100 protein-coding genes, 6 tRNA genes and 3 pseudogenes (2 of these 109 running past the window's edge) are annotated in these 113,695 nt (G+C 61.4%); 45 read left to right on the top strand and 64 right to left on the bottom strand.

All coding sequences use genetic code 11. The features are described 5' to 3' along the window. Positions 1–453, bottom strand: the 5' portion of a protein-coding gene (locus IRZ77_RS08605) for a LysE family translocator (RefSeq protein WP_046616788.1). 162 nt of this gene lie to the left of the window's left edge; the window shows 453 of its 615 coding nt (coding positions 1–453); it begins with the start codon at positions 451–453; its stop codon lies beyond the left edge, outside the window. 246 nt (positions 454–699) lie between these two features. Here IRZ77_RS08605 and IRZ77_RS08610 point away from each other — a divergent pair, with 246 nt between their 5' ends. After that, positions 700–1,617, top strand: a complete 918-nt coding sequence (locus IRZ77_RS08610; RefSeq protein ID WP_196173269.1) for a LysR substrate-binding domain-containing protein — start codon at positions 700–702, stop codon at positions 1,615–1,617. On the opposite strand, the gene IRZ77_RS08615 is transcribed toward IRZ77_RS08610, so the two are convergent. Continuing rightward, positions 1,557–2,138 (bottom strand): D-Ala-D-Ala carboxypeptidase family metallohydrolase, encoded by a 582-nt coding sequence (locus IRZ77_RS08615; protein ID WP_196173271.1) that lies wholly within the window; start codon positions 2,136–2,138, stop codon positions 1,557–1,559. The two genes, IRZ77_RS08610 and IRZ77_RS08615, sit on opposite strands and share 61 nt — an antisense overlap. A gap of 67 nt (positions 2,139–2,205) precedes the next feature. Here IRZ77_RS08615 and IRZ77_RS08620 point away from each other — a divergent pair, with 67 nt between their 5' ends. Next, positions 2,206–3,363 (top strand): hypothetical protein, encoded by a 1,158-nt coding sequence (locus tag IRZ77_RS08620; RefSeq protein ID WP_046616793.1) that lies wholly within the window; start codon positions 2,206–2,208, stop codon positions 3,361–3,363. A gap of 16 nt (positions 3,364–3,379) precedes the next feature. Here IRZ77_RS08620 and rimI read toward each other — a convergent pair whose 3' ends face one another. Both rimI and IRZ77_RS08630 read right to left on the bottom strand, forming a co-directional pair. Beyond that, a complete protein-coding gene (rimI, locus tag IRZ77_RS08625; protein ID WP_046616794.1) occupies positions 3,380–3,835 on the bottom strand; it encodes a ribosomal protein S18-alanine N-acetyltransferase in 456 nt (151 codons plus the stop codon). Next, a complete protein-coding gene (locus IRZ77_RS08630) occupies positions 3,832–4,617 on the bottom strand; it encodes an energy transducer TonB (RefSeq protein WP_196173274.1) in 786 nt (261 codons plus the stop codon). Before IRZ77_RS08630 ends, rimI begins: the two co-directional genes overlap by 4 nt. A gap of 237 nt (positions 4,618–4,854) precedes the next feature. On the opposite strand from IRZ77_RS08630, the gene mksB reads away from it, so the two are divergent. From mksB to mksF, 3 genes are read left to right on the top strand one after another with little or no spacing between them, the layout of a single operon-like run. Next, positions 4,855–6,144: an Mks condensin complex protein MksB gene (gene mksB, locus IRZ77_RS08635; protein WP_024086237.1), complete on the top strand. Its 1,290-nt coding sequence runs from the start codon at positions 4,855–4,857 to the stop codon at positions 6,142–6,144. After that, positions 6,134–6,841 carry an Mks condensin complex protein MksE gene (mksE, locus tag IRZ77_RS08640; RefSeq protein ID WP_013970824.1) on the top strand — a complete coding sequence of 236 codons (708 nt, stop codon included), beginning with the start codon at positions 6,134–6,136 and terminating at the stop codon, positions 6,839–6,841. The genes mksB and mksE overlap by 11 nt, the downstream gene beginning before the upstream one ends. Beyond that, entirely contained in the window at positions 6,838–9,672 is a 2,835-nt protein-coding gene (mksF, locus tag IRZ77_RS08645; protein WP_196173276.1) for an Mks condensin complex protein MksF, read from the top strand. The genes mksE and mksF overlap by 4 nt, the downstream gene beginning before the upstream one ends. 143 nt (positions 9,673–9,815) lie before the next feature. Here the strand turns inward: mksF and IRZ77_RS08650 are convergent, their stop codons facing one another. The 5 genes from IRZ77_RS08650 to rplU all read right to left on the bottom strand — a co-directional run bounded on the left by IRZ77_RS08650 (position 9,816) and on the right by rplU (position 13,512). Beyond that, entirely contained in the window at positions 9,816–10,259 is a 444-nt protein-coding gene (locus IRZ77_RS08650) for a CreA family protein (RefSeq protein ID WP_196173341.1), read from the bottom strand. Positions 10,260–10,281: 22 nt separating this feature from the next. Then, entirely contained in the window at positions 10,282–11,400 is a 1,119-nt protein-coding gene (proB, locus tag IRZ77_RS08655; RefSeq protein ID WP_196173278.1) for a glutamate 5-kinase, read from the bottom strand. Between the two features lie 85 nt (positions 11,401–11,485). Further along, positions 11,486–12,712 (bottom strand): Obg family GTPase CgtA, encoded by a 1,227-nt coding sequence (gene cgtA / locus IRZ77_RS08660; protein WP_046616802.1) that lies wholly within the window; start codon positions 12,710–12,712, stop codon positions 11,486–11,488. A gap of 189 nt (positions 12,713–12,901) precedes the next feature. Next, entirely contained in the window at positions 12,902–13,159 is a 258-nt protein-coding gene (rpmA, locus tag IRZ77_RS08665; protein WP_046616804.1) for a 50S ribosomal protein L27, read from the bottom strand. Positions 13,160–13,197: 38 nt separating this feature from the next. Continuing rightward, complete coding sequence (gene rplU / locus IRZ77_RS08670; RefSeq protein WP_003247466.1) at positions 13,198–13,512, bottom strand: 50S ribosomal protein L21; 315 nt, start codon at positions 13,510–13,512, stop codon at positions 13,198–13,200. A 244-nt stretch (positions 13,513–13,756) separates the two neighbouring features. Between rplU and IRZ77_RS08675 the strand changes: the two genes are divergently transcribed. The 3 genes from IRZ77_RS08675 to IRZ77_RS08685 all read left to right on the top strand — a co-directional run bounded on the left by IRZ77_RS08675 (position 13,757) and on the right by IRZ77_RS08685 (position 15,584). Further along, on the top strand, positions 13,757–14,725 hold the full coding sequence (locus IRZ77_RS08675) for a polyprenyl synthetase family protein (protein ID WP_196173280.1): 969 nt from the start codon (positions 13,757–13,759) through the stop codon (positions 14,723–14,725). A gap of 187 nt (positions 14,726–14,912) precedes the next feature. Next, positions 14,913–15,254, top strand: coding sequence for a zinc ribbon domain-containing protein YjdM (locus tag IRZ77_RS08680; RefSeq protein WP_009686103.1), 342 nt, complete (start codon positions 14,913–14,915; stop codon positions 15,252–15,254). Between the two features lie 84 nt (positions 15,255–15,338). Next, positions 15,339–15,584 (top strand): PA4570 family protein, encoded by a 246-nt coding sequence (locus tag IRZ77_RS08685; RefSeq protein WP_003256316.1) that lies wholly within the window; start codon positions 15,339–15,341, stop codon positions 15,582–15,584. 118 nt (positions 15,585–15,702) lie between these two features. Here the strand turns inward: IRZ77_RS08685 and IRZ77_RS08690 are convergent, their stop codons facing one another. The 5 genes from IRZ77_RS08690 to IRZ77_RS08710 all read right to left on the bottom strand — a co-directional run bounded on the left by IRZ77_RS08690 (position 15,703) and on the right by IRZ77_RS08710 (position 20,497). Continuing rightward, positions 15,703–16,320, bottom strand: coding sequence for an FKBP-type peptidyl-prolyl cis-trans isomerase (locus IRZ77_RS08690; RefSeq protein WP_025337633.1), 618 nt, complete (start codon positions 16,318–16,320; stop codon positions 15,703–15,705). An 85-nt stretch (positions 16,321–16,405) separates the two neighbouring features. Continuing rightward, positions 16,406–16,711, bottom strand: a complete 306-nt coding sequence (locus IRZ77_RS08695; protein ID WP_015268897.1) for a DUF6482 family protein — start codon at positions 16,709–16,711, stop codon at positions 16,406–16,408. A gap of 158 nt (positions 16,712–16,869) precedes the next feature. Next, the gene (locus IRZ77_RS08700; protein ID WP_003247486.1) at positions 16,870–17,358 is read right to left on the bottom strand and encodes a TIGR00645 family protein; all 489 of its coding nucleotides are present in this window, start codon (positions 17,356–17,358) and stop codon (positions 16,870–16,872) included. A gap of 200 nt (positions 17,359–17,558) precedes the next feature. Beyond that, the gene (locus IRZ77_RS08705; RefSeq protein WP_003247487.1) at positions 17,559–17,897 is read right to left on the bottom strand and encodes a PA4575 family protein; all 339 of its coding nucleotides are present in this window, start codon (positions 17,895–17,897) and stop codon (positions 17,559–17,561) included. Positions 17,898–18,058: 161 nt separating this feature from the next. Next, positions 18,059–20,497, bottom strand: a complete 2,439-nt coding sequence (locus IRZ77_RS08710) for a Lon protease family protein (protein WP_046616150.1) — start codon at positions 20,495–20,497, stop codon at positions 18,059–18,061. A gap of 253 nt (positions 20,498–20,750) precedes the next feature. Between IRZ77_RS08710 and IRZ77_RS08715 the strand changes: the two genes are divergently transcribed. From IRZ77_RS08715 to IRZ77_RS08730, 4 genes are all read left to right on the top strand, one after another. Then, positions 20,751–21,239: a DUF3015 domain-containing protein gene (locus IRZ77_RS08715; RefSeq protein WP_003256313.1), complete on the top strand. Its 489-nt coding sequence runs from the start codon at positions 20,751–20,753 to the stop codon at positions 21,237–21,239. A gap of 74 nt (positions 21,240–21,313) precedes the next feature. Further along, the gene (locus tag IRZ77_RS08720; RefSeq protein WP_196173282.1) at positions 21,314–23,167 is read left to right on the top strand and encodes an Lnb N-terminal periplasmic domain-containing protein; all 1,854 of its coding nucleotides are present in this window, start codon (positions 21,314–21,316) and stop codon (positions 23,165–23,167) included. 215 nt (positions 23,168–23,382) lie between these two features. After that, positions 23,383–23,739, top strand: a complete 357-nt coding sequence (locus IRZ77_RS08725; RefSeq protein WP_046616152.1) for a hypothetical protein — start codon at positions 23,383–23,385, stop codon at positions 23,737–23,739. 67 nt (positions 23,740–23,806) lie between these two features. Beyond that, positions 23,807–24,304: a GreA/GreB family elongation factor gene (locus tag IRZ77_RS08730; protein WP_046616154.1), complete on the top strand. Its 498-nt coding sequence runs from the start codon at positions 23,807–23,809 to the stop codon at positions 24,302–24,304. Positions 24,305–24,443: 139 nt separating this feature from the next. Here IRZ77_RS08730 and gdhA read toward each other — a convergent pair whose 3' ends face one another. The 11 genes and pseudogenes from gdhA to IRZ77_RS08785 form a co-directional block, all read right to left on the bottom strand. Beyond that, positions 24,444–25,784, bottom strand: coding sequence for an NADP-specific glutamate dehydrogenase (gene gdhA, locus IRZ77_RS08735; RefSeq protein WP_015268894.1), 1,341 nt, complete (start codon positions 25,782–25,784; stop codon positions 24,444–24,446). Positions 25,785–26,097: 313 nt separating this feature from the next. After that, entirely contained in the window at positions 26,098–27,765 is a 1,668-nt protein-coding gene (gene ettA, locus IRZ77_RS08740; protein WP_015268893.1) for an energy-dependent translational throttle protein EttA, read from the bottom strand. Between the two features lie 832 nt (positions 27,766–28,597). Then, on the bottom strand, positions 28,598–28,852 hold the full coding sequence (locus IRZ77_RS08745; protein WP_046616156.1) for a MafI family immunity protein: 255 nt from the start codon (positions 28,850–28,852) through the stop codon (positions 28,598–28,600). A gap of 57 nt (positions 28,853–28,909) precedes the next feature. After that, positions 28,910–29,461, bottom strand: a complete 552-nt coding sequence (locus IRZ77_RS08750) for a DUF6990 domain-containing protein (RefSeq protein WP_046616157.1) — start codon at positions 29,459–29,461, stop codon at positions 28,910–28,912. Next, positions 29,461–29,688 (bottom strand): hypothetical protein, encoded by a 228-nt coding sequence (locus tag IRZ77_RS08755; protein WP_152666453.1) that lies wholly within the window; start codon positions 29,686–29,688, stop codon positions 29,461–29,463. The genes IRZ77_RS08750 and IRZ77_RS08755 overlap by 1 nt, the downstream gene beginning before the upstream one ends. Before the next feature lie 84 nt (positions 29,689–29,772). Next, the gene (locus IRZ77_RS08760) at positions 29,773–29,985 is read right to left on the bottom strand and encodes a hypothetical protein (protein ID WP_143493505.1); all 213 of its coding nucleotides are present in this window, start codon (positions 29,983–29,985) and stop codon (positions 29,773–29,775) included. 275 nt (positions 29,986–30,260) lie between these two features. Further along, the gene (locus IRZ77_RS08765; protein ID WP_080958504.1) at positions 30,261–30,590 is read right to left on the bottom strand and encodes a hypothetical protein; all 330 of its coding nucleotides are present in this window, start codon (positions 30,588–30,590) and stop codon (positions 30,261–30,263) included. Continuing rightward, positions 30,590–30,904 (bottom strand): DNA/RNA non-specific endonuclease, encoded by a 315-nt coding sequence (locus IRZ77_RS27080; RefSeq protein WP_080958505.1) that lies wholly within the window; start codon positions 30,902–30,904, stop codon positions 30,590–30,592. Before IRZ77_RS27080 ends, IRZ77_RS08765 begins: the two co-directional genes overlap by 1 nt. Beyond that, a pseudogene (locus IRZ77_RS08775) lies at positions 30,837–31,453 on the bottom strand (IS5 family transposase); the annotation flags it as partial. The pseudogene IRZ77_RS08775 and the gene IRZ77_RS27080, both read right to left, overlap by 68 nt. Further along, positions 31,431–31,736: a site-specific integrase gene (locus tag IRZ77_RS08780; protein WP_046616158.1), complete on the bottom strand. Its 306-nt coding sequence runs from the start codon at positions 31,734–31,736 to the stop codon at positions 31,431–31,433. The pseudogene IRZ77_RS08775 and the gene IRZ77_RS08780, both read right to left, overlap by 23 nt. Positions 31,737–31,836: 100 nt before the next feature. Next, positions 31,837–32,667: a hypothetical protein gene (locus IRZ77_RS08785; RefSeq protein ID WP_196173284.1), complete on the bottom strand. Its 831-nt coding sequence runs from the start codon at positions 32,665–32,667 to the stop codon at positions 31,837–31,839. Between IRZ77_RS08785 and IRZ77_RS08790 the strand changes: the two genes are divergently transcribed. Then, positions 32,651–32,938: a helix-turn-helix domain-containing protein gene (locus IRZ77_RS08790; RefSeq protein WP_200900017.1), complete on the top strand. Its 288-nt coding sequence runs from the start codon at positions 32,651–32,653 to the stop codon at positions 32,936–32,938. The genes IRZ77_RS08785 and IRZ77_RS08790 overlap by 17 nt on opposite strands. 49 nt (positions 32,939–32,987) lie before the next feature. Here IRZ77_RS08790 and IRZ77_RS08795 read toward each other — a convergent pair whose 3' ends face one another. The 6 genes from IRZ77_RS08795 to IRZ77_RS08820 form a co-directional block, all read right to left on the bottom strand. Next, the gene (locus IRZ77_RS08795; protein WP_046616161.1) at positions 32,988–33,449 is read right to left on the bottom strand and encodes an SMI1/KNR4 family protein; all 462 of its coding nucleotides are present in this window, start codon (positions 33,447–33,449) and stop codon (positions 32,988–32,990) included. A 2-nt stretch (positions 33,450–33,451) separates the two neighbouring features. Beyond that, complete coding sequence (locus IRZ77_RS08800) at positions 33,452–33,682, bottom strand: HNH/ENDO VII family nuclease (protein WP_230384921.1); 231 nt, start codon at positions 33,680–33,682, stop codon at positions 33,452–33,454. A gap of 196 nt (positions 33,683–33,878) precedes the next feature. Then, positions 33,879–34,253: a barstar family protein gene (locus IRZ77_RS08805; protein ID WP_025337627.1), complete on the bottom strand. Its 375-nt coding sequence runs from the start codon at positions 34,251–34,253 to the stop codon at positions 33,879–33,881. A gap of 14 nt (positions 34,254–34,267) precedes the next feature. Then, on the bottom strand, positions 34,268–47,338 hold the full coding sequence (locus tag IRZ77_RS08810) for a hemagglutinin repeat-containing protein (protein ID WP_196173286.1): 13,071 nt from the start codon (positions 47,336–47,338) through the stop codon (positions 34,268–34,270). A 23-nt stretch (positions 47,339–47,361) separates the two neighbouring features. After that, positions 47,362–49,092, bottom strand: a complete 1,731-nt coding sequence (locus tag IRZ77_RS08815) for a ShlB/FhaC/HecB family hemolysin secretion/activation protein (protein WP_196173288.1) — start codon at positions 49,090–49,092, stop codon at positions 47,362–47,364. A 211-nt stretch (positions 49,093–49,303) separates the two neighbouring features. Continuing rightward, positions 49,304–49,708, bottom strand: coding sequence for a hypothetical protein (locus tag IRZ77_RS08820; RefSeq protein ID WP_108480492.1), 405 nt, complete (start codon positions 49,706–49,708; stop codon positions 49,304–49,306). Positions 49,709–49,956: 248 nt separating this feature from the next. Between IRZ77_RS08820 and IRZ77_RS08825 the strand changes: the two genes are divergently transcribed. The 4 genes from IRZ77_RS08825 to IRZ77_RS08840 all read left to right on the top strand — a co-directional run bounded on the left by IRZ77_RS08825 (position 49,957) and on the right by IRZ77_RS08840 (position 57,114). Next, entirely contained in the window at positions 49,957–53,796 is a 3,840-nt protein-coding gene (locus IRZ77_RS08825) for a sensor domain-containing protein (protein ID WP_196173290.1), read from the top strand. Between the two features lie 285 nt (positions 53,797–54,081). Further along, the gene (glyA, locus tag IRZ77_RS08830) at positions 54,082–55,335 is read left to right on the top strand and encodes a serine hydroxymethyltransferase (protein WP_003256308.1); all 1,254 of its coding nucleotides are present in this window, start codon (positions 54,082–54,084) and stop codon (positions 55,333–55,335) included. Between the two features lie 142 nt (positions 55,336–55,477). Next, positions 55,478–56,071, top strand: coding sequence for a hypothetical protein (locus tag IRZ77_RS08835; protein ID WP_153670662.1), 594 nt, complete (start codon positions 55,478–55,480; stop codon positions 56,069–56,071). 89 nt (positions 56,072–56,160) lie between these two features. After that, positions 56,161–57,114, top strand: a complete 954-nt coding sequence (locus tag IRZ77_RS08840; protein ID WP_153670661.1) for an arsenic resistance protein — start codon at positions 56,161–56,163, stop codon at positions 57,112–57,114. Positions 57,115–57,137: 23 nt separating this feature from the next. On the opposite strand, the gene IRZ77_RS08845 is transcribed toward IRZ77_RS08840, so the two are convergent. The 9 genes from IRZ77_RS08845 to IRZ77_RS08885 all read right to left on the bottom strand — a co-directional run bounded on the left by IRZ77_RS08845 (position 57,138) and on the right by IRZ77_RS08885 (position 66,875). Further along, positions 57,138–57,461, bottom strand: coding sequence for a RidA family protein (locus IRZ77_RS08845; RefSeq protein WP_052970534.1), 324 nt, complete (start codon positions 57,459–57,461; stop codon positions 57,138–57,140). Positions 57,462–57,505: 44 nt separating this feature from the next. Beyond that, a complete protein-coding gene (locus tag IRZ77_RS08850; protein ID WP_196173292.1) occupies positions 57,506–58,924 on the bottom strand; it encodes an aldehyde dehydrogenase family protein in 1,419 nt (472 codons plus the stop codon). Between the two features lie 12 nt (positions 58,925–58,936). After that, positions 58,937–59,980, bottom strand: coding sequence for a homoserine dehydrogenase (locus IRZ77_RS08855; RefSeq protein ID WP_046616170.1), 1,044 nt, complete (start codon positions 59,978–59,980; stop codon positions 58,937–58,939). A 208-nt stretch (positions 59,981–60,188) separates the two neighbouring features. Continuing rightward, a complete protein-coding gene (locus tag IRZ77_RS08860) occupies positions 60,189–60,626 on the bottom strand; it encodes an Lrp/AsnC family transcriptional regulator (protein WP_153670659.1) in 438 nt (145 codons plus the stop codon). After that, positions 60,623–62,011: a threonine synthase gene (locus IRZ77_RS08865; protein WP_085601707.1), complete on the bottom strand. Its 1,389-nt coding sequence runs from the start codon at positions 62,009–62,011 to the stop codon at positions 60,623–60,625. Before IRZ77_RS08865 ends, IRZ77_RS08860 begins: the two co-directional genes overlap by 4 nt. A gap of 23 nt (positions 62,012–62,034) precedes the next feature. Then, a complete protein-coding gene (locus IRZ77_RS08870) occupies positions 62,035–62,919 on the bottom strand; it encodes a LysR substrate-binding domain-containing protein (RefSeq protein WP_046616173.1) in 885 nt (294 codons plus the stop codon). A 37-nt stretch (positions 62,920–62,956) separates the two neighbouring features. After that, on the bottom strand, positions 62,957–64,405 hold the full coding sequence (locus tag IRZ77_RS08875) for an amino acid permease (RefSeq protein WP_196173294.1): 1,449 nt from the start codon (positions 64,403–64,405) through the stop codon (positions 62,957–62,959). 143 nt (positions 64,406–64,548) lie between these two features. Further along, positions 64,549–65,820 carry a cystathionine gamma-synthase family protein gene (locus IRZ77_RS08880; RefSeq protein WP_196173296.1) on the bottom strand — a complete coding sequence of 424 codons (1,272 nt, stop codon included), beginning with the start codon at positions 65,818–65,820 and terminating at the stop codon, positions 64,549–64,551. Between the two features lie 170 nt (positions 65,821–65,990). Further along, positions 65,991–66,875 (bottom strand): homocysteine S-methyltransferase family protein, encoded by an 885-nt coding sequence (locus tag IRZ77_RS08885; protein ID WP_196173344.1) that lies wholly within the window; start codon positions 66,873–66,875, stop codon positions 65,991–65,993. 118 nt (positions 66,876–66,993) lie between these two features. Between IRZ77_RS08885 and IRZ77_RS08890 the strand changes: the two genes are divergently transcribed. After that, positions 66,994–67,815, top strand: coding sequence for an ABC transporter substrate-binding protein (locus IRZ77_RS08890; protein ID WP_046616177.1), 822 nt, complete (start codon positions 66,994–66,996; stop codon positions 67,813–67,815). Beyond that, the gene (locus IRZ77_RS08895; protein WP_046616178.1) at positions 67,812–68,633 is read left to right on the top strand and encodes an amino acid ABC transporter permease; all 822 of its coding nucleotides are present in this window, start codon (positions 67,812–67,814) and stop codon (positions 68,631–68,633) included. Before IRZ77_RS08890 ends, IRZ77_RS08895 begins: the two co-directional genes overlap by 4 nt. Positions 68,634–68,747: 114 nt before the next feature. On the opposite strand, the gene IRZ77_RS08900 is transcribed toward IRZ77_RS08895, so the two are convergent. Further along, on the bottom strand, positions 68,748–69,677 hold the full coding sequence (locus tag IRZ77_RS08900) for a malate dehydrogenase (protein ID WP_046616179.1): 930 nt from the start codon (positions 69,675–69,677) through the stop codon (positions 68,748–68,750). A 446-nt stretch (positions 69,678–70,123) separates the two neighbouring features. Here IRZ77_RS08900 and IRZ77_RS08905 point away from each other — a divergent pair, with 446 nt between their 5' ends. The 5 genes from IRZ77_RS08905 to IRZ77_RS08925 all read left to right on the top strand — a co-directional run bounded on the left by IRZ77_RS08905 (position 70,124) and on the right by IRZ77_RS08925 (position 76,405). After that, on the top strand, positions 70,124–71,605 hold the full coding sequence (locus tag IRZ77_RS08905) for a sensor histidine kinase (RefSeq protein ID WP_328314851.1): 1,482 nt from the start codon (positions 70,124–70,126) through the stop codon (positions 71,603–71,605). Next, entirely contained in the window at positions 71,590–72,939 is a 1,350-nt protein-coding gene (locus IRZ77_RS08910) for a sigma-54-dependent transcriptional regulator (protein WP_046616180.1), read from the top strand. Before IRZ77_RS08905 ends, IRZ77_RS08910 begins: the two co-directional genes overlap by 16 nt. Positions 72,940–73,277: 338 nt before the next feature. Next, positions 73,278–73,793, top strand: a complete 516-nt coding sequence (locus IRZ77_RS08915; protein WP_230386367.1) for a hypothetical protein — start codon at positions 73,278–73,280, stop codon at positions 73,791–73,793. 12 nt (positions 73,794–73,805) lie between these two features. Beyond that, on the top strand, positions 73,806–75,080 hold the full coding sequence (locus IRZ77_RS08920; RefSeq protein ID WP_196173298.1) for an MFS transporter: 1,275 nt from the start codon (positions 73,806–73,808) through the stop codon (positions 75,078–75,080). Positions 75,081–75,151: 71 nt separating this feature from the next. Continuing rightward, complete coding sequence (locus IRZ77_RS08925; protein ID WP_196173300.1) at positions 75,152–76,405, top strand: arsenic transporter; 1,254 nt, start codon at positions 75,152–75,154, stop codon at positions 76,403–76,405. A gap of 248 nt (positions 76,406–76,653) precedes the next feature. Here the strand turns inward: IRZ77_RS08925 and IRZ77_RS08930 are convergent, their stop codons facing one another. Beyond that, on the bottom strand, positions 76,654–76,881 hold the full coding sequence (locus IRZ77_RS08930) for a hypothetical protein (protein WP_015268870.1): 228 nt from the start codon (positions 76,879–76,881) through the stop codon (positions 76,654–76,656). A 630-nt stretch (positions 76,882–77,511) separates the two neighbouring features. Between IRZ77_RS08930 and IRZ77_RS08935 the strand changes: the two genes are divergently transcribed. The 4 genes from IRZ77_RS08935 (at position 77,512) to IRZ77_RS08950 (ending at position 81,198) form a co-directional block, all read left to right on the top strand. Next, complete coding sequence (locus tag IRZ77_RS08935) at positions 77,512–78,285, top strand: NYN domain-containing protein (protein ID WP_196173302.1); 774 nt, start codon at positions 77,512–77,514, stop codon at positions 78,283–78,285. Positions 78,286–78,446: 161 nt separating this feature from the next. Further along, positions 78,447–78,764 carry a hypothetical protein gene (locus IRZ77_RS08940; RefSeq protein ID WP_196173304.1) on the top strand — a complete coding sequence of 106 codons (318 nt, stop codon included), beginning with the start codon at positions 78,447–78,449 and terminating at the stop codon, positions 78,762–78,764. 257 nt (positions 78,765–79,021) lie between these two features. Continuing rightward, positions 79,022–80,458: an AAA family ATPase gene (locus IRZ77_RS08945; RefSeq protein WP_196173306.1), complete on the top strand. Its 1,437-nt coding sequence runs from the start codon at positions 79,022–79,024 to the stop codon at positions 80,456–80,458. 2 nt (positions 80,459–80,460) lie between these two features. Then, positions 80,461–81,198, top strand: coding sequence for an HNH endonuclease (locus tag IRZ77_RS08950; protein WP_196173308.1), 738 nt, complete (start codon positions 80,461–80,463; stop codon positions 81,196–81,198). 44 nt (positions 81,199–81,242) lie between these two features. Here IRZ77_RS08950 and IRZ77_RS26910 read toward each other — a convergent pair. The 9 genes and pseudogenes from IRZ77_RS26910 to IRZ77_RS08985 form a co-directional block, all read right to left on the bottom strand. After that, positions 81,243–81,484 (bottom strand): annotated as a pseudogene (locus IRZ77_RS26910) (hypothetical protein); the annotation flags it as partial. 171 nt (positions 81,485–81,655) lie between these two features. Then, positions 81,656–81,795, bottom strand: a pseudogene (locus IRZ77_RS27280) (transposase); the annotation flags it as partial. A 71-nt stretch (positions 81,796–81,866) separates the two neighbouring features. Further along, positions 81,867–82,886: a protein NO VEIN domain-containing protein gene (locus IRZ77_RS08955; RefSeq protein WP_196173310.1), complete on the bottom strand. Its 1,020-nt coding sequence runs from the start codon at positions 82,884–82,886 to the stop codon at positions 81,867–81,869. A 133-nt stretch (positions 82,887–83,019) separates the two neighbouring features. Beyond that, positions 83,020–83,604, bottom strand: coding sequence for a hypothetical protein (locus IRZ77_RS08960; RefSeq protein ID WP_196173312.1), 585 nt, complete (start codon positions 83,602–83,604; stop codon positions 83,020–83,022). A gap of 545 nt (positions 83,605–84,149) precedes the next feature. Next, entirely contained in the window at positions 84,150–84,983 is an 834-nt protein-coding gene (locus IRZ77_RS08965) for a TIR domain-containing protein (protein WP_196173314.1), read from the bottom strand. A 131-nt stretch (positions 84,984–85,114) separates the two neighbouring features. After that, positions 85,115–85,726, bottom strand: a complete 612-nt coding sequence (locus IRZ77_RS08970; protein ID WP_230386369.1) for a hypothetical protein — start codon at positions 85,724–85,726, stop codon at positions 85,115–85,117. Between the two features lie 1,251 nt (positions 85,727–86,977). Further along, positions 86,978–88,300: a tyrosine-type recombinase/integrase gene (locus IRZ77_RS08975; RefSeq protein WP_196173316.1), complete on the bottom strand. Its 1,323-nt coding sequence runs from the start codon at positions 88,298–88,300 to the stop codon at positions 86,978–86,980. Positions 88,301–88,461: 161 nt separating this feature from the next. Further along, positions 88,462–88,537 (bottom strand) — tRNA-Thr (locus IRZ77_RS08980). Between the two features lie 71 nt (positions 88,538–88,608). Continuing rightward, complete coding sequence (locus IRZ77_RS08985) at positions 88,609–89,019, bottom strand: pilin (RefSeq protein WP_023660630.1); 411 nt, start codon at positions 89,017–89,019, stop codon at positions 88,609–88,611. Positions 89,020–89,234: 215 nt separating this feature from the next. Here IRZ77_RS08985 and IRZ77_RS08990 point away from each other — a divergent pair, with 215 nt between their 5' ends. The 4 genes from IRZ77_RS08990 to yacG are packed head-to-tail and all read left to right on the top strand — an operon-like array spanning position 89,235 to position 92,132. After that, on the top strand, positions 89,235–90,443 hold the full coding sequence (locus tag IRZ77_RS08990) for a type II secretion system F family protein (RefSeq protein WP_196173318.1): 1,209 nt from the start codon (positions 89,235–89,237) through the stop codon (positions 90,441–90,443). A 2-nt stretch (positions 90,444–90,445) separates the two neighbouring features. After that, entirely contained in the window at positions 90,446–91,312 is an 867-nt protein-coding gene (locus IRZ77_RS08995; protein WP_085601750.1) for a prepilin peptidase, read from the top strand. Then, complete coding sequence (coaE, locus tag IRZ77_RS09000) at positions 91,312–91,935, top strand: dephospho-CoA kinase (protein WP_112251900.1); 624 nt, start codon at positions 91,312–91,314, stop codon at positions 91,933–91,935. The genes IRZ77_RS08995 and coaE overlap by 1 nt, the downstream gene beginning before the upstream one ends. Next, positions 91,932–92,132, top strand: a complete 201-nt coding sequence (gene yacG / locus IRZ77_RS09005; protein ID WP_046616199.1) for a DNA gyrase inhibitor YacG — start codon at positions 91,932–91,934, stop codon at positions 92,130–92,132. Before coaE ends, yacG begins: the two co-directional genes overlap by 4 nt. Positions 92,133–92,267: 135 nt before the next feature. On the opposite strand, the gene IRZ77_RS09010 is transcribed toward yacG, so the two are convergent. After that, a complete protein-coding gene (locus IRZ77_RS09010) occupies positions 92,268–92,975 on the bottom strand; it encodes an energy-coupling factor ABC transporter permease (protein WP_108480475.1) in 708 nt (235 codons plus the stop codon). A 133-nt stretch (positions 92,976–93,108) separates the two neighbouring features. Between IRZ77_RS09010 and IRZ77_RS09015 the strand changes: the two genes are divergently transcribed. The 3 genes from IRZ77_RS09015 to IRZ77_RS09025 all read left to right on the top strand — a co-directional run bounded on the left by IRZ77_RS09015 (position 93,109) and on the right by IRZ77_RS09025 (position 95,425). Then, a complete protein-coding gene (locus IRZ77_RS09015; protein WP_013970766.1) occupies positions 93,109–93,738 on the top strand; it encodes a DUF1780 domain-containing protein in 630 nt (209 codons plus the stop codon). A gap of 133 nt (positions 93,739–93,871) precedes the next feature. Then, a complete protein-coding gene (locus IRZ77_RS09020) occupies positions 93,872–94,045 on the top strand; it encodes a DUF3094 family protein (protein ID WP_013970765.1) in 174 nt (57 codons plus the stop codon). Between the two features lie 84 nt (positions 94,046–94,129). Beyond that, entirely contained in the window at positions 94,130–95,425 is a 1,296-nt protein-coding gene (locus tag IRZ77_RS09025; protein WP_196173320.1) for an NAD(P)/FAD-dependent oxidoreductase, read from the top strand. A 177-nt stretch (positions 95,426–95,602) separates the two neighbouring features. Here IRZ77_RS09025 and IRZ77_RS09030 read toward each other — a convergent pair. The 8 genes from IRZ77_RS09030 to rluD all read right to left on the bottom strand — a co-directional run bounded on the left by IRZ77_RS09030 (position 95,603) and on the right by rluD (position 100,958). Next, positions 95,603–95,678, bottom strand: a tRNA-Lys gene (locus IRZ77_RS09030). Between the two features lie 5 nt (positions 95,679–95,683). Beyond that, positions 95,684–95,760: transfer RNA gene (locus IRZ77_RS09035), tRNA-Pro, on the bottom strand. A 47-nt stretch (positions 95,761–95,807) separates the two neighbouring features. Continuing rightward, positions 95,808–95,883: transfer RNA gene (locus tag IRZ77_RS09040), tRNA-Lys, on the bottom strand. A 6-nt stretch (positions 95,884–95,889) separates the two neighbouring features. Further along, positions 95,890–95,966 (bottom strand) — tRNA-Pro (locus IRZ77_RS09045). A 4-nt stretch (positions 95,967–95,970) separates the two neighbouring features. Beyond that, a tRNA-Asn gene (locus IRZ77_RS09050) sits at positions 95,971–96,046 on the bottom strand. Positions 96,047–96,443: 397 nt separating this feature from the next. Beyond that, on the bottom strand, positions 96,444–99,008 hold the full coding sequence (gene clpB, locus IRZ77_RS09055; RefSeq protein ID WP_196173322.1) for an ATP-dependent chaperone ClpB: 2,565 nt from the start codon (positions 99,006–99,008) through the stop codon (positions 96,444–96,446). A gap of 250 nt (positions 99,009–99,258) precedes the next feature. Continuing rightward, complete coding sequence (gene pgeF, locus IRZ77_RS09060; protein ID WP_108480472.1) at positions 99,259–99,999, bottom strand: peptidoglycan editing factor PgeF; 741 nt, start codon at positions 99,997–99,999, stop codon at positions 99,259–99,261. Further along, complete coding sequence (gene rluD / locus IRZ77_RS09065) at positions 99,996–100,958, bottom strand: 23S rRNA pseudouridine(1911/1915/1917) synthase RluD (RefSeq protein ID WP_046617027.1); 963 nt, start codon at positions 100,956–100,958, stop codon at positions 99,996–99,998. The genes pgeF and rluD overlap by 4 nt, the downstream gene beginning before the upstream one ends. Positions 100,959–101,105: 147 nt before the next feature. Between rluD and IRZ77_RS09070 the strand changes: the two genes are divergently transcribed. The 10 genes from IRZ77_RS09070 to IRZ77_RS09115 all read left to right on the top strand — a co-directional run bounded on the left by IRZ77_RS09070 (position 101,106) and on the right by IRZ77_RS09115 (position 110,973). Then, on the top strand, positions 101,106–102,125 hold the full coding sequence (locus IRZ77_RS09070; RefSeq protein ID WP_108480471.1) for an outer membrane protein assembly factor BamD: 1,020 nt from the start codon (positions 101,106–101,108) through the stop codon (positions 102,123–102,125). A gap of 94 nt (positions 102,126–102,219) precedes the next feature. Beyond that, positions 102,220–102,450 (top strand): PP0621 family protein, encoded by a 231-nt coding sequence (locus tag IRZ77_RS09075; protein WP_046617024.1) that lies wholly within the window; start codon positions 102,220–102,222, stop codon positions 102,448–102,450. 242 nt (positions 102,451–102,692) lie between these two features. Next, the gene (locus IRZ77_RS09080) at positions 102,693–103,457 is read left to right on the top strand and encodes a FadR/GntR family transcriptional regulator (RefSeq protein WP_108480469.1); all 765 of its coding nucleotides are present in this window, start codon (positions 102,693–102,695) and stop codon (positions 103,455–103,457) included. Between the two features lie 90 nt (positions 103,458–103,547). After that, on the top strand, positions 103,548–104,750 hold the full coding sequence (locus IRZ77_RS09085) for an ABC transporter substrate-binding protein (protein ID WP_046617022.1): 1,203 nt from the start codon (positions 103,548–103,550) through the stop codon (positions 104,748–104,750). A gap of 65 nt (positions 104,751–104,815) precedes the next feature. Then, complete coding sequence (locus IRZ77_RS09090) at positions 104,816–105,676, top strand: branched-chain amino acid ABC transporter permease (RefSeq protein ID WP_196173324.1); 861 nt, start codon at positions 104,816–104,818, stop codon at positions 105,674–105,676. A 1-nt stretch (position 105,677) separates the two neighbouring features. After that, the gene (locus tag IRZ77_RS09095) at positions 105,678–106,697 is read left to right on the top strand and encodes a branched-chain amino acid ABC transporter permease (RefSeq protein WP_085601755.1); all 1,020 of its coding nucleotides are present in this window, start codon (positions 105,678–105,680) and stop codon (positions 106,695–106,697) included. Then, the gene (locus tag IRZ77_RS09100; RefSeq protein WP_153670643.1) at positions 106,697–107,449 is read left to right on the top strand and encodes an ABC transporter ATP-binding protein; all 753 of its coding nucleotides are present in this window, start codon (positions 106,697–106,699) and stop codon (positions 107,447–107,449) included. The genes IRZ77_RS09095 and IRZ77_RS09100 overlap by 1 nt, the downstream gene beginning before the upstream one ends. Further along, a complete protein-coding gene (locus tag IRZ77_RS09105) occupies positions 107,449–108,144 on the top strand; it encodes an ABC transporter ATP-binding protein (protein WP_153670642.1) in 696 nt (231 codons plus the stop codon). The genes IRZ77_RS09100 and IRZ77_RS09105 overlap by 1 nt, the downstream gene beginning before the upstream one ends. 140 nt (positions 108,145–108,284) lie before the next feature. Beyond that, on the top strand, positions 108,285–109,562 hold the full coding sequence (locus IRZ77_RS09110; protein ID WP_230386371.1) for a Zn-dependent hydrolase: 1,278 nt from the start codon (positions 108,285–108,287) through the stop codon (positions 109,560–109,562). Between the two features lies 1 nt (position 109,563). Further along, positions 109,564–110,973 (top strand): amidase, encoded by a 1,410-nt coding sequence (locus IRZ77_RS09115; protein ID WP_196173326.1) that lies wholly within the window; start codon positions 109,564–109,566, stop codon positions 110,971–110,973. 114 nt (positions 110,974–111,087) lie between these two features. Here the strand turns inward: IRZ77_RS09115 and thiO are convergent, their stop codons facing one another. The 4 genes in view from thiO to IRZ77_RS09135 are tightly spaced (at most 54 nt apart) and all read right to left on the bottom strand, a layout consistent with a single transcriptional unit that may run on beyond the window. Beyond that, entirely contained in the window at positions 111,088–112,185 is a 1,098-nt protein-coding gene (thiO, locus tag IRZ77_RS09120; protein WP_196173328.1) for a glycine oxidase ThiO, read from the bottom strand. Between the two features lie 54 nt (positions 112,186–112,239). Then, complete coding sequence (locus IRZ77_RS09125; protein ID WP_196173330.1) at positions 112,240–112,629, bottom strand: type IV pilin protein; 390 nt, start codon at positions 112,627–112,629, stop codon at positions 112,240–112,242. A gap of 1 nt (position 112,630) precedes the next feature. Continuing rightward, the gene (locus tag IRZ77_RS09130) at positions 112,631–113,095 is read right to left on the bottom strand and encodes a hypothetical protein (protein WP_046617014.1); all 465 of its coding nucleotides are present in this window, start codon (positions 113,093–113,095) and stop codon (positions 112,631–112,633) included. Further along, positions 113,092–113,695: the 3' portion of a PilW family protein gene (locus IRZ77_RS09135; protein WP_196173332.1), read on the bottom strand. The gene runs 41 nt beyond the window's last position; the window shows 604 of its 645 coding nt (coding positions 42–645); its start codon lies off the right edge, out of view; its stop codon occupies positions 113,092–113,094. Before IRZ77_RS09135 ends, IRZ77_RS09130 begins: the two co-directional genes overlap by 4 nt.

The raw sequence follows: 113,695 nt of genomic DNA on the forward strand, positions 1-113,695 counted from the left end.
GAAAGCGCCGTAGGCAAAATCCAGCGCCAGCGAGCTGCCAGGCTGTACCACCTGAGTGAAGGCACTGATGACGAACAGCATGGTCTTGGGGTTGAGAGCGTTGGTCAGAAAGCCCGTGCGCAGGGCCTGCATTACGCTGGCGGCGGATGCGGCAGCCCCGTCGAGGGTTAGGCGCCGGGTGTTGGTCAGCGACTGGTAGCCCAGGTAGACCAGGTAACCCGCGCCCAGCACTTTCATGCCCATAAACAGGGTCGGGCTCTGGCTGATGATCACCGCAATGCCCAGCACCGTGTACAGGACATGCACCTGCACTCCCAGGGCAATGCCCACGGCAGCCGCCAGCCCGGCCTTGCGGCCCTGTGCATAACTGCTTCGGGTGACCATGGCGAAGTCGGCACCGGGGCTGATGACGGCAAGCAGGGTGAACAGTGCGACGGCGATGAGTTCGGTCATGCTGGTGGCTCTCGATAGGCGATGGAAATGCACAGACCAGGTAATTATCGAGAGCTTATAGACCAGGAAAAATCGATTTATAGTGAAGCAAATCTGATAGTTTTCTTCACAGATATATAGAACCTGTGTCGGCCTCTTCGCGGGTAAACCCGCTCCCACAAGTGATACGCCGCCCTCAGGCTTTGTGAAGTTCCTCTGGGAGCGGGTTTACCCGCGAAGAGGTCGGCACAGGCAAACAGGGATGCCATGAAACTGCCGCCACTCAACGCCTTCCGCTACTTCGACATCGCCGCCGAAACCGAGAGCTTCGTGCGCGCCGCCGAGCACCTGCACGTCACCCATGGCGCAGTCAGCCGCCAGGTGCGCCTGCTTGAAGAAAGCCTTGGTGTGGAGTTGTTCGAGCGCCGCAACCGGGCCATTTTCCTCACCCCTGCCGGCCGTGCCTTGCAAGGCACTACCCAGGCGATCTTCGAGCAGCTCGAAGGCGCCGTGCAGCGCTTGCAGCAACAGGCCCGCGACAACGTGCTGGTGTTGTCGTGCGAGCCGACCATCGCCATGCGCTGGCTGATCCCGCGCCTGCCCCGCTTCCATGCCGCCAATCCCGACCTGCAGTTGCACCTGGTGGCCGCAGGCGGGCCACTGGACTTCGCCCGCACTGGTGTCGACCTGGCAATTCGCCGCGATGACTTTCACTGGGACAAGCAGCTGTACAACCAGAAGATCTGCGACGAATGGATCGGCCCGGTCTGCCATCCCGCCGCCCCCACCCAACTTGAAGGCCAACGCCTGCTGCACAGCGCCACCCGCCCCGGCGCCTGGCCCAACTGGCTGCGCCTGAGCGGCCAGCAGGCCCGACATACCGAGCGCGGCGACTACGAACACTTCTACCTGTCGATTCAGGCCGCCAGCGCCGGCCTGGGCCTGGCCATGGCCTCAGCCCTCATGGTGCGCGACGAACTAGACAGCGGCCAATTACAGGCGCCGTTCGGCTTTGTGCGTGATGGCTCGGCATACCAACTGCTCAGCCCCAAGCCGCTGGAAGACGACGGCAAGCGCCAGCGCTTCGCCACGTGGGTGACGGGCGAATGCAGGAGCTGCCTGGCTCATCTGGGCTTGATACAGAACGACGAACCTGCACGGCCGTCGCCACCCCAGGTGCGATAACCCGCGGTATCCAGATGAATACGCCCGGACGGATAGCGCCCCAGGCCCATGTTCCAGGCCTGGCCATACTGCTGCCAGAAACGGCACAGGGGGTTGGGGTCCGCCCAGTCGGGTAGCAGGATATCGACGGCGAACGCCCGGGTATGGGCGCTGTTGGCCGCCCCGCCGGCGCAGACGTTCAGGCGTGGGTCTCGATAGGCCGAAACCACCTCGAACTGGCGCAGGATGCCCTGGTCATGGAGCGTCTTGATCAGCGAGAGCGTCGAGCGCACCGCGGGCCAGTTGCTGGTGGGCGGCACGGCGAAGGGGGACGCGTGGCACAGCTTCCAGTCCGAAGCCGAACGCAGCAGTTGATGGATAGGCACCATGCCGTAAAGGCGGGCATCCACAAGCATCTCGCGAAATGGCCGTGTCTGATGGTCGCCGGCCCATTGAGCGAACAACCAGACATCACGCTCATCAGCCTTCGCCACCGCACACAACATGGCCAGCACCAGCGGCAGCCATCCAGCTCTTTTCATCCCTGCACCCCTTGCCACAGTATGTGCCACGCTGCCGAATACGGCTGCGCCCAACAAGGAGTTAAGCATGCACAAGATGGCAATACCGAGCCTTGCCGCCCTGGCCTTCAGCGGCCTTGCAGCCGCCGATGCGCGAATCGACCTGGGCGACGCCCAGCGCGTCACCCGCCTTTTCGCCTTCCCCAACAACTGCCACGTGATCTGTTATCGCGACTGGACCCTGGAGCAAACCGTAGAACACTATCTGACCCAAAGCGTTCGCCGCGACGGCCATGCCGCTGCCCAGGTACATGTAAGCCGCGACAACGATCGCCTGCACGCAACCATCAGTGGCGTACCCGCCAACTATGCAAAACCCCTGCGCAAGCTGCTCGACAGCGGTGATCTTGCCTATCAGGCAGCCACTCGGCTGAACGAGGAAGGCAAATGGTCCTATGACTGGTATCTGTTCCTGCCACTGGGCATGGCCCTGCAGAATCGCCGCAGCATCGAACTGCTGCACTTCCCGCCGGACTACTCGCTGACCCAGGCCCAGGACTACCTGCGCTCCAATACCACCGACCGCTGGGCCGAGCTGTTGACATTCAACGGCGTCGACGCCAGCCAGACCCCGGCCTACCAGACCATCATCGATATCGCTCCCATCGCCGCCCCCGCCAGCGCGGGTGAAACGCTGAAGGAAACCTACAGCTACTTCAAGGACTACCAGGTGCGCATGGTCAGCGAGATGACTCTGCAAAACCCCGCCAGGCCCCTGCCGATGGTGGCCTTCGGCGCGCCGGTACGCAGCTGGATCCAGCAGCAGTACGGGCCACAGGTAGATGTGCTGGGCCTGGTCAGCATCAGCCCGCAGCCAGGTGCCAAGGTGCCGGTGCTGGGTGCCAACCACCCTAGTGCCATCTGGTATGCCTCTAACAAGGACAGCCATGGTGGCGACCAGGATGCAGCCGATGCTGCTGGTTTGAAGATGATGGGGCAGGACCTGACGGCCGCCTGCTGGCAGGCGGGGATGGGGCGCAATCAGCGGGCCGACGCCAAGCTGACGCTGGATGCCTGCTCGAACAAGTGGCAGGTGACGCAGAAGAAACAGACCTGCGAACTGTTCTTCCGCACCGTGCGCAAGTACACGCCAGAGCAGGCCGCAGCCAAATGCAATACCGGCAGCGTGACCAGAAGCCTGCGCGACCTGGCCAAGCCGATGGAGGCCCAGCCACAGGACCTGTGAATGAAGCCCGCCCTGCTCAATCTTCGAGCAGGGTGCAGGCCATCACCAGCGCGTCTTCACGGCCGCCGGCAACCGGGTAATAGTCGCGGCGGCGGCCGATTTCGTTGAACCCGTAGCGCTCGTACAAACGATAGGCCGACTGGTTGCTGGCGCGCACTTCCAGGAAGCACTCGCGGCCATTGAGCTGGTAGGCCCGGGCCATCAGGTGCTCGAGCAGGCGCAGGCCCAGGCCGCGGCCCTGATTTTCCGGCTTGACGGTGATGTTGAGCAGGTGCGCCTCGTCGATGATCACGTTGATCACGCCGTGGCCCACCTGCTGCTGGCCGTCGAACATCAGCCAGACTTCGTACGACTTGAGCGCATCCTGAAAAATCCCGCGCGTCCAGGGATGACTGAACGCGGCATATTCGATCTTAAGTACGGCATCCAGATCCGCCTCGGTCATAGGGCGGAAACTGATCGAGTCACTCATTCAACGCTCTTCCAGCGCGCCATCAGCTGGCGCATGGCTTTCCAGACGTCCGCCTTGCGCTGCGGCTCGTCCATCAACAGTTCAAGGCCCGGCAAGGCCCAGGCTTCGCCCAGGCCCTCGAGCTTCAGGGGTTGGTAATAGGCTTCGCCGTCGACATTGGCGGCAAAGCGCAGCGCCGGCAGGCCGACCAGCCACAGGCAAGTGCACGGGGCGTCCTCCAGGCGCGCCTGGACAAAGCCCTGGACGAAATCGCGCGCCGCCTCCGGGCCCTGGTCCATGTTGCCGCGCACCAGCAGCGGCCAGCGCACCGGCTCGCCGATGATCTGCGGAGCGTCGGGCAGGTCGGCGGCGCGCAGCATGTCCTTGAGCAGCAGGTACGACGGGTCGCGGCTCTGGAACGGCTGGCCGGTGGCCAACTCCACCAGCAGCAGGCAGCTGCCGGCACGCAGCAACTGCAACGAGAAGCGCGGGGGTGGCACCGGGGCCGGGCGCGGTGGCGCGGCCTGCTCCTCGGCCTCGGCAGGCTTGGCGGCCGGCTTGGGCGCACTGCCCGGGCGCGGAATCTCGATTTTGGGCCGCTCGCCAGAGCGGGCCTGGGGAGTGGCCGGCGCCTCGTTGGCAGCCGGTGCCGGCCTTACGTCGAAATCGAGGTCCTCGACCGGCGCCACCGGCAGCAGCAGCTCGGGCCGCGACGGTGCGGCGAACGGCAGTTCGGCGCGCGGCAGCCAGTGCACCACTTGCATGGCGGAAAGGTAGGCGCGGCGACGGGGTTCGGTGAGCAAGGGGCGGGTTTCCGAGGGGTGAAGGCAATAGGGGATTCTAACGTGTACACCGTGTTTTTTGCAGCGCCTATCAGACCGAGCGCCGCGCGGGCGGCGCTCGGTCTGAATGCCACTACAAAAATCAAACCAAACCCACTTACGCCATAAGGTTATCCCCCATTACAGACCAAGGGGTGAAAACCTCCCCCTCGGATGCAGTACAATCGCCCCCTTTTTCTTGGCAACGAGTCGAAGCCAATGATCGAACCCAAGCGCGTCCTGCGCGCCCTAGCCGAACACTGGGCCCTGATCGAGCCGCTGTGCGAGCGTTTCGACCAGGGCACCCTGAGCCTGGTCGAATTGCGTCAGCACGTGGCACGCCAGCAGGTCGAGAGCACCCCGCAGGACATCACCCAGCTGCTCGACGTGTGGATCCGCCTGGATATCCTGGTCCCGGTGGCCAAGAGCCCGAACCGTTTCGAGCTCAACGCGCAGATCCACGATTTCCTCGCCTACCTGCGCCGCGAACACCGGCTGGGCCTGTGCCTGGAGATCGAAGCCTACCTGCGCCATCTGGAGCGCCTGGCCGGGCATATCCAGGACGCCTTCGACAACCGCGACAGCGACGACCTGGCGCGCCAGCTGCGCCTGCTCGACATGCGCGTGCGCGATGTACTGAAGAAGCTCGACAACGACGAGCAGGCACTGGTAGCCGTGGCCGAGCGGGCCAAGACCAGCAACCGCCAGATCCCGCTGCGCCAGCGCTATGCCGAAGTACTGGCGACCTGGGACGAGTACGTCGAGCCGATGATCCAGCTGGTCAACGCCGATGGTGCCTTCGAACAGGGCGTGCGCAAGGTCGAGACCGTGCTGCTGAAGCTGCTGGGCGAACAGGCGCGCCTGGGCCACCTGGTCGACGACGACATGCTGTTGCGCACCCACGCGCGCATCCTGGAAATGCAGACCAGCGCCCAGCTGACCCTGCGCCACGCCCGCGAACTGCTGCTGCCTCTGCGTGAGGAAGCCCGCCGGCACAACGCCGTGACCCGTGGCGCCGCACTGGCCCTGTCGGTGATCCGGCGCAAGGGCATCGACGCCGTACCGCAAGCGGCCATGCCGATGTTCACCCGCCCGCAAAGCACTTTCCTCGGCAGCGCCAGCCAGGTCGAGGCCTATGTCTACGCCCTGGCCCGCTTCGAGCCCAAGCCGGCGCGCTTCCCCAAGGCCCACAAGACCCAGTCCGGCGCCCTGCCCCGTGCACCGCGCACGGTCAAGGAAATGGCCGAACGCTGCGAACAGGCCCTGCCGCTGCCCGACCTGATGGTCTGGCTGCTGGAGCAGGAGCCCGAAGGCGCCACCGACGAGCTGCTGTACTGGTTCTCGCGCCTGTCGCGGGAAAAGCGCTTCAAGCGCGAACGCCTCGACCGCCGCGAGTACATCACCCAGGAACACTTGGTCAGCCTGCGCTCGTTCGCCCTGACTTCCAGCCGCGAAGACGCCGCCAGCGCGCCTACCGAATCCAACGCGAGCCCAGCCCATGCATCTTGATCTTTCCGAACTGTCCCAGCTCGCGCCGATCTTCCGCGAGCTGTTCAAAGGCTTCCACGTCAGCCGCCGCGACCCCGAGCTGTACGCCCAGCTGTCGAACTTCCAGGACCAGTACCGCACCCTGTTCAAGGCCCTGGGCTTCGAACTGGTGTGCGACACCCGTGGCTTCTACTACTTCGTGCCGGACATGACCGCCGCGCAGGTCAACAAGACCGCGCAGCGCCTGTCGCTGTTCACCTTCATCCTGGTCGAACACCTGGCCGACCAGGGCCGCGACCCGATGGCCGTGCTCGATGGCGGCAGCATCGGCCGTGACGAACTGCCATCGCTGCTGGACAAGTACCGCGACCTGTTCCTGCAGGCCGAAGTGCAGACCGTGGACGAGCTGGAAGAAAAAATCCTGCGCCGCATGACACAGCTCGGCTTCGCCTTCGAGGAAGGCGGCATCTACCGCTTCCTGCCGCCTATGCATCGCTTCCTCGACGTGTGCCTGGCCGTGCAGCAGGACCGCGACCTGGCAGCCACCCTGCACAGCGACCTGCCGCTGCCGACCCCGGTACTGGTCGAGGAAGAAAGCCCCGAAGAACTCAACCGCACCGACGACCCGCTCGACCTCAGCCCGTTCGAGGGCGAGGAAAGCGAAGAGGAAGCCCTGGCCCGGGCCATCCGCGAAGAGCAACAGGAGATTGACGCATGAGCCAGGAACGCTACGGCATCCGCCGCTTCGCACTGCTCAACACCGCCGGCTACAGCCTTGGCCTTTTCCCACTGGAACAGCCGCTGTCGGTCTACGGTGCCAACAACCTGGGTAAATCGGCGTCGATCAACGCCCTGCAGTTCCCGATCCTGGCGCGCATGTCGGACATGAGCTTCGGCAAGTACAGCCTCGAGCAGTCGCGCCGCTTCTACTTCGCCAGCGACACCTCGTACATTCTCTGCGAACTGAGCCTGCCCCACGGCCCGCACGTCATCGGCGTTGTCGGCCGCGGCCCGGGCGGCGGCTTCGGCCACCAGTTCTTTGCCTACAAGGGCGAACTGGACCTGACCCACTATCAGAAGAACGACACCTGCCTGCGCCAGAAAGAGCTGTTCACCAACCTCGAGCGCCTGGGTATCAAGGCCTACGAGCTGAAGCCGGACGAACTGCGTCGTCTGCTGGTTGGTGGCCACACCTCGGTGCCGCTGGACCTGACCATGATCCCGCTGCGCTCGACCAGCGAACAAAGCCTGAAAACCTTCCGCGCGTTGTTCATCAACCTGCTGCACATGCGCGAAATCACCGCCGCCAAGCTCAAGCAGCTGTTCCTCGACGCCTTCGAGCACAGCCTGCGCTCCGGCAGCGTCGACTACATCGCCGCCTGTGAGGAAGCCTTCCGCGACGTGCGCCGCATGGAACAGGACTACAACGCCCTGGTCGCCGCCGGCCCGCTGGTCGAGGCCCTGGCCGGTGGTGTGGCCCAGCGCGACATCCTGCGCGGCAAGCTGCACCGCATTTCGCCAGTGCTCGACACCCTGCTGGGCACTTGGCAGGAATACGCCATGGCTCGCAAGGAAGAGCTGGTGATCCAGGCCGAACACTACCGTGGCGAACAGGACCGCCTGCAGAACGACCAGCGTGGCGGCACCCAGGAGCTGATGCGCCTGGAGCGTGAAATCACCGGTATCCAGCGCTGGCTGGGCGAGCTGTCGGTGCTCAAGCACCGCTTCGCCCTGGTCGATGACGTCAAGGTGCTGGAGCAGCAACTGCTGGCAGCCAAGGACGCCCACGACGAACTGGCTGGCGCCCTCGCCCAGTCGCGGCAGTTCAGCGCCGAAGACCTGGACGAACGCGTCCGCGACCTGGAAAAGCGCCTGAAGCAGGTCAAGCAACAGCTCGACCACGCCGACAACAACAGCTATGCCCGCCTGCGCGAAGAGTTCTCGCAGCAGGACGTCGACCGCCTGATGCGCCTGTTCAACGGCGCACTGTTCAGCCTGCCGCTGGGTGACCGCGGTATCGAACTGGACGACAGCGACCTGTGGGTAAAATCGCTGGAAGCGGTGCTCGATGGCTTCAAGGGCGAACGCTTCGAAGCCCCGGGCCTGTCCATCGACCTTTCGCACATCGACCCACCGGCACTGCAGGCCCTGGCCGACCGCGCCGCCCTGCGTGACCAGAAAGAGCGCCTGGAAAAAGAGCTGAAGCAGCTCAAGACCCAGCAAGCCGTAGCCGCCGACCGCTCCGCCTCCAAGGCGCAGACCGAAGCCCTGTACCAGGAAGTACTGGACGCGCAGAAGGCGCTGGAAGACTTCCGCCGCAGCGAAACCCTGGCCGCCGAAGAACCCGAGAAACTGGAACAGCTGTCGCAGCTCGAAGCCGCCCAGGATGAACTCAAGCGCTCCAGCGACGCCTTCACCGAACGAGTCCAGCAACTGTCGGCCAAGCTGCAACTGGTCGGCCGACAGATCGGCGACCTCGAGGCCAAGCAGCGCACCTTGGAAGACGCCCTGCGCCGTCGCCAGCTGCTGCCGGCCGACCTGCCCTATGGCACGCCGTACATGGAAGCCATCGACGACTCGATGGACAACCTGCTGCCGCTGCTCAACGACTACCAGGACAGCTGGCAGAGCCTTCAGCGGGTGGACAACCAGATCGAGGCGCTGTACGCCCAGGTGCGCCTGAAAGGCGTGGCCAAGTTCGACAGCGAAGACGACATGGAACGCCGCCTGCAGCTGCTGGTGAACGCCTATGCGCACCGCACCGACGAAGCCCTGACCTTGGCCAAGGCCCGCCGCGCCGCGGTCACCGACATCGCCCGGACCTTGCGCAACATCCGCAGCGACTACGACAGCCTCGAGCACCAGCTGGCCCTGTTCAACCGCGAGATCAACAGGCGCCAGGTATCCAACCTGGAGAGCTTCCGCGTGGTGCTGGCGCCGAACAAGGAAGCGCTCAAGCACATCGACCAGATCATCCACAGCGCCGGTCAATACGAAGAAGGCGAAACCCTGTCGGTATTCGACCTGACCCAGAGCGCCGAGCAGGACAACAAGAACGAAGAGGCCAAGGAATACCTGGCACGGCTGGTGGCGGCCAACCACAACCAGCTGGGCCTGAAGGACCTGTTCGAGCTGGCGTTCGAGATCACCAAGGTCAACGGCCAGCCGGTGATCCACGCCGACATTGACGGCGCGGCATCCAACGGCACCACCATGACCATCAAGGCGCTGACCAACATGTACCTGTTGCTGCACCTGATGGACCGCGACCTGGCCGGGCGCATCCGCCTGCCGTACTACCTGGACGAAGCGGCGGACATCGACGAACGCAACCAGGCTGCGCTGCTGGAAACCAGCCTGCAGCTGGGCTTCGTCCCGATCCTGGCGAGCGTGAAGCCGCAGGTGTCTGCGCGCGTGGCGATCGACCTGGAAGGTGGCAGCGGGCCGAATGGCATCTACATCGACGAGGCGGACTGGAAGTTCATCAGCCGTCGGGATGAGGTGAAGGCGGTTGTGCGTGAGGATCATCAGGCCGAGGAATTGGCCTGAGGTAATTGGGGCCGCTTTGCGGCCCTTTCGCCGGCAAGCCAGCTCCCACAGGTATTGCACAAGCCCCGAGGCCTACACTGTACCTGTGGGAGCTGGCTTGCCGGCGATGGAGGCCAAAGGCCTCCCGGCGATCTGTCAGGCTATCAATGCCCCCAAGGCAGAATCGGAATCGCTGTCACCGCATTCTGCGGGCTGCCTTCGATCATGCGGTCGCTGTACACCAGGTACACCAGCGTATTGCGCTTCTTGTCCAAAAAGCGCACTACCTGCATGGTCTTGAACACCAGCGAGGTGCGCTCCTTGAAAACTTCCTCGCCATCCTTCAGCTCACCCTTGAAGCTGATCGGCCCGACCTGACGACAGGCAATCGATGCCTCCGCCCGATCTTCCGCCAGGCCCAACCCACCCTTCACGCCACCAGTCTTGGCCCGTGACAGGTAGCAGGTCACGCCCTCGACCTTGGGGTCATCGAACGCCTCGACCACAATACGATCATTCGGCCCGAGGAACTTGAACACGGTGGACACTTGGCCGATTTCCTCGGCCCCGGCCAGCATCGGCAACGCCAGTGCCGCCACGGCAATCATCCTTTTCAGCACGTGCCCGCCCTCAGACCAGAACCAGGTTGTCGCGGTGCACCAGTTCAGGCTCCGCGATATAGCCCAGGATGCTTTCGATGGTATCCGACGGCTGGCCAATGATCTTCTGCGCTTCCAGGGCGCTGTAGTTGGCCAGGCCGCGCGCCACTTCAAGGCCGTCCGGGCCGACGCACACCACCATCTCGCCACGACGGAAGCTGCCCTGCACGGTTTTCACGCCAACCGGCAGCAGGCTCTTGTTGGCCTGGCGCAGCGCCTGCACGGCACCGGCATCCAGCACCAGGGTGCCACGGGTCTGCAGGTGACCGGCGAGCCACTGCTTGCGTGCCGCAAGCATGCCGCGCTCGGGCGACAGCAAGGTACCCAGGCGTTCGCCAGCCTTGAGGCGATCCAGCACGCGCTCGATGCGGCCACCGATGATGATGGTATGGGCACCGGAACGGGCTGCCAGGCGCGCGGCGCGCAGCTTGGTCTGCATGCCGCCACGGCCCAGAGCGCCACCGGTACCGCCGGCCACCGCGTCCAGTGCCGGGTCGTCGGCGCGGGCCTCGTAGATCAGCTGGGCTTCGGGGTTGTTGCGTGGGTCGGCGTCGAACATGCCATCGCGGTCGGTGAGGATCACCAACAGGTCGGCCTCGACCAGGTTGGCCACCAGCGCCGCCAGGGTGTCGTTGTCGCCGAAGCGGATCTCGTCGGTAACCACGGTATCGTTTTCGTTGATCACCGGCACCACGCCCAGGTCGACCAGCGTGCGCAGGGTGCTGCGGGCGTTCAGGTAGCGCTTGCGGTCGGACAGGTCGTCATGGGTCAGCAGGATCTGCGCGGTGTGCTTGCCGTGCTCGCCGAAGCTCGACTCCCAGGCCTGCACCAGGCGCATCTGGCCGATCGAGGCAGCCGCCTGCAGCTCGTTCATCGCACTCGGTCGCGACGTCCAGCCCAGCTGGCTCATGCCGGCAGCCACGGCCCCGGAGGAGACCAGTACCAACTCCACGCCTGCCTCACGCAGCGCGACCATCTGCTCGACCCAAACGGCCATGGCACCGCGGTCGAGGCCTTTGCCATCGGCGGTCAGCAGAGCACTGCCAATCTTCACGACCCAGCGCTTGGCGCCCGTCACCTTGCTTCGCATCTTCTTCCAACCTATGTCGAATCTGTAGATACCGTGGATACAAAAACGCCGCTCCAAAGAGCGGCGTTTAGTGTACTGCAACCGGTCAGTCGCGCACGTAAATGATTTCCGGGCCGTCTTCGTCGTCCTCGAAATCATCGTCCCAACCGTCATCGTCGCCGATGTCGTGCACGCTCTTGACGCCGGTACGGCGCAGGGTACGGGCATCGTCCAGGGCCTGCAGCTGGGCACGGGCTTCGTCTTCGATGCGCTGGTCGAGGTCGGCCAACTCTTCGGCGTAGGCCGGGTCGTTGGCCAGGCGGTCGGCGCGGTCTTCGAGGTAGCGCATCAGGTCGTGGCTGAGCTTTTCGGTGCCCTGCTTGGAGATGGCCGAGATCACGTAGACCGGGCCTTCCCACTGCAGGCGCTCGACCACTTCCTTGACCCGCTCGTCGCGCTCGTCGTCCATGACCATGTCGGCCTTGTTAAGCACCAGCCAGCGTTCACGCTCGGCCAGCGACGGGCTGAAGCGGGTCAGCTCGTTGACGATGACCTCGGCGGCATCGGCCGGGCTGCTTTCATCCAGCGGCGCCATGTCCACCAGATGCAGCAGCACGCGGGTACGCGCCAGGTGCTTGAGGAAGCGGATACCCAGGCCGGCGCCTTCGGAAGCACCTTCGATCAGGCCGGGAATGTCGGCGATGACGAAGCTCTTCCAGCGGTCGACGCTGACCACGCCCAGGTTGGGCACCAGGGTGGTGAACGGGTAGTCGGCCACTTTCGGCTTGGCGGCCGAAACCGAACGAATGAAGGTGCTCTTGCCAGCATTCGGCAGGCCCAGCAGGCCGACGTCGGCCAGCACTTTCATTTCCATCTTCAGGTCGCGCTGCTCACCCGGCTTGCCCGGGGTGGTCTGGCGCGGCGCACGGTTGGTGCTGGACTTGAAACGGGTGTTGCCCAGGCCGTGCCAGCCACCTTGGGCGACCATCAGCTTCTGGCCCGGGGTGACCAGGTCACCGATCACTTCCTGTGTGGAGGCGTCGATCACTGTGGTACCGACCGGCACACGCAGGAACAGGTCGTCGCCTTTCTTGCCGGTGCAGTCGGTGCTGCCGCCGTTGGCGCCACGCTGGGCCTCGTGATGACGGGTGTAGCGATAGTCGACCAGGGTGTTGAGGTTTTCGTCGGCGATCATGTACACCGAACCACCGTCGCCACCGTCACCACCGTTGGGGCCACCGTTTTCGATGAACTTCTCGCGACGGAAGCTCATGCAACCGTTGCCACCGTCACCGGCCTTGACCCGAATGGATACTTCGTCAACAAACTTCATTCAAAACCGCCTCTCGCCTGTTGGCGAGTTGAATACCTGAAAAACCTGAGGCTCTTGCAAAAATGAGCGCGGCGGCCCCGTACGACCGTAGAAACCCACGCCGGCAGCCCATACAAACAGCTTTGCAAGAGGCTCACCACAAACGAAAAAGCCCCGTCGCATGACGGGGCTTCTGGAGCGACGTCGCGATTAAGCGGCGACGATGCTCACGTAACGGCGCATGAACTCGCCTTTCTTCTCGAACTTGATCACGCCTTCGATCTTGGCGAACAAGGTGTGATCCTTGCCCATGCCAACGCCGTAGCCAGCGTGGAATTCGGTGCCGCGCTGACGGACGATGATGTTGCCTGGCTTGATAGCCTGGCCGCCATACATCTTCACGCCAAGGCGTTTCGATTCTGAGTCGCGACCGTTACGAGTACTACCACCAGCCTTCTTGTGAGCCATGGTTCAATTCTCCAAATAAATTCAGGGGATCTAGGGGATTAAGCCTGGATACCGGTGATTTTGATCTCGGTGAACCACTGGCGGTGGCCCATACGCTTCATGTGGTGCTTACGACGACGGAACTTGATGATGCGAACCTTGTCGTGGCGGCCTTGCGAAACGACTTCGGCCACTACTTTAGCGCCAGCAACAACTGGAGCACCGATGGTGACTTCTTCACCGTTGGCGACCAGCAGGACGCGATCGAAGGTCACGGATTCGCCAGTGGCGACTTCCAGTTTTTCGATCTTGAGGAATTCACCTTCAGCGACTTTGTACTGCTTGCCGCCGGTAACGATTACTGCGTAAGACATGGTATTTCTCCGATAATCCTGCTCACCCAGCGCTTTATATGATGAGTATTGGCTGGCATGGCTGCACAGGGCTGGAACGGCCCGGCGCAATTGCGTAAGGCAGGTGCTGCCCAGGAAGTTAGGGTGCGCGATTGTACGCAACCGCGGTTTTGCTTGCAAGTACCGCCCCCGGGGCGCTGGCACCGCGCCTTGACACACCGGGACCCGCGACCTAGCATGCCGCGCAACCTCACTGGAGCAGCCGATGCAACCCCAATCCTTCTACCGCGCGGTGGCTGATGATTTCAGCGCCGTCGACGAGATCATCAAGAAGCAGCTGACCTCGCGCGTGCCGCTGGTATCGAAGATCGGCGACTATATCACGTCCGCCGGTGGCAAGCGCCTGCGCCCCCTGCTGGTGCTGCTGTGTGGCAAGGCCCTGGGCCGCGAAGGCGACGACCTGCGCCTGCTGGCTGCCACCATCGAATTCCTGCACACCGCTACCCTGCTGCACGACGACGTGGTCGACATGTCTGGCATGCGCCGTGGCCGCTCCACCGCCAATGCCCTGTGGGGCAACGCACCAAGCGTGCTGGTGGGCGACTTCCTCTATTCGCGTTCGTTCGAGATGATGGTCGAACTGGGCTCGATGCCGGTCATGCAGATTCTGTCCAAGGCCACCCGGGTGATTGCCGAAGGTGAAGTGCTGCAACTGTCGCGGGTACGCGACGCCAGCACCACCGAGGAAGTCTATATGGAGGTCATCCGCGGCAAGACCGCAATGCTGTTCGAAGCTTCGACCCACAGCGCCGCCGCGCTGGCCGAAGCCACCGACGAACAGCGCGAGGCCCTGCGTACCTTTGGTGACCACCTGGGCGTGGCGTTCCAGCTGGTCGACGACCTGCTGGACTACAAGGGCGATTCGCAGACCCTGGGCAAGAACGTCGGCGACGACTTGGCCGAAGGCAAGCCTACCCTGCCGCTGATCTACACCATGCGCGAAGGCACCGCCGAACAGGCTGCGCTGGTGCGCCAGGCGATCCAGAAGGGCGGCCTGGAAGACCTGGAGCAGATTCGCGTGGCGGTAGAAGAGTCGGGTGCACTGAAGTACACGGCGGAGCTGGCGCGTGACTATGTGAAGCGTGCGACCCAGTGCCTGGAAGTGCTGCCGGCCAGCGAATATCGTGATGCGCTGGTCGAGCTGAGCGAGTTTGCGGTCGCGCGTACTCACTGATAGACCGAGTCGTATTCTTCGCGGGCTTGCCCGCTCCCACAGGGACCGCGCAAGCCTCAAAGGTAGCGCAGACCCTGTGGGAGCGGGCAAGCCCGCGAATGCTTTTGTCCGGACATAATCACTTCTGAAAAAATACCTTATACAATTCGGGTTTTTAACCGCCCGTCTGTTTGTTTGAGGAACCGAAGTGAGCACTCTGCCACCCTGCCCGAAATGCAACTCCGAATACACCTATGAGGATGGCACTCAGCTGATCTGCCCTGAATGTGCCCACGAGTGGTCGGCCAGCGGCGACGCCGAAGCGGCCAGCGACGAGGTGGTGAAGAAGGACTCGGTCGGCAACATCCTGCAGGACGGCGACACCGTCACCGTGATCAAGGACCTCAAGGTCAAGGGCTCGTCCCTGGTGGTCAAGGTCGGCACCAAGGTCAAGAACATCCGCCTGTGCGACGGCGATCACGACATCGACTGCAAGATCGACGGCATCGGTGCCATGAAGCTGAAGTCCGAGTTCGTGCGCAAGGTCTGATTTTCCATAAAACCGCCAATTGGCGCTTGCTATTAAGATAATAAGAATTATTCTCATTGGAACTGCTTTCCAAGGAGAATAGCCATGACTTATCTGATCGACGCCTGGCTGGACCGCCCTCACCCTTACCTGCGCATCCTTCATCGGGAAACCGGCGAAGTGTGCGCGGTGCTTGAAGAAGAAGCGCTCGACGAGCTGCGTGACCAGGGAGACCTGGACATGAGCGGGCTGAATTCGAGTGAACCTGGGGTGCTCAAGGAGCTGGTGCGGAATCTGTTTCTATTTTGCTATGCGCGGGCGTTGCGCCCCGGGGGAACAGACTGGAACTGACGGAACTGGCGAGGGCTTCGCCCTCGGTCGCGACACAAGGCCGCTCCTGCAGGTGCATGCGTTCCCCTGTAGGAGCGGCCTTGTGTCGCGAATGGGCCGCAAAGCGGCCCCAGCGGCATTACAGAACGTCGAGCAGCTCGACGTCGAACACCAGCACGCTGTGCGGCGGGATGCTGCCAACGCCTTGGGCGCCGTAGGCCAGCTCGCTCGGCACGTAAAGGCGCCATTTGCTGCCAGCGTTCATCAACTGCAGGGCTTCGGTCCAGCCAGCGATCACACCACCTACCGGGAATTCAGCCGGCTGACCACGGTCGTAGGAGCTGTCGAACACAGTGCCGTCGATCAGGGTGCCGTGGTAGTGGGTGCGCACGTTGTCTTCGCGGGTCGGCTTGGCGCCTTCACCTGCGGTCAGTACTTCGAACTGCAGGCCCGAAGCCAGGGTGGTGATGCCGTCACGCTTGGCGTTCTCGACCAGGAATGCCTTGCCAGCGGCAGCAGCGGCTTCAGCCTTGGCAGCTGCTTCGGCTTGCATCACGTCGCGGATGACCTTGAAGCTGGCCGACAGGTCGGCTTCGCTGACGCGGCTGTCGGCGCCATTGAAGGCGTCGGTCAGGCCGGCCAGGATGGCTTCCAGGCTGACGCCTGGTGGCGGGTTGTCGCGCAGTTGGCCGCCCAGCTGACGGCCGATGCCGTAGCTGACGCGAGTTTCGTCGGTGGACAGGTTGAGTTCGGACATTGTCGTGCTCCACTGCAGGGCGCAGTGAAGCCGCGCCCTTGATGAAAAGGGCGAGCAGCCTAGCACACTGGGGCGCTGCGAGCAGCTACCAGGCCGAGCGCTGGGAAATCGGCACCTTCAAGTCTTCTTCCGGGTGCGTGCCCATGCCGCACATTTCGTCCTGTACCGACCAGTGCACCAGGTTCATCGAGACCATGGGGATGGTTTGCAGCAACTTGCGCGCATCCTCCACCGAATGCACGCGCAAGCGTTCACCACGGGCATCGGACAGGGGGTGGGGGTGGCCTTTGATCCGGGCCTCTAGCAGGTAGTCCCCGCCTTCGATGGCGATCAGGTTCAGTTCGTCGACATGGCCAGCCCTGGCCTCGGTGTTGAGCTGATGCAGGTTCATGAGAGCACCTCGCGATGGGAACCACGCATGAGAGCTCATTTTTTGTACAGAAAGGGCGAATGCACAAGGCATGACCGACGCCGCTCGTCAGGTGGACCGTGCCGGCCTCTTCGCGGGCTTGCCCGCTTCCACAGGGATTGCGAAGAGGCCTGAAAGGCTCAGTGCTTGGTCAGCTTGTCCAGGTAGCCCATGCAGAATGCCGAGACCACGAAGGTCATGTGGATGATCACGTACCACATCAGGTAATCGGTGGAGATGTTCTGTGCGTCCATGAACACCCGCAGCAGGTGGATGGACGAAATGGCCACGATCGACGCGGCAACCTTCATCTTCAGCGACGAAGAGTCCATCTTGCCCAGCCAGTTGAGCTTTTCCTTGCTCTCGTCGATGTCCAGTTGCGAAACGAAGTTCTCGTAGCCGGAGATCATCACCATCACCAGCAGGCCACCCACCAGCGACATGTCGATCAGCGACAGGATCACCAGGATCAGGTCGGCTTCGCTGAGGGCGAAGACGTTGGGCAGGACGTGGACCACTTCCTGGAAGAATTTCAGCGCCAGGGCCAGCAGGCCGAGGGACAGGCCGAAGTAGATGGGGGCGAGCAGCCAGCGCGAGGCATACATCGCGTTTTCGAGGATACGTTCCATGGAGTGTCGGGACTCATCAGGTGACTAAAAAAGCGACGGCGAGTATAGCCAGCCACCTGTTACAGCAAAAGCCCGGTGAATCGGGGCTGCTTTGCAGCCCAATCGCCGGCAAGCCAGCTCCCACAGGTTGATCACCGACCTGTGGCCATTGCTTTACCTGTGGGAGCTGGCTTGCCGGCGATGAGGCCAGTAAAAGTTACTCAGGTCTCAGGATGAAACTGGTAATCCCCCAGGTTCCGACACCGCTCACCATTGATCCGCCGCAACTGCGCCTGCAAATGCAAACACCAGATCTGCGGATCCTCGGCCACCTGGTACCCATGCAAGGTCAGGCTGTCGACAATGGCATTGAGCACCGATTCGGCCACCAGCGGCCCATGGAACGGCCCTTGTGCCTTGATCGCGGACGGTTGTTCGCCGGCCATGCCGGCGGCAAACAGCAGCGTCCACATGCCGTTGTCCCCGGCCAGCGGACGGATGCTGCATTCGATGCGGGTCACCAGGCCCAGGCACTGGCGAGTGAGGCTGAGATTGCGCATGGCCGCGCCCCCTCCAATAAGCCTTGTTCAGCCTGAAATTCAGGCTGTCTCCATCCTGAACGCTGATACCGTCCTTAAGTTCCAGCATAGAAGAACGGTAAAGAAAGATGGAAAACCGGCGCTGAACGGTAGCACATCGCCGCCAGCGCCGGTTTATTGACTCAGGCAGGCTTGGCCTGGGCAATCACCTCTTCCAGGCGTTCTTTCTCCGCCTTCTCGATTTCTTCCTCGCCAATCATCTCGGCGATCTCGCGCAGGCGCTCCACCACCCGGGCGTTGACGCTGCCTTCGGTGAACTGACCCTTGTCATCCAGCACACCGGCCTCCTCGCCCACCAGCAGGCTCAACGCCTCGTCGGCCTGGCTGACCGCGTACACGTGGAACATGCCATTCTCCACCGCCTGAAGCACGCGCTCGTCGAGCATCAGCGTGGCAACGTTGGCACGCGGGATGATCACCCCCTGCTCACCGGTCAGGCCACGCGCCTCGCACAGGCGGAAGAAGCCCTCGATCTTCTCGTTGACCCCACCCACTGCCTGCACTTCACCAAACTGGTTGATCGAGCCAGTGATGGCGAAGCACTGCTTGAGCGGCGTGCGCGACAATGCCGAAATCAGCGTGCAGGCTTCACCCAGCGAGGCGCTGTCACCGTCCACATAGCCGTAGGACTGTTCCAGGGCGATGCTCGCCGAGATCGCCAGCGGGAACTCCTGGGCATAGCGGCTGCCCAGGTAGCCGGTGAGGATCATCACCCCCTTGGAGTGGATCGGCTGGCCTAGGTTGACCTCACGCTCGATGTCGACGATACCGCTGCCACCCGGGTACACGGTGGCGGAGATACGCGCCGGCATGCCGAACGCCGAATCGCCCACTTCGAGCACGGTCAGGCCGTTGCACTTGCCGATGGCCGCGCCTTCGGTGTCGATCAGGATGATGCCGGCGAGCATGTCGTCCAGCACCCGCTGCGAAACACGCCCGGTGCGGGTGGCCTTGGCCTTGAGCGCACGCTCGATGTGCCCGGCGTCGGTCATTTCGTCACTGGCCAGCTGGCGGATGAAATCGGCTTCGCTGACCAACTGGAACAGGTCGCCGATACGCGCCGACAGGCGCGACTGGTTTTCCGCCAGGCGGGCGCTGTAGGTAGCCAGACGCGCCACCGCGTCACTGGTCAGTGGCGCCATGCCTTCTTCATTGGTGCGGGTACGCAACAACTGGGCAAACTGCTCCAGGTTCTCGTCGACCATGGGCATGTCTTCGTCGAAGTCCACCAGCACCCGGAACATCTCCTGGAAGTCCGGGTCGTGGTCCTGCAGCGCGTAATACAGCTGACGCGAGCCGATGATGACCAGCTTGATGTTCAGCGGGATCATCTGCGGCGTCAGGCTGACGGTAGCCACCCGGCCCAGCTCGCCCAGTGGCGACTCCATCTTCAACTTGCGCGACTGCAGCGCACGCTTGAGCGCGTCCCAGACGAACGGCTCGCCCAGCATCTTCTCGGCTTCCAGAATCAGGAAGCCGCCGTTGGCGCGGTGCAGCGCCCCCGGGCGCAGCTGGCGGTACGAGGTGTACAGCGCACCCTGGTCGGTGCTGTATTCGATACGGCCAAACAGGTTGTCGTAAGTCGGGTGCGGCTCGAACACCACCGGCGCACCGCCGTCGGCGTGGTGGCCGACCACCAGGCTTGGGGCGTACTGCTCTTCCAGCAGCTTGCGCGCGGCCGCGTCGGTCTTGCTGTCATCGACCAGTTGCTCGACCACGGTACGCAGCAGGTTCAACTGCACCGACTGCAGGTAGGCGCAAACCGCGGCGTTCTCGGCGTACTTCTCCGACAGCGGCGCCAGCAACGGTTGCAGGGCCAGGGTGATGGTTTCTTCGTTGAGCTGGCGCAGTTGGTTGTTCGACTCGCGTTTCCATTGCGGCAGGCTGGCCAGCTCTTCGTTCAGGCGCTCCTCGAGCAGGGCGATATCCTCGTGGAACTGCTCGCGCACCTCCTCTGGCAACTGGGCGAATTCGGCTTCGTCCAACGCCTTGCCGTCGGCCATCGGCGTGAAGGCGACGTTGCTGGCGTCACGGTACAAGGCCACGTCCTTTTCCAGCGAGGCGCGCTCGATCACATCTAGGGCGCGGTCGTAACGCTGGTTGAAGGCGCGGTCGATGGCGCCCTTCTTCTGCTGGTACGACGGGTGCTCGAACACCGCCGGGAAGGTCGACAACAGGTTGTCGATCAGCCCGTTCATGTCCGCGATGAACGCCCCGGCGCTGCCGGACGGCAATTCCAGCGCGCGGGGCTCACGGGTGTCATCGAAGTGGTTGACGTAAACCCAGTCGGCCGGGGTCTGCTGGCGCTTGCCCTCGGCCTTGAGGTAGCGCTTGACGAACGAGAAGCGGCCGGTACCAGGCTCGCCCATCACGTACACATTGTAACCAGGGCGCGGCATGGCCACGCCGAACTGCAGGGCCTCGACAGCACGCTCCTGGCCCAGGACTCCGCGAAACGGCTCCAGATCGTCGGTATTGGTAAAGGCAAACTGCTCGGGGGAGAAACGCCGGGTCAGGGCTTCAGGCGCGAGACGCAGGCGCGCAGCGACAGGATCGGGCATTGGGTTTCCTTACTTCGGCGGGGCAGATACGCAGCATTCTGGCGCTGCCCGCGCGCGCCTTGCAAGGCTCCACGGGACTTTATGTCGCAGCCGATGCGGGTCATGTAACAGCAAATTTTTCGCAATCAACAACGCAACTCTTAGATCGTGCCTAAACTCCAAGCTGCGCGGGTGGGTGAAAAGCTTTCCCGACCTGGCAACCGAGTTGCCAGAAACCCTGACCCTTGGTTAAGTCAAATAGAGAACAAATGCTATGAAACGGATTCTTCTGGGTACTCTGTTCACCGTGGTCTCGATCAATGCCATGGCCGAAGCGCCAGGCGGCCCGAACTGCGGCTGGGGCAACATGCTGTTCGAAGGCCAGCGCGGCACTCCGGCACACTTCCTGGCTTCTACCACCAACGGCACCTCCGGTAACGCCACCTTCGGCATGACCTCCGGCACCAACGGCTGCTCGACCAAAGCGTCGCTGACCTACGGCGGCAAGTCCTGGTTCGCCATGAACGGCATGATGAACGAACTGTCCGAAGACATGGCCATGGGCCAGGGCGAAGCGCTGACCACCTATGCCGTGGTTCTGGGCGTGGCTCCGGAAGACCGTGGCTACTTCGCATCGGTCACCCACCAGCACTTCAACCAGATCTTCAGCAGCGCCGACGTCACTGCCGAAACCGTCCACAGCAACACCCTGGCTGTTCTGAAGAACGACCCACGCCTGGCCAAATACGCAACCGAGGCCTGAGTGCAGCTGCTCCCGCCCCGACCCCGGGGCGGGTTTCGCCTTTTTTCGGCATCGTTAAGAAGTAGTTGCCCGACATGCTCAAACGCTTCGTATCCCTGGCGCTGTGTGCCTGCGCCCCTGTTCATGCCGCGCCCGTGCTGGACCAAGGCCGTGTCCAGCAACTGGCCAACACCCCTTACTGGATTGCCCTGGGCCATTACGAAACCGCCAAGCTGGGTGGCTGGCGCAGCTATGTGGACGATGATGCGTTCTTCCTTGCCGAGGATGGCGCGCACCACCCCGACCAGGAGCTGCAAGCCACGGTCGAAGCGCTGTACGCCCCGGCCAGCCTCGGCGACAAGCATGCCCAGTGCGTGTTCCCGGCACGCACCCGCTGGCTGCGCGAACAGCTCGACCTTCAGAACCTGCCGCAACCGGACTGTCAGGAATTCACCACCTGGTACCAATCGATCGACCCGCACAGTGCGGCGCTGATCTTCCCGGCGGCCTACCTGAACAGCCCGTCATCGATGTTCGGCCACACCTTGCTGCGCATCGACCAGTCCAACACCCGCAGCGACGACACCACGCTGCTGAGCTACGCGATCAACTTCGGCGCCTATATCGAAGGCAGCGACAACAGCATCCTGTACGCCTGGAAGGGCCTGATGGGCGGCTACCCTGGCCTGTTCGCGCTGATGCCCTACCAGGAAAAACTGTCCGAATACCGCAGCCTGGAAAACCGCGACCTCTGGGAGTACCAGTTGGACCTGACCCCGGAAGAAACCGGGCGCATGGTCGAGCATGTGTGGGAGTTGAAGCAGATCCAGTTCGACTATTTCTTCTTCGACGAAAACTGCTCGTACCGCCTGCTGGAACTGCTGCAGGTGGCCCGACCAAGCCTGGACCTGACCTCGCAGTTCCCGCTGACCGCCATCCCGACCGACACGGTGAAGGCCGTGAAGCAGTCCGGCCTGGTCGCCAGCGAGACGTACCGCCCCTCTCGCGAACGCGAACTGCTGGCCCGGGCCGAGCCGCTCGATCACGACGAAAAGCGCCAGGTGCTGGCTGCAAGCGCCGATACCTCGCACCTGCAGAGCCTCGAGTTCAAGGCCCTGCCCCGCCAGCGCCAGGCGCTGGTGCAGGATGCCGCGTACCGCCTGGAGCGTTACCGCGCCAATGGCCAGGAGCGCGACCCTGGGCAGGCCAAGCGCAGTTTCGAACTGCTGCGGGCGATCAACAGCAACCCGCCACCGCCCCTGCAGATCGAGCGCCCGGGCCTGCCCGAGGACGGCCACGACTCGCGCACCTGGCAGTTGGGCGTGGGCACCCGCGAAGACCGCGCCTACGCCGAATACGGCCTGCGCATGGCCTACCACGACCTGAATGACAACGCCTATGGCTTCCCGCTGGGGGCGCAGATCGAGATCCTGCAGCTGAAGCTGCGCCAGTACGAAGGCAATGACTGGCAGGTGCAGCGCCTGGACCTGGCCACCATCCGCTCGCTGACGCCGCGCAACGAGCTGCTCAAGCCTTGGTCGTGGCAGGTGGCCGGCGGGCTGGAGCGGGTGCCGGGCAAGCATGATGACGAAGTGCTGGTGAGCCATGTGAATGGCGGGGCCGGCGGCACCTGGCAACTGGCCGACGGGTTGCTGGGCTTTGCCCTGGGCACGGTGCGGGTCGAGCACCACAATGATTTTGCCCAGTTCATCGCCCCGGCGGCGGGCTTCAATGGCGGGCTGCTGTGGCGCAACGGGCTGGGCAACATGACGCTGGAGGCCAAGGGCGACTACTTCACCAATGGCGAGGTGCGGCGCAGTGTGAGCCTGAACCAGCAGTGGGAGATCAGCCAGAACCTGGGCCTGCGGTTGAGTGCTTCGCGAGAGTTCAGCCACCTGGCCACGGCGCAGAACGAGGTGATGCTGGAGTTGAAGTGGTATCACTACTGAGGCCGCCTTGCGGCCTTTCGCGGGCATGCCCGCTCCCACAGGTACTGCACTGGCCTCGAATTCTGGGGTGATCCTGTGGGAGCGGGCGTGCCCGCGAATGGGCCAGTGAGGTCAGCAGAGCAGTGTGAACCAACCGAGTCTTTGACACTGTTTTGACGGCCCCCCGACAAACCGCCACCTAGACTTTCCAGTATCAACCGGAGGGTTTTGTGGTTATGTCGCGGTACTGGTTTGGCGTGTGCATGGCGTTGATGCTGTCTGGTTGCGAAACCACCCACGAGCAGATGGTCAACCAGGGCTATCCCCCCGCCTATGCCGATGGCTTCCAGGACGGCTGCAGCAGCGGCCGCCAGGCGGCAGGGCTGATGGTCGGCGGCTTTCGCAAGGACGTGCCGCGCTACCTGCACGAGCGCCAGTACGAAAGCGGCTGGGACGACGGCTTTCGCCAGTGCCACGCCATGCAGGACAGCGAAGAACAGCGCCAGTACCACGAGCGCTTCTGGGACCAGCGCGAGCGCGACTGGGAGCAGGAAAAGGACCGCGACGCCGCACGCGCCTATCGCCACAACTGAGTCGCAAACGGACATCCCTTGAAACCGGCGGCCTGCGATGATGGTCTCCTGCACAAGGAGGCCACGCATGAGCCGAGCATTCGTCAACGAAGACCAGGCCGCCGCCCAGGCTGATCAGCCAGTCGAGCGACGGGTCAGCGAACAACCCAACTACGTGACCGCCAGCGGCCTGCGCCAGCTGCAGGAGCGCGTGGCCGAACTGAACGCCCTGCGCAGCGAACTGCAGGCACAGGGCGAACGTGGCGACAAGCAGCGCCTGGCGGATACCGAACGGGACCTGCGCTACTTCAGCGCGCGGGCGCAGAGTGCCCAGGTGGTGCCGACGGCGACGTCGCGGAGCAAGGTGCAGATTGGTAGCCGGGTGCGGTTTGTCGATGCGCAGGACCAGGAGCAAGTGGTAAGGCTGGTGGGCGAGGACGAGGCGGATGCCGGGCGGGGGTTGATCAACTGGGGTTCGCCGCTGGGGCGGGCTTTGCTCGGGGCGGGGCCTGGGGATGAGGTGGTCTGGCGGCGGCCGGTGGGGGAGCAGGTGATCGAAGTGGTTGAGGTTTTTGGTGAAGGTTGAGGGACCTGGGGCTGCTTTGCAGCCCATCGCGACACAAGGCCGCTCCTACAAGGGCCGCGCCATTTCTGAACATGCGCGATAGCTGTAGGAGCGGCCTTGTGTCGCGAAAGGGCCGCAAAGCGGCCCCAACAGCCTCAGATCAAACGACGCCCTGCGCCAGCATCGCATCAGCCACTTTCACGAAGCCTGCGATGTTCGCACCTTTGACGTAGTTGATGCTGCCATCCGCCTCTTCACCGTAATGCACGCAAGCATGGTGAATCGACTGCATGATGTTGTGCAGCTTGCTGTCCACCTCACCGGCAGTCCACAGCAGGCGCATGGCGTTCTGCGACATCTCCAGGCCCGACACGGCCACGCCGCCGGCGTTGGAGGCCTTGCCCGGGGCGTACAGAATGCCCGCTTCCAGGAAGATATCCACAGCCTCCAGAGTGGTCGGCATGTTGGCGCCTTCGGCCACGCAGATGCAGCCATTGCGCAGCAAGGTGCGGGCGTCTTCGGCGTCCAGTTCGTTCTGCGTGGCACACGGCAGGGCAATGTCGCACGGCAGGCTCCACGGGGTCTGGCCCTTGCGGAACTCCAGGCCGAACTGCGCAGCCAGTTCGCTGATGCGGCCACGCTTGACGTTCTTCAGCTCCATCACCGCATCCCATTGGGCATCGGTCAGGCCAGCTTCGGCGTACAGGGTGCCTTCGGAGTCGGACAGCGAAATTACCTTGCCGCCCAGGTCCATGACCTTGCGCGCAGCATACTGGGCCACGTTACCCGACCCGGAAATCGCCACGCGGCAGCCATCGATACGCTTGTCCTGGCGCTTGAGCATTTCTTCAGCAAAGTACACGCAGCCGTAGCCGGTGGCTTCCGGGCGGATCAGGCTGCCGCCGTAGGTCATGCCCTTGCCGGTCAGCACCGAAGTGAACTGGTTGGCCAGGCGCTTGTACTGGCCGAACATGAAGCCGATTTCGCGGGCACCCACGCCGATGTCGCCGGCAGGGACGTCCAGGTCAGCACCAATGTGGCGGTACAGCTCGCTCATGAACGCCTGGCAGAAGCGCATGACTTCGGCGTCGCTCTTGCCTTTGGGGTCGAAGTCCGAACCGCCTTTGCCGCCGCCCATGGGCAGCGAGGTGAGGGAGTTCTTGAACACCTGCTCGAAGGCCAGGAATTTCAGCACGCCCAGGTTGACCGACGGGTGGAAGCGCAGGCCGCCCTTGTACGGGCCGATGGCGCTGCTCATCTGGATGCGGTAGCCGCGGTTGACCTGCACCTTACCCTGGTCATCGACCCAGGACACGCGGAACAGCACGGCGCGCTCTGGCTCGACCATGCGCTCCAGAATGCCGGCCTGCAGGTAATGCGGGTTGGCCTCGAGGAACGGCCACAGGCTGCGCAGCACTTCTTCCACCGCCTGGTGGAATTCAGGTTGGGCCGGGTCGCGTTGCTTCAGGCGCGCGAGGAAATTGTCGACAGATTCGATCATGGTAGACATCTCACCAAGAGGATTGGACTTATTGGTTTTTTCACGAATGTACCAAGAAGCAATCGCACCGGAATAGGGCGAAATGTCGTTTTTTTGAATTTATTTGGTGCGTTTTCTATAAGTGTATACAAAACCCAGGACAGCGGCGGCTTCATTCGCGGGCTCGCCCGCTCCCACAGGTTCATCACAGGCCTTGGTTTCCAGGGGCTCCTGTGGGGGCGGGCATGCCCGCGAATGAAGCCAGCACCACTTTCCAGCCAGGCACAAAAATGGGGCCTCAAAGGGCCCCATTCCTGTGCATCAAAACACTGGCTTACTGGGCCAGCTTCTTGTGCCGTACACGGTGCGGCTGGGCAGCAGCATCGCCCAGGCGCTTCTTGCGGTCGGCTTCGTACTCGGTGTAGTTACCCTCGAAGAACACCACGTTCGAGTCGTCTTCGTACGCCAGGATGTGGGTAGCCACACGGTCCAGGAACCAACGGTCGTGGGAAATCACGATCGCCGCGCCCGGGAAGTCCAGCAGGGCTTCTTCCAGCGAGCGCAGGGTTTCGACGTCGAGGTCGTTGGACGGTTCGTCGAGCAGCAGGACGTTACCGCCCTCCTTCAGGGTCAGGGCCAGGTGCAGGCGGCCACGCTCACCACCGGACAGGTCTTTGACGAACTTCTGCTGGTCACCACCCTTGAAGTTGAAGCGGCCTACATAAGTACGCGACGGGATCTCGTAGTTGCCGATGCGGATCATGTCGGAGCCGTCGGAAACCTGCTGGAACACGGTCTTGCCGCCGTCCAGGTCCTCGCGGCTCTGGTCGACGCAGGCCAGCTGCACGGTTTCACCGATCTCGATGCTGCCCGAGTCCGGCTGTTCCTTGCCCATCAGCATGCGGAACAGGGTCGACTTACCGGCACCGTTACCACCGATCACACCGACGATGGCGCCTTTAGGCATGGAGAACGACAGGTTGTCGATCAGCACGCGGTCGCCGTAGCCCTTGGTGACATTCTTGAACTCGATGACCTTGTCGCCCAGGCGCGGGCCGGCCGGGATGTAGATCTCGTTGGTTTCGCTGCGCTTCTGGAACTCCTGCGACTGCATTTCTTCAAAGCGCTGCAGACGGGCCTTGGACTTGGACTGGCGGGCCTTGGCGCCTTTGCGCACCCATTCCAGTTCCTCTTTCATGGCCTTCTCGTGGGCGCTCTGCTGCTTGGATTCCTGCGCCAGGCGCTCGGACTTGGCTTCCAGCCAGCCCGAGTAGTTGCCTTCGTACGGGATGCCGGCGCCGCGGTCCAGTTCCAGGATCCAGCCAGCGACGTTGTCGAGGAAGTAACGGTCGTGGGTAATGGCTACCACGGTGCCCGGGAAGTCGTGCAGGAAGCGCTCCAGCCAGGCCACCGAGTCGGCGTCCAGGTGGTTGGTCGGTTCGTCCAGCAGCAGCATGTCGGGGGCCGACAGCAGCAGGCGGCACAGGGCCACGCGGCGCTTCTCACCACCGGACAGGTGCTCGATGCGTGCGTCCCAGGCCGGCAGGCGCAGGGCGTCGGCGGCAACGTCCAGCTGGCGCTCAAGGTTGTGGCCGTCAGCGGCCTGCAGGATGGCTTCCAGCTTGGCCTGCTCGGCGGCCAGCTTGTCGAAGTCGGCATCCGGTTCGGCGTAGGCAGCATAGACCTCGTCCAGGCGCGCCTGGGCGTCCTTGATCACGCTGACCGCTTCCTCGACCACTTCGCGCACCGACTTGTTCGGGTCCAGTTGCGGTTCCTGCGGCAGGTAGCCAACGTTGATGTCGGGCATCGGACGGGCTTCGCCGTCGAATTCCTTGTCGACGCCGGCCATGATCCGCAGCAAGGTCGATTTACCAGCGCCGTTCAGGCCGAGCACGCCGATCTTGGCGCCCGGGAAGAACGACAGGGAAATGTTCTTGAGAATTTCCCGCTTCGGCGGCACGACCTTGCTCAGCCGATGCATGGTGTAGACGTATTGAGCCATTCTGGATACCCCAGTCTAAAGGTTAAGAAATACCGGGCAGCCCACGTGAATTTGACCGGGCTGCCATTGCCAAAAAATTCGTTGTCTGGCGTCGCGCTGTTAATTTGGGCTGCAAAAACGCGTAAACAGCCTTCTCGCCATGAAAATGATCCGTTGCGCAGCTGGCGAGGATTGGCCGGGGGTCTGGATGCCGTCGCTGGGTGGTGCAACGCAGTGAAGCAGCCTTTTTCCGCCCTACCTCATGTTCTCGCTACAAAAATCGACCTCGCCATGACGCTCAGAGCCGGCACGCTGCTCGCTCCTGTAGCGCCTGCGGCAGTCGTCGCCGCTGCCAAGCTGGCTATCATCTCAACTACGTGCGACACGCTCAACTGTTCGCCTGCTGGGTGGCAGAAAGGTAGTCATGTTCATCATTGGATAAAGGGAGGCTGAGCAAAGCGGAGTACGACCCTCTGGTATAGACCAAGACGGGGCTTGGCCTGTGGACTGAGCATAACCAGCGAAAAACGTGAATTTTTCATTGCCGTGGGCGAGCGAATTGCCCGCCTGCGCAAAGAACACGGCATCACCCACACTCTGTTGCGCAGATGCTCGATGCCCTGATCGCTCAAGCCAGGCCTCCCTTCCTTCGCTGCTGGCTTTGGTCGAGGCCGGTGCCTGGATGAATATGAACTTAATCTAATTACTATATACAAATTCAATGCCAAACTTCATTTCATGACCAATTAAATTAATCTCGTCACGCCATCAACAACGCAGTTATAAACACAGGTCTTTCCGCCAATAGAGGCAACCTCACCTGCGTCTTTTGCACCAACCGACCCCTAGGTTTTTATTTCTTCAATCCCACCAAGTGCTTAAACGGTCCCTCATCTAAATCAAACCCTAGATCTGTGATAAGTCTAACTGCCTCCTGGTACTCGTCGTCCGCAATAGAAATATCAAATTCACAAATGTGATCGCATAGTATCTCAAAGGCTAGGCCTTCCTCATTGTACGCGACATAGTCCAAAGCCCCTTGGAGCAGGCCAGCTTCCAATCGGCCGTCGAATTTCTTCCCGAATTCAATAATACGATCTGCAAACATAAAATTTACCTCATTGATTAGCCGCGACGCTTCAGCGTGTAGCGCTCAAGAAAAAATCTATTTTGCAAGTTTGGCTTTCAAGACTGCCCGATCAATCATGCCATCAGTAATGCAGGGTACAAAACCAAGCCTGTCTCCCATCTCAAAGCTCTTCTTGTAACCGTTCAATCGTTCAACGTCACCAGCTATTGCCAATGCAGCCAAGTGCCGAAGGGGCATCGCGCCTTTACTGTCAGTCGGCAGACTTCTATAAACCATCAGGCCGGACTCAATATTTTGAGAGCGTGCCCAAGACATGGCTTTCTCAGACATCCTGAGAACATCATCACTAGAAAATTCAGGCAACTTCTCCGGAGGCTCATTACTAACTATTACCGGCGAATATCCGCTCCCCTCCCCCCACACAAACGCAACAGTTTCCGAGAATTCTTTGGTCGAAACCGATGGCATAAGTGACACCCGAAAATGATTCGAGCGCTTCTTCACAGACGGGATTACTTGAACTTTAACCCCATCAACATCTGTCACGCAAAAATAATCCCCGACTTCATCCTTGCTACAAACCCAGCCCTGCTCCGTCAAAATTGAAGCCACATCTTTTTCCTTCATCACTTAGCACCAGGAAAATTCATTATCTCAATAGGGATACCGTTAGGATAACCTTGATCCTTTAGTGGTACGCCTGGCGTGAGGCCAAAACTTTCGGAAACTTTCCCTCTTGGAATTGAAGCCCCATCTTTTATTTGAGGGAAAAATTCTAACTGACGAATACTCAAGTCCGCGCCACCTGTCTTAACCTCAATAATTCTCAAGGTCCCATCAGGTGCTTCGGCCACGATATCTGGCCTACAACGACCAGTTCCGCAGGAGCTACCGAATGACATTTCCTTTTCGCTGACTCTGAACCCTTGAGACGAAAGTTAATCCTTTATGTCATCCACCATATTCAAGTGATTATCATAGTGATCTTTGATGGTGACCTTCGGATCTGTTGCAGTACCTTTTGCACCGCTGGTAGCTTTGCCTAGTATCACCACCGCCGCTAACTTGACTACATCATCCCGCGTAGCACCTTTATCGACAAGATTAATGATTCCTGGCACATCCACCGGCGCCAAGGTCGAGCCGAGCAAGCCGTCCTGACGTGCCCGTTCATTGATTGCCTCTGCTGATCTGGCTGGGCCTGCGAAACATGACGGCGAACTGGGGCTCAGCGGCGCAGGATTGGAAAAGTGCGATGAATCAAATTCGCGATTTGTACGGAGATCGGTTCATCAGGCCGACCCAGTGAAAATCAGGGCCTGCCAGACGGCAGGCCGTTACCGGCTCGCACACAAAAAGGCTGACACTTCCCAAAAGCACACCACATTCAGCCTAAGCCTCTACATCTAAACTTGCCATTTAATTCTCAAGGATAAATAAAGTCGATGCAAATTTTAAATTTAATCAAGTCCAAGGCCACCTCACAGCCACTCCACGCTGGCAGTCCTCCTGTCAGTTTATTCTCAACATACCAACGACGCAACTCTATTAAAAGATCTAAAATATCTGTATTGACTCGCCCGCCTGCCGTAAACCAGGCAACGTTACCTTGTACATCAATGTAGTCATACTCATACTCACAGCTATCTAGCTCCTGGGATAGTTGTGCACGCATAATAAGTTTACAGGCTCCATCGGGAGCAATCTCAAACAGAATACCCCCAATGTCATTGTAGATATCATCATCACTACGCATCAATTTCCACCCGGTGAATTTTTAAATACAATTTCTTTTGGACGAGCAATACCTATTGAATACTGCACATTAAAGCTTTCTGGCCGAACACTATTGCCAGAATAAATAGTCTCAATCTTTACGTTAACTTGCTTTCCCTCCTTGAGTGCGGACGCCCATGTATCCCCCATAGATTTCCAAGTACCTTTATTCAAGCTCCCATTCATGGGAAGGAGGTTCAACCTCTCCCCAGGTCCGTTGAATATACTAGGCTCCGTACGAAAAGAGATGTCGCAAACACCGCATGGAACAAGCCAGTGAGACCATGGCGGCATAGCTTTTCGCGAGCTTGTCGAAGCGTGTGACGATGCGGCGATTCTCTTTCAGCCAGCCAAAAATGCGTTCAATGATGTTGCGCTGTCAGTATTTGGGCCCATCAAACAGTCTGGGTAAGCCAGGCTTGGGTTTGCGCTTCATAGAGCGCATCGGGATGACGGGTTGCATACGGTACTGGTCGCAGTATCGGCGCAGCGTTTCGGCGTCGTAGCCCTTGTCGGCGAGCAACCATTTGCAGCGCTTGCGCGGGCGGCCAGGTTGGTTTGATGGAATGCTGACTTCGTCCAGCAGTGGTTGTGCGTAGCTGATGTCACTGGCTTGACCGCCAGAGAGGAGGAAGCGCAACGGTGTCCCGTTGGCGTCGCAGAGCATGTGAATCTTAGTTGTCAGGCCACCGCGACTGCGGCCTAGAGCGTGATCGGCAGGTTCGTCAGGCCCCCTTTTTTCCGAGCGCCAGATGAGGCTCGGGTTGCACGTACTGCGGTTGAGTCGATCATCCAGGTTTGCAGATCAATCAAGCCTTGCTCATTCAATCTCAGGTGAAGCCGGGTTGTACAAGATGCGATTGGTCTTGGTCAGCCACTTGAACCAGACCCGAATCGGCGTGATGCGCACCGTTTGGCTGCGGGTCGACAGCGGTTCGCCATCGGCTTTTCGATACAAAAAAAGATGACGCTGATAGCGCTCTAAAATGGGTCGGGTGATTTCCTGGGGCCGGGTCAAACCGCGTTCGTCACACCAATGGATAAACGCAATCAACAGGCTTTCGCGGTTGCCCACGGTGCGCTCGGAATAACCACGCTCACGCTGGTATTGCAGAAACTGTTTCATCTGAAAATACAGGCTGCCGGGATCGCCTAGTGGGCCAATGATTTGTTCCGAAACACGCTGTTTTTTGCTCTCGTCTTTTTTTCGGCATAACCACCTCGACTTAGACGGCGCTGGACAACGCGGAGTGGTTGTTTTGTGGATGCTGGATCAGTGGTCTTTCGTTCAGACCGACCGCTTCGGCCTCAACGCCAGAAATGGCGTGGCTTTGCGCATGGTTGAGGGTGTCCGACTGAGTACCGACCATGGCCCGACCTGAGTCCGATCGTTTTTCTGAATCCCCCGACCGAGCGGATGTGTTGTCGAGTTGGTCGGCATCGATCAGGCCCATCAAATGCGGTTGATGACCGCTTTTGCCGTCATACGTGAGGGTGTATTCATGCGCTAACCCCTTGCGGTGCGGCAGCAGGTATTCCAGTTCGGTCAGTCGGCCCAAATGGATTTTTAACTGGGTATTCCCCCAACCGGTGGCCTCGCGCACGTCCTTGCGACCAAACCGAAACTCATTCTTTTTAAGCCCCTGCGCCTGGCTTCGGGCTTCGACCCAGCCCTGCAATAACTCCAGCAAACGCCGCGTTTGCGGCGGCAGTTCGTCCAGGGTGCGCCCAAGAATGTCGTGGGCCAGCCGATTGGCCAACACGATGTCGCCCTTCGTGACCTCGATGTAAGCCAACGACTTGCCTCGGTGCTCAATGTGTTTGACCGGGCGTTGATGCTGATGCAGCAAGGCAATGCAGCGAATCAGCGTCAGGTATTTCATGTGGTCGCGCCGGGTACGGGTTTTGTCCGAAAGAAAGGTCAATTGATCGGCGAACGCCACGGTTTTGATCAGCCGCTGGGCATTCTGATGCAGGCGCGTAATCGCCTGTTTTACGGCGTCGGCCAGCAGCCAAACCCAACTGGCTGAACGGCTGGGCGTGTCCCAGCAGACCATCCAAGCCTATGAGTCCGGCAAGCGGCGTATCCAGGTAGCGGCGTTGCCGGAGCTGGCCAGGCTGCTTTCGACCACATTCGAAGAGCTGTTTGGTCAGCAGAAGGAAACCACTGTGCGTAAACGTGGGCCTGCTCCAAAATGGCAACAGCAACTGGAAGCCATCGAGCAGCTATCTAAAAGCCAACAGAAATTCGTTGCGCAGATGCTCGATGCCCTGATCGCTCAGGCCACGACCAAAGCAAGCAGCGAAGGAAAGGAGATTTTGCAGTAAGCAGATAAAACAACACCGGCGCATGGCCGGTACAGAATGAGGACACCTATCAAATATGAGCAGAAATTCGTTTATATAAAAACTCATAAAAATCTGAAGCGTAATTAACATCTTCACCAGACGGAAGTCGAAGATTCACGGGACACTCACCATCTTTAAATTTTGAATAGTCAAAGAAAAAGACTTCCCCCATATCAGTTTCGCTAATCACAAGCTTTTTGCCATCTACCAGATTATTTTTTATGCCCACAATATGCTGATAGACAATATCCCCTCCATTGATACCCTCAAAGTCCACGCCATAGATACTGTAAATTTCTTCAGTACCAATCTCGCCACCCGCATACGTCTTTAAAAACCACTTGTACGACCCTGGCAGTTCAAGCCCTAGCTGCTGCTCGGCCTTCTCAATCCAGTCATCACCCACGCAATCGGCCTGGCTACCAAAGCACACGATATCAGGATGCAGTGATACTAAATCCTCAATTTGATGCGTCGTAACTTGGCTCATTCTCAATTCCTAAAGTCTGCAGATCGTTGCCTCCAGCATTGCACCTCCCACTTATCAAAAGCTGCCCTATCAATACCAGAAGGAATTGTATTAGGGTTAATGTGAATAGTTGCGCTATTGGCTTGGTGAAAACTTTGCGTCTTTTCTGCAATAGGCCCTGACTGTGTTTGCGTCATATGGTGCAGGTTCACCGACTTGCCATCTACACCTATGGGCGCTCGACCAGAGGCCATACCCTCAACATTACTACCTGTTATGACTTTGCCACCTTCACGCCAACCAGTTTGCAAACTAGGATCAAATAAATCATTCCGCTGATAGAACTTATTCCCACTAAACTGAATAGGATCTTTTGACCAAAAATTACGTTACTGAGTAAAAACAGAGCCCGCCTCTGTAGCGTTCCCTATTCCTTTTGCACCACTTGAATTAGCTCATTAAAAGTGCCTCCACGGCACTTCGGTCAGTCGACCGGAAGAAAACCTCCAATTGATGCGCCTCATCTCGCCCCCAGTCAAGAGCCGCGTCGCGCAACACCTCCAGATAAACCTTCAGGTCATCTACTGGCACGTTTGGAGTAACTTCATGCACAAGAACCACCTTGCGGCATGGAATCCATTCAAGATCTCTCAAACAGTCGTAGAGTGCATCCCAATTGAATCCAAAATACCCTGGAAGCCATAGCTGGTAATATAGCGCGCTCAGCAGCTCTTCCGAGAGAGAAATTTTCGGATCAATACGGACATAAAAGACTTCCGCAGCGTCGAATGAAGGCGTGAGATCGGAGTACTTGAATGGCAGCATTTCCACTCCTTGTTTTATTTATTGACTGGGATAAATGTTTTGTAATGATCTGCAGTGTAGTACATCTCACCACCCTTCCCAACAACTATCCGCTGAGGCCCTGGCCCTGAAACACCTGGGGTAGGATGTACGTACTCTGTATAGTAGCCAGCAGGTTTTTGCGGCAAATCCCCGCCACGATTCTGAAATATAGACCCATCGTTTCGATGAGGGAACGAACCACCTGATTTTATCCGCTCTATGGTCGGGCCGAGATCAACAGTGCCTTGTAAAACATTTCCGGTCTTTTGATCAACGACCTTCACTCCATCAATAAAGCGGGTGGGGTCTTTTGCACCGCTGGTAGCTTTGCCTAGTATCACTACCGCCGCTAATTTTACTACATCATCCCGCGTAGCACCTTTATCGACAAGGCTAATAATCCCTGGCACATCCACCGGCGCCAAGGTCGAGCCGAGCAAGCCGTCCTGACGTGCCCGTTCATTGATTGCCTCTTCAGTTAACCCTTGCCGTCTCCATTCCGCAATCAGCTCACTCGCTCTGATCGCGTTCACATACGGATTCGCAACAACGCCCATTGGCGACCAATCGCTGCCCGACAGCGCGTAGACATCAAGGAAGCTCGCGTCCGCGTCGCTCTTCTGCGCGTCCACTACCCCCCTCATCATCGCAAGGGCGTAATCCGTTACCAGAAGGTCATATTCCGCTTTGCTCAGCCTGCCGCTCTGGTACAGCTCAACCAGCTTTTCCCCAGCCTGCTTCTCCTGCTGCCGGTACTCATCACGAATACCAACCTCGCAGCCGCCATTTCCACCACAGGCTTTATACCGCTCGTGCAACTCATCAATACTGCCAATACCGGCGGCCTTGAGCTTCTCATACAACGCACGGCTGGCGGCATCCAGCCGTTCAACGCCGTATTTGTTCGCCAGCAGGTTGTTTTCAACCGCGTTACGGCCCGCACCGGCACCCGCGACAGCCCCAGCGCTATTACCTTCCACCAGACCGCCCGAAAGCCCGGCCGCTAGCGTCGACAGCGCCGAAACGGTCTGTTTCTGCTCTTCACTGAGCGAGTTGCTGTCGCTGGTGCCATACAACTGCTGAGTGATCAGGCGGGCAACCAGTTCGCCGCCGGCCGCACCCGCTGCCCCGGCTGCCGCCGAGTTGCCCTGCGCTTGGGCGACAACGGCACCCAACACTGCGTGGGCCATGACGTTGAGTGCAGCATTGTCGCCAGTGGATTTCTTGATTACCTGCGCGAGGTATGGTGCCGATGCGCCTGCCAACGCAGAACCGATATCACCACCCGCCAACCCTTGCAGTGCCGCTGTCACGGCCTGGGTCACGCGCTGGTAATCACCACTGGTGCCGTACTTACCCATGATTCGCTGGTAAGCCTCGGTGGCGACCAGTTGTTCCTGGTAAGCCTTCACCGCCTCCTTGCTTGCCCCTTCACCCGGCGCCACGATGCCGTGTGCTTCAAGTTCCGCACGCGCCTCCTGGTCAGCCTTCAGCTGCCCTTGGGTGCGGACGATGTCCGATACCTGTGTGCCGATTTCGCCAATAAGCTGAACCTGCTGCAGGCGCCGCTGTTCCTTCTCCTTGTCGAAGATCGGGCTGATGCTGTCGTTGGCATGCTCGACGTCGTGACTGAGGCTGGTCACATCCTGCTGCTGCCGGCCCGGGTCTCGGATTTCCAGCGTGCCTTCGGAAATGGCCGAAGATGTGGTGCCGCTGGCGCTGCCGCTGTGGTTGTAGGCGATCAACGTGCCGCTTGGCATGTTGCTGGTGAAGGTGTCAGCACCACCGTTGCCACCGCTGATGCTGGCGCTGGCCAACTGGCTCTTGAACTCGGCCTTGTTGGCGATATCGCTCCAGCCCAGGGTGCCGGTGCTCAGGCGGTTCTTGTCGGCGTCGGCAGAACTGGCAATGACGCTGCCGTCAAGCTGGGTGTGCTTGCCCACATCGACCTGATAACCGCCCTTGCCGGCGAACAGACCGGTCTGCTCCTGCACGCTCTGGTAGTTGGAGTCGAGCTTGGTCTTGCTGACGCTGAGACTGCCGCTTGCCCCGCCCGCGCCGATGATGGTGACGCTCAACCCACCGCTGACATTTGCCTGTTTGGACTTGTAGTTGTCGGTGTCCTGCAGGCTTTGCAGCGTCAGGTCGCGCCCTACGTCGGCGGTGATTTTCGCGGCGTTGACCTGGGCCCCTTTGAGCGCCGTGTCCCGCCCGCTGAGCAGGGTCGCCTCATTGCCGGCGTCCAGTGTGGTTTCGGTCCAGGTCGTGCCGTTGCCTTTCTCGTTGCCGGCACCCTTGTTGGCATTGGCGAAGATGCTGAGACCGGCACCTTCGGAACCTACACCAATGCTGGCGCCGATGGCGCCGCCACTGCTGCTGTTCTTGCCATCGAGCTTTTGCGTATTGGCAGCAGCCTCAAGCTGGATGTCGCGTTCGGCGGACAACAGCAGGTCATTGCCGGCCTTGAGTTGACTGCCTTGTACCCGGATATCCCCGCCGCTGCCGGCCCCGTTGCCGGTGGCCACAATGCTCAGGTCGTTGCCACTGGTCAGGCTGCTGCCCTGGCTGACGGTTTGTTCCTGGGTCTGCCGCGAGCTCGACTTCTGCCCGCCCAGCGATAAGGCGATACCTACAAACTGGCCAGCATTATCCGCCGTCATGCCACCGCTCTGCTGGGCAGCCTGCCAGGCCTGAACACCGGTCAGCCCGGCCTTGATACCTTGGAGTGCAGAAAGCCGGCTGTCCTCTTCCCGGGTCGCTTGCTTGGTAGTCTGGTAAGCGGTGTCGATGGCACTGCCAACCGTACCGGACAGCGCCAGGGTCAAGCCGCTGCTCTTGCTCTTGGACGTCTGCTCGCTGGTGTTGTGGTTTTCAGCAGCAACGATCTCGACGTTCTGCCCGACCAGGGTGATGTCCTTGCCGGCGACAACCTCCGACCCCTTGATACCCAGGTCCTTGCCCGCCTCGATGGTGACATTGCCCAGCACGCTGCCAATGGTGCTGGCCCTGGCGTTCTCACTGGTGCTGGTCGAGGTTTTTTCCAGGCTGGTCGAGCCCAACGTGAAGCCGATGCCTCCACTGCTGAGCAGGCCCGATTTCTTCTTCGAGCTCGAGTGGCTTTGCTCGAACGTTTCGGTCGCGCTATCGATCTGCACGTTACGGCCCGCCAGCAGGCTGGTGTCGTTGGTCGACACGATGCTGCTGCCCGACACGCCGATATCCTGCCCGGCGCGAACGACCACCGTGTCACCACTGACCGACGAGCCCTGCTGAGTGATGGCCTTCGAACTGTCGATCCGGGTCTTCTGGCTGCTGGATAGCCCGGAGTGGCTGGTCTTGGTCTTGCGGTAGTAGCTGTAGTCGCTGTTCTCCTCAGCGACCAGCTGTACATCGCCACCGGCGTAAAGGTAGGCCTCATCGCCCGCCGTCACGCGGCTGGCGCTCAGGGCTAGGTCGTCGCCAGCCTTCAATGCCACATTGCCGCCAGCCACCACGGTGCTGCCCACCTGCTGGACATGGTCCTCCTGGCTGGTGACTTTCCGGGTCTTGCTCGCCGAGTGCTGCTCGTTGGCGGCCGCTGCCAGCTGCAGATCGCCCGTCGCCGCCATGGCCACATCCCGCTTGGCCTCGATCGCACTGGCCACCGCGCTGATATCGCGCCCGGCGCTGACGCTCAGGTCACGCCCGGCCTGCACGCTCGAGCCGTTCTGGGTCACGCTGCTGTCGGTGTGGCGCACGCCGCGGTCGTTTACCACCACTTGCTCGACCGAGGTCAGCTTCACATCGCGGCCGGCCTTCAGGCTGGTGTCGGCAGCGCTGCTGAGCACGCCGCCGTTGTTGCTCAGGTCGCGCCCGGCGTTGATCGCCAGGTTGTTCGCGGCTTCCACCCGGGCGGCGTTATCGACAAAGTCGCGCTGCTGGGCGTAGCTGCCGTTGCTGCTCTGGTGCGAAGTCAAAGTGCGTTCGTTGATCACGTCACGCACGGCGGCGAGGCTGACGTCGCGCCCGGCGATGATGCCGCCGGCCTTGTTCACCAGATCGTTGCCAGCCAGCAGGTCGAGGCGGTTGCCAGCCTCGACCAGGCCGCTGTTCACCATGTTGTTGCCGGCCTTGGCCGACAGGTTGTTGCTGGCGCGCAGGGTGCCGACGTTGTCAAGGTTCTGGCCGGCGATCAGGTTGACGTCGTTGCCGGCGATCAGAGCGCCGTTGGGGGCCAGACGGTTGTTGCCGTGCGCCAGATAAAGCACTGGCACCAGCACCTGCTCGCCATTCACCTCGGCGGTTTCCAGCCAGACGATGTCATGGGTCAGCGCCGCCACCTGTTCGGAGGTGAGGCTCACGCCCACTGCCAGGTTGAGCTGTTGCTTGCTCTGGATGGCATTGTCCATCAGGTACTTGAACAGCTGTTCGTCACTGTTCTGGCCATCGATAAAGCGTTGCCCGGTGCGGGCGACCACGGCCTGCTGGATCAGCTTCTGCTCGTAGAAGCCATCGCCCAGGCGCTTGGCACTTTCATCCGGGTCGTAGCCAAGGTTCGCCAGCAGGTAGTCGGAGCTCATGAACTGCTTGAGGTCGGTGAGCACCGGGTTGGTTTCGATCAGATACTTGTGCGGGTTACTGCGCACGCTGCTGTCGGGCAGGCCTTGCACGCGCTCGATGGTGAGCGGGCCTTGGCCGTTGAGCGTGGAGGCCTGGCTGATGCGGTCGTCCACCGCCGAGCGGCCGGGCAGCGCGGGGCTACCGGCGTTCCCGGGCAGGCTGGTGTCGACGGCGCTGGCACTACCGGCGACGTTCGCCTGGGTGCGGTCGGCCGTATTCAGCGTGGTGCTGCTGCCTGCCGCTTGGTCGGCACCGCGGATGCTGACCGTGCGCCCCTGGGCCAGCGGCAAGGGTTGCTGGCGCTGCGCGACGCTCAGGCTGGCGCCGCCCATGCTCCAGCTTTGCGGGCCGCTGGCGGTCGTGCTGCCGGCCTCGCTGCTCAGGCGGAACAAGCCGTTCTGCCCAGTGGGCAGGCTGAAGCCGGGCAGCGCCAGCGGGTTGACCTGTTGTTGGGCGAGGTCCGGCGGCAGCTGCTGGTTGAGTGTGATGCGGGTGGAGAACGCCGTACCGGGTGCGGTGGTATCGGTACGCGCGCCGCTACCGATGTAGGCGTAACCCGGGCGCACGACGCTGTTGTCGATGCCGTTGCCGGCGGTGATGTTCACCGCGCCATTGGCCTGCATGATGGCGGCATAGCTTTGGTCGCCTGCCGCCAGTTTGCGGGTGCTGCCAAGGCTCACCAGCTCCGCTTCGGTCATGCCGATGAACCTGGCCAGGTCAGCTTGCAAGCCACCCAGGTTGGCAGGGTCGTAACCAGCGCTCTCGTACCAGTACTTGCTGGTGATCGAGCTGGCCAGCTGGTACCAGGCCCCGGCGTTGCGGGTACGTTCGGAACGGAAGATGCGGGTGGTTTCGGTCTCGCCGGTTTCCACACCGCTGTTGGTCAGGTTGTCAACGCTGGCCACCAGGTTACCGGCAGCGGCGATGGTGCTGCTGCTGTTGAGCAGGTCGCCGCCCCGGATGGTCAGGTTGCCGCCGGTGGTGATGCTGGAGGCGGCACTGGCGTCGGTCACCTCGAACTTGTCACGCTGGACGATCTCCCAGACGTGGTTGCGCTTGCCGCCGCAGTCGCCGGCGTTGTAGCCCTCGATGCAGGCCACCTCGCCAACGCGGGCGGTGTAGAGGCCCTTGTTGTCGGTCTGCAGCACCGCCCGCACGTTCTGAATGGTGCTCGCTGCCAGGCTCATCGACAGGTCGCTCTGCAGCGAGCCGGAACGGTTCACGATGCTGTTGGCCAAGCCGCCCTGGCCATCCCGGTCGATGGTCAGGGCGCCCAGGCTGTAGACGTCGGCATAGCTGTTGGTCAGGCTGGCGACCCGCAGGCCCATATCCCTGCCGCTGAAAATCAGGCCCTGGTCGCTGTTGACCAGGGCGCTGGTGGTCACGCTCAGCGCTTCGCCGGCACCCAGCGTGCCTTGGTTGTTGACGCCGCCTGCCACGAGGGAAAGGCCGGTAGCAGACGTCAGGCGGCCGGCATTGTTCAACTGCCCGACTACCGAGAGGCTGGTGGTGCCACCGCTGGCGATGCTGCCGGTGTTGCTCAGGTTGACCTGTGCGGCGCTCAGGCCAAGGTCGCCACGGCTGCTGAGGCGGCCGTTGCCGGCGTAGGTGCCAGCCAGATCGAGGCTGAGGCTGCCGTCACTGGCGATCAGGCCGTCGTTGCTCCAGTCGCTGCCGCTGCCGACCAGCGCTTCGCTGGCCAGCAACTGGCCGTTGGCGGTCTGGCTGAAGTTGCCGACATTGAGCGTCAGGCGCCCGGCCTGGATAACGTTGCTGTTGCTCCAGCTGCCAGCGTTGAGGGTGAGGCCGCCCCGGGTGACGATACTACCGCCGGCGCCCGTGACATTGGCTGTGCTGATGTCGAAATTGCCGCTGCCCACGTGCAGCAGGCTGCCGCCAGCGTTGAGGAAACTGCCGACGCCGAGGCTGAGGTCGCTGTTGGCGGTTTCCAGAATGCCGTTGCGGTTGTCGAACGGGCCGCCGATCTGCAGGCGGGTAGCGCCGCTTGTGCCCAAGGCACGCAACTGGCCGGTCTGGTTGTCGAGGCTGGCCGCCTTGATGGCCAGGGTACTGTCGCTTTCAATGATGCCCAGGCGGTTGTTCAGCGCACCGCTGAGGCCTAGGTCGATGCGTTGGCCGGCGATTTGGCCATCGTTGTCGCCGCTGTTGTCGAAGTTGCCACCTGTGACCTTGACCAGCCCTTGGGCATAAAGGCCGCCGTTGCGGTTATCGAAATCGGCGGTGCTGACCAAGGCATCGCCAGCTTGTGCAGCAATTCGCCCGCCATAGTTGTCGATGCCACCCAGTACCTTGAGGTCGAGGGCCTGGGCCTGCGTGACGCCACCCTGGCGGTTGTTGTTCAGGTCATAACCGTTGTTCAGCACACCGCGCAGGTCGGCGACCAACTTGCCTTGCAGGCTGGAAAGCACGCCGCCACGGTTGTCCAGGTTGCCGGCCGTGACGTCGAGGTTGCCAGCGTCGGCCAGAATACGGCCACTCTGGTTGTCGACATCACCGGTCACCAGTTGCAAGGCACCCTGGCTCTGCAAAGTGCCCTTGGTGTTGCCAAAGCTGGCGGCACGCACATCGGCGCCGCCGTTCTGGCTGTAGATCAGGCCGTCGGCGCTGTTGAGCAGCTGGCCGTCAACGGCCAGGGTCAGTTGCTGGCTAGCCGCCACGGTACCGCGATTGCGGTTGTCCAGGCTGCTGGCGAACAGGCTCAGCAGGCCCTGACTGGCGATCTGGCCACCCTGGTTGTCGATTTGCGTGGCATTGTCGATGCGCAGGGGGCCGGCGCTTGCAAGCTTGCCGTTGTTGTTGGCAAGGGTGCCGAGCAGCTTGAGGGTGACGACCGCATTGCCAATCAGGCTGCCGGCGCTGTTGTCCAGGCTACCGGCATTCACATCGAGTGCCTGACGGGCGCTGATGCTGCCGGCGCCGTTGCCCAGCGCCATGGCGTTGAGGGCCAGCGCCGCGCCGCTGTCGATCAGGCCACCCTGGCCGTTGTTCAGCAGCCCGCTGATGGTCAGGCGCTGCGCGCCGCCACTGGACAGGATGCCGGCACCACTGTTGTCGAGGTTCGCCGCTGCCACGTTCAGGGTTTGCTGGCTGACCAGCGCACCACCAGCGCTGTTCTGCAGGTCGCCGCTGACTGCGGCGTCCAACGCGCCATCGCGGCTGGACAGGGTGCCCTGGTTGCGGTTGTCGAGGCTGCCCAGATTTACGCCCAGGCCCCGCCAGCCCGAGACCAGTCCACCCTGGTTCAGCAGGCGCTGGGCGGTGACATTCAGCTGGCCGCTGCTGATCAGCTTGCCAGCGCTGTTGTCCAGGGCACGGCCGGCCAGGGCAAGGTCCTGCCGCGAGGAAATTTCACCGCCGCGGTTGCTCAGGTCGCGCAGGCGGTCGAGGGCCAGCGGGCCATCGGTGGTGATCAGGCCACCATCGTTGTTCAGGTCGCCAGTGGCACTGCCGAAATCGATGCGAATGGCGTTGCCCAACAGCGAGCCTGCCTGGTTGTCGACAGCGCGGGCTGCAATGTCCAGCAGGCCAGCGGCGTTGATCAGGCCTTGCTGGCTGTTGTTCAGGCTGTCGGCCAACTGCAGGTCGAGGCCACCACGGCTGGTCAGCGTGCCACCGGTATTGTCCAGGCTTGCAGCACGGGCATGCAGGGTTTCGGCAGCGACCAGGCCTTTGATGTTGTGCAAGGCCTGGGCGATGCGCAGGTTCAGCGCCTGATTGCTCAGCACCTTGCCGCTGCTGTTGTCCAGGCTGCGAGCAGCCAGGGTGAAGGCCTGGGCCGAGGAGATCTCGCCGCCCTGGTTGTTCACCCCATCGAGGTTCTTCAGTACCAGCATCGGGGCGTTGATCAGCCCGTGGCGGTTATCCAGCTGGCCATGGTTGAGGTCCAGGGTCAATGCGCTGTTGCTGAACAGCTGTCCACCTTGCTGGTCAAGGCCGCTGGCGTTGACCAACAGGGCGTCGTCGCTGGCAATTCGGCCGCCATCGCGGTTGCTCAGCTGGCCGGTGATCAGGCCCAGGCTGGCGCCGCTTTCGATCCGGCCTTTGCGGCTGTTGTCGAGACTGCCGGCGTCGATGCTGGCCGGTCCCTTGGCGCTGATGGTTCCCTGGTCGGTGTTGGTGACCTGGCCCGCGCTCAGTTGCAGCGCTGCATCGGTGACCAATTCCCCGCCCTGGTTGAGGACGTTGCCGGTGTGCTTGAGGGTCATCGCCCCCGCGCTGGAAACACTGCCGCCGCGGTTGTCGAGTGCGTTGCTCGCCAGGCCCAAGCTACCTTCGGCACTGATCAGGCCCTGACGGTTGTCGAGTGTGCCTTGTAGCGTGGCATCGATGGCGTGCTGGCTGAGCAGCAGGCCGCCGACGTTGTCCAGGCTGTTACCGGTCAAGCCCAGGCCGGCCTTGCCCGAGAGCATGCCTTTGCTACGGTTGATCACCTCGGCGACGGCGACTTGCAGCTTGCCGTCGGCCAGCACCTTGCCGCCGTCACTGTTGTCCAGGCGGGTACCGCCGAGGATGACGTCCGCCTTGCTCGACAGCTCCCCGGCGCGGTTGTCTACCGCCGCCACCTGCAAGTCCAGGCCCTGGCTCGAACCGATCAGGCCACCCTGGCGGTTGTCGAGCTGGTCACCGGACAGTTTCAGGTACCCAGAGGCAACCAGCACACCGGCCTGGTTATCGAGGGTGCCAATTCGCGCTTGCAACTCGCCCGCAGCGGAAACCTGCCCCTGCTGGTTCAGCAGGCTGCCGGCCTGCATGTGCAGGCGATCATCTGCGATCAGCGTACCACCCTGATTGCGCAGTTCGCCGTCGACGGCCAGGTCCAGGCCGTCGCGGCTGCTGATCAGGCCCAGGTTGTTGTCCAGGCTGGCGCTGCGCAGGTCCAGGCCATTGGCCGCTACCAGGCCCTTGAGGTTGTTAAGTGCCTGGTCGATGCGCAGGGTCAGGCCTTGCTGGCCGATCAGCCGGCCGTTGCTGTTGTCCAGGCTGCGTGCTGCCAGGGTGAATGCTTGGGCACTGGAGATTTCGCCTTGCTGGTTATCCACCTTGGCAAGGTTGTTAAGCACCAGCAGCGGCGCGTTGATCAGCCCCTGTCGGTTGCGCAGCTGGCCGTGGTTCAGGTCGAGGGTCAGCGCAGTTTTGCTGAACAGTTGGCCACCGTCCTGAGCGAGGCCGGTGACGCTGGCGACCAGCGCCTTTTCACTGGCGATGCGGCTGCCCTGGCCGTTATTGAGCTGGCCGGCCTCAAGGTCGAGGCGGTCGCCACTGACCAGTTGCGCGCCCTCGCCGTTGTCGAAGGTGCCGGTAGCGACCTTGGCCGCGCCTTTGCTGCTGAGCAAGCCGGCCTGGCCGTTGTCGAGGCTTTGGCTGGTCAGCGCCAGACCGGCGTCGGTAGTGATCGAGCCGTTGCGGTTGAGCAGCGTGCCGGCGCTGGTCAGCGAAAGGCCGGCAGCGCTGGAGAGCTTGCCGCTGCTGTTGTCCAGCTTGCCGACGGTAACGCCCAGGCGCCCTTCGGCACTGATCAGTCCCTGCTGGTTGGTTAACCCGCCAACCAGGCCAACGTCAAGGTCGCCACCACTGACCAGACGCCCTTGGCCGTTGTCCAGCTGCTGGCCGCTTAGGGTCAGCGGCCCGGTGGCCGACAGCAGGCCCAGGTTGCGGTTGAGCACCTCGGTCATCTGCAGTTGCAGGGCGCTGCCGGCCAGGACCTTGCCGCTGTCGCTGTTGTCCAGGCGGGTGCCTTGCATGGCTAACGCCTTGGTGGTGGAGATTTCCCCGCCCCGGTTGTCGATTTCGGCAACATTCAGCCGTAACGCGCTGGTGCCACCGATCAAGCCTTTGGCGCGGTTGTCCAGGTAGCTGCCGGCCAGCAACAGGTCGCCCTGGGCAACCAGCTCGCCACCTTGGTTGATCATTTGCCCGAACTGGGCCAGCAGTGTGCGCTGGCTGGAAATACGACCGCCGCTATTGTCCAGGCTGCCGGCTTGCAGGCGCACCGGCCCGGCGGCGCTTAGCAGGCCACCACGGTTGTCCAGTTGCAAACCCTTGTAGCTGAGTGCGGCCAGGCTGTTCAGCAGCCCTTGCTGGCGGTTGTCCAGTTGCTCGACATTCAGGCTCGCCTGCTGGCCGGCGCGCAGTTTGCCGCCACGGTTGTCGAGTTTGGCCGCGCGCAGGTCGATGTTGCCTTTGGCGCTGATCTCGCCTTGCTGGTTGTCCAGCAAGCGGGTGACCTCGGCGCTCAGGCCCGCGTCGCTGACCAGGTTGCCGGCCTCGCGGTTGTCCAGGCTGGCGGCATGCAGGTGGACGCCCCCGGCCGATCCGAGCAGGCCTCGGCGATTGTCCAGGGCGTCGCCCAGCGCTACCTGCAAGGCCGCATCGCCGGTGACCTGGCCACCGCGGTTGTCGAGGCTGCCACCTTTGAGGGTGGTGGTACCGACGCTGGAAATCTCGCCTGACTGGTTGTTGCTGTTACCGGTCACTTGCAGCGCCAGGTCGGCACGGCTGGTCAGGGTGCCCGCATGGTTATCCAGGCTGGCGGCACGCACATTGATGCCGTTAGCGGAAACCAGCCCGCCGTCGTTGTTCAGTGCCTGGTCCAGATGCAGGCTCAGGTTCTGGTTGCCGAGCAGCTTGCCAAGGCTGTTGTCGAGACTGCGCGCCACCAGCGCAAACGCTTGGGCGCTGGAGATTTCGCCCTTGTGGTTATCCACCGTGTAGAGGTTGTTCAGGGTCAGGCGTGGCGCATTGATCAGGCCACCCTGATTGTTCAGGTGGCCTTTGTTCAGGTTCAGGCTCAGCTCGCTGACGCTGGTCAGGCTGCCGCCGTTGTGCTGGTCGAGGCCCGTGACACTGGCGCTTAGTGCCTGGTTGCTGGCAATGCGCCCGCTGTCGCTATTGTTTACCTGGCCAGCGTTGAGGTTCAGGGTCTGCAGACTGGTCAGCTGGCCACCACGGTTATCCACCGCGCCGCTGGCTGTCAGAGCCAGGTGCTGGCCCGCGCGCACGCTACCGGCGGCGTTGTCCAGCTGGCCAACCTTGGCGTTCACGCTGGCGCCGTCGATCAGCCCGCCTTGGGCATTGTTCAGGCGTGAGGCTGTGAGGTCCGCCTGGCCGCTGCTGAGCAGCCTGCCGGCGTTGCGATTGTCGAGGGTATCGGCGCTTGCGCTGAGGCGAGACCGGGCGCCGAGCGTACCGCCCTGGTTGTTCAGGCTTTGCTGCGCCGTGACGCTCAGATCGCGGCTGGCCACCACGGTGTTGCCATGGTTATCGATGTGCCTGGCGTTCAGGCGTGCGTCGCCGGTGGTGTTGCGGCTGTTGTCGGCGTTGACGCCCGCTTCGATGATGCCTTGGTTGCTCAGCCGCCCAGCGCTGTCCAGACTGATGCGTTGCCCGGCAGCGAGCGACTGGCGATTGTTCAGGTCGCCCTGGGTGCGCACTTTCAGTTCGTTGCCGGCATATACCCCGCCCTGGGCATCGAGCTGGCTGGCCGTGATCGCCACCGAGCCCTTGGCTGCGGTGGCCTCGGCCATGCGCAGCTGGCCGTTGGCGTCGAGTTGGATATCGCCGCCGCTGGCAATCAGCTTGCCGTCGAGCTTCACCCCCACGCCGGCTTCGGTACCTACCAGCTTGATGGTGTTGGCGTACATGCCGCCCAGTGCCGAGGAATCGATGGCCAACTGCGGCGCCTGGGCCGAGTCGGCGGCACGTGCGGTGGCGGCCAGGCTCTGCGCATCGACGTCGTTGCTGCCGGCGACCACCGCCAACTGGCGGGCCTGGATCTGGGCGTTGATTTTGGCGCTGCGGGTGATGATCTCGAACTGGTCGATGTTGCTGGCATTGAGCCCGGCGCCTTCGATGGCGACAGTGCCTTGCTCCACCTGATAGCGCTGCAGTTGCCCATTTTCGACTACTGGCTTGCCGGTCGTCAGCGTGGCCCTGGGCGTATTGATGAAACCGCAACCGTTGCAGGTTACGCCATAGGGGTTGGCGACGATGACATGCGCCGACTGCCCGGCCACCTCGGTGTAACCCTTGAGCTGGCTCGGATTACCACCATTGACCTCGTTGAGGATGGTGCTGGCCGCACGGCCGCCCAGGTTGCTGTTGCCGAGAACGATGCCGCCCAGCTGGGTGGCCTGGGTGCGGCCAGTGGCGTTGTTGAGGATTACGCCTTGCTGGCCGACGTTGTAGTCACTGAACTTGTTGTGCGACAGCCCGGCGCCGCTGGGTGCAGCGATATTGACGATGGGCACGCCGTTGCCTGCCTGGCCGAGGCTGGTGCCACTGCCGTTGACCACGATGCCGTCGGCCATGGCCACCAGCGGCTGCCAGAACATCATGTTGGCCAGCATGAAAGCCAGCCCACGCTTGGACAGGCCCCAGAAGGTGCGGCGTGTTTGCAGGGCAGCCGAAGGCTGACGGGCCAGGAAGGCGAATTGACGAACGTCCATGTCGGTACTCGGGAAAAGCGCTGTTAAAGGAAGATGTCCAGGCGGAAATAAACCGGTGCCTCGCGTGCTTCGATTGCGGCGGGCCGCTCGAGGGAGTGGGCAAAGGTCACGCTGGCGGACAGGTGCTTGCCGCGAGCGAACAGCTCGACCGCATCGCTGGACAGCCGGCCACTTTGCCCGCTGTTGTAGCGATCATGGCGAATCGCGCCGACGTCGTAGGCCAGCCCCAGGCCGTATTCGGCCAGCACGGGTTGCAGCCAGTCCCAGGCCACCGGCCGGCTCCAGCGCACATCGTTGCGCCAGTAATAGCCACTGTCTCCGTTCAGGCTCTGGTCCTTGTAGCCACGGATCGAGGACTGGCTGCCCAGGCTCATGCGTTGCGAGCTGAACAGCAGGTCTTCACTGCGCTGGCCAGTGACCAGGCTGCTGAACACCAGCGACTCACCCCACAGCTTGAACGGCTGGAGGTAGCTGACCGTAGCGGTGTACTTGCGGTACCGAGCGTTGGGCAGGCGCTTGCCGGTGCTGCTGCGCTGGTCTTCGCCCTGGGCATCGAAGGCACCGATGCCGTTCTGCATGCCCAGGTCGATGTTGACGAACGCATTGCCGACCCGCCGCCCGTGGTTGATGCCGAACTGCGCTTCACTCAAGCGGTTGCTGCTGGTGTCCAGCTTGCTGTCTTCGATGAAGTTGTTGGTGCGCAAGTAGCTCAGGCCGGTGTTGAGCGAAGTCTTGCTCATTGCATCGCGGTGTATCACCCGTTCCAGCCGCAGCTGGTGGTTCTGGCTGTCACCGTCCTGCTTGAAATTGAAGCCTGAAGCCTCGCCCAGCGAACGGTACTCGCTCTGGCTGTAGCTGTAGCTGAGGTTCCACCAGCCGAATGGCAGGTTGTAGTAGAGCATGGCGCTGCGCGAGGTCTTCTGGTGGTCGCTGATGGCATCGTGGCTGCCACGCAAAACCAGTTGGTCGGCCAGGCCAAACGGGCTGTCCCATTCCAGGCTGCTGCCCCATTGCTGCTCGCCGGTGCTGCGCTGGCCATCGTTGCTTCGCGACAGGCCCACGCGCCATGGCTTTTGTGGGGCGTTGCGCACCACCACTTCGCTGCCGCCCACCGCCTTGCCCGGGGTCAGTTCCATTTGTGCCTGGTTCGATGGCAGGCGGTTGAGCTGATCGACCATCTGTTCGATCTGGCGCAGGTTCAGCAGCTCGCCGGTGCCGCCCGGAAAGCTCATGGCCAGCTCACGAGGGGAAAGCTTGCTGCCTTCTGCCGGCTTCAGGCCTTCGAGACGGCCCTCCACCACGATGACCTTCAGGCGGCCGTTGGACAGGTCCTGCTGGGGCAGGTAGGCACGGCTGGTGACCAGGCCTTTCTGAATATAAAGATCGGTAACGCTCTTGAGCAGCGCGTTCAGCTGCGTGACGCCCAGGCACTGGCCAAGATAGGGTTTGAGCAGGCGCTCGCGTTCCGACGTGGAGAGCGCATCAGCACCCTCCAGCACGATATCGCTGATCGGAAAACAGCGGCTGTCATCGGGTTCGACCGGCGCGACCGGCTCGGCGCCCCGGCCAGGTAGCTCCTGCAACTGTTCCAGACGCCGCTGCTGCTCTTCAAGCAGGCGGTTCTGACGGTCACGAATCAGCTCCTGGTCGCCGGGCGTACCCATCGGCGCAGCGGAGGCAACATTTGCCAAAGTGGCAAGAAACGCGCATGCAAGCCAGCCCATGCCGCGCTGAACCAGGGAGGGGAAAAACATGTTCGATCCTTCGAAATAGAGCGGTAGAGCGAAAAGCCGACGAGTTTATTCGGGCATTCCCATGGCATCAATAAGCCATCGACGCACGGTAGGGTAAGCAAGGGTTGAAGGTGGAGGCAGGATCGATTGAATGATTGGAAAACTCATGACCTGTGCCGGCCTCTTTCGCGGCTGAAGCCCCACACAGGGACCGCACAGGTCTTGAGATGGCTCAGACGTGACGCTGCCTGGCCTTGCCGCGCGGCAACCGGCAGCGCTCGCCCTGCTCGGCCAGGCGCGCGGCCCAGGCGGACTTCACGCTGAAGCCACCGCTACGAGCCGGCTGCTGCTCGGCAGCTTTGGCCGGTTTGGCTGCCGCAGGCACACTGCTGACGACCTTGGCCGCCGGCTTGACCTCGGCCACGGTAACTGCCGGCTCAGCTGCCGCTTTGGCGGTCTTGCGCAGTTCAGCCAGCGATGGGCTCTTGCTCTTGGCGACAGCTGCCGCCTCGGGTTTGCTCAGCGAACGCTGGCAGGACTTGCAGGATACGTCCTCGGTCACGGCAGTGCTGACAAGGGTCTGACTGCTGCGCCCGCAGGCGGAATCGAGGCCATTGGAGGAAAAGTGAGTAACCAAAACCGAACATCTCCGATGCGTTGTCATTTGAAGCGGGCGCTATTCTCGCACAGGTTGCAGGGGCTTGCCGAACCACCGGGCAGGCACCACCGGTCATATTGGCTGGCACTTTGCCATAATCCTAGGCATGCTAGCTCGTTTGGGGTGTCCGGCCTTATAGTGCGCCACCGCGGTCTGGCAACCAGACACCGGCACACACCGTGCATGATCCATACCTGCCATCGCCAGCTCAATCGCAGGATCAACGCTTGACCAATCTTACTCATCCGTCGTCATTGCGTTCCGCGCCACAGGCGCCCGTCGCGTCGCTGCGCGGGTCGATAAAGGGTGCGCTGGCGCTGCTGGCCCTGATACTGCTGGGCCTGCTGCTGTGGCAGCTGTTCGCCCAGTTCAACCATACCCAGGCCGACCTGCGCAAACAGAGCCTGGATGCCACCGCCGAACTGGCAGACCACCTGAGCCTGAACATGGCCTTCAAGGCCCAGCAGGCCATGAATGTGGTGCAGCCCTACGTCAAGGCGCCGACGCCCTCGGCCCTGCCCAGCCTGCTGGGTACCCTGCGCGAGCGCCTGCCGGCCCTGCAAAGCATGGCCTGGCTGGACGCTACCGGGCAGGTGCAGGCCGACAGCCTGGCCGGCAGCCCCGACCGCCATTTGCTTGACGAGCTGCTCAGGCTAACCCAGGGCAGCCCGTACTTCTTCACCAATTCGGCAGACAACAGCACCCTCTACCTGCTGCTACGCCAGGCCACCGAGCAAGGCCGCGGCTACTGGCTGCTGCGCCTGTCGCCAGACTACTACCGCACCCTCACCTTCCACCTGGATGGTGCCGGCCACCCGCTTTGGTTGCTGGAAAACAGCCGCAACGGCGAGGTACTGCAAAGCCATGCCCCAGCCGATACCAGCAACGAGCCGCTGCAAAGCGTGATGCTGGCCTTCCTCGACAACAGTACCTGGCAGTTGCGCGGCCTGTTCGACGCCAAGCTGGCCCAGCAGAAGCTGCTGCCGGCGCTGCTCGGCAAATGCCTGCTGGTGCTGTTCTGCGCCCTGCTGCCAGTGCTGGCCCTGATCAACATGCGTCGCCGCCAACGGGCGCTGCAGGAAGACCGCCGGCGCTACCAGGAAATCTTCGAAGGCACCGGTGTGGCCTTGTGCGTGCTCGACCTGTCCAGCCTGCCCGGCCAACTCGACCGGTACCACCTGCGCAACCGTGCCGCGCTCAAGCACAGCCTGGCCCTGGACCCCAACCTGCGCCGCTCGCTGCTGCTGGAGCTGAAGATCACCGAGATCAACCAGGTGGCCCGCCAGTTGTTGAACATCGACTGCCACGAAGGTGCCTGGCAGCGCCTGATCGACGGCACTGGCGATGGCCGCGACAGCATCGGCATGCAACTGATCGACGCGCTGATCGAGCAGCGCCCGCTGCTGGAGCTGGAAGCGCGCCTGCCGGCGCCGCTGGGTGGTGAGCTGCACCTGTGGCTGATGGCCCGCCTGCCGCAGCAGCGCCGTGACTACCAGGCGGTAATCCTCAGCATCAGCGACATCACCAGCCGCAAGCAGGTGGAGCTGTCGCTGCTGGAGCGCGAAAGCTTCTGGTCGGACGTGGTGCGCACCGTGCCCGACCAGCTGTACGTGCAGGACGTGCTCAGCCAGCGCATGATCTTCAGCAACCGCCACCTCGGCCAGACGCTGGGCTACGACCGTACCGAGCTGGCGCAGATGGGCGACCGCTTCTGGGAGCTGCTGCTGCACCCCGAGGACGCCGCGCACTACCAGGCACTGCGCCAGCAACAGCGCGACAGCGGCCATGACCAGCCCCTGCACTGCCAGCTGCGCTTCCGCCACCGAGATGGCGGCTGGCGCTGCTATGACATCCGCGAACAAGTGTTGACCCGTGACGCCGATGGCCTGGTGACGCGCATCATCGGCGTGGGCAAGGACGTGACGGTGCAGATCGAGGCCAGCCAGTCGCTGCGCGACAGCGAACAGCGCTACCGCATGCTCGCCGAAAGCATCAGCGACGTGATCTTCTCCACCGACAGGCTGCTCCAGCTCAACTACGTCAGCCCCTCGGTGAAGGGCGTGCTGGGCTACCAGGCCGACTGGATCTTTGCCAATGGCTGGCAGTCGATCGTCGCCAACCCGTCGCAGCTCACCGGTATCTACAGCCTGATGGAGCGCGTCAGCAAGGCCATGGGCGACCCGGCCCAGCTGGCCCAGCTGGCCCAGCTGCGCAGCCAGCTGCCCACCCAGCTGTTCCTGTTCGACTGCCTGCGCGCCGATGGCCGCAAGATCCCCATCGAACTGCGCCTGGTGCTGGTATGGGACGATGAAGAGCGCTTCGAAGGCGTGCTCGGGGTAGGCCGCGACATCAGCCAGCAACGCCGCGCCGAAAAAGACCTGCGCATGGCCGCGACGGTATTCGAGCACTCCACCTCGGCCATCCTCATCACCGACCCGGCCGGCTATATCGTCCAGGCCAACGAAGCGTTCAGCCGCGTCAGTGGCTACGCCGTCAGCGAGGTGCTCGACCAGTTGCCGGGCATGCTTACCGTCGACGAACAGCAGGAGGGCCACCTGCGCTACGTGGTCAAGCAGCTTTACCAGCGCGGCAGCTGGGAGGGCGAGGTGTGGCTCAAGCGCCGCGACGGCGATCACTACCCGGCCTGGGTCGGCATTACCGCGGTGCTGGACGATGAAGGCGACCTGGCCAGCTACGTGTGCTTCTTCACCGACATCAGCGAACGCAAGGCCAGCGAACAGCGCATCCATCGCCTGGCCTACTACGACGCCCTCACCCACCTGCCCAACCGCACGTTGTTCCAGGACCGCCTGTACAACGCCCTGCAGCAGGCCGAGCGGCAAAAGGCCTGGGTGGTGCTGATGTTCCTGGACCTGGACCGTTTCAAGCCGATCAACGATTCCCTCGGCCATGCTGCCGGCGACCGCATGCTAAAGGACATGGCCCAGCGCCTGCTGGCCTGCGTGGACAACGACGACACCGTGGCGCGCATGGGCGGCGACGAGTTCACCCTGCTGCTGCAACCGCGCGCTACCCGTGAGATGGCACTCAACCGCGCCATCCACGTGGCCGAGAACATCCTCGGCAGCCTGGTGCGGCCGTTCGTACTGGAAAACCGGGAGTTCTTCGTTACCGCCAGTATCGGCATCGCCCTCAGCCCGCAGGATGGCAGCGAGCTGAGCCAGCTGATGAAGAACGCCGACACCGCCATGTACCACGCCAAGGAGCGTGGCAAGAACAACTTCCAGTTCTACCAGGCGGAGATGAACGCCAGTGCCCTGGAGCGCCTGGAGCTGGAGAGCGACCTGCGCCATGCCATGGAGCAGAACGAGTTCATCCTCTACTACCAGCCGCAGTTCAGCGGCGACGGCAAGCGCCTGACCGGTGCCGAAGCCCTGCTGCGCTGGCGGCACCCGACCCGCGGCCTGGTGCCGCCGGGCGATTTCATCCCGGTGATCGAAGAGCTGGGCCTGGTGGTGGACGTGGGCGACTGGGTGCTGCGCGAGGCCAGCCGCCAGCTCAAGGCCTGGCACAAGGCCAAGGTGCGCGTACCCAAGGTGTCGGTGAACATCTCGGCGCGGCAGTTCTCCGACGGCCAGCTGGGTACGCGCATCGCAACCATACTGGAAGAGACCGGCCTGCCACCCGCGTGCCTGGAGCTGGAGCTGACCGAAAGCATCCTGATGCGCGAAGTGAACGAAGCCATGCAGATTCTCGCCAGCCTGAAAAACCTCGGCCTGAGCATCGCGGTGGACGACTTCGGCACCGGCTACTCGTCGCTGAACTACCTCAAGCAGTTCCCGATCGACGTGTTGAAGATCGACCGCACCTTCGTCGACGGCCTGCCTGAAGGCGAGCAGGATGCGCAGATTGCCCGGGCGATCATCGCCATGGCCCACAGTCTCAACCTGGCGGTAATTGCCGAAGGGGTGGAAACCCACGAACAGCTGGAGTTCCTGCGCGAGCATGGTTGCGACGAGGTGCAGGGCTACCTGTTCGGGCGGCCGATGCCGGCGAACCAGTTCGAGGCGCAGTTCGCCAACGAGAAGCTCTTCATGTTCCATTGAGCAGTTGCCTGCACTGGCCCTATCGCCGGCAAGCCAGCTCCCACTTCGACCGCATGGACCCTCAAGCCCTGTGCAGTATCTGTGGGAGCTGGCTTGCCGGCGATGGGGCGCAAAGCGCCCTCAAAAACGGACCTGCGAGTCAACTCCAACCCCCGCCCAGCCCAGACACGGCGCGGGATGCAACATGAAGCCCATTGGTCCGCGACTTGATGCCACTTCATATGCCAGCCGCGAATCAATCGGTTAGAATGCCCCCCCAATTCACCCCGATCCTTGAGGACCGCCATGTTCAGCCGTGATTTGACCATTGCCAAGTACGACGCCGAGCTCTTCGAAGCCATGCAGCAAGAAGCTCTGCGCCAGGAAGAGCATATCGAGCTGATCGCTTCGGAAAACTACACCAGCCCGGCAGTCATGGAGGCCCAGGGCTCGGTCCTGACCAACAAGTACGCCGAAGGCTACCCGGGCAAGCGCTACTACGGTGGTTGCGAGTACGTCGACGTCGTCGAACAGCTGGCCATCGACCGTGCCAAGGAACTGTTCGGCGCCGACTACGCCAACGTTCAGCCGCACGCCGGCTCCCAGGCCAACGCCGCCGTCTACCTGGCCCTGCTGTCGGCCGGTGACACCATCCTGGGCATGAGCCTGGCCCACGGCGGCCACCTGACCCACGGTGCTTCGGTAAGCTCCTCGGGCAAGCTGTACAACGCCATCCAGTACGGCATCGACAGCAACGGCCTGATCGACTACGACGAAGTCGAGCGCCTGGCTGTAGAGCACAAGCCGAAGATGATCGTTGCCGGCTTCTCGGCCTACTCGCAGGTGCTGGACTTCGCCCGCTTCCGCGCCATCGCCGACAAGGTCGGTGCCTACCTGTTCGTCGACATGGCCCACGTTGCCGGCCTGGTTGCCGCTGGCGTGTACCCGAACCCTGTTCCGTTCGCCGACGTGGTCACCACCACCACTCACAAGACCCTGCGCGGCCCGCGCGGCGGCCTGATCCTCGCTCGCAAGAACGAAGAGATCGAGAAGAAGCTGAACTCCGCCGTCTTCCCTGGCGCCCAGGGTGGCCCGCTGGAGCACGTCATCGCTGCCAAGGCCATCTGCTTCAAGGAAGCCCTGCAGCCTGAGTTCAAGGCTTACCAGCAGCAGGTAGTGAAGAACGCCCAGGCCATGGCCAGCGTGTTCATCGAGCGTGGTTTCGACGTGGTTTCCGGTGGCACCCAGAACCACCTGTTCCTGCTGTCGCTGATCAAGCAGGAAATCTCCGGTAAAGACGCTGACGCCGCCCTGGGCAAAGCCTTCATCACCGTCAACAAGAACTCGGTACCGAACGACCCACGCTCCCCGTTCGTCACCTCGGGCCTGCGTTTCGGCACCCCGGCCGTTACCACCCGTGGTTTCAAGGAAGCCGAGTGCCGCGAGCTGGCTGGCTGGATCTGCGACATCCTGGCTGACCTGAACAACGAAGCGGTGATCGATGCCGTGCGTGAGAAGGTCAAGGCCATCTGCAAGAAGCTGCCGGTTTACGGCAACTGATTGGCAATTGCCTGACAGGAAAAAGCCCGGCCTAGTGCCGGGCTTTTTTGTTTACCGCCGCTGCGCGGAACCGGTTCCGAATGGGTGCATTACCACGACAGGGATAACTTGCCGCTTCTTGTCCCCCCTTCGGAAATACGCCATGACCGATCATAAATCACTGTCATTCACCGCATTCCTGCAGATAGCCGGCTGCCCACTCAATACACTCGACAGTATCTGCAAAGGCCCCATTATCCTCACCAGCCCCACCAATGGCCTTGGCCCCGGCCTCGATGGTAGCCGCGCTCTGGGCATGCTTGATGGCACGGATGAAGACTGGGAACTGGGCAAAGACACTGGGCTGATCACTTTTGACAAAGGCCCCGATGCATTACCGCTGCTACTGTATTTTCGCCATTTCGATAACGGCTACAGGCTTTATGTGCGCAGCGGCAAACATTTTGGTGAAGGCATTTTCAGCAACGCCAACGGCTTGATAACGGCTCAGCCCATAACAGACCGTGATCCTGGCCTGTGGAAGTTGATCGATATCCAAAGTGGTCGGCCATTCGACCTTGCACGGTGCGAGGGTTCTGAGTTCGATGTCCAGATGGCAAGCGCCGAAGGGCACCCAGTCGAGGCCCATTTCCTTTATCCCGTCGGCGCCTTCCTGGCTTCTTATCCTGCCGCTCATCAAGGGGATGTGACCTTGATCATTCAGGAGCGGGAGGTGGACTGGTTGAGCGCAGGTTGAGAGGCCTGGGCAAGTAATTGAAGGCGCGCCCTCAAGGGGCGAAGCGTATTAACCTGTGTCCCTTTCCACCAACGGACACAGGGCCTACCTTGACAAGAGAACAGCTCGAAACCCAGCAGATCCCGATCTACTTCGCCGCCGTGCTGGCCGCCGTCGCCTTCGGCGTGCTGACCAGCGATACTGCGCGCCATCTGGAAGTCCTGGTCACCCCCGCCATCGCCGTGCTGATGTACGCGATGTTCCTGCAGATCCCTTTCCTCGACCTGCGCCAAGGCCTGAGCAACCGGCGCTTCATCGCTGCCCTGCTGCTGGCCAACTTCGTCCTCGTGCCGCTACTGGTCTGGGCCGTCACCCGCGGGCTGGTCGAACACCCGGCAATCCTCATGGGTGCGCTGCTGGTGCTGCTGACGCCGTGCATCGACTATGTGGTGGTGTTCACTCACATCGGCAAAGGCGACGCCCGCCTGACTCTGGCCGCTACCCCCGTGCTGCTGTTGGTGCAACTGGCGCTGCTGCCAATTTACCTGGCCCTGATGCTGGGTGACAGCAGTAACGTGGCCATTTCCGTCACCCCGTTCGTGGAAGCCTTCGTGCTGCTGATCGTGCTGCCGATGGTCCTTGCCGTGCTCACCAGCGCCGGCGCCCGTCGCTTGCGCACGGTCTCGACCTGGAACGACGCCTGGGCGTGGATGCCGGTACCGGCCATGGCCTTGGTGCTGGTGGTAGTGATCGCCTCGCAGATCGGCGTGGTGCTGCGTGATTTCGACCGCTTGCTGCCGGTGATTCCGGTGTACATCGGCTTCATGCTGCTGGCGCCCGCGCTGGGCTTATTATCGGCGAGGCTGCTGCGCTTGCCGGCCACCGAAGCACGCTCGGTAACCTTCAGCGCCGCCACGCGCAACTCGCTGGTCGTACTGCCGCTGGCGCTGGCGTTACCGGAGGACATGCGCGGTTTGGCGGCGGCAGCTGTGATTACACAAACATTGGTGGAGCTGGCAGGTGAACTGGTCTATATCAGGGCGGTACCCCGAGTCGTGCGCTGACCCGGGGCCTCGGTCACTCACGGTCAGGAGCGCTCAGGGCACACGGCAAACACCTGTACCTCGACCAGGTAACCCTCTCCCAGGTCTGCGCCTACGCAAGCCCGTACTGGTTTCGGACAACCCTGCAACCAGGCGTCGTACACTTCATTGACCAGGTCGAAGTGGCTGTAGTCGGCAATCCATAACTGAACCCGGGTCAAATGTTCCTTGCCGACGTTAGCCTCAGCCATCAGCCCATCGATCGTACTCAACGCCTGGCGCAACTGCCCCTGCACATCCTGGCGCAGGTCGTCCGCGACCACGCCTGCCGTTTCGAACAGGCCCCTGTAGCTCACCGCCAGCGACATCCGTTCGCCTTGGCCATACCGTTCGATCATCAAGATTCCTCCTCTTAGCCCATCTGGTTGAGGCAGACGACTTTGGGCTGGGTCATGTCCTCGTAGGCGAACCGCACCCCCTCGCGCCCAAGGCTCCCATATTTGGAGCCACCGAATGGCATGGCATCGAAGCGGTAGTCGGACGAGTCGTTGATCATCACGCCGCCCGTCTCGATACGCCGCGCCAGGCTCAACGCCAAGGACAGATCGCGGGTAAACACACCGGCGTGCAAGCTGTACTCCGGGGCGTTGGCCAACGCAATCGCCTGCTCGATATCCTCGAAAGGCGCCAGCATCACCACCGGTGCGAATACCTCTTCACGCCACAGCCGGCTGCCATGGTCAACGCCTTCCAGCACCGTCGGCACATAGGTAGCCCCTTGCCGCTCATGGCCGCAGAGCAGGCGAGCACCGTCCTGAAGGGCCTGGTTCACGCGCTCTTCAATCTGGCGGGCCGCGCCTTCGGTGATCATCGGCCCCATGTCGGTTTCGCGCAGGCCAGGATCACCCACCACCATCGCCTGGGTCAAAGCAACGAAGCGCTGGCGGAACGCCTCATAGATCGAAGCGTGCACCAGGATGCGCTGGGTGCCGATGCAGTTCTGCCCGGCCGCCCAGAATGCGCCTGACACACAAGACTCGACAGTGGCCTCGAGGTCGCATTCCTTCAGTACCAGCACCGGGGCGTTACCGCCCAGGTCCATGGCAAGTTTTTTCAGGCCTGCCCCGCGGGCAATCTGTTCACCCGTGGCGAAGCCGCCCGTGAAGGAAATCATCCGCACTTCACGCACGGCCACCAGAGCCCTGCCCAGTTCGGCACCGCCAGTGGCCACGGTGACGACAGCCTCCGGCAGCCCTGCATCAACCAGGTACTGCACCAGCTTCAAGGCAGACAGCGGGGCCAGCTCCGAAGGCTTCAGAATGACCGCATTGCCTCCGGCAATCGCTGGCCCCAGCTTGTGCGCCACCAGGTTGAGCGGGTCGTTGTAGGGGGTGATGGCCAGGATCAGCCCCAACGGCTCGCGAGTGAACCAGCCCTGGCGTGACTCGGAGCCTTCATAGGCATCGAAAGGCACCACCTCGCCGGCGTTGCGCCGCGCTTCCTCGGCAGACAGCTTGAGCGTGTTGATGCAGCGTTTCACCTCCTTCTCGGCCTGACGCAGGGTCTTGCCCGCTTCGTCGACAATCAGGCCGGCAAAATCCGCGGCGTCACGTTCGATCAGCCGGGCGGCCTGCTCCAGAATGCTGGCGCGACGGTGCCGGGGCAGCGCTGCACTTTCGCGCACGCCCTGGCGGGCACGGACAAGCAGACCTGGCACCGCATCGGCAGCAAGGTTGGCGACGCTGCCGACCAGGCTACCGTCGAAGGGGCTGTACACATCGATCAAGGCGGGTTGCTGGGCGGCTACCCGGGACACGGAAGTCAGGCTCATGAAGGTTGCTCCTCAGGCCGAGCGGCCAGCGTTGTGGATGGCGACGATATCCGACAGCAGGGCGAATGCCGTTTCGACACGCCCCGCACCCGGGCCGGACACGGTCACAGCGCCCAGCAATTCGGTGTTGAACGCAACCGCATTGGTGGCACCGGAAATACCCGCCAGGGGGTGGTTGCCGGGCAGCAGGCGCGCTTCGACGCTGGCACGCACCGAGCCATCGGTTTCACGGCTGGCACTGCCGATCAGTTTCCAGCGCTTGCCCGCCGCCTGCGCCTGCTGGATAGCCGCGCTGTCGAGGCTGCTGATGCCGCTGCAGGTGACATCGTTCACCTGCAAGCAAGCACCGAGCAGCTCGTTGGCGAGAATCACCACTTTGAGGCGCACGTCATGCCCCTCCACATCGGCGCTCGGGTCTGCCTCGGCGTAGCCAAGTGCTTGCGCCTGGGCCACCGCATCGGCAAAGCCAAGCCCCTCTTCCATACGCGTCAGCACATAGTTCGAAGTGCCGTTGAGGATGCCCTCGAACCCCACCAGGCCTGCGCCGGCCAGCGTCTGGCGCGCCATGCGCAGCACCGGTGTACCGCTCATCACAGCGCCTTCGTATTCGAACGACACGCCATTGGCCTTGGCCAAGGCCTTCAGCGCCTGGGCATGCAAGGCGATCGGCCCCTTGTTGGTAGTGACCACATGCTTGCCCGCTTCCAGCGCCCAGCGGCAGAAGGTTGCCGCCGGTTCACCGTCCTTGGGGTTGGTGAAGGTGGCCTCGGCGATGATGTCGGCACCGGACTGCTTGATCACCGACTCGTTGAACGCCTCTGCCGAACCCTGAGGGATCTGCGCCAGCGCGCCCTTCTGAGCGGGCAGAGCAGCCAGCGTGGCCGCGTCCAGGCCATTGCGGTCGATTGCCGAACCCAGGAACAGGTCGGTGACGCCAACGATCTTCAGGCCAAAGCCCAGCTCTTTCTGCCAGCGCGCATTGCGTTCAGCGATCAGTTGGGCCAGGGCACGGTTCACGCCGCCAAAGCCAACGAGTGCGATCTTGTATTCGGTCATGGTTTGCTGTCCTTTCCAGGCGATTGGTCGATGAGGACAAGCCTAAGAGCCGGGCAATGCCAGTTGAATATGGCAATCCGCTGTATTTACTGGCCAATCTGACCAGTGCCCGATGCACGCCCGAGCGACGCCAGAATGCACAACGCCGCCAGGGCGCAAGCCCGGGCGGCGTTGTTGTAGCGAGGGTTGCCAAACGCGAGTGCGCGGCTCAGATCACCGAGGCCAAAACGAACGATGTCACGGTGTTCTCGACCCCTGGCATGGCGGCAATCTCCTTCCATACATGGTGCACCCGTTCCGGGCTGGAAGCCTCGACGCGCAGCAGCAGGTCGAACTCGCCGCTGAGCACTTCACACTGGATCACCTCGGGGATCTGGCGCAACGCCTCGAGCACAGCTTCTCCGCGCATGCGGTCATAGCGGTAGACGAAGATGACCGCGTTGATCAACGAGGTCGGTCGTCGCCCCTCACCGATGCGCAAGGTGTAGCCCTGGATGGCCCCGTCACGCTCCAGGCGCTCGATGCGCTGGCGTACCGCATTACGCGACAGGTTCACCTTCAGCCCCAGCTCGGCATGGGCAATGCGTGCATTGGCGGTGAGCTCGGCGAGGATACGCTCGTCCAGGGGGTCGAGGATGCGCTTCATCGTCCTGCCTGCAACCTGGCCAGTAATTCATGAACCCCCGCCAGGTCGTCGGGTGCCAGCAGCGGCCCGCCGCCTGCAGCATCCACGACACTGGCCGGTACTTCGCCATGCCAGGCCCCCAGCTCCGCCAGCAACCCGGCGGACTTTTCCGGGGCAAACTGCCCCAGCGTGACGATGGGCGCGCCAATGTTGCGCCGGTGCAGACGCCCGGCGAATGCCCCGGTGGCAGCGTGTGGGTCTACTGCGCTGCCGGTTTCGTGGAACAAAGTGACGATTTCTTCGCGGATCAGCGCGTCATCCACGGCATAGGAGTCGAACAGCATGCGCGCATGCAACCACTGGCGGTTGCCGATGCTCAACTCGCCACAATCCTCGAAGTGCTCCATCAGCGCCCGGGTCGCTTCGCCATCGCGGTCATACAGCTCCCAGACGAAGCGCTCCAGGTTGGAGAACAGCGAGAAGTCCATGACCGGCGACAAGGTCTGGCTGGTTGAGCCACGACTGTAGCGATTGCAGTGAATGAACCGGTGCAAGGCATCGTTGCGGTTGGTGGAGACAATGATCTGGTTGATCGGCAGGCCCATTTTCTGGGCAATGAACCCTGCGTAGATCTCGGCAAAACTGGCCGTGGGGATGCTGAAACCCACAGGCCGATTGCCCCCACCCAGCTGAAGCGCCGCGTGGAAATAGAACACGATCTGCGCCAGCACGCCGACCCAGTTGGTCGAGTTGAAGCTCACGGGTATCAGCCCGGGGCATGGCCATGCACGCAGCAACGCCGACACCAGCGACTGGCAGTCATCGAAGCTGCCGTCCACGGCCACGCAGCTGACGCTGTCGGAAGCGGCACTGCGCATCACCGCCGCCCGGTCGGCCGGTGTCCCTGCACTGGGGTACAGCGCCAGCAAGCGTGCCGTAGGGCAATGCCGCAAGGCTTCGATAGCGGCCACCGCCGTATCGCCGTTGCTGGCACCGACCAGCATGACCCGTTCGCAATCGGCCCCCAGGAAATGGCGGATGAGCCGCGCCTGCAACTGCGCGGCGAAATCCTTGGAGGACCGGGTGGGCCCGTGAAACAGCTGCAGGATCCATTCGTTGTGGCCAATCTGCTGCAACGGCGCGATGCCACGGTGCTTGAACCCGCGATAGCTGTCGCTGACCAGCGCCCTCAGGGTCGGCTCGTCGAGCGTGTCGCCGACAAACGGTGCCATCACCCGCCAGGCCAGTTCGTCGAACGGCAACCACGACCAGCTGGCAATCTCTTGCTGGCTGAAGGTCGGCACCGCGGCAGGCACGTATAGCCCGCCATCGTCGGCCAGCCCGGAAAGCAGCGCCGTGCGAAAATCAACCCGTATCTCGTTGCCGCGCGTGGATGTGTACTGCATCGGTGCTCCAGGTAACTATTTGATTAACGGTGGGCCATCGCCACCAACCAGTGGCTGAAGGCTTGGGCATCCGTGGACAACGCCTCACCCAGGCCACGTACCAGGTAAAACGACTCGCTCGCCTCGATGCGCTGGGCAAAAGGCGCCACCAGCCGCCCCTCCTGCAGCAAGTCCTCCACCAGCGACGAGCGCGCCAGCGCCACCCCAAGCCCCAGTTCCGCCATGCGCAAGGTCGCCACCAGGGTGTCGAACTGCAGGCCGCTGGAGGAGTCGACCTGATCGGCGCCAACCCGCTCCAGCCAATAACCCCACCCCTCCTCGTAACCCAGCACATGCAGCAACGGGACGCGGGCCAGGTCGCGCGGCTCGCGTAGCGGGGAGCCGGCAAGCAGCGCAGGCGAGCAGACCGGCACCAGCACGTCGCGGGTCAGGCGCTGCGCTTCCACTCCCGCCCACTGGCCGCTGCCCCAGCGGATTTCCAGGTCATCCTCGGCATCCAGTTCCTTGACCCACAGGTTGCTGATGTAGCGGATGTCCACCTGCGGGTGCGAACGGCGAAAATCGGCCAGTCGGGGTGCCAGCCAGAAGTGCAGGAACGACAGGCTGCCGCGCACTTTCAGGGGCCGACGCTGGCGTTGCCCGAAAATTTCATTGGTGCCTACCGCCAGCCGGCTTATCGCATCCTGCACCACCGGCAGGTAGGACTGGCCCTCTTCAGTCAACCCCAGCCCCCGGGGCAGGCGCTTGAACAGCGCCACCCCCAACTGGCTCTCCAGGTGGCGGATCTGCTGGCTCACGGCCCCCTGGGTGAGGTGCAGTTCCTCGGCTGCATGGGTGAAGTTCAGGTAACGCGCCGACACTTCGAAGGCTCTGAGCCAGTTCAAGGGGGGCAGGGTTTTCTGGGTCATCGGCGGTTTCTCGTGGCAACGTTCCGGAGGCCTAGTATCACCCTGCTCTGGCGGCCTCGGAACCTGGCGCGACGACTTCCAGCGGGACTGCTTGGCGGCGGCGGAACTTGCACGTCAGCCAATAGGCCAGGTAGCACCAGGCAATGAAGGGCAAGCCGAAGTACAGGGCAACGCGCTGGGCGGGGTCGAAGGCAATGCCGACGCAGGCCAGCACGCAGCAGAAGATGGCGGCCAGCGGGACGAACGGGTAGCCGCGCACCCTGAACTTCAGCTCTTCGAGCTTGCCGCCATTGGCGATGTAATGGCGACGAAAAGCCATCTGGCTGGCCGCGATGCTGATCCACACCACCACCACCGCCAATCCGGAAATGGACACCAGCGCCAGGTAGATGGTGTCGGGGGCAAACACACTGCTGAGCAGCGAAGCCATGCCACCCGCCATGCTCAGGACGATGGCATTGAACGGCGTGCCACGACGCGACAGTGCCGCATACCGGCGGGGCATGTTGCCTTGGTCGCTGAGGGTCCACAGCATGCGCGCCGCAGCATAAAGCCCGGAGTTGGCCGCCGACAGCAGCGCAGTGATGATGACGAAGTTCATGATGTCCGCTGCATAGGGGATACCGATCATGGCAAAGACCATCACGAACGGGCTTTCAACCACACCGGCCTGTTCACGCGGCAACAAGGTAGCCAATACAAAGATGGTGCCGACGAAGAACAGCGCCAGACGCAGGACCGTGGTGCGGATGGCCTTGGGTACGTTCTTTTCCGGGTCACGGGTTTCGCCGGCGGCGATGCCGATCAACTCGGTGCCCGAGAACGCGAAGGCCACCGCCAGCAGGGTCATGGCGATCGACCAGAAGCCCGTAGGGAACAGCCCTTCGCGGGTGAAGTTGCCCAGCCCGACACTGTGCGCCTGGGTAATTTCGAAAACGCCCAGGATCGCACCGCCGCCCACCACCAGGAAGGCAATCACCGCCAGCACCTTGATCAGTGACAGCCAGAATTCGGTTTCGGCAAACGACCGCACCGAAATGATATTGCTGATGAATACCGCAAACCCGAACAGCGCACTCCATATCCACACCGGTGTATCGGGGAACCAGCGCACCATCAGGATACCGGCGGCGGTGAATTCCGAGCCGATGGCCACGGTCCAGGTCAACCAGTACATCCAGGCCACCATGTAGCCTGTACCCGGCCCGAGGTACCGCGTGGCGTAACTGCTGAACGAGCCGACTTCCGGCATGTGTACCGCCAGTTCGCCCAGGCACATCATCACCAGGTAGACCATGATGGCGCCGAGCACATAGGCGATGACCGCCCCCAGCGGGCCCGCCTGGTTGACGGTATAGCCCGACGTCAGGAACAGGCCGGTACCGATGACACCGCCCAGCGCCAGCATGACGATATGGCGGGCTTGCATATCCTGCTTGAAGCTGTGCGCCGAAGCATTTCTCGTTGTCGTTGTCTGCAGGGACATTGTGGTTTACTCATGAAAGTTGGCGGGCAAGGACGTTGCAACGACCTCGTCTTGGCAGAGCGAAGCGAATTGCCTTGCATATTGTTTTTGTTCGACTTCATGAAGTGGCACCCACTGCAAGGAGCGGGTGCTACGCGCCGGCCTCAGGCCTGTGCTTCGGCCAGGCAGGCGTCTTCGTCACCGTACAGTTCCTTTGCTGCGGCCATCTCCTGACGCACCGATGCACAGGCCTGTGCCAGGTCTGCCAGCAGGTCCTCGGTGTCCTCGATGCCCACCGAAATGCGCACCAGCCCTTCGGAAATGCCAAGGGCCAGCCGTTCTTCGAGGGTGTTTTCCACATGGCTGGTGGTGCGCGCCGGGCCGTAGATGGTTTCTACCGCGCCCAGATTGCCCGCCCGATGGGCGTACTTCAGGCGCGGCAGCAGTCGCGCCACGGTGGGCATGCCGCCCTTGAGCACGAAGCTGACGATGGCGCCGAAGCCACGCATCTGCGCCTTGGCGATCGCATGGCCGGCGTGCTGGGGCAACCCGGGGTAGTTGACCGCTTCGACCAGCGGTTCGGTGGTCAGGTAATGCGCCAGGGCCTGGGCGCTGGCCTGCTGCTGACGCACACGCAGGGCCAGGGTCTTGATACCGCGGATGATCAGGTAGGCGGAAAACGGGTCCAGCGCCGCACCGTTGATCTCGCGGTAGTGGCGTACCTGCGCCATCAACGGCTCGGCACCGCACACCACCCCGCCCAGCACGTCACCGTGCCCGGACAGGAACTTGGTCGCGCTGTGCACTACCACGTCCACGCCCAGAGCCAGCGGGTTCTGGTTCAGCGGGGTAGCGAAGGTGTTGTCGGCCACTACCACGGCGCCGGCCTGCCGGGCGGCAGCGCTCAGGCGCTCGATGTCCAGTACCTTAAGGGTGGGGTTGGTTGGGGTTTCCAGATACAGCAGGTCGCAACCTGCGGCGATCTCGCGCTCCAGCGCCTCGGTGTCGAGGGTGTCACACAGGCAGACCTGCACGCCCATGCGCGGCAGGAACTCTTCGAAAATCTTGTTGGTGCCGCCGTAACTGTCGCGGGTCGATACCACTCGCTTGCCGCTTGAGAGGAACGTGTGCAGCACGGCACTGATGGCAGCCATGCCGCTGCTGAATGCCACCGCCGACTCGGACTGCTCCAGCTCGCACAGCTTAGCTTCCAGCGTGGCGACTGTCGGGTTGCTCATGCGGCTGTAGATGTAGCCCGGCAACTTGCCCTGCGCCACGTCGTACCAGGCATCGATGTCGTTGTAGCCGTAGGCGGCACTGACCACGATCGGGGTCTGGGTAGCGTTGTACGGGTGCTGGACCTGTTCCCCGCTCCACACCACTCGCGTACCGATACCGGCCGCTGCATTGCCCTCGATTTTTTCGTTGTTGTTCATATCCGGTTCCCGCACCGCTGAGTTGTGTACACCGATTCGGCATCGGCTTTCAGCGGACTATAGGGGCATGGCGGGGGGACTGAAAAACGATGGAATCCGGGTCTGAGTAACGTTTTTTTTAATGGCTGGATGCCGAGCGGGCGCGGAAGCCGCCCGGCACCCTGCCGGCTTCACGCCAGGTTGCGTTTCAGCTCGGCAATATGCTCCGGGCCGATGCCACAGCAGCCGCCGATCATGCTGGCACCCCGCGCGCGCCAGTCGTTGGCCCATGCCAGGTAACCCGGCGGGTCCAGGTCTTCGCGCAACTCATCCAGGCCGTCGTTGGCGGTGGCTTCCTTCGGTTGCGGCGGGAAGGCGTTGGCATAGGCGCCGATGGCGATGTCGGCGTTATGTCGCTCGGTGACCGAGCGCGCTACCTCCAGTGCAGCGCCAATGACCTCGGGCTGGCTGCAGTTGAACAGCACAGCCGCCGCCCCCAGACCCACCACGGCTTCGATGGCATCGGCCACCGGCTCGCCGGAACGCAGGCGTGGCACCTCGTCGACCTCTTCATCCTGCAAGGTGAACGATACCCAGAACGGCCTGCCATCTGCCGGCAAGTGGCCGTGGATGGCCCGCACCTCGGCAACCGAGCTCTGGGTTTCCGCCAGCCACAGGTCAACATGCGGGGCCAGGCCCTGCAGCAACGGGGTCAGCACCTCCTCGACGCGCTCGGGCTGGAACAGGTCCGGACGATACGAGCCGAACAGCGGCGGCAGCGAGCCTGCCACCCTGACCGGGTGCGCACCGGCATCGGCGGCATGCCGCGCCAGCTGGCCGGCGATATTGGCCAGTTGTCGCCCTTCCTTGGCAAAACGCTCTTCGCCGATGTGGAACGGCACTACCGCATAGCTGTTGCTGGTAATGACCTGGGCACCGGCAGCGATAAACGCTGCGTGCACGCCAACCACCGCTTCCGGCGCCTCGCTCAGCGCCAGCGCCGACCACTCGGGCTGACGAAACGGCGCCCCGCTGCGCTGCAGCTCACGGCCCATGCCACCGTCGAGAATTACCATCGCTCGCTGTTTCATATAACTACTCTAAAGGTACTTATGAATAAAATTCATTATGTGGGTGACACTTATAACTATTAAATACAGCTTTCTATAATTGGCCAACATTTCAGGTATGTCCATGCGATTTTCTACTGTGCTCGGTGCGGGCCTTGTGCTGCTCGCAACTGCTTCCCAGGCCTTTGCCGGTGCCACGCTGGAGCGGGTTGAATCGCGCAAGGAGCTGGTCAACGTCCTGATGGAAAGCTACCCGCCGTTTTCCTTCCTCAATGACCAGAACCAGCTGGACGGTTTCGACGTGGATGTGGCCAAGGCCGTGGCGGACAAGCTGGGCGTCAAGCTGCGCCTGGAAACCCCTTCGTGGGACGTGATCGCCGCTGGCCGCTGGAGCGGCCGCTACGACATCTGCATCTGCTCGATGACCCCGAGCAAGGCCCGCGCCGAAGTGTTCGACTTCCCGGTGGAGTACTACGCATCGCCTGCGGTGATCGTGGTCAACGCCAAGGATGAACGCATCCTCGGCGCCAAGGACCTGGAAGGCCGCAAGGTGGGTTTGACCAGTGCCTCGAGCTACGAGAGCTACCTGAACAAGAACCTGGTGATCGAAGGCAACGAAGACAAGAAGCTCGAATACCCCTTCGACTTCGTGCAGATCGCGCCTTACGACACCGACAACGTTGCCTTCCAGGACCTGGGCCTGGGCGCCGGCGTACGCCTGGATGCCATCCTCACCAACCTGGTGACCGCACAGCCGCGCCTGGACCAGGACAAACGCTTCAAGCTGGCCGGCGCCCCGCTGTATGAAGAGCCGAACTCGGTGGCCATCGAGAAAGGCGACCCTGAGTGGGATGCCAAGGTGCGCCAGGTGTTTGCAGAGTTGAAGGCCGATGGCACTCTGGCCAAGCTGTCGCAGAAATGGATTGGCGCCGATATCAGCAAATGAGCACCTTCCCATCGTCCCCCAAGCCCGTGGTCAAGCCCACGGGCGCCGGCCTGTTCGGCTTTCGCACCCGGCTGCTGCTGACCTGGCTGGCGCTGTTCGGCCTGTTCGTCGCGTTTTTCCTCAGCTTCGACCTGAAGTTCTCGATCATTCTGGAGAAGTTTCCAAACCTCGCCGGTTTCAAGCTGGGGCCCAACGGCTTTCTGCAAGGCGCGGCGCTGACCCTGTTCCTGTGCCTGTGCTCGATGCTGGTATCGGTGCTGTTCGGCTTTGCCGCCGCCCTGGCGCGGTTGTCGAACAGCGCGGTGCTGGTGGGTGTCGCCAGCTTCTACACCTCGTTCTTCCGCGGCACGCCGCTGCTGATCCAGATTCTGCTGATCTACCTGGGGCTGCCGCAACTGGGCCTGGTACCGGGCGCCATCAGCGCCGGTATCATCGCCTTGTCGCTGAACTATGGGGCCTACCTGAGCGAAATCTTCCGGGCCGGCATCCTCGGCGTCGCGCGCGGGCAACGTGAAGCGGCACTGGCGCTGGGCATGCGCACGCCGCAGATTTTCTGGCATATCGTCCTGCCGCAGGCCATGCGGGTGATCATTCCGCCTACCGCCAACCAGTTCATCTCGATGCTGAAGGACTCATCGCTGATATCGGTGATGGGGGTGTGGGAGGTGATGTTCCTGGCGCAGTCGTACGGGCGGTCGAGCTATCGGTACCTGGAGATGCTGACCACGGCGGCGGTGATCTACTGGGTGCTGTCGATCTTGCTGGAGCTGGTGCAGGCGAGGCTGGAGCGGCATTTTGGCAAGGCTTATCTGCGCTAGGGGCCAGGCTGGGTTAGCTGGGACACTGTGGGAGCGGCTTTAGCCGCGAACACCGGCGCAGCCGGTGCCATGCACCGCGTTGAGTTCTTCGCGGCTAAAGCCACTCCCACAGCGTTACAGCGCCTTCATTTCAGCAATATCCCGCGCCACCTGATCAGCAGATTGGTCGAACATCCCCTGCTCCTGCGCATCCAGCGGCAACTCGATCACCCGCGCCAGCCCCTCTTCTGCCAGTACGCAGGGCACACCCATGGCAATATCCGTGCGCCCGTATTCGCCCTGCAGAATCGCCACCGCCGGCAAGATGCGGTTTCGCCCGTTGGCGATCGCATCGACCATCTGCGCAATCGCCACCCCCGGCGCATCACAGGCGCTGCCCAGTTTCTTCAGCCCCAATATCTCGCCACCACCCTTGCGCGTGCGCTCCACGATCTGCTCGATCTGCTCACTGGACAGGAAGTGTGACAGCGGCACCGAACCGATCTGGCAGTAGCGCATCAGCGGCACCATGCTGTCGCCATGCCCGCCCAGTACCAGCGCCGTGATATCCCGGGCGGAAAACCCGGTCTGCTCGGCGATGAAGCACTTCATGCGTGCGGTATCCAGCACGCCCGCCTGGCCGAAAACCTTGTTGCGCCCCTGCCCGCTCAGGCTCCAGGCGCGATAGGTGAGCACGTCGACCGGGTTGGACACCACCAGCACGGTCGCGGTGGGTGCATGCTGCTTGATGTCGGCCATGATGCCGTCGAGGATGGGCAGGTTGATACTCAGTACATCCTGCCGCGACTGCCCAGGCTTGCGCGGCACCCCTGCGGTGATGACCACCAGCTCGGAGCCCTGCAGCATTTCAGCCTTGGCCCCGCCGTAAACCCGGGTATCGGACCCCGACTCGACTGCCGCCTGCCACACGTCCAGCGCCTTGCCTTGTGCCATCTCGCCCTGCACATCCATCAACACCAGCTCACGGCACAACTCATCCCGGGCGATGATCTGCGCCGCCGCCTCGCCGACCATGCCGGCACCCACGATTGTCAGTTTGTTCACGTGACACCTCCCAGCGGCGCGCGCCACCAGGAACACGCCTGCAATACAGAGAAGTATCGCCTGCTGAGGCGAAAAGACCACACAAAGGCAAATGTAAGCTCCGCAGCAGGAGCGAGTTCACTCGCGATCACCTGGAGTCGACTAAAGCTAGCGCGGTCCCTGTGGGCTGTGCTGTCGCGTAGAGAACCGAATTTGCAAGCGATACGCGTACCCTGTGGGAGCGGGCATGCCCGCGAAGAATCCAACGCGGTGCATGGCACCGGCTGCGCCGGTGTTCGCGGGCACGCCCGCTCCCACAAGGTCCCTGCCAACTCAATAAGTTATGTGCAGTTCTATGGGAACTGGCCTACCTGCGATGGGCTGCGCAGCAACCCATAACCCTACCCGACAGGAATAGACCACCAGGTGGCCTTTAGCGGGCCAGCCGCAATGGTGGAATACCAGCCGTGTTTCGAAAGCTCACCGACCCTGTCCTTGCACGGCGATTTCCCATCTGGCAAGGTTGCCATCAGAACGCCCACCGATTGACCAGCGGTGCGCCACATCAAAGGAAACCGGACCTGTCGCTGCAACCCTCCGTTCGACGTGATCTGCTGATTCTGTGGCTTTCCATTGCCGCCGTTGCGCTGGTGCTGGGATGGCTGCTGCTGGTCATCAGCCGCCAAGGCGCCGGCCCGCAGATTGCGCAGGCGCGCCAACTCACCTCGACCAGTTGCCAGGCGCTGCAGGCAGGTGCAGTACGCCTTCGCCAGCAACTTCCGTCTGCGCAAGATCAACCCTATCTCATGACCCCAGCTGCAGCGCAGGCGGTGCTTGATCTGGCACTGCGCGACCAGCCGGGCATGGAGGGCGGCTTCTGGCGAGCGGATGCGGGCGTGGTGGCCTACGCGTTCCCAACCTACGACGGCACGGGAATCAAGCGCGATCCGCCGAGTGCCGAGTTGGAGCGCATTGCCTCCACGGCCCAACGCGCACAGGATTCCGCAAGCCTCGTGGCAGACGTGCGACCGGGTTTACGCGAAGCCGTGGCTTTCGCCGCATGCCCTGTGGAGAGCGCAGACCGGCAGCTGATCGCCTGGACCCTGATGCGCGTGCCGCTTTTGGCCACAGAAACAGTCAACACCTTGATCCTCGCGGTGAGCCTGCTGCTGGCGCTGGTCGTGGTCTCCGGCGCATGGCTGGGCAGGATGATTTCGCGTTGGCAACGCCAGTCCACCCATCTGCGACAGCAACTGGCCCAGTCCGAACGCCTGGCCACGTTGGGGCGTGTTTCCGCCGGGCTCGCGCACGAAATCCGCAACCCATTGGGCACGATGCGCATGAAGGTGGAAAACGCGATGGCTGCCCCGGCCGACCGGCGCGAAGCACGTGTGGCTGGCGCCCTGGAAGCCGTACTGTCGCAAACGGCACGCCTGGAGACGCTGGTGTCGAGCCTGTTGGCATTGACGCAACCGTTCCACGCCGAGCGCCAGGCGGTTGACCTGCTGGCATGGCTGGAGGAGCGGCGCAATGCCCACGCCGAAGCAGCGCAAAAGAAAGGCGTACGAATCACTCTGGCGGTTGAACCGGGGCTGACCGCCAGCGCAAAGGAAGTTGCGCTGTTCGACCCAGCACAAATGGCGCGGGTCTTTGACAACCTGCTGCTCAATGCGCTGACGCACACGGGAGAACACGGTGAAATCGAACTCGGTGCGCATCGCACGCGCCGTGGCGCATTGCTGTTGTGGGTGGCGGACGACGGCTGCGGCATTCCGGCCGACTTGCGCGATACACTGTTCGAACCGTTCTCCACCACCCGCACAGGCGGTACCGGCCTGGGACTGGCGCTGGTGCGCGAGATCGTGCAGGGGCACGGCGGGCGGGTCGGTCTCGCCAGGTCGACCAAGGGAGCGCGTATAGAAATGGAGCTACCGTGGCCCGAATCCTGATCGTCGACGATGACGCCGCGTTCCGCGACAGCCTTGCAGAAATGCTGCAAGACCTGGGGCATGCGGTGCTGCAGGCTGAAACCACCGATGCAGGCCTGCACCGACTGCGCACCGAGGCCGTGGATGCGGCCATCGTCGATCTGCGCCTGCCGGGCGAGGATGGCCTGGTGTTCCTGCGCCGCGCGGCGCGCATCTCGCAGGTGCCCTGCATCATGCTCACCGCCTATGCGAGCGGCGGCAACACCATCGAGGCGATGAGCCTGGGCGCGTTCGACCATCTGACCAAGCCCGTGACCAGGGCCGCCCTGCTCGAAACGCTCGAACGGGCCCTGCGGCGAACAGCCCACACCCCGGACAGGCCCCAGGCGGCCGGGGCCTCAGCTGCCGCAAGAGAACCCGTGGATGAAACCGAACTGGTCAGCAGCAGCGAGGCCATGCGCCAGGTCTTCAAGCGAATCGGGCTGGCCGCGAACTCCGATGCCACCGCCTTGATCCTCGGCGAGACGGGCACCGGCAAGGAACTGGTGGCGCGCGCCCTGCATCGCAACAGCGGCAGAGCCAGCGGCCCCTTCGTTGCAGTGAACTGCGCCGCGATCCCGGCCGACCTGATGGAAAGCGAGCTGTTCGGGCATGTCAAAGGCGCGTTCACCGGTGCCGTCAATGACCGCACCGGGCGCTTTCGTGAGGCCGATGGCGGCACCCTGTTCCTCGACGAAATAGGCGATATGCCGCTGGCCACCCAGGCGAAGATCCTGCGGGTGCTGCAGGAACGCGAGATCACCCCCGTGGGCGCCAACCGTGTCCAGCCGGTGAACGTGCGCATCATCGTGGCCACCCACCGAGACCTGCCCAGCGCGGTCAAAGAGGGGCGCTTCCGCGAAGACTTGTGGTACCGCCTGCAGGTAGTGCCCCTTTGGCTGCCGCCGCTGCGTGAGCGCCTGGGCGACGTGCTGCTGCTGGCCGAACACTTTCTACGCCTGCTGGGCGGCGACTCGCCGAAGCGCTTGAGCGCAGCAGCAGCCCGCTTACTGCTGGCCCATCCCTGGCCTGGCAACGTGCGCGAACTGCGCAATGCCATGGAGCGCGCGGCCATCCTCAGCCACGGCCCAGTCATCGATGTCGAACACATCGGGTTGCAGCCAGCGGCTGCGCTCCCCCCGGGCCTGGACATCGACTGGGAAGGCCCCATGGCACAGGCCGTTGCCCGCCTGGAGCGCGAAATGATCGTTCGCGCCCTGGCTGCGACGGCAGGCAACCGCGCAGAGGCGGCGCGGCGTCTCGGCCTGTCTCGCCAGCAGCTCTATCGCAAGCTGGCCGAGTTCAATCTGGACTAACCCCTTCGCACGCAAACCGGTGTCCGATTCCGTGACACCCTGGCGTCCCGAGATCGGACGGCACATCGCCTGGAAATTTCATAACTATTTGATTTTAATGAAAATATTATTTGGCATGGCGCTTGCCCTGCAGGTTGGGTGCTTTTCCCGACCAAGGAGCTTCTCCAATGTCCAGGTATTTCATCGCCACGTCTGTTGCGCTGGCATTCGGCCTGTGTAGCCTCAGCGCACAGGCCGCGCCCGCCGATCCGCCCTACCCTCTGCCGGCAACACCACATCAAGGGGTCGACGCCCCCGGCCTGACGGGCCAGTACACGGTGGAAGGCCAAGTGCAACGGATGCTCATCAATCCCTACGGTGAGGTCGACGGCCTGCGCCTGAGCGACGGCACCATTGCCAAGTTTCCACCGCACATGGCCGATGCGCTCACGGCCACGGTCAAGGTGGGGGACGCCGTTCGCATCATCGGACGGGCGGAAACGCGAGGCACGGTCAAGGCCGACGCCATCATCCATGCCGACAGCGGGCGCACCGTGTACGACCAACCGCCGCCGGTTGACCAAGGCCGAGTGCTGCCGCCACACCTGCGCGCCCAGCGTCTGCAGCCCCAACAGGTGGAAGGCCATGTGGACACCGTGCTCACTGGCCCCCGGGGCGAGGCCAACGGCGTCATCCTGAGCGATGGCAGCATCGTTCGTTTCCCGCCAGAGAGCCTGCGTCTTTCCGTGCAGACGGGGGCACCGTTCGCGGCATCCGGGCTGGGCACGCGCAATGCGTTTGGCACCGCTTTGGAAGCGGTCAGCATGGGCACCACGTTATCCACCCTGCAGCCGCTCTACGACCGTGCGCCATAAGGGAATGCCGCTATGCACCCGGCAACACCTTCCATACCCCCGCCGCATGCCAGCTCGCGGCGCTGGCTGTCCGGCCTCAACTTCTTCCTGGCCGACGTCCGCGATGGCCTGGGCCCCTTCCTCGGCGTGTTTCTGGCCAGCCAGGGCTGGCGCGCCGATGACATCGGCTACGTGATGGCCGCCGGCGGCATCGCAGGCATGCTGGCGACCACGCCGATGGGCGCCTGGATCGACGCTTCGCGCCACAAGCGACTTGTTCTGGCAAGCGGCACCCTTGCACTCATGCTCGCCACGGCAGCGCTATGGACTGCGCCATCGTTCGGCGTCGTCGTCGCCTCCCAGGTGGTGACGGGTGCTGTGGGCGCGTTGATGGGCGCCGGCATCATGGGCATCACCTTGGGCATCGTTGATCAGAGAGACTTGTCTCGGCAGCTCGGCATCAACGAGGCCTGGAACCATGCCGGCAACGTGGTCGCGGCTGCATTGGCCGGGCTGGCAGGCTACCGCTGGGGGCTGTCAGCCGTATTCGTGCTGATGGCCCTGATGGCATGCGCAGCCCTTGCATGCTTGCGCAAGATCAACCCACAGGACATCAACCATGAGCGGGCCCGCGGTGGTGACCTCACTGGCAACCAGCCTGCGCAAGGCAGCAGCCCCTCGCCTTCCCTGGTGCGGGTTTTGACGGACTCGCGCGAGCTGTGCCTGCTCGCGGTCACCATGCTGCTGTTCCACCTGGGCAATGCCGCGATGCTGCCCTTGCTGGCGCAGTCGGTCGTCACGCGCGGGCTGGCCGACCCCAGCGTGTTCACGGCATCGACCGTCATCGTGGCGCAGCTGGTGATGATTCCTGTGGCACTTGGGGCCGGGAGGTATGCCTCTCGGCACGGGTATCGGGCACTGATCATTACCGCCCTGCTGGCCTTGCCCTTGCGAGGGCTGATCGCTGGTTTCTGGGAGTCGCCGTGGGCACTGATTCCGGTACAGGCCCTTGACGGCATCGGGGCGGGTCTACTGGGGGTCGCCTTGCCTGGGCTTGTCGCTTGCATCCTGCGCGGCACCGGGCACGTCAATGCAGGGCTTGGTGCAGTGATGACGATCCAGGGGATAGGCGCGGCCATGAGCCACGCACTCGCCGGCTGGATCGCGCAACATTTCGGCTATGGCGCAGCCTTCGTCGTTCTGGGTATCGTGGCTGCACTCGGACTGCTCACCTATCAGACAGGCCTTCGCAAGGGACATCCAAGTCGGCAACAGTCAGCTCAGCCCAATCACTTTGACAAGATATAGCGTGCTGCACACCCCCCAAAGGCCGGCACGGCCATGCCGCGCCAAGTCATTCATTCACCTGAGTAAACTGCATGCCCGTATTTGATCCATCCTCGCTCATCTGGACCGTCGCCGCCGTGGCGACCGGCGGGGTAATCCTGCGCCCCTGGCGGGTGCCGGAATATGTCTGGGCAGTCGGCGCCGCTGTATTGCTGACCGTGTTTGGCCTGGTGCCACTGCACACAGCCCTCGCCGCTGTCGCCGAAGGTGGCGATGTGTACTTGTTCCTGATCGGTATGATGGTGCTGGCCGAACTGGCGCGCCAGGAAGGGCTGTTCGACTGGCTGGCCATGTACGCGGTGCAGCATGCCCGGGGCTCCGGCCAGCGCCTGTTCGACCTGGTGTTCCTGGTGGGGGTACTGGTAACGGTGTTCCTCTCCAACGATGCCACGGCGGTGGTGCTGACCCCAGCGGTGTACGCCGCCTGCAGGGCGGCCAAGGCCGAGCCGCTGCCCTATCTGTTCATCTGTGCCTTCATCGCCAACGCCGCCAGTTTTGTGCTGCCCATTTCCAACCCGGCCAACCTGGTAGTGTTCGGCAGCCAGATGCCGCCGTTGCTGGAGTGGCTGCGGCAATTCACCTTGCCATCGCTGGCCGCCATCGGCCTGACCTACCTGGTGCTGCGGTTGGCCCAGCGCAAGCAGATCCGCCAGCCCCTGGCAACGGCCATCGACGTGCAACCGCTGTCCAGCGGTGCACGCTTGTGCGCACTGGGTATCGTGCTGACAGGTGTACTGTTGCTGCTGACCTCCGCCCTGGACCGGCAGCTCGGCTTACCCACCTTCTGCGCCGGCATCGCCACGGCCGGGCTGATTCACCTGCGCCAGCGGCGCAACCCGATGCCGGTGCTCAAAGGCGTGGCATGGGGCGTATTGCCGTTGGTGGCGGGCCTGTTCGTGCTGGTGGAAGCGGTGGCACAGACGGGTGTGATCGAGCACCTGGCCCATGGCTTGGCCGCGCTGGCGCACAGCTCCGAGACGCAGGCGAGCTGGGGCGCCGGCGTTGTCGCGGCTATCGCCGGTAACCTGATGAACAACCTGCCGACCGGCCTGATCGCAGGCTCCGTTGGGCATATTGTCGATTTACCCGCGAGGACTACTGCGGCGCTGCTGATTGGCGTCGACCTTGGGCCGAACCTGTCGATTACCGGCTCCCTGGCCACTTTGCTCTGGCTGGTTGCCGTTCGCCGTGAAGGCGAACACGTCGGTGCCTTGGACTTCCTGCGCCTGGGGGCGCTGGTAATGCCGCCTGCCTTGATCGGGGCGCTGGGGTTGCTTCATGTATGAAGCGGCGGATCTCGTTCAGAGCGCTCGATTGATGTTGCGCTGTCGGTAATTGCGCCCTACCACCCCACTGCCACAAGTTCGACACATCACCCAGAAGCTGCGCGGTCGGTGTAGGAGCTGGCTTGCCTGCGATGGGCTGCGCAGCAGCCCCATAACCCTACCCCGACAGGAATAAACCACCAACCGACCTTGAGCAGAGGGCCAGCCGCAAGGGTGATATCTGGCCCGCTATTCATCAATGATCCTGCCTAACTAACAGGGTCCTGCCCGTTTCGCTCCATCACCTTCCCACACTGCTCACTGGCCAAACGGCTGATGATCCGGATCGCCTGATGGATACCGGCCGTGTTGCGAAAGCTCAGGTGTGGGTTGTGTTCGCACTCCAGCATTTCGTCGTGCTGGACCAGGGCTTCGCCTAGCAGTTCGAGGGTCCAGGCGTAGCTTTGGATGGTGGATAGGCGTTCTTGGTCAGTCATGGCGTGCCTCCCTTGTTGCAGAGACAGAGCGAGATTGACTGGAGGTGAGATCGTTGAGGGCCGTCGAGGAACGACGGTGGAGAACGAATGCGAGGATCCTGGACGGACTTGAGATAAGCATGCATGACACTCCAAGTTTTAGTTGGAGCTGCCACGATCCTTCCTACGGGATTGGGTGGCAGCTGTGTATGGGGTAGGAATACCGGGAAACTTGGAAACCCGGCCAGGCCGAAGCCTGCCCACACACAGCCGCCATGACACAGCACGGCAGGCACAAAAAAAGCGCCAGCTGTGGTGCAGGGGCGCCTAGTGCGTGCGCCAAGTTTACCAACGGGTTCCTACGCCCGGTCACGGAATTTTCCGCGACGGAGGAAATTTAGCCTCATGTATCTCGACCAAGCAAGTGTCGAAGTTGTAGGAAACGTCTCTGAATTATGTGCGAACAGCGTTGAATGTAGCGATTAAGGCCATATCCGTTCATCTGCATAAAAAATCCATTCAAACTTCGAATGCTGCGACATAGGCTCAGCTGAAATCGCCAAAGTGGGATGAGCTGCATGGTATGAATTGAAAGTGCTGCCAAGGCAGTTGAGCTAGAGTTTGGTGACACAGGGACTGACGGGGGTAACCGTGGAGTCGAAACGGATAGCACTGCTGATTGACTGCGACAATGTGAGCCATGCTTCCATCGGGGGCGTGCTCGATGAGTTGGCCAAGTACGGCATGGTCAACATCAGGCATGCACACGGGAACTGGAGTTCTCCTCTCCTCGCTGGCTGGGTCGAGAAGATCCACCCGTTCGCCATCCGCCCCATGCAGCAATTTGCTTTCACCAAGGGCAAAAATGCCACTGACTCAGCGATGATCATCGATGCGATGGATTTGCTATACAGCAAAAACGTCGATGCCTTTGCGCTAATGACAAGCGACAGCGATTTCACACCGTTGGTGCTTCGGCTGCTGGAAAGCGGCTTGCCGGTCTACGGCTTTGGGGAGAAAAAGACACCGAAGCCTTTTGTAGATGCCTGCTCGCAGTTTATCTACACAGAGAACCTGCTTGGCGATGATCAGGAGAAAGCAGTTGAAGGCGAAGCGTCGAAAAGCAGTAAACGCACCCGAAACGAGCTTCGCAATGACACATCACTTGTGCGCTTGCTGAGAACTGCGGCAGAGAAGACCGCCGATGACGCAGGCTGGTCGCACCTCAGCCAGGTCGGCACTTTTATACGCAACAACAGTTCGTTTTCTGCCGTGAACTACGGGCACCGGACCCTTGGCGATCTGATTCGAACCTCGGGGCTGTTCGAGATCGATATGCGGAATGGTGGAACGGCGATGTTCATCAAAGCTGCTCGGAAATCAAACCCGGTACTGCATTCCCAAACTGAGGTATCCATCTCATGAATCCGTGCTTCGGCTGCGGAGACAGACGGACGGTTGTTGGCCGTGAGGGCCCGGTTTTCGCGGGACTGGAATTTGGTGGATTTTTTGGCGTACCTCATAGGGTATCTATAAAAATCAGCTAGTTATGGCTTTCAGTGGAATCGAACCGGGATTGGTAGACAATGAAACTTTTGCTCCAGTTGAAGATGAGCGTAGCTCAGTTGAATGCTGCACTGACTTCAGTGAAACCTGCGACCACCTGTTACAAATACAAATTTAGGAAAAACCAAAAGCCTTATATTAATATTTCATCAAACAGCGATAGAACCAGACAAAGCCAATACGCCCTCAAAACGGTTATAGCTGAAATGCAGGAGCTGAACTCAATCAAAAATTGTTTACAAAAAACAGGATGTAGAGATGGTCAATTTTGGCTCAAGCACGCACCTCGGCGAGTCACACTCGCTGCAGAAAACCCAGTCGCCCCTATTTGCAACTAACCTAAACCGGGCATGCTTACGATTAGCAAAAAAAAACGTGAAATATAATAAAACACATGAAAACGAAACACAGAACAATAATCACCTTCAAAAATTTAGTACTTTCCTACAGCTGAAAATCCTTTCCTGTGCTGATGCGACAGGTGAACAGCGTACACAAACGAAAGAACCAACAATCTAGCGATAGAAAATTTTATTACTTTATCCTAGGACAATTCTGAGAATCAGTGATAACCTATGCTATCAAAGGAGTGCCAATGATAGCACTCCAAACCCATGTCAGCATTGGAGCTACTAGGATGCGCCTGACGACTCTCCAGCTAAAGAACTTTAGAGGATACGAAGATAGAGAGTTTCATCTTCATCCGGAATTCAATTTGGTGGTAGGTGAAAATGGCACAGGTAAAACTTCGTTCCTGGAAGCTGTAACCGTGGCAATCGGCTCATGGTTTTTGGGCATCCGCGGGTATGACTCAAGAAATATTCGACCCCGTGATATCAGGGTCGACAGAGGGATGATTAACACCCAATACCGGGTCACTCCAATATTTCCAGTTGTTGTTCGTGCCTCTGGCGAAATAAGCTACGAGAAAGCTACTAATACGAATAAATCAAACAAACCAAAACTAGAGTTACACCATGTAAAAAGCATTGCATGGGAACGTTCACTAGAAGGAACTAACGGGCGCACAACACAAATTCGAGCAAAAAGCATTAAACAAGCAGCTGAGTCGATGGCAGAAGCTGTTAGCGATGGCACTCCGTACATCCTTCCATTAATTCGTTACTTCGGAGCCGGACGTCTTTGGGAGTCAGTCAGAGATAGTGGAAAGAAAACCATCAGTAATACGAAAGCAAGAGGACTGACCGATTATAACGATGACGTGGATAACGATCCGGATCTGACAGATCCCTTCTACGGCTATCACATGAGCGTTGATAAACGCTGTAATCCTGACGACTTAATAAGATGGATGGGTTTCGAACGGAGAGCTGAAATTGATGATGAAGAAGAATCTATTCCTCTTCGCGCCGTTTACAAAGCAATTGACGGAATGCTTCCCAATGCTAAGTCTGTACGATATAGCGTAAGACTCCGCACTCTTATAATCCATCTAGAAGATGGACGAAGACTGTCTTTTGAAGAGCTTAGCGACGGATATAGAAATGTGCTAGCTATAGCAGCAGACCTCGCTATAAAATCTGTCATGCTTAATCCGCAGCTAGGAAAGTTTGCACTCATCCAAACGCCTGGCGTAGTGCTCATCGATGAGCTTGACTTACACCTACATCCAATCTGGCAACGCCAGATAATTGAAAGCTTACGGACCACCTTTCCTAAGCTGCAATTTATATGTACAACCCACTCGCCATTTCTAATACAATCGCTTCGCACAGGAGAAGAGCTAATTGTGCTAGATGGACAACCGACTGCAGACGTTGCAAACATGAGCCTTGAAGATATTGCGCAAGGTCTAATGGGAGTAGAAAACTCTTCTGTAAGCCGTCGATATGACGACATGAAAAACGTAGCAACTGAATACTTAAAAAGCCTAGACTCCGCAAAAATCAACTCGGAAGCAGATGTAAAAAGACTAAAGTCCGAACTTGAAAAGTCGATTCGGCCTTACGCAGACAATCCAGCATTCCAAGCATTCCTTGAATTGAAGCAAGCAGTTAAACTTGGGGAATAACAATGCGCCCAGTATTCAGAGGCAAGTCCCCTCAAACTGAAGAATTCACTCCCTACACCAATGCTCAACAATACTTAGTATCTAGGCTGGGCCACTACTGCTCATACTGCGAGCGTCGGGTAGCTACAAACCTTGCGGTTGAGCATTTACAACCAAAGGGTGATAATCGTTACATTCATCTTATTGGCTCCTGGGAAAATTTCCTACTGGCCTGCGTTAACTGCAATTCCACAAAAGGAGAAAAGGATGTTGTTTTCAAAGACCTTTTCATGCCAGACAGAGACAACACCTTCGCTGCATTTTCTTATCCTCCAGATGGATCGGTAGTGCCGTCTGAATTGTGTAATACCCCTCAACTAATAAAGCAGGCTCAGTCCACGCTAGCGCTGACTGGATTAGACAAGCCTGTCAGCTATGCCACCGATGAAAATGGCATTCAGGTATATTTAGATCGTGTAGGACAGCGACAAGAAGTTTGGTTGATGGCATTGGAAGCAAGGAAAGACTTAATTGAAAACCCGACTGTAGACGCAGTAAAGCGAGGCATTATCAATACAGCTAAAGGATATGGATTTTTCAGTATTTGGATGTCTGTTTTCTCTTCGGACACTGAAATGAGAAATCGTCTTATAGATGCATTCTCAGGAACTCGAGGAAGCGGCTGTTTTGACTCAACCACCACTGAGATTGTATCCCCTTCCCCAAATTTAGGCACTTTACACGAAGGTGGAAAAATATAAGAACATTCAGACTAGTTGAGTGCAAGTCTGACTGACAACCGTAGCTATGTGTAACATTTAAAGAACGACCTCGACTTATGATGCAACGCTCTGTACGAAAAGATGTGTCGCAAACACCGCATGGAACAGGCCGGTGAGACCATGCCGGCGTAGCTTTTCGCGAGTATGTCAAAGCGCGTCACGATCCGGCGGTTCTATTTCAACCAGCCAAACAGCGTTCAATGATGTTGCGCTTTCGGTACATGGGTCAATCAAACAGCCTAGGTACGCCTAGCTTGGGATTTCGTACAGAGCCTAGGTTCCGTACGAAAAGAGATGCCTGAGACACCGTATGGAGCAAGCCAGCGAAACCATGGCGGTGTTTTTTTCGCAAGCTTATCAAAACTTTGTTCATTCAGCTTGAGCATTGGCTGAGGGTTCCGCGGTTGCGTTAGTCCTAAAACTGCCAGCGCTGCCTTGACCAAGGCCCAAATCCCCTGGCATACCTCGCCAAGATGCGCCAGAGCAGAGAACCCAGAGCAGACCATCGAGCATCAGCCGATCACTGAGAGGTGGCCGGCTCCTGCTATGCAAAAAATAAATCCGTCCCCCTTTGATTAGGTCCCTAGCAAATCATCCGATTGTGCTTGGAGCACTCTCGGCACCTGAACCAATTAATATCACAAAATTCAAATTACCTCAGACGCTTTGGCAGCTATCTTTTCCGAAAGTTGAACTCTAACTTTTAGATCCGCGGTTTCCAACATCCAGTCCTGACCAATTTTTTTCGGAAAAAGAATTGTCAACTCCGGCATGCTCAAGCATGCCCTAACCATGCAGACCCGATAAGAAAAAGCGTTACTCTGCATCTGGATGTATTCATTGGGGGTGAGTTCAAATTGAACTACGCTGCCAATATGCCCTTTAACTTCAAGGAGAAGTAGCTCGGCATCTTTGAGCGCCTCAAGATCCCAACCTCTGTTATCTTTCTCAACGGATGTGAGCTTATAGCCAAGACCTTCATAATAATCCCAAGTGGTGCTTATTGCTGCCTTCTCGATACTTGCTATTAATTCTTTGTCATACTGGCTTGATCTTGATCCAGATTTGCCCGCTCCATTCGGCTTTCCAGCAGCCTTGGAGTATTGGTCAATATAATTGCCGAGGTTTTTTAAGAATTCTTGGCTTCTGGGTTCTTTTGCGTCTCCGTACCAAACATTGGAGTGCCCTGGATATCCCTTGCCATGGACGGGTGCGTAAGGTACTTCGAAAGTCCGATCTGACTCATCAAGGAGCACTGCGTTCTCCGCATCCACCTCACACAAATAGTCGAGCTTTTCCCAGTCACCGTACGTTTTTAGACCTCGTCTTTTTCGATATTTCTTATGGAATACAGTTGCATTTTTATACCAGCCAATAACCTTTTGCCCACCCTCAGGTTTTTTGGCGAAGAATACTATATTTACGCCCTCCAGCTCTTCATTTACGTGCCAAGATTTTGAGCCGTCTATACGGGAAAGGTCAATTCCGCTGAAGTGCCGAGTCATAACATAGCCGTAGCACCTCCCACTTTCAGGCCGGAAATTCCACATCTCCCCACCCTCTCCATGCTTCTCAATATGAGAGCCGCCACCTTTAATATCGGCAATGCCATCATACTGCAGCATGTATCCGACACGAAACATAAGAATCGGTTTTTTGATTGGCATTCGCTGACTCCTGACTATGAAGTCAAAACAGATTAAGTGTCTTTTTCTTTTGGCTAGAGTAAGTGCGCGCAATGCTCAAGTCGCACGTCAGTTAATCTCTAGGCATCTCTGGCAGGACCAAGAAGCGGACGATCTACACTTCCGATGCAAGACAATTACTGATGGCAGTGCTGATACTGTCTGCTTTAGCGCGTGCGCTATCGACATATTGGTTCGCCTCCATCGTTCCCGGCAACGGAGCCTCATTGGCAGTCCACGTCCCTCTAATTTTCAAATTTGCAAATACATAGACTTGAGCATTGGCAGACTGACTTTGAGTAAGGGAAAAAGCCATTTCATATGCCAACGGCGTACCCATCGTCATAGGAACAATGAAGGTCACCTGATCCTTACCCTGAACGGTGATTCTGGTCTTCGATGGATTGAACAACGGAGCGCCACTAATTCCAGGTACATTCTGTGCAAAGCAGAATTGAAGTGCGTCAGCTCCTGCTTTTTGGCCTAGCTTTGTAATCCTAATGGATTCTACGCTGTAGCTGCCGTATTGATTTTTTACAATCGCAACACCTTCAGGTGCAGGCTGATAGGGTTTAACTTCCATCGCAGCACACCCCATAAGCGACGCCGTGATAGCGTAAGCACCCAGAACTGGGACAATTTTCATAAATTCCATTTCCAATAAGCCAAAACAACTGGAAGGTAGCAAATTGCCACCCATCTAGTCTAGATCTAGTCACTGAGTCCACACAATGCGTAATTGATACAGCGGCGGCGACTAACACCGCAGCGCCTGACTAATCCCTGCAAGGAGAGAACTACCGTCATTCACGATTATCGGCACGCTCAGCTTTGGGTCGAGACTTGCCGTTCGTGGATGACCGTTATCGACCCATTGCCGTCCTTGATTGGAGGGTAGCTATCGGCCACTGCCGGTCCGTCGTGACAAGCGTCGGATTAACACCTCTCAATCCCAATGCCAAATTGGCCGCATTTCATGTGGCAGATCGGCAAGCACCCACGACAGAATCGCGCGACATCGCAAAGCCGTTACCATCAGTCTCGAATGTGTCGTGGTATAACTTAAATATTAGATACATCGTTGATATTTTTTGCATAGCGATCACGTTAAGAGTGGCCTTCACGCCCTCAAAACTAGCGCACGAACGATTTTAATCAGTTTCTCATCTGCATTTCACCACAGAAAGGCTGCTTTTTACGCCATTATAAAAACAGCCCTTAAGAGCGAGTTTTTATTGTATAGACCTAGAACGGTATATCCGAATTTAAATCAACAGTATCTACTTTTTTACTTGCCTTACGAAGCAACTCCTCGTTTTCCAGCAAATAATCAATGCCATCGGCAGTTATTGTGAACGCATAATATTCAGAACCATTATACTCGTGATCTATAGCGATACTCTTATCTAAAAAACCTACCCTTTCCAGCTTAATCGCGGCTAAACTCAGCATCCCTTGCTCGACCCCTTTTAGATTGTTGAATGTGCTCCATACAGATACACCATCTGGTGAGCTAGCGTAGCTTTCAAGAACTTTTGCCAATAGGCAATGCTCAACGTCGCCAAGCTTGTAATTGTATCCAGCCTTCCTCCGCGGTTTCGTGTGAATATTAAGACCCTGTGAAAGCAAGCCTAAATTTGCTATTTCTTTCTTAATTAAAACGCATGGGTGATTTACAGCAGCCTCCAAATTCCCATCAGACCTTCCTCCATTGTAGTCTGCTGGTGTAAGTCCCAAAAGATCGGTGGGAAAGTGCAGTTCGGTGTCTCGGGGCTTGACGATGAAGCATCGTTCCTTACCTAAAGTACCGACAAACAGGCCAAGTTCAAAAAGAACGTTATCACGAACAACGTGCTTTTGTTGGTCTCTGATTTCTGCAATATCATCTGGTGTAAAAATGAAAATTGCAAAGTCAACTGATTCCGCCATTTTTACCAGGGAGTCAATCGTATTCTGAGAAAGGTTAAACCCATGTTTCCAAACCGTCACCTCAGTCTGATGATCTAGATTTACGTTAAATGCATCAGCTACATCTAAGCTTTCTACAGCTGAAGCTATAAATATTCTAGGCTTTCTCATATGACTTCCTTAAAAACTCGACTGGGACCCAAAAAGGGGACTGATTCATTTCCTGATAAGTAAACCAGTACCCTTTTTTTTGGCTACAACTGAATGACCCTCACCTTTCTCTTCTCCCTCTTCGAGTCCCGCTAAACTTCCACACGAAACTGTTGACCAATGGGAAGTTCTGGCTTAGGCCGTGGCACGCGTGGTTTACGCATCTTATTGTTAGGTTGAAGGACAGAGTCTTTCTCAAGATTATTTAGAGGTAGGTCCAGCTGCCTAGTTATCAGCGCCATACTTTCAAATGAGTCTTTTAGTTCAACCATGAAGCTTGGCTCAGAACTTACTTCATCACCAAAAATAAGTTCAGCCTTCAGCATTGCCTGCTCAGCAGTAATTTCACCCTGCTGAACTTTATTAAACAATCGCTGCAACTCACCCAAAGCACCATTATATTTTTTGATTTTTGGCTTGACTTCACCATAAGAAAAAGGTGTAGATGCCTGAGCAGCCAAAAAACTCCCTACTGCGCTTACCTGACCTCGAATAGCTTGCAATCCTGAAATAAACGAACCGTACTGACCTATGCCAATATAAATTGCGCCAAGTGTAGCGGCAATTTTAGCACCGCCCTTTATTGAGCCTTCTTCAACCTCAAGCGCAAGTGAATAATCTGGAATTTTTAGTGCATTTTCAACATACGCCTCCCACTCATCAAACAATTTAGTAGAGTATTGTTCGAATTCGTGCTGAGGCAAACTCGGTACGTCGATATAAAAATCCGTGCCCCGAGATAAATCATACTCAATCCATGTACAGTTTTATACTTACCAACACTAAGAGTAGGCAACATGATTGCTCACTCCTAGCCGCAGGCTATCCTTTTGCCATCACGGTGTCCACTGATGGCTCCCCCCCTTTTCTGGCAGCCCCTAAGCAGCAGCTGTGAATCGCATTCTGCCAGCCGAAATCCCCCGTACAGCGAACACGGTGTGCCAGATCTCTAACGCCTTGCTTGTGATAGCCACACTCGGTTGATGCCCGCGAAGCGGCCCCGCTGGGCCGATTTACATCGGCAGAATTGCGCACGATCCTCATGTCACGCGACTCAATGACCAATCCACATCTGCAGCCGTGGGATCGTCCCCCACGTCATCCCGCCAAGAATGTTGAGTGTTATCAGGGATCAAGGCCCCTGCGACCTGTGGGGAATGTCCTCTACGCGGGACTGGCGGCTCCTTACGTCCGGGAGCAAGGGCATCTCATGATCTGGCCTCCTGAGCACCGTTGCCGGTGGGCGGGTGGAGGCTGCATTGATTGACGAGATCAGTGCCGCGAGATCCTGAGCCATGTGCAAGCAGCAATGCGATGACCGGGGCATGCCCGACTGTCAGTCAGGTGCAGTCCATTCCTTGGTCTGCGGCACCATCATCTATAGCGCTGTTGCTGGTGACATCGGCGTTTGTCACGCCGATTGTCACGAGGGGGAATGCCGCAAAGCCTTGTGCAATGAGGGCTGCAGCAGTGGTAGAAGTGCCCGTCTCTTTCCAGAAGAAAGAGACGGGCACAGGTTGGCGCAATATTCGGCCAAGCGGATAGGTTGCTGCAGGGCAGCGAGGTACGGTGTGTCTGGCGCACGAGCGCTATAGGTATAAGAGCATCCATCACATGGGTAGTGACCGGGCGAGCTGCCGGATGCTAATCGCCCTTGGGGGAGAACCACCGCCAGAGCGGCGTGACCTTTAAGGCTCGGGTCACCTGGGGTGCTGTCAACGACAGCCTTTGCACTGTCTTTTCTACGCCCGCAATCCGGGAGGGTCAAGCGACTCGCCCGCTGGATTTTGCAGTTGAAAATGGCATTGGGCGTGTACGGAATCCCGTGGTTTCCAGTGGCCGATTGGGTGCTTTTGTTTTTTTAGGTGAGGTCCATCCAAACAGGGCGGCTTTGCAGCCCTGTTTGGATGGAGCCGCATGGAAAGCAGATCACCAAAATTTTCAAAGCCGTGCGCTCACTCGCCTGCGCCACGCCTTGCTCTTAGGCTAGAAACGTTTGCCCCGGTCTGATTCGCGAACTCATGCGGCGAGATATGCTCCTGCCGGTTCGCTTCGAGGTAACGGCTCCACCAAATCATGATCATTCGCCGTTCCTCCAGGAACTCGGCCTTGTGGATATACGCCGCGCGAACATTGTTGCGCTCCCTGTGGCTCATCTGCCGCTCGATAGCCGTCTCTGACCACAGCCCGGATTCGACCAAGGCACTGCACGCCATGGACCGGAAGCCATGCCCGCAGATTTCGGTCTTGGTGTCATAGCCCATGTTCCGCAAAGCGCTGTTGACCGTGTTCTCGGACATAGGCTTCCACGAGCGTGCGTTACTGGTGAACACCAGGTCGAAATACCCCGTGATCGCATGAATCTGTTCGAGTAACGCCACCGCTTGCGGTGACAGAGGGACAAGATGGATGTCACCTGCCATCTTCGTCCCTCGTGTCGAATACGGGACGCCGTCCAACGCGGGCCGCGTATCAGGTATCTCCCATATACCGCGCTTCAGGTCGAACTCACTCCAACGTGCGAAGCGCAATTCGCTGGAGCGCACGAACACGTGTAGCGACAGCATGACTGTCAGCCGAGTGAGCGTGCGTCCCTTGTAGTTCTCGATGCGATCCATCAACTCTGGCAGACGTGAGAGCGGGAGTGCAGGCCGATGCGTAACCCGTGGCGCGCTGATGAAGCCCTCAAGGTCATATGCAGGGTTCACTGTGATCAACCTCAGCCGCTTCGCCTCACGCATGATGCTTTGTAGGTAGTTTTGCACCCTCAAAGCCACATCAATCGTGCCGCGCTTCTTGATAGCCTCAAGCGGCTGCATGAGATCGAAGGTATCCAGATCAACGATGGCGCGTGCCCCTAGCAGCGGGAATACGTGAGTCTTCAAACGACTGAGCACAGTCCGCGAATGGCCAGGCGCCCACTTCACGGACATTTCCTTATGCCAGTCCAAGGCAACGCGCTCGAATGTGTGGCCTCTTACAACCGCCTCGGCCTTGGCCTGCTGCTTGGACGCAATCGGATCAATGCCCTCAGCCAGCATCCGCTTGGTCTCCAGACGCTTCTGCCGAGCATCTGCAAGCCCGATGACGGGATAGTTGCCAAACGAGGTCAGCCCCTCTCGCCCATCCGGTTTCACATACCGGAAGCGCCAGCCTTTGCGGCCATTGGGGTAAACGAGGAGGTAAAGACCGTCACCGTCGAAAAGCTTGTAGGGGCGGTCAGTAGGCTTGGCCGAGCGGCATGCGGTGTCAGTCAGGGGAGCAGTAGTACGAGCCATAAGGGTAAACCCCTTTATCGAATCGACTTTATCCCAAACGTTACCCCTAAATCGGCTGGCAGCTGTCGGAATCCAACGGAACGCCATAACGAAAAAACCCGCCAGAAGGCGGGTTTTACGGGGGGTCCAGAGATTTTGGTAGCCTTCGCTGGAACCTGGACTGGTGCCGGAGACAGGAATCGAACCTGCGACCTTCGCGTTACGAGTGCGCTGCTCTACCGACTGAGCTACACCGGCGTGTAGCGCAACGTACCACTGCTCGCACCTGTTACGCAAACCCCTGTTTCCGCTAGTTTATTGCCCTACCCTCAAGGCGCCTTGCACCCCTTCGGCGCCAGGTCTTCCTCGATGTCGGTCGTACACGCCCACCCGCTAGCCGAACGCGTCAGGGTCAGTGCCTTGCCCAGCACAGTGGCCGGCGCATCCACCAGCGTGCAAACGATGCTCCCGCTGCCATCCGCCGCCTTGCCGCTAGCCGTGATCGCACAGTGCGCCGTCGCCGGCTGGCCACCCAACGCGGCCACATCCGCCACATCCTTCCCATCATTCAACCGCAGGTCCATCGCCGTCTTCAGCGCGCTGATCTCCAGCAATCCGGCCGCGGCCTTGGAGCGTGACTGGTGGTTGGTGTACATCGGTAAGGCGATGGTCGCCAGAATGCCGATGATCGCGACGACGATCATCAGTTCGATCAGGGTGATACCGCGTTGCCCTTTCATGAACGTTTTCCTTTTGATACGCGTACTCGTTGAGGTCAGGCTCGACCCCGGCTGGCAGCGGCGCAGTAGGCCTGAACAGACACCTTTTGTCACCCCTGCCCGCTCGGGCGTCGTCTTCGCTGAACTACTCTAGTGAGCATCTCGGACGCACGCCCTTGCATGGGCACGGCAAGCTGTTTCCAGGCTTGTCGCACGGGCAGAAAAAGGACCTTTGCATGACCCAATCCACACTCCTCTACACCTGGCACGGCACCGACGCCAACGGCGCGCCGGTCAGCGGGCAAACGTCCGGGCGCAGCCCGGCCTATGTGCGTGCCGGGCTTATCCGCCAGGGCATCAAGGTCGCCAGTTTGCGGCCTGCCGGCGGGCTGACATTCAGTTTGCCGAAACGGCGGGCAAAGGCCGACCCGGCGGGGTTCAGCCGGCAGCTGGCTACCTTGCTCAAGGCCGGGGTGCCGCTGCTGCAGGCGTTCGAGGTGATGGGGCGCAGTGGCTGTGATGCGGCGCAGGCGGCATTGCTGGATAGGTTGAAACAGGATGTGGCCTCGGGCCTGGGGCTGGCGGATGCGTTGCAGCGCCACCCGGGGTGGTTCGATGCGTTGTACTGCAACCTGGTGCGGGTGGGGGAGCAGTCCGGCACGCTCGACCGGCAGCTGGACCAGCTGGCAGGCATGCTGGAGCAGCGTCGGGTGCTGCACAAGAAGGTGCGCAAGGCGATGATCTACCCGTTGCTGCTGTTGCTGACGGGGCTGGGGGTGTCGGCGATCCTGTTGCTGGAGGTGATACCGAAATTCGAGAGCATGTTCTCTGGCATAGGCGTGGCGTTGCCGGCATTTACCCAATGGGTGATCGACTTGTCCACGGGGCTGAGCCGGTTTGCGCCGTTGTTGCTGGTGATGGGCTTGGTCCTGGGCTTTGCCATGCGCAAGGTCTACCGGCAGCACGCGCCAGCGCGCCTGTGGATATCTCACCGGGTGCTGGGCTTGCCGGTGTTCGGCTCGCTGCTGGGGCAGGCGGCGCTGGCGCGGTTTGCGCGTAGCCTGGCAACGTCCTACTCCGCCGGGGTGCCGTTGCTGGATGCGCTGGGCACGGTGGCCAGGGTCAGTGGCGGCGATCTGCATGAACAGGCGGTGTTGCGGCTGCGCCAGGGCATGGCCAATGGGCAGGGGCTGCACCAGGCGATGGCCGCTGAGCCGCTGTTTCCGCCGCTGCTGGTGCAACTGACGGCCATCGGGGAGTCCAGTGGCACGCTGGACCAGATGCTGGAAAAAGCCGCCAGCCATTACGAGGAACAGGTCAGCCAGGCGCTGGACCAGTTGACCAGTCTGCTGGAGCCGGCCATCGTGCTGGTCCTGGGCCTGCTGGTGGGCGGCCTGGTGGTGGCGATGTACCTGCCGATCTTCCAGTTGGGTAGCTTGATCTGAACATGACTTTATGGACTTTGCTGGCTGAGCAGCCGGCGTACTTTCTCACCCTGGCCACGGTGCTCGGCCTGCTGGTGGGCAGTTTTCTCAATGTGCTGGTGTACCGCCTGCCTATCATGCTGGAGCGGCAATGGCAGCGTGAGGCGCAGGAAATGCTGGAATTGCCGATCACGCCACACGAGCGTTTCGACCTGTGGTTACCCGCCTCGCGCTGCCCGCATTGCGCGCATCGGATTCGCGCGTGGGAGAACATTCCGGTCATCAGCTACCTGGCCTTGCGCGGGCGTTGTTCAGCCTGCAAAACCCGCATCAGCCCGCGCTACCCGTTGGTGGAGGTGGCCAGCGCGCTGCTGTCGCTGGTGGTAGCCTGGCGCTTTGGTGCTTCGCCCGAGGCCTTGCTGGCGCTGCCGCTGACCTGGTGCCTGCTGGCCCTGAGCCTGATCGATGCCGAGCACCAGTTGCTGCCGGATGCCCTGGTGCTGCCGATGCTGTGGCTGGGGCTGATCGTCAACGCCTTTGGCCTCTACGTCCCGCTGACCAGTGCGCTGTGGGGCGCGGTTGCCGGTTACCTCAGCCTGTGGACGGTGTACTGGCTGTTCAAGCTGGTCACTGGCAAGGAGGGCATGGGCTATGGCGACTTCAAACTGATGGCGCTGATCGGGGCCTGGGGGGGCTGGCAGGTGTTGCCGTTGACCCTGCTGCTGTCGTCGGTGGTGGGGGCGCTGGCGGGGCTGTGCCTGCTGCGTCTGCGCCGGCATGCCATGGGCACGGCAATCCCGTTCGGCCCTTATCTGGCGATTGCGGGGTGGATTGCCGTGCTCTGGGGTGATGAAATATACGCTTCATACACACAACTGCTTGGATTCTGATGACCACTGCGGCCTTTACCCCCTGGATTCTCGGCCTGACCGGCGGCATTGGCAGCGGCAAGAGCGCCGCTGCCGAGCGTTTCGTCGAGCTTGGCGTGCACCTGGTCGATGCCGACCAGGCGGCGCGCTGGGTTGTCGAGCCTGGCCGCCCTGCCCTGGCCAGCATCGTCGAGCGCTTTGGCGCCGGTGTGCTGCAGGCGGACGGTCAACTCGATCGTGCGGCCCTGCGCCAGCTGATCTTCGCCGACCCGGCGCAGCGCAAATGGCTGGAGCAATTGCTGCACCCGCTGATCGGGCAGGAGATTTTCAGCTACCTGGCCAAGGCGGAATCGCCGTATGCGGTGTATGTGTCACCGCTGCTGATCGAGTCGGGCCAGTACCAGAAGACCCAGCGGGTGCTGGTGATCGATGCACCGCAGGAACTGCAGGTGGCACGTACCCTGGCGCGTGACAACACCAGCGCCGAGCAGGTGCAGGCCATTCTCAAGGCCCAGCTGGCCCGTGAGGAGCGCCTGCGCCATGCCGATGATGTGGTGGTCAATGACGGCGACCTGGCCGCGCTGCATGAGCAGATTGACCGCCTGCACCACTTTTACCTGACTTTACGAGGAGGCCAGCCATGAGCCAGCCATTGACCGTCGATTGCCCGACCTGTGGCGCACCTGTGGAATGGAACGAGAAAAGCCCGTTCCGGCCGTTCTGTTCGGACCGTTGCAAGCTGATCGACCTGGGGGCCTGGGCGGCGGAGGAGCACAAGATTCCGGGGGCAGAAGACTCCGAGGATGAACTGTATTCGGGGGACCTGGAGCCGCGGCATTGAGCCGATAGCAAGGTGTCCTTCCGGGCCCTTTCGCGGGTAAACCCGCTCCCACAGGGACCTCACGGTTCTCAAGGCTGGTGCAATACCTGTGGGAGCGGGTTCACCCGCGAAAGGGCCAGTACAGCAACCACAGAATCAACGATCATCCTCCTTCCACGGCGCCTGCAGATACCGCGTGCGGTTGAAGGTTTCCAGCCACTCCGGGCAAAACACCACCAGCGCACTGATCACCGTGCCGTTGATGAACGCTTCGGGGAACATCATCAGCCACAGGTAGCCGACAAAATCGCTGAGCCACTCCGGCATGGCGAAGCGCTCGTCAAGCCACAACAGCCCCAGCGCGGTCGACAGGCAGGCCAGCACGGTCAGTGCCGCCGGGAAGAACCCTGAACAGAAGATATACACAAACAGGTTCCGCGGCTGGGCACGCTCGACGCCTATCGCGCACGCCTCGGCTATCAGTACCGGCAGGCCAACCAGCAACAAGCCATTCACCCCTAGCGCCGCCAGGTCCTGACGCCCCAGCGCCAGCAATCCGAGCTGGGCCATGAACCCACCCAGCACCGCCAGCGGCCAGTCCAGCAACAGCGTGACCGCCGTCATGCCTATGAAGTGGTACGACACACCGGTATCGAAATCGCGCCGCACCAACCATAAGGCAAACAGGCAGAACACCGTACCAAACAGCAGATGCTGGCGGCGTCGGTCAGTGAACAGCTCAACCCAGCGCACCTGGCTGACCGCCCAGATCAGCAACGGCACATATCCCAGCCAGCCAAGCGTAAGGGTGGTGCCGGACAACACCTGCGCGCTGATCACCTGACGAATGCCCCTTGCAGCCATGTGGATAACGCCGAGTCTACACCCATTCTGCGTTTCATCTGGCGGGGCTAGCGCAACAGTGCGCCGGTACCGGGCTGATTTCTGCGCACAAACAGCATCTTATCGTCATCGATTAGCGGCTAAGCTTGTCTGCATGGATGACTCAGACTACCTGCGCCTGCTTACCATCCAGGCGGAACAAGCCAATGCCTTTCTCTCCAACGCCCGCAAGTGGGAGCGGGAGCGTTGGGTGTGCCAACGCCTGTTGCAGGGGCTGAACATCCCCTACCGCAGCGAGGACTTCACCCCGGCCGGGCAGGAGCCGCCAGACGTACTGTTCCGCGACGCGGCGTTCGAGGTGTTTTTCGTGCTCGACGAGGGCCGCCGGCTGAACGATGAATGGCGCGAAGAACTGCAGCGCCGGCGCAGCGCATTCTCCCTGGCGCAACTGGTGCGCCGCGAAGCGCGCCCGCGGCGCATCAGTGCCACCGAGCTGCTGGGGCGGCTGGCACCGACCTTGCGCAAGAAAGCGCACAACTACCGGGAACGCGGGCTGGAGCTGAACGAGCTGGACATCATTGCCTTCGCCAGCCTCAAGCGCGAAGTGCTGGACCTCAACACCCACTTCCCGCCGCCTACCGAATACCTGCGTCAGGGCTGGCGCTCACTGTCACTGGTCGGGCCGACATTTGCCCGGGTGCTGTTCGCCCACCCCGACGCGCCGGACTTCCTGCGCGGCAACCTGGGCCGCAGCATTGTTTTCGACGTGGGCATCAGTCTTTGATCCAGTGCCGCGAATGTTTGCGATGGCGTACACTCGGCGCCAGATATAGAAAGCATTATCATTTGTTTCAAGCGCTTGCGTGAACGCTGTAGCGTTTACGCAGTCACAAACGTCTACCTGACGAGGCCCCACCATGACCAGCCGCCTGAATCCGGAAGATCAGCGTCGTGTCGATGAGTATCTGCGAGCCCCCCAGCACCAAGTCGAGCGCAGGCCCTTCCGGCCGTGGCTGCTCCTTGTGCTGGTGGTGGCCGTGACCATCGGGTTGGGTCTCATCAGCCGCCTGCTCAGTGGACTGGTGCTATGAGCTGCTTTGCGCTCGCCCTCCCCTCGTGCAGTTTGCGGCCGGCCCCCGGGGCCACGAATTCCGTAAACCTTATGAGATATCCCCATGACTCATCGCATCGTGATTGTCGGCGGCGGCGCCGGCGGCCTGGAACTGGCGACCCGCCTGGGTAAAAGCCTGGGCAAGCGCAAGCAGGCCGAAATCACCCTGGTCGACGCCAACCTCACGCACATCTGGAAACCGCTGCTGCACGAAGTGGCCGCCGGCTCGCTGAACTCCTCGGAAGACGAACTGAACTACGTGGCCCAGGCCAAGTGGAACCACTTCAACTTCCAGCTGGGGCGCATGAGTGGCCTGGACCGTGAAGGCAAACAGATTCAACTGGCCGCCACCCTTGATGAGGAGGGCCGCGAGCTGCTGCCTGCGCGCACCCTGGGCTATGACACCCTGGTCATTGCCGTGGGTTCCAACACCAACGACTTCGGCACCCTGGGCGCTGCGCAGCACTGCCTGTTCCTCGACACCCGCAAGCAGGCCGAGCGTTTCCACCAGCAGTTGCTCAACCACTACCTGCGTGCCCATGCCGGTGATGTGGCCAGCGAGAAAATCAGCGTGGCCATCGTCGGCGCCGGTGCCACCGGTGTGGAGCTGGCAGCCGAGCTGCACCACGCGGCGCACGAACTGGCGGCCTATGGCCTGGACCGCATCCAGCCCAAAGACATGCACATCACCCTTATCGAGGCGGGCCCGCGCGTGTTGCCGGCGCTGCCAGAGCGCATCAGCGTGCCGGTGCACAAGACCCTGGAAAAGCTCGGGGTGAAGGTGATGACCAACGCCGCCGTCAGTGAAGTGACCGAGGATGGCCTGAAAACCAAGGACGGTGAAGTGATCCAGGCCAGCCTGAAGGTGTGGGCGGCCGGTATCCGTGCGCCGGGTTTCCTCAAGGACATCGATGGCCTGGAAACCAACCGCATCAACCAGCTGGTGGTGCGCCCTACCCTGCAGACCACCCGTGACGACAACATCTTTGCCTTCGGTGACTGCGCCGCCTGCCCGCAACCAGGTAGCGACCGCAACGTACCGCCACGCGCCCAGGCGGCGCACCAGCAGGCTTCGATGCTGGCGCAGAGTTTGAAGGCGCGGCTGGAGAACAAGCCGCTACCGACCTATGAGTACAAGGACTACGGTTCGCTTGTGTCGCTGTCACGCTTCTCGGCGGTGGGCAACCTGATGGGTAACCTGATGGGCAGCGTGAAGCTTGAAGGGTGGCTGGCGCGGATGTTCTATGTGTCGCTGTACCGGATGCACCAGATGGCGTTGTACGGGTTCTTCCGTACGGCGTTGATGATGCTGGGTAGCAAGATTGGCCGGGGTACCGAGCCGCGCCTGAAACTGCACTGACAGACACCAGCATGCCCTGTGGGAGCGGGTTTACCCGCGAATGCGATGGTGAACCTGCTGCCGCATTCGCGGGTGAACCCGCTCCCACACAGGACTGTGTGGGCCCAAGAGCGCATTCTTGTGGGATAAATTCAACGCAAAAAAAAGGGCATCTCATGCGAGATGCCCTTTTTTTCATGGTGGGTCGTGTAGGATTCGAACCTACGACCAATTGGTTAAAAGCCAACTGCTCTACCAACTGAGCTAACGACCCGGAAATGGTCGGGGTGAGGGGATTCGAACTCCTGACATCCTGCTCCCAAAGCAGGCGCGCTACCGGACTGCGCTACACCCCGTGATACTTAAAGAAAAAGGGCATCTCGCTTGAGATGCCCTTTTTACATGGTGGGTCGTGTAGGATTCGAACCTACGACCAATTGGTTAAAAGCCAACTGCTCTACCAACTGAGCTAACGACCCGGAAAATGGTCGGGGTGAGGGGATTCGAACTCCTGACATCCTGCTCCCAAAGCAGGCGCGCTACCGGACTGCGCTACACCCCGAGATTGGCTCCGCGACCTGGACTCGAACCAGGGACCCAATGATTAACAGTCATTTGCTCTACCGACTGAGCTATCGCGGAACTGAACTTCGGCACAACTTTACAGCTTCGAAGCTTGTGTTAGCTTCGGTCTCTTTGGCTATCCGCTTTCGCGTTGCAGCTGCTGAGGCCGGCTATTCTACATTCTTCGTTTTGCTTGTCAACCACTTTTTTTCATTCAACTTACTGATTTGTAAGTGTTTTGCGGTCACCGGTGTTGCTGGTGATTCGCTTAGTGCCTGACAACGCGGCGTATATTAGGGGCACTCGTTTTTAGATGCAAGCAAAAATTTCAAAAATTTCAGCAAGTTATCCAGGAAGGTTGGAAAGACCCGGATTTGCTGGGGCTGTGCCGGCCTCTTCGCGGGTAAACCCGCTCCCACAGGTGCTGCACAGGCAAAAAAAAGCCCCGCAGATGCGGGGCTCATGGTGAAACAGATCAAGCGAAGACGATTTCGTCGCCTTCCACCTTGGCGGTAATCGCCGTCCCCGGCATGAACTTGCCTGCCAGGATCAACTGCGCCAGCGGGTTTTCGATCCAGCGCTGGATCGCGCGCTTCAGCGGCCGAGCGCCGTACACCGGGTCGTAACCCACGGCAATCAGCTTGTCCAACGCCTCCGGGCTCAGGCTCAGCGACAGTTCGCGCTCCAGCAGGCGGCTGCGCAGGCGGCCCAGCTGGATTTCGGTAATGCCGGCAATCTGCTCGCGGCCCAGCGGCTCGAACACCACCACTTCGTCGATACGGTTTATGAACTCCGGACGGAAGTGCGAACCCACCGCATCCATCACCGCCGCACGCTGTGCCTCGCGGTCACCCACCAGTTCCTGGATCTGCGCCGAGCCCAGGTTGGAGGTCATCACGATCACGGTGTTGCGGAAGTCCACGGTGCGCCCGTGGCTGTCGGTCAGGCGGCCGTCTTCCAGCACCTGCAGCAGCACGTTGAACACATCCGGGTGGGCCTTCTCCACCTCGTCCAGCAGCACCACCGAGTATGGCTTGCGCCGTACCGCCTCGGTCAGGTAACCGCCCTCTTCATACCCGACATAGCCTGGCGGGGCGCCGATCAGGCGAGCCACGGAATGCTTCTCCATGAACTCGGACATGTCGATGCGCACCATCGCCTCTTCGGTGTCGAACAGGAACTCGGCCAGCGCCTTGCACAGCTCGGTCTTGCCCACGCCGGTCGGGCCAAGGAACATGAACGAGCCACTCGGCCGGTTCGGGTCGGACAGCCCGGCGCGCGAACGGCGCACGGCGTTGGCCACGGCGGTTACCGCCTCGCCCTGGCCGATCACGCGCTGGTGCAGCAGCTCTTCCATCTTCAGCAGCTTTTCACGCTCGCCTTCGAGCATCTTGGCCACCGGAATACCGGTCCACTTCGATACCACTTCGGCAATTTCTTCCTCGGTGACCTTGTTGCGCAGCAACTGGTTCTCGGTCTTGCCGTGCTGGTCGACCATCTGCAGGCTGCGCTCCAGGTCCGGGATCACCCCGTACTGCAGCTCGGCCATGCGGCTCAGGTCGCCTTTGCGACGGGCGGTTTCCAGCTCCTGGCGGGCCTGTTCGATCTTTTGCTGGATCTGCGCCGAGCCCTGCACCTCGGCCTTCTCGGAGGCCCAGATTTCTTCCAGGTCGGCGTACTCACGCTCCAGCCGCTCGATTTCCTCGGTCAGCTTCTCCAGGCGTTTTTTCGCCGCTTCGTCTTCTTCCTTCTTCAGTGCCTGCGATTCCACCTTCAGCTGGATCAGGCGACGGTCCAGGCGGTCGAGCACTTCCGGCTTGGAGTCGATCTCCATGCGGATGCGGCTGGCCGCTTCGTCGATCAGGTCGATGGCCTTGTCGGGCAGCTGGCGGTCGGTGATGTAGCGGTGGCTGAGCTTGGCCGCAGCGATGATGGCGCCGTCGGTGATGGCCACCTTGTGGTGTACTTCATAGCGCTCTTTCAGGCCACGCAGGATGGCGATGGTGTCTTCCTCGCTCGGCTCCTCGACCAGTACCTTCTGGAAGCGGCGCTCCAGGGCTGCATCCTTCTCGATGAACTGGCGGTACTCGTTCAGCGTGGTGGCACCAACGCAGTGCAGCTCGCCACGGGCCAGGGCCGGCTTGAGCATGTTGCCAGCGTCCATGGCGCCCTCGCCTTTGCCGGCGCCGACCATGGTGTGCAGTTCGTCGATGAACAGGATGATCTGGCCTTCCTGCTTGGACAGCTCGTTCAGCAGGCCTTTGAGGCGTTCTTCGAACTCACCACGGTACTTGGCACCGGCAATCAGCGCGCCCATGTCCAGCGCCAGCAGGCGCTTGCCCTTCAGGCCGTCGGGCACTTCACCATTGATGATGCGCTGGGCCAGGCCTTCGGCGATGGCGGTTTTACCTACGCCAGGCTCACCGATCAGCACCGGGTTGTTCTTGGTACGGCGTTGCAGCACCTGCACGGTACGGCGGATTTCGTCGTCACGGCCGATCACCGGGTCCAGCTTGCCTTCTTCGGCACGCTTGGTCAGGTCGACGGTGTACTTGTCCAGCGCCTGGCGCGATTCCTCGGCGTTGGCGTCGTTGACGGCCGCGCCGCCGCGCAGGTTGTTGATGGCATTTTCCAGGGCCTTCTTGGTCACGCCCTGGCCCAGCAACAGCTTGCCGAGCTTGCTGTTCTCGTCCATGGCGGCCAGCAGCACCAGCTCGCTGGAAATGAACTGGTCGCCTTTTTGCTGGGCCAGGCGGTCGGCCTGGTTGAGCAGGCGCGCCAGGTCCTGCGACATGTTCACGTCGCCGGTGGGGTTCTGGATTTTCGGCAGCTGGTCGAGTTCTTTCACCAGCGCCTGGCGCAGGCTGTTGATGTCGAAGCCCACCTGCATCAGCAGTGGCTTGATCGAACCGCCCTGCTGTTCGAGCAGTGCCTGCAACAGGTGCACGGGCTCGATGGCAGGGTGGTCCATGCCAACGGCCAGGGATTGGGCATCGGATAATGCAAGCTGCAGCTTGCTGGTCAAACGGTCTATTCGCATGGGGTACCTTCCTTTAAAGGGCAGGTCGGAGCGATGGACAGCGCCTGTTTATGAAGAAACCTGCCTGAGATGACCTTATAGATAAGGCTGATTCTGGAAGATTCAAGCGTAGCGGGGTTGACCGGGGTCAACCTGTTGGATTAGCGGTGAGGCATTCGCGGGTGAACCCGCTCCCACAGAGACTGCACCGCTCTCCAGCCCTGTGATAAACCTGTGGGAGCGGGTTTACCCGCGAAGAGGCCGCTACAGGCTAGCGAGGTTCCAGCCACACCAGGGAAGCGAAGCGCCCACCCTGCGGGGTACGGCGATAGGAGAAGAACCGCTCGTCGCTGACCGTGCACCAGCCACCGCCATGAACGGCAGTCACCCCACGCGCCGCCAAACGGATACGCGCCAGCTCATAGATGTCGGCCATCAGCTTGCCCGGCCGGGCACCAACGACAAAGGCCCTGGCCGCTTCCGGGTGCACCGCCGTGAAGGCGTCACGCACCTCCAGCCCCACTTCGAACGCCTGCGGGCCGATCGCTGGCCCCAACCACACCAGCACCTCTTCGGGCGGCAGTGCCAGGCGATCCAGGGTGGCTTCCAGCACACCACCGGCCAGCCCGCGCCAGCCAGCATGCGCCGCGGCCACGCGGGTACCGGCCCGGTCGCAGAACAGCGCAGGCAGGCAATCGGCAGTCATCACGGCGCAGGCAATACCAGGCTGGTCGGTCCAGCTGGCGTCGGCCTCGGCCACCACGGCCGGGTCAGCATCCGCCACTACCAGCCCGTGCACCTGCTTGAGCCAGGCCGGCTGGATGGCGAATTCGTCGCTCAGGCGCCGACGATTCTCAGCCACCGCGGCAGGGTCGTCCCCTACATGGTCGCCAAGGTTGAAGGTTTCATAGGGCGGCAGGCTGATGCCGCCCTGACGGGTGGTGACGCAGGCGCGCACCGAGGCCGGGGCCGGCCAGTCGGGGAACAGCAGCGACTGCGTCAGGCCACTCATCCGACAAAGCTCTCGCGGTCCTGGTTCAGCAGCGACAGCAACCAGACGAAGTCATCCGGCAGCGGCGATTCCCACTTCATGACTTCACCGGTAATCGGGTGGGCCAATGCCAGGAAGCGCGCATGCAGTGCCTGGCGCGGGAAGGTTTTCACCGCCTCGACCATGGTCGGGCTGGCTGCCGGCGGAATGCGGAAGCGCCCGCCGTAGGTCTGGTCGCCGACCAGCGGGAAGCCAACGTGAGCCATGTGCACGCGAATCTGGTGGGTACGGCCGGTTTCCAGCTTGACCCGCACATGGGTGTGCGAGCGGAAGCGCTTGAGCACACGGTAGTGGCTGACTGCCGGCTTTCCGCCGTCGGTGACCGCCATGCGCTGGCGCATGCCGCCGTGGCGCCCGATCGGGGCGTCGATCTTGCCGCCGGCGGTGACCACGCCAATCACGATGCACTCGTAGATGCGGCTGACCTTGCGCGCCTGCATCTGCTCGACCAGCCGGGTCTGCGCCTGCAAGGTCTTGGCCACCACCATCAGGCCGGTGGTGTCCTTGTCCAGGCGGTGGACGATACCGGCGCGTGGTACGTTGACGATGTCAGGCACGTGGTGCAGCAGTGCATTGAGCAAAGTCCCGCTGGCATGCCCGGCGGCCGGGTGCACAACCAGCCCGGCAGGCTTGTTGATCACCATGATATGGTCGTCTTCGTAGACGATATCCAGCTCGATATCTTCGGCGACCCACTCCCCCTGGGCCTCTTGCTCGGCCTCCAGGACAAGTTGCGAGCCACCATGGACGAGGTCTCGAGGGCGCACCACGGCGCCATCGACCGTCAGGCGGCCTTCTTTGATCCACGAAGTCAGCCGGGAACGCGAGTACTCGGCGAACAATTGGGCGGCGACCTGGTCGAGGCGTTGACCGCCCAGTTCGGACGGCACCTCTGCGCTAAGTTGAATGATCTCGGACATGCTCGATTCGGCGGGCGCACAGCCTTTGGTTTCGGCTGCGAGCTTGTGGTTAAATACGACTTCTTTTGTCCCGGGGTTGGCCGGGGCGCTCATCATAACAGGACGGCACCGCCCAAGACAGCGGCCGTCAAAGGGACGCAAGCCGCCATGCAAGTGAAACACCTGCTGCTGATCGCCATCCTCGGGCTCACCGCGGCCTGTTCCTCCAATAAAGAAGTGATTGACGAGAACCTCAGCGAGGCCGAGCTGTACCAGCAGGCACAAGCTGACCTGGACAATTCCAGCTACACCAGTGCCGTGAACAAGCTCAAGGCCCTGGAGTCGCGCTACCCGTTCGGCCGCTATGCCGACCAGGCGCAGCTCGAGCTGATCTACGCCAACTACAAAAACGCCGAGCCCGAGGCTGCCAAGTCGGCTGCCGAGCGCTTCATCCGCCTGCACCCGCAGCACCCGAACGTCGACTACGCCTACTACCTCAAGGGCCTGACCTCGTTCGACCAGGACCGTGGCCTGGTGGCGCGCTTCCTGCCGCTGGACATGACCAAGCGTGACCCGGGCGCTGCCCGCGACTCGTACAACGAGTTCGCCCAGCTGACCAGCCGCTTCCCCAACAGCCGCTACGCACCCGACGCCAAGCAGCGCATGATCTACCTGCGCAACCTGCTGGCCTCGTACGAAATCCATGTGGCCGACTACTACCTGAGCCGCCAGGCCTATGTAGCCGCCGCCAACCGTGGCCGCTACGTGGTGGAGAACTTCCAGGAAACCCCATCGGTCGGCGACGGCTTGGCAGTGATGGTCGAGGCGTACCAGAAGATGCACCTGGACGAACTGGCCGCCACCAGCCTGGAAACCCTCAAGCTCAACTACCCGGACCACCCAAGCCTGGCCGATGGCGAATTCCAGCCCAAGCAGACCGAGTCTGACGGCCGCGGCTGGCTGTCCAAGGCCACCCTGGGCCTGATCGAAACCGACACCCCGCTGCCGCCGGGCGAAACCCGCGCCAATCAGGACGTGGTCAAGCAGTTCCAGGACGCACGCGACGAGATGCCGCGTGAGCTGCTGCCGACGGACGAGAACGGTGACCCGATCGTGCCGGAAGGGCCGAAGGAAGCCGAGAAGGACCGCTCCTGGTTCAGCTACATGACCTTTGGTCTGTTCGACTGATACGCAGCGGTACATGAAAGGGAGGCCTTGGGCCTCCCTTTTTTATTGGCCGCGTCCTAGACTGTCGGCTTCTTCAACCGACAAGCTGGACACCATGGTTCGCCTACTTTTCTGGATCGCCCTGATCGCCGCCGCGTTCTGGCTGTGGCGCAAGTTCAAAGCCAGCCAACAGTCGCACCCCGAGGCCAAGCTGGACGCGCCGCTGAAGATGGTGCGCTGCGCCCATTGCGGCGTGCACCTGCCCAATGACCGGGCGCTGCAGCAGGGCAACGAGTGGTATTGCAGCCAGGCGCACCTGCAGCAAGGCCCAGGCCGCCAGAACTGAACCTGAATCACCTGAACCCCTTCGCGGGCACGCCCGCTCCCACAGGAACCCTGCAGGCCTTGAGCCTTTTGCAGTACCTGTGGGAGCGGGCGTGCCCGCGAAGAGGCCAGTGAATCCAACACCACTTATCCCTCCCCGACCCTTTCGCACCATTTGCGACCCCACCCCCGCCGCCAGCATTGACCCACTCCGGCAAAACTCGCTAAATCCTATTTATCCGCATAAATATGACAAATAGCGAAATGCTCAAACCCAAACGCAAACGCCAGAAGCTGTCCGATGTGATCGTCGAATCGGTAAAACGCTCGATCGTCACCGAAGCGCTGCACCCCGGCGACCGCCTGCCCACCGAGCGTGAGCTGATGGAGCATTTCGAGTGCTCCAAGGGTACCGCCCGCGAAGCGCTCAAGGCCTTGGAGGTGGAAGGCCTGGTCAGCACCCGCACCGGCCCGAGCGGCGGCGCCTACCTGAATGAAGTGGGGACCGAACCTGCCAGCCGCGCGCTGCGCAACTACCTGCATTTCCAGCACCTGGACGGCGAACAGGTGTACCAGCTGCGCAAGGTCATCGAGGTGGAGCTGGCGGTATCGGTCATGGGCAAGCTGAGCGAAGCCGACTACGCCGCGCTGCAGGCCAACATCGATTTCTGCAGCGCCCCGGAAGACAGCGAGGAAGGCCAGCGCGAACAGCGCCTGGCGGAGCTGGAATTCCACACCCTGCTGGCCGACCGCTGCCCCAACCCGTTGCTGCGTTTCATGGCGGTGTTCCTCAACGACCTGCTGCGCGACCTGGTGGTGCTGAAAAAGGCCTACCTGCCCAAACGCCAGCAGTTCGCCGCTGCCAACATCGCCTACCACAAGCAATTGCTCATCGCCCTGCGCGCCAGCGACGAGCCCGCCGTACGCCGGCTGATGCACGAACACATGTGCGACGCCGAACACCACATGACCGCGCTGGAAGGCGAGGTTGCCCGCAACTTCCTGCTGGAGTTCGAACACAACCACTGATCCGCCTGGAAAGAGGCCTGCACACAGGCCCGGCCGTACCCGCTTTGTCATTGCCACTCCTGCCTAATAACCACAACCAAGGAGTTACTCATGCAAAGACGTACCCTGCTCAAGGCAGGCCTTGCCCTGGGTGCCTTAGGGAGCCTCCCCCTGGGGGCGCACCGGGCATTCGCCGACCAACCATTGACCTTCTATGGGCTCAAGTCCATGTCTGGGGCCTTCGCCAGCTACGGCAAGTACGCCGACATGGGTTCGCGCCTGGCCATCGCCGAGTACCCGCAACTGCTCGGCCACCCGCTCAAGTACAAGGTCATCGACACCGAAGGCAACGCCGGCAAGGCAGTGCGCAAGGTGCAGGAAGCCATCGGCCAGGATGGCGCCCGCTTCTTCCAGGGCTGCACGCTGTCGTCCTCGGCTCTGGCGGTGTCGAAGGAAATCCACAAGGCCGGCGGCGTGTTCATGACCCCGGTCGGCGCCGACGAAATCACCGGCAAGGACTGCAATGCCTCGACCTTCCGCTGGTCGGTGCCCACCTACGGCGCCATCCGCGAAACACTGGTGCCGATGATCCGACAGCTGCCACAGGCCAGGCGCTGGTACACCATCACCCCGCAATACGTGTTCGGCGATGCCCTGCTGGACAACGCCCGCAAGGTGTTCGCCGAGCTCGGCGTGGAACACATCGGCAACAGCTACCACTCGCTGCAGGAGCAGGAGTTTTCCGGCTACCTGACCAACGCCATCGCCGCCAGGCCTGACGTGCTGGTGCTGCTCAACTTCGGCAGCCAGGCGTCCAACGCCCTGCGCCAGGCAGTGAACTTCGGCATCAAGGAGCGCATGAAAGTGCTGATTGTGTGGTCCGCCGGCCTCGACCAGTTCCAGGAGCTGGGCAGCGACGTGCTCGAAGGCGTGTACCTGGGCGCGCAGTACTGGCACCAGGTCGATACCCCACTGAACAAGCAGCTGGTCGCAGCCACCCGCAAGGCCTATGGCATCAACCCCAACTACCCGCTGGCAGCCGACTACATCGGCACCAAGGTCATGCTCGAAGCCATCATCAAGGCCGGCAGCCTGGATGGCGCCGCCGTGTCCGCGGCGTTGCAGGGCATGCGCTTTCAGGGCCCCACCGGCGAAGAACTGATCCGCCCGGGCGACCACCAGGTGCTCAAGGATTACTACCTGCTGCGCGGCAAGCCCCAGGGGCAGATGCGCGACGAGGACGACCTGGCCGAAGTCATCAGCTCGGGCCGCTCGTTCGTCGAAGTCGACCACACCGGTTGCGCCCTGGCCTGAAGCCGCGGCGTCAGTCACAAACACTCGTACAGGCAGCCGCACCACGCGCTGTCGAGGGCACGCTCATGCTCGATTTGTACCTGTTCCAACTGCTCAACGGCCTGGGCCTGGGGATGATCTACTTCCTCATCGCCGTGGGCCTGACGATCATTTTCGGCTTGCTCAACTTCGTCAATTTCGCCCACGGCGCGTTCTTCTTGCTGGGCGCATACCTGTGCTACACCGCCGTGGCCATTACCGGCAACTTCTGGCTGGCCCTGCTGATCGCACCACTGGTGGTGGCGGCGCTGGCCTGGGCGGTCGAGCGTCTGTTGATCAAGCGCATCTACCACCTGCCGCACACCTTCCAGATCCTCGTCACCCTCGGTATCGCGCTGATCATCCAGGAAGCCTCGGTACTGATCTGGGGCCCGGTGGGCAAGAACATCGCCGTGCCGCCGGAATTGCGCGGGGTGCTGATCGTCGGTGACTTCATCTACCCCTACTACCGGCTGTTCCTGATCGGTTTCGCCGGGCTGATCGGCCTTGGCCTGTGGCTGCTGCTGGAGCGCACCCGCTTCGGCGCCCTGGTGCGGGCCGGCAGCGAAAGCACCGAAACCGTGTCGCTGCTGGGCACCAACATCTTCCGCCTGTTCTCCCTGACCTTCGCCCTGGGCGTGGGCCTGGCCGGCGTGGCGGGCGTGCTGTTCGCACCGCTGCGTGGCGCCCAGCCCTTCGTCGGCCCGGAAATCCTCGGCATCGCCTTCGTGGTGGTGGTGATCGGCGGCATGGGCTCGTTCGGCGGTGCCCTGATCGGCGGCCTGCTGGTGGGTGTGGTGCAAAGCATGATGACCAGCCTCTGGCCGCAAGGCGCCAGCCTGATGATCTACGGCGCCATGGCCGCAGTGATCCTGGTCCGTCCCTATGGCCTGTTCGGGAGAGCCTGAGATGAGCGAGAAAAACCCTTTGCCGGTCGCCAAGGGCCGCGCCCCGGCCCTGCTGTTGCTGGTGGTCGCCAGCCTGGTGGCACTGCCGCTGCTGCTGCCATCGGCCACCCTGGCCACCGAGATCCTGATCTTTGCCCTGGCGGCGCTGGCCTGCAACCTGCTGCTCGGCTACACCGGCCTGCTGTCGTTCGGCCAAGGCATCTTCTTTGGCGTGGGCGCCTATGGCGCGGCGCTGCTGATGATCCACCTGCAGTGGGGCATGTTCGCCGCGCTGCTTGGCGCAGCCGTGTTCGGTGCCTTCCTGGCGCTGCTGGTAGGCGCCCTGGCGATCCGCCGCACAGGTATCTACTTCGTCATGCTGACCCTGGCCTTCAGCCAGATGGCGTACTTCCTGGCCTACACCCTCAGCGGCTGGACCGGCGGTGACAACGGCCTGCTCGATGTGCCCCGGCCCAACATCGAAATCGCCGGCCATGTGCTGGTCGATCTGGCCGACCCACGGCACTTCTATGTGTTCGTCGCGGTGCTGTTCCTGCTGATCTTTGCTGGCGCCCTGCGGGTGATCCGCTCGCCATTCGGCAGCACCCTGCTGGCCATCCGCGAAAACGAGACCCGCGCTGCAGCAATCGGCTACGACACCCGCCACTTCAAGATCCTGGTGTTCATGCTGTCGGGCGCCATTACCGGTATCGCCGGGGCGCTGTACGCCATGCTGTTGCACTTTGCGCCGCTGTCGAACATCGACCTGATGATGAGCGAGAACATCCTGATCATGACCATCGTCGGCGGCACCGGCTCGCTGTTCGGCTCGCTGCTGGGGGCCGGCGCCATTGTGCTGCTGGGCGATGTGCTGTCGGAGCTGTGGCCGCGCTGGCTGATGCTGCTGGGGGTGATCCTGATCCTGGTGGTGGTGTTCATGCGTGGCGGCCTGTGGGGCGGCCTGGCCGAACTGGGCAAGCGCCTGCTGGCTAACCGCAATGCCGATGACAAACCCCAGGCCAAGACCAAGGAGACCCTGTGATGAGCGACTACCTCCTGGAAACCCGCCAGCTGGAACTGGCCTACGGCCCTTTCAAGGCAGTTGCGGGCGTCGACCTCAAGGTTCGCGCCGGCTCCATCCACACCATCATCGGCCCCAACGGCGCCGGCAAGACCAGCCTGTTCCACTGCCTGACCGGCGAGCGCCAGGCCACCGCGGGCAAGATACTGTTCAACGGCCAGGACATCATCCGCAAGCCTTCCCACGGGCGCGTGGCGCTGGGCATGGCCCGTTCGTTCCAGCTCACCAGCCTGTTCCAGAACCTGTCGGTACGCGAGAACCTGCGTCTGGCCGCCCAGGGCCGCGATGGCCTGGGTGCGCTGAACTTCTGGCGCAGCGTCGAGCACAAGCGCAGCCACTGGGACACCGCCGACCGGGTGCTGGAGCGCCTGAAGCTCACCGCCCGCGCCGAGACCCTGGCCGGCGAGCTGTCGCACGGCCAGCAACGGGTGCTGGAGGTGGGCATGTCGATCTGCGCCAAACCCACCCTGCTGATGCTCGACGAACCCACTTCGGGCATGGGCATCGACGACATCCCGGTGATGACCGACTTGATCAGCGACCTCGGCCGCGACCACACCGTGCTGCTGATCGAGCACAACATGAGCATCGTCATGTCGATCAGCCAGCGCATCACGGTGATGAGCCACGGCCAGATCCTGGTCGAGGGTACCCCTGAACAGGTGCGCAACGACGAGCGTGTCCGCACCGCCTACCTTGGAGAGGCCGCCTGATGCTCAACGTCGATTCGATCCATTCCTACTACGACAAGAGCCATGTGCTCGAAGGCGTCTCGCTCAAAGTGGAAGCTGGCGAACTGGTGACCCTGCTGGGGCGAAACGGCGCCGGCAAGACCACTACCCTGCGCAGCATCCTCGGCATCGTCCGCCCACGGCAGGGGCACATCAGCTTCGACGGCCAGCAGTTGGTCGGCCGCGAAATCTTCGATATCGCCCGGCTCGGCATTGCCCTGGTGCCGGAGCACCGCGGCATCTTTCGCCAGCTCAGCGTGGAGGAGAACCTGAGGATTGCCGTTCGCAAGGACAGCCGCTGGCAGCTGGAAGACGTGTACAGCATGTTCCCGCGGCTGAAGGAACGGCGACGCAACGGCGGTTTCGCCCTGTCCGGCGGCGAGCAGCAGATGCTGGCCATCGCCCGCGCCCTGCTCAACGGGCCCAAGCTGCTGATCCTCGACGAGCCCACCGAAGGCCTGGCCCCGGTGATCGTCGACGAACTGGTGAGGATTCTGCGGCGGATCAAGGACGAAGGCCTGTCGATCCTGCTGGTGGAGCAGAACCTGATGGTCTGCGATGCCCTCGCCGACCGCCACTACGTGCTGGAGCAGGGCCGCGTCGCCTACCAGGGCAGTGCGGCGCAGTTCCGCGAGGACCCGAGCATCAAGAACCGTTACCTGGCCCTGAGTGCCTGATACAGGCCTCATTTACCTGTACTGGCCTCTTCGCGGGTAAACCCGCTCCCACACCTGAAGGCAGTGATGTCCCTGTGGGAGCGGGCAAGCCCGCGAAGAGGCCAGTACAAGCAACCCAGTCATTTCAGGAGAGATGAACCATGAACACCCGCATCGTTCCCTCGCAGCACCTGCTCGGCCAGGGCCCGCTGGTCAACCGCGAACGCCTCTGGCAATCGCTGATGGTCCTGGCACAGCTCGGCGCCACCGCCAAGGGTGGCGTATGCCGCCTGGCCCTGACCGACCTCGACCGCCAGGCCCGCGACCTGTTCGTGCGCTGGTGCGAAGACGCCGGCTGCACGGTCAGCATCGACGCCATCGGCAACATCTTCGCCCGCCGCCCGGGGCGCAACCCGGCCCTGCCGCCAGTCATGACCGGCAGCCACATCGACACCCAACCCACCGGTGGCAAGTTCGACGGTTGCTACGGGGTGATGGCCGGCCTCGAGGTGCTGCGCACCCTGAACGACCTGGACCTGACCACCGAGGCCCCGCTGGAAGTGGTGGTATGGACCAACGAGGAAGGCTCGCGCTTCCCGCCGTGCATGATGGGCTCGGGGGTGTTCGCCGGTAAGTTCGGTCTGCAGGAGACCTTGGCCAAGGTCGACGACCAAGGCCTGTCGGTAGGCGCGGAGCTCCAGCGCATCGGTTACGCAGGCCCACGCGTGCCCACCGGGCATGCGGTCGGTGCCTACTTCGAGGCGCATATCGAACAAGGTCCGGTGCTGGAAGACCAGCGCACCACCATTGGCGTGGTCCAAGGCTGCCTGGGACAGAAATGGTTCGACCTGGTACTGACCGGCGTCGAGGCCCATGCCGGCCCCACCCCGATGCACCTGCGCAAGGATGCCCTCGTCGGCGCCGCCGAGGTGGTGGCTGCGGTCAACCGGGTGGCCCATGCCCACCAGCCGCATGCCTGCGGCACCGTCGGCTGTCTGAACCTGCACCCGGGCTCGCGCAATGTCATCCCCGGCCGGGTGCAGATGACCATCGACCTGCGTCACCTCTACCCCGAGCACCTCGCCACCATGGTCAGCGAAGTACGCGCGGCCATTGAAACCAGCACGGCAAGGCACGGGTTGAGTTACGAACTGACGCCAACCGCCGACTTCCCGCCGCTGTATTTCGCCGAGCAGTGCGTGGACGCCGTGCGCCAAGGCGCGCGGGAGCTGGGCCTGAGCCACATGGATATCGTCAGCGGCGCCGGCCACGACGCGATCTTCCTCGCCGAACTGGGCCCGGCCGGGATGATCTTCGTGCCCTGCGAGGGCGGCATCAGCCACAACGAAATCGAAAATGCCGCGCCACAGGACCTGGCCGATGGCTGCGACGTGCTGCTGCGCGCCATGTTCCAGGCCGCCACCCAGGGAGCCCATTGAGATGACCCAGAAAACCGCGATTGGCGAGTTCACCGCCGTCGAACTGCTCGAATTGTACCAGTGCCGCCAACTGTCACCGGTCGAGGTGATCGACGATGTGCTGGCGCGCATCGACCTGCACAACCCGGCAGTCAACGCCTATTGCCATGTCGACGGCGAAGGTGCCCGCGTCGCCGCCCGCGCCAGCGAACAGCGCTGGCGGCGTGGCGAGCCCTGCGGCCGGCTGGATGGCGTACCCGCCTCTATCAAGGACCTTACCCTGACCCGTGGCATGCCCACACGCAAGGGCTCGCGCACCACCTCGGGCGCCGGCCCGTGGGAAGTCGATGCGCCCTTCACGGCCTTCATGCGCGAAGCCGGCGCCGTGTTGGTGGGCAAGACCACCACGCCGGAGTTCGGTTGGAAGGGGGTGACCGACAACCCGCTGTACGGCATCACCCGCAACCCGTGGGATACCCGGCTGACCGCCGGCGGCTCGTCTGGTGGCGCCGCGGCGGCAGCCGTGCTGAACCTGGGCGTGCTGCACCAGGGCAGCGATGCCGGCGGCTCTATTCGAATCCCTTGCGCCTTTACCGGCACCTTCGGCATCAAGCCGACCTTCGGCTACGTACCGCAATGGCCGGCCAGTGCCATGACCGTGCTGTCGCACCTGGGGCCGATGACGCGCACCGTCGACGATTCGGTACTGGTGCTCGACTGTGTAGCCCGCCCCGATGCGCGTGACGGGTTGGCCGGCGCCCCCAGGCAGGCGCCGTGGCTGGGCCAGGAACAGGACCTGAGCGGCCTGCGCATCGCCTACAGTGCCAACTTCGGTTACGTGCAGGTCGACCCGCAGGTCCAGGCACTGGTGGCCCAGGCCGTGCAGCGCCTGGCACGGCTGGGCGCACAGGTTGAGGAAGTCGACCCAGGGTTCGGTGACCCGCTGGAGACGTTCAATACCCTGTGGTTTGCCGGGGCGGCGCGGTTGGCCGGTGCGTTCAGCGATGAACAGCGAGCGCTGCTTGACCCAGGACTGCGCTGGATTGCCGAACAGGGAGCGCGAATCAGCCTTGGCGAATACACCCAGGCCCTGGAGGCACGGGCAGATTTGATCGCGAAAATGAATGCCTTCCACCAGCGTCATGACGTACTGGTATCGCCGATGCTACCGCTGGTGGCATTCGAGGCCGGGCACAATGTGCCGCCTGGGTCGAGGATGACGCAGTGGATGGAATGGACGCCGTTCAGCTATCCCTTCAACCTGACTCAGCAGCCGGCGGCTTCGGTGCCGTGCGGGTTCACCCGCGAGGGGTTGCCGGTGGGGTTGCAGGTGGTGGCCGGGCGCTTTGCCGATGAGCAGGTGCTGCGGGTGTGCAAGGTCTATGAGCAGCATTACCCTAGCCGGCACTTGCAGGCACCGATTACCGGCTGAATAGTCTACTTGCCTCTCCGGCCCTTTCGCGGGTAAACCCGCTCCCACAGGGATCGCACAGTTTTCGAAACCTGTGATGTACCTGTGGGAGCGGGTTTACCCGCGAAGAGGCCCTCAGTTCAATCGCCCGGCTGGCGCATACGGCGCCGGGTCAATGATCGGCTCTGCCCCGGTCAACAGGTCGGTAAACAGCTGACACGAAGCCGGCGCCAGCACCAGCCCGTTGCGGTAATGCCCGCAGTTCAACCACAACCCCGCATGCCCCGGCACCGGCCCGATAAACGGAATACCTTCCGGCGACCCCGGCCGCAGCCCGGCCCAGTGCGCCACCACCGTGGCCCCCTCGAGCTCAGGCAACAACTCCACCGCCGAGGCCCTCAGGCTCTCCAACGCCTCCTCGGTCGGGGTCTTGTCATACCCGGCATACTCAAGCGTGCTACCTACCAGAATATGCCCATCCCGCCGAGGGATCGCATACCGCCCCTTGGCCAGCACCATGCTCGGCAGGAAGTCTTCGACACATTTGAACAAAATCATCTGGCCCTTCACCGGCTCCACTGGCAGCTCCAGGCCGAGCGTACGCAGCAGGTCGCCACTCCAGGCGCCGGCACTGAGCACCACCTCATCCGCCGCAAGCACGCCGTCTGCCGTCTGCACACCGGTCACGCGGCCGCCTTGCTCGGCGAAACCGGTAATCTGGCAGTGCTCTCGCAAGGTCACGTTGGGCAACGCCAGCAACGCAGCCTTGAGCGACTTCACCAGGCGCGGGTTGCGCACGTTGGCCACGTCGGCCATGTAGATGGCACGCTTGAAGCCCGGGCCCAGCACCGGCACCGCGTCATAGGCCGCCGAGATATCCACGGCACTCAGCGGCCGCTGCTCACGCTCGGCCCAGGCCAGCGCTTCGGCTTCGTCGTCCAGGTCGAGCCAGTACAAGCCGGTGGTGTGCACCTCGGGATCAACGCCTGTGCTGGCGAACAAACGCTCGCCCAGCTGTGGATAAAAGTCTTGCGACCAGTGTGCCAAGGCGGTCACGGCCGGGCTGTAGCGCCACGGGTACAGCGGCGAGACGATGCCACCGCCGGCCCAGGACGACTCGCGGCCGACTTCCCCCTGATCACACACCACCACCTGCCCGACCTTCGCCGCCAGGTTGAATGCCGTCAGCAGGCCAATCACCCCGCCACCGACCACCACTACTTGCTTGCTCATCTGTCGATCCAACACCTGAAGTAAATCCGCGATGCGCCGGGCATCATTCAATCTTCAGCTTCCCCAGCAGTGCACACTGTCTTCGACGGCACCCGGATTGCGCTGCACGCCGGATTGGTCGAGCTGGAAATCTCCACAGCGGTCCTGCGCCATCAGCCCGCTCGGCAGCCGCCGGGCGCGCAGCGTGAAGGTGTCGCTGTCGCGCTGGGCCTGCAGGCTGTAATAGCGGGTACCGCCAGGCAAGGCAGGGTCGCCCTCGGCGTATTGGCCAGTGCGTACGCGGTGGCGCTCCAGGCGCAGGGCGGCGTCATGCAGCAGGCCAACCACTTCGCTGCGCGCGGCTCGCCGTAGCTGGTCGCTGTAACTGGGGTAGGCAATGGCTGCCAGAATGCCGGTCACGGCCAGCACAATCAACAGCTCGATCAGGCTCAAGCCTTGCTGCATGTCAGTCTCCTCGCAATCTCTGGCGCCAGGCAATGCGCCGGGTCGTGTCCTCGCCCATGGCATAGACCGCTTCCAGCACATGCCGTGACTGGGTTTGCAGGCTTACGGCGGTGACGCGGTACAGGGTGACCTGCTGCCCTTCCGGCATATGCGCGGCGTATTCGCTGGTACCCAGATTCTGCAAATGGAAGTAGCCGGTTGGTGTGCGCTGCCACTGCCCCTTCAGGTCATGCGGTCGAGTTGGTGGTGGGCACGCTTCACAAGGGTCGGGGGGAGCCCGTTCGAGCTCCCCAGCCCCTGCCAGCAACGTGGCCTCGGCCTGCTCCAGCGCCAGCAGGCCTTCGCTCAGATAGCCGGTCATCCGCGTTTGCGCCAGCGCATCGCGCAGGGCGGATGCCGCAAGCAGCCCCAGCAGCAGGCTCAGGACCAAGGCCAACAACAGGACAATGCCACGCTGACGACTCATGAGGCCGGCACCGGGTTGCGGATTGCGACGCTCAGTTCATGGTGCTGTTCAAGTTCGAGCGTGGGTTCGTAAAGCGTCAGGGCAATATCCACCCCCTCACCCTGTGCCATTTGCACACGCTGCAAACGCATTGACCGCACATTTTCAACCAGCGGCTGGAAATTGCTGTCGTTGCGTTTGAATCTCAGCGTATTGCCCTTGAGTTGGTAGACATATCTGCTGATGGGGTAAACCTGTGGGTAGCCCTCCTTCAACTCATCGTCCACAGACACTTTGCTAGTACAGTCCGTGTGCAGGAACCACTGCGGCCCCCCGGCTTGCCCAGGTAACTCCGCAACGACCAGGCTGAGGGTGGATCCTTCGACTTCCATAGGCCGGGCGAATGCGTGCTTTGCGCTCGAACTGCCGAAGTGCTTTGGCTGCAGTCGCAAGCAGCCGAACATCCCGGTCATGCGGATATCCTGGGCCATTCGCAGCAATGCCAGGCGAGCCTCATCCTGCATGCGTACTGCCGTGCTTTGCAGCCGCCAGGTATGGTGGGCCGAGGTAAATAGCTGGCTGGCCGCCGCCAACAGCAGCAACCCGATGGTCAGCGCCAGC

The organism is Pseudomonas pudica (assembly GCF_015680405.1).
In the GTDB taxonomy this organism is placed as follows: domain Bacteria; phylum Pseudomonadota; class Gammaproteobacteria; order Pseudomonadales; family Pseudomonadaceae; genus Aquipseudomonas; species Aquipseudomonas pudica.

What these genes read in the sequence shown, in the direction of transcription:
- IRZ77_RS08610 (WP_196173269.1), top strand. Translation starts at nt 700, where the DNA reads ATGAAACTGCCGCCACTCAACGCCTTCCGCTACTTCGACATCGCCGCC.
- IRZ77_RS08615 (WP_196173271.1), bottom strand. Translation starts at nt 2,138, where the DNA reads ATGAAAAGAGCTGGATGGCTGCCGCTGGTGCTGGCCATGTTGTGTGCG.
- IRZ77_RS08620 (WP_046616793.1), top strand. Translation starts at nt 2,206, where the DNA reads ATGCACAAGATGGCAATACCGAGCCTTGCCGCCCTGGCCTTCAGCGGC.
- rimI (WP_046616794.1), bottom strand. Translation starts at nt 3,835, where the DNA reads ATGAGTGACTCGATCAGTTTCCGCCCTATGACCGAGGCGGATCTGGAT.
- mksB (WP_024086237.1), top strand. Translation starts at nt 4,855, where the DNA reads ATGATCGAACCCAAGCGCGTCCTGCGCGCCCTAGCCGAACACTGGGCC.
- mksE (WP_013970824.1), top strand. Translation starts at nt 6,134, where the DNA reads ATGCATCTTGATCTTTCCGAACTGTCCCAGCTCGCGCCGATCTTCCGC.
- mksF (WP_196173276.1), top strand. Translation starts at nt 6,838, where the DNA reads ATGAGCCAGGAACGCTACGGCATCCGCCGCTTCGCACTGCTCAACACC.
- IRZ77_RS08650 (WP_196173341.1), bottom strand. Translation starts at nt 10,259, where the DNA reads ATGATTGCCGTGGCGGCACTGGCGTTGCCGATGCTGGCCGGGGCCGAG.
- proB (WP_196173278.1), bottom strand. Translation starts at nt 11,400, where the DNA reads ATGCGAAGCAAGGTGACGGGCGCCAAGCGCTGGGTCGTGAAGATTGGC.
- cgtA (WP_046616802.1), bottom strand. Translation starts at nt 12,712, where the DNA reads ATGAAGTTTGTTGACGAAGTATCCATTCGGGTCAAGGCCGGTGACGGT.
- rpmA (WP_046616804.1), bottom strand. Translation starts at nt 13,159, where the DNA reads ATGGCTCACAAGAAGGCTGGTGGTAGTACTCGTAACGGTCGCGACTCA.
- rplU (WP_003247466.1), bottom strand. Translation starts at nt 13,512, where the DNA reads ATGTCTTACGCAGTAATCGTTACCGGCGGCAAGCAGTACAAAGTCGCT.
- IRZ77_RS08675 (WP_196173280.1), top strand. Translation starts at nt 13,757, where the DNA reads ATGCAACCCCAATCCTTCTACCGCGCGGTGGCTGATGATTTCAGCGCC.
- IRZ77_RS08685 (WP_003256316.1), top strand. Translation starts at nt 15,339, where the DNA reads ATGACTTATCTGATCGACGCCTGGCTGGACCGCCCTCACCCTTACCTG.
- IRZ77_RS08690 (WP_025337633.1), bottom strand. Translation starts at nt 16,320, where the DNA reads ATGTCCGAACTCAACCTGTCCACCGACGAAACTCGCGTCAGCTACGGC.
- IRZ77_RS08695 (WP_015268897.1), bottom strand. Translation starts at nt 16,711, where the DNA reads ATGAACCTGCATCAGCTCAACACCGAGGCCAGGGCTGGCCATGTCGAC.
- IRZ77_RS08700 (WP_003247486.1), bottom strand. Translation starts at nt 17,358, where the DNA reads ATGGAACGTATCCTCGAAAACGCGATGTATGCCTCGCGCTGGCTGCTC.
- IRZ77_RS08705 (WP_003247487.1), bottom strand. Translation starts at nt 17,897, where the DNA reads ATGCGCAATCTCAGCCTCACTCGCCAGTGCCTGGGCCTGGTGACCCGC.
- IRZ77_RS08710 (WP_046616150.1), bottom strand. Translation starts at nt 20,497, where the DNA reads ATGCCCGATCCTGTCGCTGCGCGCCTGCGTCTCGCGCCTGAAGCCCTG.
- IRZ77_RS08715 (WP_003256313.1), top strand. Translation starts at nt 20,751, where the DNA reads ATGAAACGGATTCTTCTGGGTACTCTGTTCACCGTGGTCTCGATCAAT.
- IRZ77_RS08720 (WP_196173282.1), top strand. Translation starts at nt 21,314, where the DNA reads ATGCTCAAACGCTTCGTATCCCTGGCGCTGTGTGCCTGCGCCCCTGTT.
- IRZ77_RS08725 (WP_046616152.1), top strand. Translation starts at nt 23,383, where the DNA reads ATGTCGCGGTACTGGTTTGGCGTGTGCATGGCGTTGATGCTGTCTGGT.
- IRZ77_RS08730 (WP_046616154.1), top strand. Translation starts at nt 23,807, where the DNA reads ATGAGCCGAGCATTCGTCAACGAAGACCAGGCCGCCGCCCAGGCTGAT.
- gdhA (WP_015268894.1), bottom strand. Translation starts at nt 25,784, where the DNA reads ATGATCGAATCTGTCGACAATTTCCTCGCGCGCCTGAAGCAACGCGAC.
- ettA (WP_015268893.1), bottom strand. Translation starts at nt 27,765, where the DNA reads ATGGCTCAATACGTCTACACCATGCATCGGCTGAGCAAGGTCGTGCCG.
- IRZ77_RS08745 (WP_046616156.1), bottom strand. Translation starts at nt 28,852, where the DNA reads ATGTTTGCAGATCGTATTATTGAATTCGGGAAGAAATTCGACGGCCGA.
- IRZ77_RS08750 (WP_046616157.1), bottom strand. Translation starts at nt 29,461, where the DNA reads ATGAAGGAAAAAGATGTGGCTTCAATTTTGACGGAGCAGGGCTGGGTT.
- IRZ77_RS08765 (WP_080958504.1), bottom strand. Translation starts at nt 30,590, where the DNA reads ATGCGTAGTGATGATGATATCTACAATGACATTGGGGGTATTCTGTTT.
- IRZ77_RS27080 (WP_080958505.1), bottom strand. Translation starts at nt 30,904, where the DNA reads ATGCCGCCATGGTCTCACTGGCTTGTTCCATGCGGTGTTTGCGACATC.
- IRZ77_RS08780 (WP_046616158.1), bottom strand. Translation starts at nt 31,736, where the DNA reads ATGAAACAGTTTCTGCAATACCAGCGTGAGCGTGGTTATTCCGAGCGC.
- IRZ77_RS08785 (WP_196173284.1), bottom strand. Translation starts at nt 32,667, where the DNA reads ATGGTCTGCTGGGACACGCCCAGCCGTTCAGCCAGTTGGGTTTGGCTG.
- IRZ77_RS08795 (WP_046616161.1), bottom strand. Translation starts at nt 33,449, where the DNA reads ATGAGCCAAGTTACGACGCATCAAATTGAGGATTTAGTATCACTGCAT.
- IRZ77_RS08800 (WP_230384921.1), bottom strand. Translation starts at nt 33,682, where the DNA reads ATGGCCTCTGGTCGAGCGCCCATAGGTGTAGATGGCAAGTCGGTGAAC.
- IRZ77_RS08805 (WP_025337627.1), bottom strand. Translation starts at nt 34,253, where the DNA reads ATGCTGCCATTCAAGTACTCCGATCTCACGCCTTCATTCGACGCTGCG.
- IRZ77_RS08810 (WP_196173286.1), bottom strand. Translation starts at nt 47,338, where the DNA reads ATGGACGTTCGTCAATTCGCCTTCCTGGCCCGTCAGCCTTCGGCTGCC.
- IRZ77_RS08815 (WP_196173288.1), bottom strand. Translation starts at nt 49,092, where the DNA reads ATGTTTTTCCCCTCCCTGGTTCAGCGCGGCATGGGCTGGCTTGCATGC.
- glyA (WP_003256308.1), top strand. Translation starts at nt 54,082, where the DNA reads ATGTTCAGCCGTGATTTGACCATTGCCAAGTACGACGCCGAGCTCTTC.
- IRZ77_RS08835 (WP_153670662.1), top strand. Translation starts at nt 55,478, where the DNA reads ATGACCGATCATAAATCACTGTCATTCACCGCATTCCTGCAGATAGCC.
- IRZ77_RS08845 (WP_052970534.1), bottom strand. Translation starts at nt 57,461, where the DNA reads ATGTCGCTGGCGGTGAGCTACAGGGGCCTGTTCGAAACGGCAGGCGTG.
- IRZ77_RS08850 (WP_196173292.1), bottom strand. Translation starts at nt 58,924, where the DNA reads ATGAGCCTGACTTCCGTGTCCCGGGTAGCCGCCCAGCAACCCGCCTTG.
- IRZ77_RS08855 (WP_046616170.1), bottom strand. Translation starts at nt 59,980, where the DNA reads ATGACCGAATACAAGATCGCACTCGTTGGCTTTGGCGGCGTGAACCGT.
- IRZ77_RS08860 (WP_153670659.1), bottom strand. Translation starts at nt 60,626, where the DNA reads ATGAAGCGCATCCTCGACCCCCTGGACGAGCGTATCCTCGCCGAGCTC.
- IRZ77_RS08865 (WP_085601707.1), bottom strand. Translation starts at nt 62,011, where the DNA reads ATGCAGTACACATCCACGCGCGGCAACGAGATACGGGTTGATTTTCGC.
- IRZ77_RS08870 (WP_046616173.1), bottom strand. Translation starts at nt 62,919, where the DNA reads ATGACCCAGAAAACCCTGCCCCCCTTGAACTGGCTCAGAGCCTTCGAA.
- IRZ77_RS08875 (WP_196173294.1), bottom strand. Translation starts at nt 64,405, where the DNA reads ATGTCCCTGCAGACAACGACAACGAGAAATGCTTCGGCGCACAGCTTC.
- IRZ77_RS08880 (WP_196173296.1), bottom strand. Translation starts at nt 65,820, where the DNA reads ATGAACAACAACGAAAAAATCGAGGGCAATGCAGCGGCCGGTATCGGT.
- IRZ77_RS08885 (WP_196173344.1), bottom strand. Translation starts at nt 66,875, where the DNA reads ATGGTAATTCTCGACGGTGGCATGGGCCGTGAGCTGCAGCGCAGCGGG.
- IRZ77_RS08890 (WP_046616177.1), top strand. Translation starts at nt 66,994, where the DNA reads ATGCGATTTTCTACTGTGCTCGGTGCGGGCCTTGTGCTGCTCGCAACT.
- IRZ77_RS08895 (WP_046616178.1), top strand. Translation starts at nt 67,812, where the DNA reads ATGAGCACCTTCCCATCGTCCCCCAAGCCCGTGGTCAAGCCCACGGGC.
- IRZ77_RS08915 (WP_230386367.1), top strand. Translation starts at nt 73,278, where the DNA reads ATGCTCATCAATCCCTACGGTGAGGTCGACGGCCTGCGCCTGAGCGAC.
- IRZ77_RS08920 (WP_196173298.1), top strand. Translation starts at nt 73,806, where the DNA reads ATGCACCCGGCAACACCTTCCATACCCCCGCCGCATGCCAGCTCGCGG.
- IRZ77_RS08925 (WP_196173300.1), top strand. Translation starts at nt 75,152, where the DNA reads ATGCCCGTATTTGATCCATCCTCGCTCATCTGGACCGTCGCCGCCGTG.
- IRZ77_RS08930 (WP_015268870.1), bottom strand. Translation starts at nt 76,881, where the DNA reads ATGACTGACCAAGAACGCCTATCCACCATCCAAAGCTACGCCTGGACC.
- IRZ77_RS08940 (WP_196173304.1), top strand. Translation starts at nt 78,447, where the DNA reads ATGAAACTTTTGCTCCAGTTGAAGATGAGCGTAGCTCAGTTGAATGCT.
- IRZ77_RS08945 (WP_196173306.1), top strand. Translation starts at nt 79,022, where the DNA reads ATGATAGCACTCCAAACCCATGTCAGCATTGGAGCTACTAGGATGCGC.
- IRZ77_RS08950 (WP_196173308.1), top strand. Translation starts at nt 80,461, where the DNA reads ATGCGCCCAGTATTCAGAGGCAAGTCCCCTCAAACTGAAGAATTCACT.
- IRZ77_RS08955 (WP_196173310.1), bottom strand. Translation starts at nt 82,886, where the DNA reads ATGCCAATCAAAAAACCGATTCTTATGTTTCGTGTCGGATACATGCTG.
- IRZ77_RS08960 (WP_196173312.1), bottom strand. Translation starts at nt 83,604, where the DNA reads ATGGGTGGCAATTTGCTACCTTCCAGTTGTTTTGGCTTATTGGAAATG.
- IRZ77_RS08965 (WP_196173314.1), bottom strand. Translation starts at nt 84,983, where the DNA reads ATGAGAAAGCCTAGAATATTTATAGCTTCAGCTGTAGAAAGCTTAGAT.
- IRZ77_RS08975 (WP_196173316.1), bottom strand. Translation starts at nt 88,300, where the DNA reads ATGGCTCGTACTACTGCTCCCCTGACTGACACCGCATGCCGCTCGGCC.
- IRZ77_RS08985 (WP_023660630.1), bottom strand. Translation starts at nt 89,019, where the DNA reads ATGAAAGGGCAACGCGGTATCACCCTGATCGAACTGATGATCGTCGTC.
- IRZ77_RS08990 (WP_196173318.1), top strand. Translation starts at nt 89,235, where the DNA reads ATGACCCAATCCACACTCCTCTACACCTGGCACGGCACCGACGCCAAC.
- IRZ77_RS08995 (WP_085601750.1), top strand. Translation starts at nt 90,446, where the DNA reads ATGACTTTATGGACTTTGCTGGCTGAGCAGCCGGCGTACTTTCTCACC.
- coaE (WP_112251900.1), top strand. Translation starts at nt 91,312, where the DNA reads ATGACCACTGCGGCCTTTACCCCCTGGATTCTCGGCCTGACCGGCGGC.
- yacG (WP_046616199.1), top strand. Translation starts at nt 91,932, where the DNA reads ATGAGCCAGCCATTGACCGTCGATTGCCCGACCTGTGGCGCACCTGTG.
- IRZ77_RS09010 (WP_108480475.1), bottom strand. Translation starts at nt 92,975, where the DNA reads ATGGCTGCAAGGGGCATTCGTCAGGTGATCAGCGCGCAGGTGTTGTCC.
- IRZ77_RS09015 (WP_013970766.1), top strand. Translation starts at nt 93,109, where the DNA reads ATGGATGACTCAGACTACCTGCGCCTGCTTACCATCCAGGCGGAACAA.
- IRZ77_RS09020 (WP_013970765.1), top strand. Translation starts at nt 93,872, where the DNA reads ATGACCAGCCGCCTGAATCCGGAAGATCAGCGTCGTGTCGATGAGTAT.
- IRZ77_RS09025 (WP_196173320.1), top strand. Translation starts at nt 94,130, where the DNA reads ATGACTCATCGCATCGTGATTGTCGGCGGCGGCGCCGGCGGCCTGGAA.
- clpB (WP_196173322.1), bottom strand. Translation starts at nt 99,008, where the DNA reads ATGCGAATAGACCGTTTGACCAGCAAGCTGCAGCTTGCATTATCCGAT.
- pgeF (WP_108480472.1), bottom strand. Translation starts at nt 99,999, where the DNA reads ATGAGTGGCCTGACGCAGTCGCTGCTGTTCCCCGACTGGCCGGCCCCG.
- rluD (WP_046617027.1), bottom strand. Translation starts at nt 100,958, where the DNA reads ATGTCCGAGATCATTCAACTTAGCGCAGAGGTGCCGTCCGAACTGGGC.
- IRZ77_RS09070 (WP_108480471.1), top strand. Translation starts at nt 101,106, where the DNA reads ATGCAAGTGAAACACCTGCTGCTGATCGCCATCCTCGGGCTCACCGCG.
- IRZ77_RS09075 (WP_046617024.1), top strand. Translation starts at nt 102,220, where the DNA reads ATGGTTCGCCTACTTTTCTGGATCGCCCTGATCGCCGCCGCGTTCTGG.
- IRZ77_RS09080 (WP_108480469.1), top strand. Translation starts at nt 102,693, where the DNA reads ATGCTCAAACCCAAACGCAAACGCCAGAAGCTGTCCGATGTGATCGTC.
- IRZ77_RS09085 (WP_046617022.1), top strand. Translation starts at nt 103,548, where the DNA reads ATGCAAAGACGTACCCTGCTCAAGGCAGGCCTTGCCCTGGGTGCCTTA.
- IRZ77_RS09090 (WP_196173324.1), top strand. Translation starts at nt 104,816, where the DNA reads ATGCTCGATTTGTACCTGTTCCAACTGCTCAACGGCCTGGGCCTGGGG.
- IRZ77_RS09095 (WP_085601755.1), top strand. Translation starts at nt 105,678, where the DNA reads ATGAGCGAGAAAAACCCTTTGCCGGTCGCCAAGGGCCGCGCCCCGGCC.
- IRZ77_RS09100 (WP_153670643.1), top strand. Translation starts at nt 106,697, where the DNA reads ATGAGCGACTACCTCCTGGAAACCCGCCAGCTGGAACTGGCCTACGGC.
- IRZ77_RS09105 (WP_153670642.1), top strand. Translation starts at nt 107,449, where the DNA reads ATGCTCAACGTCGATTCGATCCATTCCTACTACGACAAGAGCCATGTG.
- IRZ77_RS09110 (WP_230386371.1), top strand. Translation starts at nt 108,285, where the DNA reads ATGAACACCCGCATCGTTCCCTCGCAGCACCTGCTCGGCCAGGGCCCG.
- IRZ77_RS09115 (WP_196173326.1), top strand. Translation starts at nt 109,564, where the DNA reads ATGACCCAGAAAACCGCGATTGGCGAGTTCACCGCCGTCGAACTGCTC.
- thiO (WP_196173328.1), bottom strand. Translation starts at nt 112,185, where the DNA reads ATGAGCAAGCAAGTAGTGGTGGTCGGTGGCGGGGTGATTGGCCTGCTG.
- IRZ77_RS09125 (WP_196173330.1), bottom strand. Translation starts at nt 112,629, where the DNA reads ATGCAGCAAGGCTTGAGCCTGATCGAGCTGTTGATTGTGCTGGCCGTG.
- IRZ77_RS09130 (WP_046617014.1), bottom strand. Translation starts at nt 113,095, where the DNA reads ATGAGTCGTCAGCGTGGCATTGTCCTGTTGTTGGCCTTGGTCCTGAGC.